109 protein-coding genes (1 of these 109 only partly in view) are annotated in these 114888 nt (G+C 60.3%); 49 read left to right on the top strand and 60 right to left on the bottom strand.

Translation table 11 applies throughout. The features are described 5' to 3' along the window. On the bottom strand, positions 1–544 hold the start of the coding sequence (locus PH605_RS16305) for a putative bifunctional diguanylate cyclase/phosphodiesterase (RefSeq protein WP_142845477.1). The gene continues 1541 nt to the left of window position 1, outside the view; the window shows 544 of its 2085 coding nt (coding positions 1–544); its start codon is at positions 542–544; the stop codon falls past the left edge of the window. Between the two features lie 305 nt (positions 545–849). On the opposite strand from PH605_RS16305, the gene PH605_RS16300 reads away from it, so the two are divergent. The 5 genes from PH605_RS16300 to PH605_RS16280 all read left to right on the top strand — a co-directional run bounded on the left by PH605_RS16300 (position 850) and on the right by PH605_RS16280 (position 6138). Further along, entirely contained in the window at positions 850–1458 is a 609-nt protein-coding gene (locus tag PH605_RS16300; protein ID WP_065655715.1) for a 50S ribosomal protein L25/general stress protein Ctc, read from the top strand. A gap of 295 nt (positions 1459–1753) precedes the next feature. Continuing rightward, positions 1754–4141 (top strand): putative bifunctional diguanylate cyclase/phosphodiesterase, encoded by a 2388-nt coding sequence (locus tag PH605_RS16295; RefSeq protein WP_142845447.1) that lies wholly within the window; start codon positions 1754–1756, stop codon positions 4139–4141. 17 nt (positions 4142–4158) lie between these two features. Continuing rightward, positions 4159–4872 (top strand): substrate-binding periplasmic protein, encoded by a 714-nt coding sequence (locus PH605_RS16290; protein ID WP_065655945.1) that lies wholly within the window; start codon positions 4159–4161, stop codon positions 4870–4872. A gap of 89 nt (positions 4873–4961) precedes the next feature. Beyond that, positions 4962–5678, top strand: coding sequence for an aminoacyl-tRNA hydrolase (pth, locus tag PH605_RS16285; protein ID WP_142845446.1), 717 nt, complete (start codon positions 4962–4964; stop codon positions 5676–5678). A gap of 7 nt (positions 5679–5685) precedes the next feature. Further along, positions 5686–6138, top strand: a complete 453-nt coding sequence (locus PH605_RS16280; RefSeq protein WP_142845445.1) for a GNAT family N-acetyltransferase — start codon at positions 5686–5688, stop codon at positions 6136–6138. Between the two features lie 3 nt (positions 6139–6141). Here PH605_RS16280 and clpS read toward each other — a convergent pair whose 3' ends face one another. Further along, entirely contained in the window at positions 6142–6453 is a 312-nt protein-coding gene (gene clpS, locus PH605_RS16275; RefSeq protein WP_035260429.1) for an ATP-dependent Clp protease adapter ClpS, read from the bottom strand. A gap of 241 nt (positions 6454–6694) precedes the next feature. On the opposite strand from clpS, the gene ychF reads away from it, so the two are divergent. From ychF to PH605_RS16260, 3 genes are all read left to right on the top strand, one after another. Continuing rightward, complete coding sequence (ychF, locus tag PH605_RS16270) at positions 6695–7798, top strand: redox-regulated ATPase YchF (RefSeq protein WP_035260423.1); 1104 nt, start codon at positions 6695–6697, stop codon at positions 7796–7798. Positions 7799–8090: 292 nt separating this feature from the next. Beyond that, entirely contained in the window at positions 8091–8564 is a 474-nt protein-coding gene (locus PH605_RS16265) for a MaoC family dehydratase (RefSeq protein ID WP_142845444.1), read from the top strand. After that, a complete protein-coding gene (locus tag PH605_RS16260; RefSeq protein WP_065655709.1) occupies positions 8561–9028 on the top strand; it encodes a MaoC family dehydratase in 468 nt (155 codons plus the stop codon). The genes PH605_RS16265 and PH605_RS16260 overlap by 4 nt, the downstream gene beginning before the upstream one ends. 43 nt (positions 9029–9071) lie before the next feature. On the opposite strand, the gene PH605_RS16255 is transcribed toward PH605_RS16260, so the two are convergent. The 5 genes from PH605_RS16255 to petA form a co-directional block, all read right to left on the bottom strand. Further along, on the bottom strand, positions 9072–9614 hold the full coding sequence (locus PH605_RS16255; protein WP_003494623.1) for an adenine phosphoribosyltransferase: 543 nt from the start codon (positions 9612–9614) through the stop codon (positions 9072–9074). 92 nt (positions 9615–9706) lie between these two features. Further along, on the bottom strand, positions 9707–10099 hold the full coding sequence (locus PH605_RS16250; protein ID WP_142845443.1) for a GFA family protein: 393 nt from the start codon (positions 10097–10099) through the stop codon (positions 9707–9709). A gap of 84 nt (positions 10100–10183) precedes the next feature. Next, on the bottom strand, positions 10184–11095 hold the full coding sequence (locus PH605_RS16245) for a cytochrome c1 (RefSeq protein ID WP_078051785.1): 912 nt from the start codon (positions 11093–11095) through the stop codon (positions 10184–10186). Positions 11096–11117: 22 nt separating this feature from the next. Beyond that, positions 11118–12440: a cytochrome b gene (locus tag PH605_RS16240; protein ID WP_065655707.1), complete on the bottom strand. Its 1323-nt coding sequence runs from the start codon at positions 12438–12440 to the stop codon at positions 11118–11120. Positions 12441–12454: 14 nt separating this feature from the next. After that, positions 12455–13033 (bottom strand): ubiquinol-cytochrome c reductase iron-sulfur subunit, encoded by a 579-nt coding sequence (gene petA, locus PH605_RS16235; RefSeq protein ID WP_065655706.1) that lies wholly within the window; start codon positions 13031–13033, stop codon positions 12455–12457. 309 nt (positions 13034–13342) lie between these two features. Between petA and PH605_RS16230 the strand changes: the two genes are divergently transcribed. Next, a complete protein-coding gene (locus PH605_RS16230; RefSeq protein ID WP_142845442.1) occupies positions 13343–14275 on the top strand; it encodes an endonuclease/exonuclease/phosphatase family protein in 933 nt (310 codons plus the stop codon). 9 nt (positions 14276–14284) lie between these two features. Here the strand turns inward: PH605_RS16230 and PH605_RS16225 are convergent, their stop codons facing one another. Then, the gene (locus PH605_RS16225; protein WP_425292603.1) at positions 14285–16294 is read right to left on the bottom strand and encodes an ABC transporter ATP-binding protein; all 2010 of its coding nucleotides are present in this window, start codon (positions 16292–16294) and stop codon (positions 14285–14287) included. A 200-nt stretch (positions 16295–16494) separates the two neighbouring features. Beyond that, positions 16495–18345, bottom strand: a complete 1851-nt coding sequence (locus PH605_RS16220; RefSeq protein WP_142845441.1) for an ABC transporter ATP-binding protein — start codon at positions 18343–18345, stop codon at positions 16495–16497. 534 nt (positions 18346–18879) lie between these two features. Here PH605_RS16220 and PH605_RS16215 point away from each other — a divergent pair. Then, positions 18880–19341, top strand: coding sequence for a tRNA (cytidine(34)-2'-O)-methyltransferase (locus PH605_RS16215; protein WP_161987926.1), 462 nt, complete (start codon positions 18880–18882; stop codon positions 19339–19341). Positions 19342–19513: 172 nt separating this feature from the next. Next, the gene (locus PH605_RS16210; protein ID WP_065655703.1) at positions 19514–21166 is read left to right on the top strand and encodes a Na/Pi cotransporter family protein; all 1653 of its coding nucleotides are present in this window, start codon (positions 19514–19516) and stop codon (positions 21164–21166) included. Positions 21167–21202: 36 nt separating this feature from the next. On the opposite strand, the gene PH605_RS16205 is transcribed toward PH605_RS16210, so the two are convergent. After that, on the bottom strand, positions 21203–21478 hold the full coding sequence (locus PH605_RS16205) for a hypothetical protein (protein ID WP_003523094.1): 276 nt from the start codon (positions 21476–21478) through the stop codon (positions 21203–21205). A 129-nt stretch (positions 21479–21607) separates the two neighbouring features. Between PH605_RS16205 and hemF the strand changes: the two genes are divergently transcribed. The 3 genes from hemF to PH605_RS16190 all read left to right on the top strand — a co-directional run bounded on the left by hemF (position 21608) and on the right by PH605_RS16190 (position 23326). Beyond that, a complete protein-coding gene (gene hemF, locus PH605_RS16200; protein ID WP_125146633.1) occupies positions 21608–22519 on the top strand; it encodes an oxygen-dependent coproporphyrinogen oxidase in 912 nt (303 codons plus the stop codon). A gap of 123 nt (positions 22520–22642) precedes the next feature. Beyond that, positions 22643–22912: a hypothetical protein gene (locus PH605_RS16195; RefSeq protein ID WP_078051779.1), complete on the top strand. Its 270-nt coding sequence runs from the start codon at positions 22643–22645 to the stop codon at positions 22910–22912. Between the two features lie 228 nt (positions 22913–23140). Next, positions 23141–23326, top strand: coding sequence for a DUF1059 domain-containing protein (locus PH605_RS16190; protein WP_003523091.1), 186 nt, complete (start codon positions 23141–23143; stop codon positions 23324–23326). Between the two features lie 24 nt (positions 23327–23350). Here PH605_RS16190 and PH605_RS16185 read toward each other — a convergent pair whose 3' ends face one another. The 3 genes from PH605_RS16185 to PH605_RS16175 are packed head-to-tail and all read right to left on the bottom strand — an operon-like array spanning position 23351 to position 25862. Continuing rightward, a complete protein-coding gene (locus tag PH605_RS16185; protein WP_142845440.1) occupies positions 23351–24607 on the bottom strand; it encodes a CCA tRNA nucleotidyltransferase in 1257 nt (418 codons plus the stop codon). Next, positions 24604–25236, bottom strand: coding sequence for an NUDIX hydrolase (locus PH605_RS16180; protein WP_142845439.1), 633 nt, complete (start codon positions 25234–25236; stop codon positions 24604–24606). The genes PH605_RS16185 and PH605_RS16180 overlap by 4 nt, the downstream gene beginning before the upstream one ends. Beyond that, a complete protein-coding gene (locus PH605_RS16175; protein WP_142845438.1) occupies positions 25233–25862 on the bottom strand; it encodes a DUF1285 domain-containing protein in 630 nt (209 codons plus the stop codon). Before PH605_RS16175 ends, PH605_RS16180 begins: the two co-directional genes overlap by 4 nt. A gap of 175 nt (positions 25863–26037) precedes the next feature. Between PH605_RS16175 and PH605_RS16170 the strand changes: the two genes are divergently transcribed. From PH605_RS16170 to PH605_RS16150, 5 genes are all read left to right on the top strand, one after another. Further along, positions 26038–27048 (top strand): AAA family ATPase, encoded by a 1011-nt coding sequence (locus PH605_RS16170; RefSeq protein ID WP_065655696.1) that lies wholly within the window; start codon positions 26038–26040, stop codon positions 27046–27048. A 25-nt stretch (positions 27049–27073) separates the two neighbouring features. Next, positions 27074–27988 (top strand): DUF58 domain-containing protein, encoded by a 915-nt coding sequence (locus PH605_RS16165; protein WP_142845437.1) that lies wholly within the window; start codon positions 27074–27076, stop codon positions 27986–27988. Further along, the gene (locus PH605_RS16160; RefSeq protein ID WP_142845436.1) at positions 27985–30795 is read left to right on the top strand and encodes a DUF4159 domain-containing protein; all 2811 of its coding nucleotides are present in this window, start codon (positions 27985–27987) and stop codon (positions 30793–30795) included. Before PH605_RS16165 ends, PH605_RS16160 begins: the two co-directional genes overlap by 4 nt. A gap of 1 nt (position 30796) precedes the next feature. Beyond that, on the top strand, positions 30797–32881 hold the full coding sequence (locus PH605_RS16155; protein WP_104679558.1) for a hypothetical protein: 2085 nt from the start codon (positions 30797–30799) through the stop codon (positions 32879–32881). An 89-nt stretch (positions 32882–32970) separates the two neighbouring features. Then, the gene (locus tag PH605_RS16150; protein WP_065655940.1) at positions 32971–33384 is read left to right on the top strand and encodes a GNAT family N-acetyltransferase; all 414 of its coding nucleotides are present in this window, start codon (positions 32971–32973) and stop codon (positions 33382–33384) included. On the opposite strand, the gene PH605_RS16145 is transcribed toward PH605_RS16150, so the two are convergent. Next, positions 33381–34334: a LysR substrate-binding domain-containing protein gene (locus PH605_RS16145; protein ID WP_142845435.1), complete on the bottom strand. Its 954-nt coding sequence runs from the start codon at positions 34332–34334 to the stop codon at positions 33381–33383. The two genes, PH605_RS16150 and PH605_RS16145, sit on opposite strands and share 4 nt — an antisense overlap. A gap of 86 nt (positions 34335–34420) precedes the next feature. Between PH605_RS16145 and PH605_RS16140 the strand changes: the two genes are divergently transcribed. Then, positions 34421–35386, top strand: a complete 966-nt coding sequence (locus tag PH605_RS16140; protein ID WP_142845434.1) for an MBL fold metallo-hydrolase — start codon at positions 34421–34423, stop codon at positions 35384–35386. A 59-nt stretch (positions 35387–35445) separates the two neighbouring features. On the opposite strand, the gene PH605_RS16135 is transcribed toward PH605_RS16140, so the two are convergent. Both PH605_RS16135 and PH605_RS16130 read right to left on the bottom strand, forming a co-directional pair. After that, entirely contained in the window at positions 35446–36759 is a 1314-nt protein-coding gene (locus tag PH605_RS16135; protein ID WP_142845433.1) for an MFS transporter, read from the bottom strand. Between the two features lie 322 nt (positions 36760–37081). Further along, entirely contained in the window at positions 37082–37651 is a 570-nt protein-coding gene (locus tag PH605_RS16130; RefSeq protein WP_142845432.1) for a GNAT family N-acetyltransferase, read from the bottom strand. Between the two features lie 296 nt (positions 37652–37947). Here PH605_RS16130 and PH605_RS16125 point away from each other — a divergent pair, with 296 nt between their 5' ends. Beyond that, positions 37948–38940, top strand: coding sequence for a glutathione S-transferase family protein (locus PH605_RS16125; protein WP_125146623.1), 993 nt, complete (start codon positions 37948–37950; stop codon positions 38938–38940). Between the two features lie 16 nt (positions 38941–38956). Here PH605_RS16125 and PH605_RS16120 read toward each other — a convergent pair whose 3' ends face one another. Next, positions 38957–39448, bottom strand: a complete 492-nt coding sequence (locus tag PH605_RS16120; protein ID WP_104679564.1) for an NUDIX domain-containing protein — start codon at positions 39446–39448, stop codon at positions 38957–38959. A 66-nt stretch (positions 39449–39514) separates the two neighbouring features. Here PH605_RS16120 and PH605_RS16115 point away from each other — a divergent pair, with 66 nt between their 5' ends. Further along, entirely contained in the window at positions 39515–40465 is a 951-nt protein-coding gene (locus PH605_RS16115; RefSeq protein ID WP_142845431.1) for a metallophosphoesterase family protein, read from the top strand. A gap of 215 nt (positions 40466–40680) precedes the next feature. Here PH605_RS16115 and leuA read toward each other — a convergent pair whose 3' ends face one another. From leuA to PH605_RS16095, 4 genes are all read right to left on the bottom strand, one after another. Then, entirely contained in the window at positions 40681–42390 is a 1710-nt protein-coding gene (gene leuA / locus PH605_RS16110; RefSeq protein ID WP_142845430.1) for a 2-isopropylmalate synthase, read from the bottom strand. Positions 42391–42708: 318 nt separating this feature from the next. After that, on the bottom strand, positions 42709–42951 hold the full coding sequence (gene brnA / locus PH605_RS16105) for a type II toxin-antitoxin system BrnA family antitoxin (RefSeq protein WP_170985846.1): 243 nt from the start codon (positions 42949–42951) through the stop codon (positions 42709–42711). After that, the gene (locus PH605_RS16100) at positions 42932–43201 is read right to left on the bottom strand and encodes a BrnT family toxin (protein WP_137003859.1); all 270 of its coding nucleotides are present in this window, start codon (positions 43199–43201) and stop codon (positions 42932–42934) included. The genes brnA and PH605_RS16100 overlap by 20 nt, the downstream gene beginning before the upstream one ends. Positions 43202–43235: 34 nt before the next feature. Beyond that, positions 43236–44414, bottom strand: coding sequence for a benzoate/H(+) symporter BenE family transporter (locus tag PH605_RS16095; protein ID WP_078051769.1), 1179 nt, complete (start codon positions 44412–44414; stop codon positions 43236–43238). A gap of 277 nt (positions 44415–44691) precedes the next feature. Here PH605_RS16095 and PH605_RS16090 point away from each other — a divergent pair, with 277 nt between their 5' ends. After that, positions 44692–45774 (top strand): esterase-like activity of phytase family protein, encoded by a 1083-nt coding sequence (locus PH605_RS16090; protein ID WP_142845429.1) that lies wholly within the window; start codon positions 44692–44694, stop codon positions 45772–45774. 63 nt (positions 45775–45837) lie between these two features. Here PH605_RS16090 and PH605_RS16085 read toward each other — a convergent pair whose 3' ends face one another. Both PH605_RS16085 and PH605_RS16080 read right to left on the bottom strand, forming a co-directional pair. After that, positions 45838–46482, bottom strand: coding sequence for an NrsF family protein (locus PH605_RS16085; RefSeq protein ID WP_142845428.1), 645 nt, complete (start codon positions 46480–46482; stop codon positions 45838–45840). Then, the gene (locus tag PH605_RS16080) at positions 46479–47027 is read right to left on the bottom strand and encodes a sigma-70 family RNA polymerase sigma factor (RefSeq protein WP_142845475.1); all 549 of its coding nucleotides are present in this window, start codon (positions 47025–47027) and stop codon (positions 46479–46481) included. The genes PH605_RS16085 and PH605_RS16080 overlap by 4 nt, the downstream gene beginning before the upstream one ends. A 185-nt stretch (positions 47028–47212) precedes the next feature. Here PH605_RS16080 and PH605_RS16075 point away from each other — a divergent pair, with 185 nt between their 5' ends. Beyond that, positions 47213–47482 carry a pentapeptide MXKDX repeat protein gene (locus tag PH605_RS16075; RefSeq protein ID WP_003523062.1) on the top strand — a complete coding sequence of 90 codons (270 nt, stop codon included), beginning with the start codon at positions 47213–47215 and terminating at the stop codon, positions 47480–47482. A gap of 72 nt (positions 47483–47554) precedes the next feature. Here the strand turns inward: PH605_RS16075 and PH605_RS16070 are convergent, their stop codons facing one another. Further along, positions 47555–48136, bottom strand: a complete 582-nt coding sequence (locus PH605_RS16070) for an ATP-dependent Clp protease proteolytic subunit (RefSeq protein ID WP_003523060.1) — start codon at positions 48134–48136, stop codon at positions 47555–47557. Positions 48137–48372: 236 nt separating this feature from the next. Between PH605_RS16070 and PH605_RS16065 the strand changes: the two genes are divergently transcribed. Together PH605_RS16065 and PH605_RS16060 are read left to right on the top strand one after the other, a co-directional pair. Beyond that, entirely contained in the window at positions 48373–48963 is a 591-nt protein-coding gene (locus tag PH605_RS16065) for a HupE/UreJ family protein (RefSeq protein WP_065655682.1), read from the top strand. Positions 48964–49063: 100 nt separating this feature from the next. Next, entirely contained in the window at positions 49064–49807 is a 744-nt protein-coding gene (locus tag PH605_RS16060; protein ID WP_142845427.1) for a DUF2076 domain-containing protein, read from the top strand. Between the two features lie 24 nt (positions 49808–49831). Here the strand turns inward: PH605_RS16060 and queF are convergent, their stop codons facing one another. The 4 genes from queF to PH605_RS16040 form a co-directional block, all read right to left on the bottom strand. Beyond that, on the bottom strand, positions 49832–50296 hold the full coding sequence (queF, locus tag PH605_RS16055) for a preQ(1) synthase (RefSeq protein ID WP_142845426.1): 465 nt from the start codon (positions 50294–50296) through the stop codon (positions 49832–49834). 16 nt (positions 50297–50312) lie between these two features. Then, positions 50313–51215 carry a cation diffusion facilitator family transporter gene (locus PH605_RS16050; protein ID WP_080857066.1) on the bottom strand — a complete coding sequence of 301 codons (903 nt, stop codon included), beginning with the start codon at positions 51213–51215 and terminating at the stop codon, positions 50313–50315. Positions 51216–51370: 155 nt separating this feature from the next. Continuing rightward, on the bottom strand, positions 51371–51772 hold the full coding sequence (locus tag PH605_RS16045; RefSeq protein ID WP_078051762.1) for a glyoxalase superfamily protein: 402 nt from the start codon (positions 51770–51772) through the stop codon (positions 51371–51373). Between the two features lie 67 nt (positions 51773–51839). Continuing rightward, positions 51840–52946: a branched-chain amino acid ABC transporter substrate-binding protein gene (locus PH605_RS16040; protein ID WP_065655678.1), complete on the bottom strand. Its 1107-nt coding sequence runs from the start codon at positions 52944–52946 to the stop codon at positions 51840–51842. A 285-nt stretch (positions 52947–53231) separates the two neighbouring features. Between PH605_RS16040 and PH605_RS16035 the strand changes: the two genes are divergently transcribed. After that, the gene (locus tag PH605_RS16035) at positions 53232–54407 is read left to right on the top strand and encodes a DUF3095 domain-containing protein (RefSeq protein WP_125146617.1); all 1176 of its coding nucleotides are present in this window, start codon (positions 53232–53234) and stop codon (positions 54405–54407) included. A 132-nt stretch (positions 54408–54539) separates the two neighbouring features. Here the strand turns inward: PH605_RS16035 and PH605_RS16030 are convergent, their stop codons facing one another. The 4 genes from PH605_RS16030 to PH605_RS16015 all read right to left on the bottom strand — a co-directional run bounded on the left by PH605_RS16030 (position 54540) and on the right by PH605_RS16015 (position 58483). Continuing rightward, positions 54540–54860 carry an ArsR/SmtB family transcription factor gene (locus PH605_RS16030; protein WP_003524068.1) on the bottom strand — a complete coding sequence of 107 codons (321 nt, stop codon included), beginning with the start codon at positions 54858–54860 and terminating at the stop codon, positions 54540–54542. A 540-nt stretch (positions 54861–55400) separates the two neighbouring features. Further along, a complete protein-coding gene (gene choV, locus PH605_RS16025; RefSeq protein ID WP_003524070.1) occupies positions 55401–56447 on the bottom strand; it encodes a choline ABC transporter ATP-binding protein in 1047 nt (348 codons plus the stop codon). Further along, entirely contained in the window at positions 56444–57295 is an 852-nt protein-coding gene (gene choW, locus PH605_RS16020) for a choline ABC transporter permease subunit (protein WP_035240066.1), read from the bottom strand. Before choW ends, choV begins: the two co-directional genes overlap by 4 nt. 285 nt (positions 57296–57580) lie before the next feature. Next, entirely contained in the window at positions 57581–58483 is a 903-nt protein-coding gene (locus tag PH605_RS16015) for a choline ABC transporter substrate-binding protein (RefSeq protein WP_371259706.1), read from the bottom strand. A 387-nt stretch (positions 58484–58870) separates the two neighbouring features. Between PH605_RS16015 and PH605_RS16010 the strand changes: the two genes are divergently transcribed. The 3 genes from PH605_RS16010 (at position 58871) to PH605_RS16000 (ending at position 61408) form a co-directional block, all read left to right on the top strand. After that, positions 58871–59479: a thymidine kinase gene (locus PH605_RS16010; protein ID WP_142845425.1), complete on the top strand. Its 609-nt coding sequence runs from the start codon at positions 58871–58873 to the stop codon at positions 59477–59479. Between the two features lie 86 nt (positions 59480–59565). Beyond that, on the top strand, positions 59566–60018 hold the full coding sequence (locus PH605_RS16005) for a pseudoazurin (RefSeq protein WP_003524080.1): 453 nt from the start codon (positions 59566–59568) through the stop codon (positions 60016–60018). Positions 60019–60256: 238 nt separating this feature from the next. Beyond that, a complete protein-coding gene (locus tag PH605_RS16000) occupies positions 60257–61408 on the top strand; it encodes a DUF2333 family protein (protein WP_078051758.1) in 1152 nt (383 codons plus the stop codon). A gap of 30 nt (positions 61409–61438) precedes the next feature. Here the strand turns inward: PH605_RS16000 and PH605_RS15995 are convergent, their stop codons facing one another. Together PH605_RS15995 and PH605_RS15990 are read right to left on the bottom strand one after the other, a co-directional pair. Continuing rightward, the gene (locus PH605_RS15995; RefSeq protein WP_142845424.1) at positions 61439–62155 is read right to left on the bottom strand and encodes a helix-turn-helix transcriptional regulator; all 717 of its coding nucleotides are present in this window, start codon (positions 62153–62155) and stop codon (positions 61439–61441) included. Between the two features lie 100 nt (positions 62156–62255). Further along, positions 62256–62777: a TIGR00645 family protein gene (locus tag PH605_RS15990; RefSeq protein ID WP_003524933.1), complete on the bottom strand. Its 522-nt coding sequence runs from the start codon at positions 62775–62777 to the stop codon at positions 62256–62258. Positions 62778–63135: 358 nt separating this feature from the next. On the opposite strand from PH605_RS15990, the gene PH605_RS15985 reads away from it, so the two are divergent. Continuing rightward, positions 63136–65376 carry a TonB-dependent hemoglobin/transferrin/lactoferrin family receptor gene (locus tag PH605_RS15985; protein WP_080856643.1) on the top strand — a complete coding sequence of 747 codons (2241 nt, stop codon included), beginning with the start codon at positions 63136–63138 and terminating at the stop codon, positions 65374–65376. A gap of 56 nt (positions 65377–65432) precedes the next feature. On the opposite strand, the gene PH605_RS15980 is transcribed toward PH605_RS15985, so the two are convergent. Beyond that, entirely contained in the window at positions 65433–66236 is an 804-nt protein-coding gene (locus PH605_RS15980) for an extensin-like domain-containing protein (RefSeq protein ID WP_142845423.1), read from the bottom strand. A gap of 282 nt (positions 66237–66518) precedes the next feature. Between PH605_RS15980 and PH605_RS15975 the strand changes: the two genes are divergently transcribed. Then, positions 66519–68708, top strand: a complete 2190-nt coding sequence (locus tag PH605_RS15975; protein ID WP_142845422.1) for an anthranilate synthase — start codon at positions 66519–66521, stop codon at positions 68706–68708. Continuing rightward, positions 68705–69217 (top strand): GNAT family N-acetyltransferase, encoded by a 513-nt coding sequence (locus PH605_RS15970; RefSeq protein ID WP_161987921.1) that lies wholly within the window; start codon positions 68705–68707, stop codon positions 69215–69217. Before PH605_RS15975 ends, PH605_RS15970 begins: the two co-directional genes overlap by 4 nt. On the opposite strand, the gene PH605_RS15965 is transcribed toward PH605_RS15970, so the two are convergent. Beyond that, the gene (locus PH605_RS15965; protein ID WP_142845421.1) at positions 69214–70158 is read right to left on the bottom strand and encodes an HD-GYP domain-containing protein; all 945 of its coding nucleotides are present in this window, start codon (positions 70156–70158) and stop codon (positions 69214–69216) included. The two genes, PH605_RS15970 and PH605_RS15965, sit on opposite strands and share 4 nt — an antisense overlap. A 278-nt stretch (positions 70159–70436) precedes the next feature. On the opposite strand from PH605_RS15965, the gene ade reads away from it, so the two are divergent. Next, a complete protein-coding gene (ade, locus tag PH605_RS15960; RefSeq protein ID WP_142845420.1) occupies positions 70437–72131 on the top strand; it encodes an adenine deaminase in 1695 nt (564 codons plus the stop codon). 226 nt (positions 72132–72357) lie between these two features. Here ade and aac(6') read toward each other — a convergent pair whose 3' ends face one another. Together aac(6') and bglA are read right to left on the bottom strand one after the other, a co-directional pair. Continuing rightward, the gene (aac(6'), locus tag PH605_RS15955; protein ID WP_142845419.1) at positions 72358–72813 is read right to left on the bottom strand and encodes an aminoglycoside 6'-N-acetyltransferase; all 456 of its coding nucleotides are present in this window, start codon (positions 72811–72813) and stop codon (positions 72358–72360) included. Then, positions 72810–74474, bottom strand: coding sequence for a beta-galactosidase BglA (bglA, locus tag PH605_RS15950; RefSeq protein WP_142845418.1), 1665 nt, complete (start codon positions 74472–74474; stop codon positions 72810–72812). Before bglA ends, aac(6') begins: the two co-directional genes overlap by 4 nt. 155 nt (positions 74475–74629) lie before the next feature. Between bglA and PH605_RS15945 the strand changes: the two genes are divergently transcribed. Both PH605_RS15945 and PH605_RS15940 read left to right on the top strand, forming a co-directional pair. Further along, positions 74630–75550, top strand: coding sequence for a sugar kinase (locus tag PH605_RS15945; protein ID WP_161987925.1), 921 nt, complete (start codon positions 74630–74632; stop codon positions 75548–75550). Positions 75551–75711: 161 nt separating this feature from the next. Continuing rightward, positions 75712–76761, top strand: coding sequence for a bifunctional monoglucosyl/glucuronosyl diacylglycerol synthase (locus PH605_RS15940; RefSeq protein WP_035240305.1), 1050 nt, complete (start codon positions 75712–75714; stop codon positions 76759–76761). Between the two features lie 172 nt (positions 76762–76933). Here the strand turns inward: PH605_RS15940 and PH605_RS15935 are convergent, their stop codons facing one another. The 5 genes from PH605_RS15935 to PH605_RS15915 form a co-directional block, all read right to left on the bottom strand. Then, positions 76934–77170: a hypothetical protein gene (locus PH605_RS15935; RefSeq protein ID WP_142845417.1), complete on the bottom strand. Its 237-nt coding sequence runs from the start codon at positions 77168–77170 to the stop codon at positions 76934–76936. Positions 77171–77189: 19 nt separating this feature from the next. Beyond that, on the bottom strand, positions 77190–77798 hold the full coding sequence (locus PH605_RS15930; protein ID WP_142845416.1) for a DUF2026 family protein: 609 nt from the start codon (positions 77796–77798) through the stop codon (positions 77190–77192). A 199-nt stretch (positions 77799–77997) separates the two neighbouring features. Then, positions 77998–79428 (bottom strand): ribosome biogenesis GTPase Der, encoded by a 1431-nt coding sequence (gene der, locus PH605_RS15925; RefSeq protein WP_003524225.1) that lies wholly within the window; start codon positions 79426–79428, stop codon positions 77998–78000. Between the two features lie 132 nt (positions 79429–79560). Next, positions 79561–80232, bottom strand: a complete 672-nt coding sequence (locus PH605_RS15920) for a tetratricopeptide repeat protein (RefSeq protein ID WP_080856651.1) — start codon at positions 80230–80232, stop codon at positions 79561–79563. A gap of 156 nt (positions 80233–80388) precedes the next feature. Then, positions 80389–80973 carry an NnrU family protein gene (locus PH605_RS15915; protein ID WP_065655660.1) on the bottom strand — a complete coding sequence of 195 codons (585 nt, stop codon included), beginning with the start codon at positions 80971–80973 and terminating at the stop codon, positions 80389–80391. A 149-nt stretch (positions 80974–81122) separates the two neighbouring features. On the opposite strand from PH605_RS15915, the gene PH605_RS15910 reads away from it, so the two are divergent. Continuing rightward, positions 81123–82106: a polysaccharide deacetylase family protein gene (locus PH605_RS15910; RefSeq protein ID WP_142845415.1), complete on the top strand. Its 984-nt coding sequence runs from the start codon at positions 81123–81125 to the stop codon at positions 82104–82106. A 262-nt stretch (positions 82107–82368) separates the two neighbouring features. Here PH605_RS15910 and sbmA read toward each other — a convergent pair whose 3' ends face one another. The 4 genes from sbmA to PH605_RS15890 all read right to left on the bottom strand — a co-directional run bounded on the left by sbmA (position 82369) and on the right by PH605_RS15890 (position 87176). Further along, entirely contained in the window at positions 82369–83637 is a 1269-nt protein-coding gene (sbmA, locus tag PH605_RS15905; protein ID WP_065655658.1) for a peptide antibiotic transporter SbmA, read from the bottom strand. Between the two features lie 182 nt (positions 83638–83819). Further along, positions 83820–85010: an MFS transporter gene (locus tag PH605_RS15900; RefSeq protein WP_142845414.1), complete on the bottom strand. Its 1191-nt coding sequence runs from the start codon at positions 85008–85010 to the stop codon at positions 83820–83822. Positions 85011–85307: 297 nt separating this feature from the next. Continuing rightward, entirely contained in the window at positions 85308–86060 is a 753-nt protein-coding gene (gene map / locus PH605_RS15895; protein ID WP_142845413.1) for a type I methionyl aminopeptidase, read from the bottom strand. A gap of 54 nt (positions 86061–86114) precedes the next feature. Beyond that, positions 86115–87176: an LLM class flavin-dependent oxidoreductase gene (locus tag PH605_RS15890; protein WP_003524232.1), complete on the bottom strand. Its 1062-nt coding sequence runs from the start codon at positions 87174–87176 to the stop codon at positions 86115–86117. Positions 87177–87394: 218 nt separating this feature from the next. On the opposite strand from PH605_RS15890, the gene PH605_RS15885 reads away from it, so the two are divergent. The 5 genes from PH605_RS15885 (at position 87395) to PH605_RS15865 (ending at position 94148) form a co-directional block, all read left to right on the top strand. Further along, positions 87395–88171 carry a 3-hydroxybutyrate dehydrogenase gene (locus tag PH605_RS15885; RefSeq protein WP_003524233.1) on the top strand — a complete coding sequence of 259 codons (777 nt, stop codon included), beginning with the start codon at positions 87395–87397 and terminating at the stop codon, positions 88169–88171. A 138-nt stretch (positions 88172–88309) separates the two neighbouring features. Continuing rightward, positions 88310–89779, top strand: coding sequence for a xanthine dehydrogenase small subunit (gene xdhA / locus PH605_RS15880; RefSeq protein WP_142845412.1), 1470 nt, complete (start codon positions 88310–88312; stop codon positions 89777–89779). A 3-nt stretch (positions 89780–89782) separates the two neighbouring features. Beyond that, complete coding sequence (xdhB, locus tag PH605_RS15875) at positions 89783–92122, top strand: xanthine dehydrogenase molybdopterin binding subunit (protein WP_161987920.1); 2340 nt, start codon at positions 89783–89785, stop codon at positions 92120–92122. A gap of 10 nt (positions 92123–92132) precedes the next feature. After that, positions 92133–92981 (top strand): xanthine dehydrogenase accessory protein XdhC, encoded by an 849-nt coding sequence (xdhC, locus tag PH605_RS15870; RefSeq protein WP_142845411.1) that lies wholly within the window; start codon positions 92133–92135, stop codon positions 92979–92981. Positions 92982–93218: 237 nt separating this feature from the next. After that, a complete protein-coding gene (locus PH605_RS15865) occupies positions 93219–94148 on the top strand; it encodes a LysR substrate-binding domain-containing protein (RefSeq protein WP_142845410.1) in 930 nt (309 codons plus the stop codon). Here PH605_RS15865 and PH605_RS15860 read toward each other — a convergent pair. Next, on the bottom strand, positions 94124–94462 hold the full coding sequence (locus tag PH605_RS15860; protein ID WP_161987919.1) for a hypothetical protein: 339 nt from the start codon (positions 94460–94462) through the stop codon (positions 94124–94126). The two genes, PH605_RS15865 and PH605_RS15860, sit on opposite strands and share 25 nt — an antisense overlap. Before the next feature lie 505 nt (positions 94463–94967). Here PH605_RS15860 and puuD point away from each other — a divergent pair. From puuD to PH605_RS15840, 4 genes are all read left to right on the top strand, one after another. Next, entirely contained in the window at positions 94968–96230 is a 1263-nt protein-coding gene (puuD, locus tag PH605_RS15855; protein WP_142779597.1) for a urate hydroxylase PuuD, read from the top strand. Next, positions 96227–97537: a guanine deaminase gene (gene guaD / locus PH605_RS15850; RefSeq protein ID WP_142845408.1), complete on the top strand. Its 1311-nt coding sequence runs from the start codon at positions 96227–96229 to the stop codon at positions 97535–97537. Before puuD ends, guaD begins: the two co-directional genes overlap by 4 nt. 207 nt (positions 97538–97744) lie before the next feature. Further along, on the top strand, positions 97745–98464 hold the full coding sequence (locus PH605_RS15845) for a sulfite exporter TauE/SafE family protein (protein ID WP_142845471.1): 720 nt from the start codon (positions 97745–97747) through the stop codon (positions 98462–98464). A gap of 79 nt (positions 98465–98543) precedes the next feature. After that, complete coding sequence (locus PH605_RS15840) at positions 98544–99677, top strand: alpha-hydroxy acid oxidase (protein ID WP_161987917.1); 1134 nt, start codon at positions 98544–98546, stop codon at positions 99675–99677. Between the two features lie 204 nt (positions 99678–99881). Here PH605_RS15840 and PH605_RS15835 read toward each other — a convergent pair whose 3' ends face one another. Further along, a complete protein-coding gene (locus PH605_RS15835) occupies positions 99882–100226 on the bottom strand; it encodes a DMT family transporter (protein WP_065655045.1) in 345 nt (114 codons plus the stop codon). Further along, positions 100223–100795 (bottom strand): TetR/AcrR family transcriptional regulator, encoded by a 573-nt coding sequence (locus tag PH605_RS15830; protein ID WP_142845406.1) that lies wholly within the window; start codon positions 100793–100795, stop codon positions 100223–100225. Before PH605_RS15830 ends, PH605_RS15835 begins: the two co-directional genes overlap by 4 nt. Positions 100796–100996: 201 nt before the next feature. On the opposite strand from PH605_RS15830, the gene PH605_RS15825 reads away from it, so the two are divergent. Beyond that, on the top strand, positions 100997–102289 hold the full coding sequence (locus PH605_RS15825; protein ID WP_161987924.1) for a D-alanyl-D-alanine carboxypeptidase family protein: 1293 nt from the start codon (positions 100997–100999) through the stop codon (positions 102287–102289). Between the two features lie 3 nt (positions 102290–102292). On the opposite strand, the gene PH605_RS15820 is transcribed toward PH605_RS15825, so the two are convergent. The 9 genes from PH605_RS15820 to PH605_RS15780 all read right to left on the bottom strand — a co-directional run bounded on the left by PH605_RS15820 (position 102293) and on the right by PH605_RS15780 (position 108239). Further along, on the bottom strand, positions 102293–103036 hold the full coding sequence (locus tag PH605_RS15820; protein WP_080856667.1) for a metallophosphoesterase family protein: 744 nt from the start codon (positions 103034–103036) through the stop codon (positions 102293–102295). A gap of 5 nt (positions 103037–103041) precedes the next feature. Next, the gene (gene uraH, locus PH605_RS15815) at positions 103042–103398 is read right to left on the bottom strand and encodes a hydroxyisourate hydrolase (protein ID WP_065655049.1); all 357 of its coding nucleotides are present in this window, start codon (positions 103396–103398) and stop codon (positions 103042–103044) included. After that, entirely contained in the window at positions 103395–103895 is a 501-nt protein-coding gene (locus PH605_RS15810) for an ureidoglycolate lyase (protein WP_078051730.1), read from the bottom strand. Before PH605_RS15810 ends, uraH begins: the two co-directional genes overlap by 4 nt. A gap of 3 nt (positions 103896–103898) precedes the next feature. Beyond that, positions 103899–104261 (bottom strand): HepT-like ribonuclease domain-containing protein, encoded by a 363-nt coding sequence (locus PH605_RS15805; protein ID WP_065655051.1) that lies wholly within the window; start codon positions 104259–104261, stop codon positions 103899–103901. Continuing rightward, positions 104258–104548 carry a nucleotidyltransferase family protein gene (locus tag PH605_RS15800; RefSeq protein ID WP_035220685.1) on the bottom strand — a complete coding sequence of 97 codons (291 nt, stop codon included), beginning with the start codon at positions 104546–104548 and terminating at the stop codon, positions 104258–104260. Before PH605_RS15800 ends, PH605_RS15805 begins: the two co-directional genes overlap by 4 nt. 53 nt (positions 104549–104601) lie before the next feature. Further along, positions 104602–105099, bottom strand: a complete 498-nt coding sequence (gene uraD, locus PH605_RS15795; RefSeq protein WP_142845404.1) for a 2-oxo-4-hydroxy-4-carboxy-5-ureidoimidazoline decarboxylase — start codon at positions 105097–105099, stop codon at positions 104602–104604. Next, positions 105099–106022 (bottom strand): allantoinase PuuE, encoded by a 924-nt coding sequence (gene puuE / locus PH605_RS15790; protein ID WP_142845470.1) that lies wholly within the window; start codon positions 106020–106022, stop codon positions 105099–105101. The genes uraD and puuE overlap by 1 nt, the downstream gene beginning before the upstream one ends. Positions 106023–106226: 204 nt before the next feature. Then, positions 106227–106934, bottom strand: a complete 708-nt coding sequence (locus PH605_RS15785; protein WP_003524263.1) for a DUF1045 domain-containing protein — start codon at positions 106932–106934, stop codon at positions 106227–106229. 96 nt (positions 106935–107030) lie between these two features. Continuing rightward, positions 107031–108239, bottom strand: coding sequence for an NAD(P)/FAD-dependent oxidoreductase (locus PH605_RS15780; protein WP_142845403.1), 1209 nt, complete (start codon positions 108237–108239; stop codon positions 107031–107033). Here PH605_RS15780 and mnmD point away from each other — a divergent pair. Continuing rightward, a complete protein-coding gene (mnmD, locus tag PH605_RS15775) occupies positions 108238–108993 on the top strand; it encodes a tRNA (5-methylaminomethyl-2-thiouridine)(34)-methyltransferase MnmD (protein WP_142845402.1) in 756 nt (251 codons plus the stop codon). The two genes, PH605_RS15780 and mnmD, sit on opposite strands and share 2 nt — an antisense overlap. A 31-nt stretch (positions 108994–109024) precedes the next feature. Here the strand turns inward: mnmD and PH605_RS15770 are convergent, their stop codons facing one another. Next, complete coding sequence (locus PH605_RS15770) at positions 109025–112696, bottom strand: response regulator (protein ID WP_161987916.1); 3672 nt, start codon at positions 112694–112696, stop codon at positions 109025–109027. A gap of 494 nt (positions 112697–113190) precedes the next feature. On the opposite strand from PH605_RS15770, the gene PH605_RS15765 reads away from it, so the two are divergent. Beyond that, a complete protein-coding gene (locus PH605_RS15765) occupies positions 113191–114663 on the top strand; it encodes a DEAD/DEAH box helicase (RefSeq protein WP_035261393.1) in 1473 nt (490 codons plus the stop codon). Positions 114664–114888 lie beyond the last annotated feature (225 nt).

Here is a 114888-nt window from a genome sequence, read left to right as displayed (position 1 = left end):
TGAGAAACGCCACCGCGCTATACTGGCAGAAACGGTTAACAGGCCGGGCAACGCGATTGACCGCAATGGCGCCGAGCACAGCTCCCAATATCAGCGAGGCGATGACATAGGCCTGATCCCAGAAAATCATGCCCTGAACATTATAGGCGGCCATACCGGTATAATGCATTGCCGCAATGCCCAGGCCGAGGACCACGCCACCGGCTTCCACCAGCACGCTGCGCCCGCCATAGGCGGAAATGCCGAGGCCGGCAGTCGTTGTGGTAATGGCAATCAGAAGCGACAGCCCGGTCAGATAGGGATCGTATCCCACATCGCCCGCCGCGACATAGCCCAGCATCGCCACGAAATGGGTGGTCCATATCGCCGCCCCGCCATTGACGCCGGCCAGAAACAGCCAGTTGACCTTCTGCACGCCCGTCGCCAGACGTGCCTTCGAAAAAAGGCGCATCGACACGAAACTGCCCAGCATGCAGACGAAGACCGCTGCGGCGGTGTATCGATAGTCGTGATCGATGGTGAGGCACTGGAGAACTTTGAGCATTGTCATCTACGCAATTGGAATTTTGCATAGCCTTATCATTCGCCAAGTTTTCACCCGGTTTATGTGCATGGATAAGCATATATTAAAGGTTGCAACAAACGAGTGAATTAGTGAAAACTAATAAAATTACAAAGCGGCACCCGGCAAAAACGGGCCGCTCTTGTCTTTATGCCCCGTTTGTATTATAGCGCCCGCACCCGTGTAGACACCCTTGGAGGCAACGCGGGCGGGATGGCCTCTGGCCTCTCCGGTTCAGGCCGCTTCGTTCGGCGTGAACTCTCCATATAACCTCGAAAGGAATTGCCATGAGCAAAGAATCGTATGAGCTCAAGGCCGAGGCGCGCGAACGAGTTGGTAAGGGGTCCTCTCGTGAACTTCGCCGCAACGGTTTGATTCCCGCTGTCATCTATGGTGACAAGCAGGCCCCCATTTCCATCGCGCTCTCGACCAACGAAGTCACCAAGCGTATCCACGCTGGCGGTTTCATGACGACGGTTGCGACCATCGACGTCGACGGCAAGAAGATCAAGGTTCTCCCGAAGGACTACCAGCTTGATCCGGTCCGCGACTTCACCATGCACGTCGACTTCCTGCGCGTTTCGGGCAACACGCTCGTCAACGTCGAAGTTCCGGTTCACTTCGTCAACGAAGAAAAGTCGGACATCAAGATCGGCGGCGTTCTGAACATCGTTCGCCACACGGTGGAATTCCACTGCCCGGCCAACGACATTCCGGAATTCATCACGGTCGATCTCGCTGGTCTGAAGATCGGCGACAACGTCCACATTTCGAATGTGAAGCTGCCGAAGAACATCACGCCGGTTATCGCCGACCGTGACTTCACGATCGCAACGATCGTTGCTCCGGCCGCTGGCGTTGCAGAAGAAACGACCGAAGAAGCTTCCGAGGAATAATCGGCGGCCGCAAGGCCGACAGCTTTGAACAATGAGGCCCGTTCCGTTTTCGGAACGGGCCTTTTAGTTTTTATGAACTTTAAAACCAGAAAGCTTGCCATCCTCACCTGATACGGAACCCGTTTCAGTGTCGATTAACACTTCCATGAAACGATACCCTCGCGCTGTCTTGGAACACCGGCCGGGCTGAGGAAATGCGTGGGAAAACAGGCTTTTGCCAAAAACCCTCGCAAAACCCTCCGGGCGGAGGAAACGGGCGCAGCAAGTCTGGGGCAAAGGGTAGCTGCAATCGAACATGGCTCATTCCGTCGAAAGTCGCTTTATCGCGATTGTTTCCGGCGCACTTCTTACAGTGGTCGCCCCGCTCTTCACGCTTTTGCTGACGCTCTCCTACCACGAAGCCATTCGCAGCCAGCGTAACCACCTTGAGATTCTGCTGTCGACCAATGCGCAGGCGCTTGCCCGGCCCCTGTGGGACCTTGATGACGACACCATAAACCAGATTACCGGCACCCTCATTTCCGACCCCGTGATCAGGATGGTCGAGGTCAGGGATACCTCCGGCCAGCTCGATATCATCCAGACGGCCGGCAGCGACATCATTCAGGATGCCGCCTCGACGACGCGCGAAGTGACCTACAAGACCACGAAGGGCTCCGTCACGGTCGGACAACTGACGATCTATTACGACAATGTCAGCCTTCTGACCTCTTTGAGCCGCACCGAACTGGCCTTCATCACGATTTTCATCCTCGCCGTCCTCACCATCGTTCTTGCCGCCATCGCCGGCAACCGCTTCATGGTCATCCGTCCGCTGATGCGGCTCGCGGCCGCCATCGAGGCGACGCGGCGTCTCGGCTCGCGCCACCACGTCGACTGGCGTTCGAAGGACGAAATCGGCCGGCTGGCGAAAAGCTTCAACGAAATGCAGACCCAGCTCGAAAAGGAAGAGCTGGAGATCAAGAATGCGCATGAGCGCAAGACGGAAATCTACAACCGCACGCCCGCGATGCTGTTTTCGCTCGACAGGCACGACCGCATTGCCGCCGTCAGTGACTATTGGGTGCAAGCGACCGGTTACGACCGCACCCGGATACTCGGCCTGAATTTCGCCGATCTCATCCATCCCGATGACCGGCTTCTGTTCCAGCAGCGCAAGACGGTTCATCCCCTGCCCGATGCCTCGCATAGCGGCATTACCGTGCGTTTCCATTGCATGGATGGCAGCGTCATGGATGCGCTCATCCTCGAAAAGGCCCTTGATTCCGGCGATGCGGCCCATCAGAGCACCTGCCTCTGCGTCATGACGGACGTGACCGAACTGCGCCAGTCGGAAAAGCGCAACCGCCAGCAGGCCATTTCCGACCACCTGACCGGCCTTTTCAACCGCCAGGGCTTCGAGGCCATTCTCGACCTGCAAATCCGCGATGCGGACCGCAACGGCAGCGAGCTGGCCTGCCTGTTCATCGACCTCGACCGGTTCAAGGCGATCAACGACAATCTCGGCCATGCCGCGGGCGACGCCGTTCTCAAACAGTTCACGTTGAAGCTCGAACCACTGCTGACACCGCTGGACAGCGCATCGCGGCTTGGCGGCGACGAATTCGCCATCCTTCTGGCCGGCGACAAGGTGGAAGAGCGCGCCCTGCAATTCTGCGAGCGCATCTGCGCCATGCTCGACACGCCCTTCGAGATCGAAAGCAACAGCATCCGCCTCAGCGCCAGCATCGGCATGGCGGTCTATCCCCTGCACGCCGCCAGCGCCTCCGAGCTTTTGCAGAATGCCGACATGGCCATGTATACCCGCAAGCGCACCGGCAAGAACGGCTCGCAGGTCTTCGACAGCTCGATAATGGACCGTGCGCGCGAACATGCGGAGCTGGAACGGGATATCGCGCAGGCGCTTTCCGAAGACTGGTTCGAGGCCTATTTCCAGCCGATTCAAGACCTCGCCACCGGCCAGACGGCGGGTTTCGAGGCGCTGCTGCGTCTCAACCACCCGGACAAGGGCCTGCTTTCCCCGGCCACAATCGTCAGCCTTGCGGAAGAAAACGGCACCATCCACCGCATCGGCAATGTCATTCTCGATCAGTCGATCGCCAATCTCGCCCGGCTGTCGCGCCTTCCGGGCATGGAACAGACCTATGTGGCGGTGAATTTCTCGCCGCTGCAATTCGAACCGGGATTGCCGACGCGCATCGCCGGCGTTCTGCACCGCCATGGCATTCTTCCCAGACGGCTGGTCATCGAGATCACCGAAGCCGTTATCATGAAGGACGATCCGCAGGTCCGGGCGATCCTCAATGCCATCCACCAGCTCGGCTGCCGCATCGCGCTGGATGATTTCGGCACGGGTTATTCCTCGCTTAGCTATCTCAGCCGTTTTCCAGTCGATATCGTCAAGATCGACCAGTCCTTCACCCGCTCGATCTGCGACGACAGGATGGACATCAGGCAGCGCAACCGCATGCTGGTCGAAGGCATCGCGGCCATCTCGCACAAGATGAACTGCGCCGTCATTGCCGAGGGCGTCGAGACGGAAGAACAGAAGGCGCTTCTGAGCGATATAGGCGCGGATTTCGGGCAGGGTTATTTCTTCGCACGTCCGCAGCCGGTCGAAAGATTGATCACCTCACTCGACACGGCGTCCGGGCAAAACCGCGCCGCTGCGCGGCAAGCATGAACCGGCAGGGGGCAGCCATGGGATTGATCCGCTTTTGCCTGATCTTTCTTGCACTCGCCACTCCGGCCAGCGCGGCCAAGCTCTTCCTGACCACCGAGGTCTATCCGCCCTATAATCTGCAGGCCAGCGACGGCAGCGTGCGGGGTGTCTATTTCGAACAGCTCAGAACCGTGCTCGAAGACACCGGCACCAGTTACGAGGTCGCCGTCATGCCCTGGGCGCGGGCGATCGCACTGGCCAGAACGCAGGCCATGCACTGCGTCTTCGCCGCCGCGAGAACACCGGAGCGGGAAAAACAGTTCAAATGGGTCACGCCGATCCATATCGACCGCAACATTCTCGTGGCGCGCCGCAACGCGAATATCGAAGCCTCCAGCCTTGAGGAAGCCAAGAAATATCGGGTGGGAACCCAGCGTGGAGATTACACCGAAGCGCTTCTCGAAAAGCTCGGTTTCCCGCAGGTGGATGTCGGCGCGGATTTCGAGATCACGCTTCACAAGCTCAAGGCCGGCCGCATCGACCTGATGCCCATGTCTGAAAGCACCTTCAAAAGCCTGCCCGCCGACACGTTCAGCGAAGTGATAACTCTCTCGCGGCAGCAGCTTGGGCTTGCCTGCAACAAAAGCGTGCCCGACGAGGTCATCGCGAAATTACAGGCCCGGCTGGACAGGCTGATCGCCGATGGAACGCAGCAGCGAATATTCGACCGCTACAATCTCGTCAGCCCCTGAGCCCATCCGAAACTCCATAAAAAGATTGACAGCCGGCGGTTTTCGGGGTGGTGACAACAGCATCATCAGGCAAAACGCGGACATGCCCCATGAAGATCATCGCAGGACTTGGTAATCCCGGCGCGCAATATGCGGGAAACCGTCACAATATCGGCTTCATGGCCGTCGATGCGCTGCAGCGCCTGCCGTCCTTTGCGCCCTGGTCGAGAAAATTCAAGGCGGAGATTTCCGAAGGCGAGATCGGCGGCGAAAAGGTCCTGCTGATGAAGCCGCTGACCTATATGAACCTTTCGGGTGAGTCCGTCGGCGAAGCCATGCGCTTCTTCAAGCTTGCGCCGGCAGACATCATCGCCATCCATGACGAACTGGATTTGCCGGCCGGCCGCGCCCGCATCAAGACCGGCGGCGGCCATGGCGGTCACAACGGCCTGAAATCGCTCGACGCCCATTGCGGCAAGGACTATCGCCGCCTGCGTCTCGGCATCGGCCATCCCGGTGACAAGGAACGGGTGCACGGCCACGTGCTCGGCGATTTCGCCAAGGCCGACCGGGTCTGGCTCGATCCGCTTCTGGACGCCATTGCCGACAATGCCGCCATGCTGGTGAAAGCCGAGGATTCGCAGCTGATGAACAAGCTGGCGCTCGCCACGGGCACCAAGCCGGAAGCCGAAAAGCCGGCCAAGTCAGCCAAACCCGCCGCACAGTCCCATATTCATCAGGCGCGCAACAGCGCCCAGCCGAAAAAGCTGCCGGAAACCGGCCCGATGGCCGAAATGCTGAAACGCATGTTCAGCAAGAAGGACTAGATCGCGGATGTCTTCGGAGCCCATCGTCCTGCGCGCAGCCGGAGCCGGCGATCTGGCCGGATTGCTTGACCTTTACCGGGCGCTCAATCCGTCCGATCCTGAAATGACGGCAGAAGAAGCGAACACGGCTTTCGCAGCCATGCTCGCCCAGCCGGGCCTGACCTTGTTTCTTGCGACCGAAGGCGAAGAAGCGGTCGCCACCGCCACGCTGCAGGTCGTTCCGAACCTGACGCGCGCCGCCCGCCCCTATGCCCTTATCGAAAACGTGGTGACGCTGGAAAACCGTCGCGGCCGCGGATACGGCCGCGCGGTGGTGCGCCATGCCGTCGAGGCCGCTTTTGCGGCGAACTGCTACAAGGTGATGCTGCTGACCGGGCGACAACGCCCGGAGGTTCACGCCTTTTACGAAAGCTGCGGTTTCGTGCAGAACAAGACGGGTTTCCAGATCCGGCAGGATTAACGCTCACTCCTCCGGCTCGGTGGTGAACATCAGCGGAAAACCCGCTTCCTTGCCGAGATCGGTCGCTTCCTTGGCCTTGGTCTCGGCTATATCGCGCTCGCAGACAACGACGACCGCGCTGCCGAAGCGGTGCGCCGTCATCATCACCCGGTGGCCGGTTTCCTCGCTCATCCGGAAGACGGCTTTCAACACCACGGTAACGAACTCACGCGGCGTATAGTCGTCATTCAGCAGAATGACCTTGTAGAGCTTCGGCCGCTCCAGCTTCGGTTTGACTTTCGGTTTCGGCTTGAGATCGACAGGACTGTCACTCATCATGGTCGCTCGTGCCTGTCGCTCATCGCGGTTGTTCATGGGAAAACCCCGTTGATGACGAAAGATCGATCGCTTGACCGGCTTATATTGCGCCGCAACCGCAGCATCGGCAACCCTGCCCGAAATTCCGCACCATTAAAGGGGCTTTGCCCGCACAAATCGGCCCGCGGGCTTGACCTTGCCCTGCCCTTTCCGCAAAAGGCTCCTCAACGAATTCTTTCAAACGGACAGGTTTCAAGCCATGGGCTTCAAATGCGGTATCGTTGGATTGCCAAATGTCGGCAAGTCCACTCTCTTCAACGCGCTGACGAAAACGGCAGCGGCGCAGGCGGCCAACTATCCCTTCTGCACCATCGAGCCGAACACCGGCGAAGTGGCGGTTCCGGATGCGCGCATGAAAATCCTTGCCGACATTGCCGGCTCGAAGGAAATCATCCCCACCCGCATCTCCTTCGTCGACATAGCCGGCCTGGTGCGCGGCGCGTCGAAGGGCGAAGGCCTCGGCAACCAGTTCCTCGCCAATATCCGCGAAGTGGACGCCGTTGTTCACGTTCTGCGCTGCTTCGAAGATGACGACATCACCCACGTCGAAGGCCGCATCAACCCCGTGGCCGATGCCGAAACCATCGAGACCGAGCTGATGCTTTCCGATCTCGAAAGCCTTGAGCGCCGCACGGAACAGACCCGCAAGCGCGCCACCGGCAAGGATAAGGAATCGCTGGCGCAGCTGCCGCTGATGGAAGCCTCGCTGAAGCTCCTGAACGAAGGCAAGCCGGTCCGCACCCTGCTCTCCACGCTGGATGCCGAAGAACTGCGCATCCTTCAGGGCCTCAACCTCCTGACCGCGCATCCGGTCCTCTACGTCTGCAACGTCGCCGAGAGCGACGCCGTCGACGGCAACGAACATACCAAGGCCGTTGCCGAAATGGCCAAGGCCCAGGGTGCGGAATCCGTCGTCATCTCCGCGGCGATCGAATCCGAAGTCGCGCAGCTTCCCGATGAAGAGGCGAAGGAATTCCTCTCCGCCCTCGGGCTCGAGGAAGCAGGCCTCGACCGCCTGATCCGCGCCGGCTACAAGCTGCTCGATCTCATCACCTATTTCACCGTCGGCCCGAAGGAATGCCGCGCCTGGACCATCGAGCGCGGCACCAAGGCCCCGCAGGCCGCCGGCGTCATCCACTCCGATTTCGAACGCGGCTTCATCCGTGCCAACACCATTGCTTACAACGACTATGTCGCCTTCAAGGGCGAAGTCGGCGCGAAGGAAGCCGGCAAGGCTCGCGACGAAGGCAAGGAATATGTGGTTCAGGACGGCGACGTCATCCACTTCCGCTTCAATACCTGATCTGGGTTGAGGTGAGGACGGTCGGGGCGTAGTCGCCCGGACATCGCGGCACGGTCTCTTCTCCCCGGCGGGGAGAAAGTGGCGGAAGGGTCGGATGAGGGAGCAAGCTCTCCGAATATATCGATCCTCGCCCCTTATCCCGCTGGCGCGACCTTCTCCCTCTTCGGGGAGAAGAAACACGTGGCTCCCCGCTCGCCCCATTCCTCTGCATTGCATCCTCGATTTGACCTTTACGTAAAGGGAAAAATCATTTTAGATGCCGCCGATATTGACTGCGCGAAGGGAGGAAACCATGACGCCGGTCGCGACATATGCCTATGAGGATTTTTCCGTCGGTCGGGAATTTCCTTTGGGCCCGCAATGGATCTCCGCAGAGCAGATCATCGCCTTCGCCAGCGAATTCGACCCACAGCCGATGCATCTTTCCGAAGAGGCTGGCCGCCAGAGCATTCTCGGCGGCCTGGCGGCTTCCGGCTGGCACACCTGCAGCCTGCTGATGCGGATGATGGCGGACAGCTACATCTCGAACTCGACCTCGCAGGGCAGCCCCGGCATCGATTTCGTCGACTGGAAAAAGCCGGTTCTGGCGGGCGATACGCTTGTCGGAAAATCCATCGTGCTGGAACAGCGGCCCTCCGCGTCGCGCCCCGGCATCGGCCTCGTGAAATTACGCCACGAGCTTTATAACCAGCACGGCGTTCTGGTGTCGCACGGGGAAAACACCGTGATGTTCCTGATGCGCGGCAATGGAGGCGTTGCAGCATGAAACTGGCAGAACTTTCTCCCATCGGCGAACGTGTCACCCTCGACACGCTGCATTTTTCCGCCGAAGACATCATCCGTTTCGCGCGCGATTTCGATCCGCAGCCCTTTCATCTCGACGCGGAAGCCGCAAAGAATAGCGTTTTCGGCGCTCTCTGCGCTTCCGGCTGGCACACCGGCGCAGGCTGGATGAAATGTTTCCTCTCTCACTGGGCCAAAGAGGTAAAAAGGTTGAAGCTACAGGGCCTTGAGCCGCCCAAACTCGGCCCCTCCCCCGGCTTTCGCGAACTCAAATGGAAAAAGCCGGTCTTCGCCGGAGACGATGTCACCTATTTCGTGACCCTGCTCGACACCCGAGCGCTGGAATCCAGAGCCGGCGTCTGGCTGAACACCACATTTAACGAGGGCGTCAACCAGTCGGGAGAAACAGTGATGACCTTCCAGAGCGGGGTTCTGGAATTCGAATAGAAAAGCGTCGGGGCAATAGCGTCATCATTGCCCCGTTACCATCTCAGTGGCCGGAAAATTCCACCAGTGTGCGCACCTCGACACCGAGGTCTTCCAGCTTCTTGCGGCCACCGAGATCGGGCAGGTCGATAACGAAACAGGCGGAAACGATTTCCGCACCCATCTGCCGCAGCAGCTTGACCGCACCTTCGGCAGTGCCGCCGGTGGCAATCAGATCATCGACCAGAATGACCTTTTCGCCCGGCTGTACAGCGTCCACATGCATTTCCATTTCGTCGACGCCGTATTCAAGGCTGTAGGCGACACGGACGGTGGTGTGCGGCAGCTTGCCCTTCTTGCGGATCGGCACGAAACCGGCCGATAGCTGATGCGCCACCGCACCGCCCAGAATGAAGCCGCGTGCTTCCATGCCGGCGATCTTGTCGATCTTGGTTCCCGCATAGGGCTGCACGAGTTCGTCCACGGCACGGCGAAAAGCGCGGGGGTTGCCGAGCAATGTCGTGATGTCCCGGAAGATGATGCCCGGCTTCGGATAGTCGGGAATGGAACGGATGGCAGCGGAAAGCTCCGAAGCGATAACGGTCATGGTATTTCCAGTTGAGATAAGGGAAATGGATCAGAAGGTTCGGACCACCCTATCAACTTGACGGCTGCGGACCAACTAAAAAGGGCCGGTGCTCACTCCGCCGGCGACATTCCCTCGATCCGCGCCCAGACCGGGCAGACATCCTCGAAGGAATGCGACAGGGGCCGCAGCGCCTCATCGTCCCTGTCATCGAAACTTCCAAAGACCAGCGCAACCGTCGGCGCGTCGTCGACGGCGCCAAGCGTGCTGCCGCAGGTCGGGCAGAAAGCCCGGCTGGAATAATCGGAGGATCGGAAAGTCGAAGGCGCGCCGCCCTCTCCCGTCCACGTCACCGCATCCTTCCCGAACTCCACCCAGGCAAGACTGGGGGCACCGGAATGGCGCTGGCAGATATCGCAGGAGCAAGTGTGCGGATTACCTGGCTCGCCCTTCGCTTCAAAACGGATGGAGCCGCACAGGCAGCCGCCGTTACGAATTGTCGTCATTTCCACCATCCCTCCCGGCACATGAAAAGGCCCCCACGGAAGACCGTGGAGGCCAATGACTGACAGGCATCTTCTGGATGCCGATCAATGTTCCTTGTTGGCGTAGACCGATTTCTTGGTGAGATAGATCAGCGCCGTAAAGATGAACAGGAACACCATGACCATGAAGCCGGTGCGCTTGCGCTCTTCCAGATGCGGTTCTGCCGCCCACATCAGGAACGCAGCGACGTCCTTGGAATATTGGTCCACGGTCTGCGGCGCGCCGTCATCATAGGTCACCTGATCGGCACTGATCGGCGGCGCCATCTTTAAGGAAGTGGCGCTGACGAAGTACGGATTGAAGTGCGTGCCTTCCGACACCTTGTACTCCGAACCATCCGGGTTTTTTATGCCAGCCGGCGGATCCTGATATCCGGTCAGCAGCGCATGGATATAATCCGGGCCGCCTTCCTGGTAACCACCGACGATCGGGATCATGTCGATGATGAATTGCGGAAAACCGCGCTCCACGCCACGCGCCTTGGCGAGCAGCGACATGTCGGGCGGGGCCGCTCCGCCGTTGGCGGCAGCGGCCGCCTCATGGTTGGGGAAAGGCGAAGGGAAATGATCGGAAGGCACGGCCTTGCGATTGTACATTTCACCATCGGCGTTCGGCCCGTCCTGTACCTCATATTCCGCGGCGAAAGCCTTCACCTGCTCCTCCGAATAGCCGAGATCCTCCAGCGTGCGGAAGGAAACGAGGCTCATGGAATGGCAGGCGGAGCAAACTTCCTTATAGACCTTCAGGCCGCGTTGCAGCTGGCCCTTGTCGTATTTGCCGAAGGGTCCGGCAAAGGACCAGCTCTGCTCCTCGGGCTTGATGACCGGGAAGTGATTGCCGGCAATCGCATGCGTGGCCTGGGCGGCGAGATCGTGGCTTTCTTCCGCCGCCGAAGCGACGGCGACGGAACAGCCGATGGCGGTGATAAACGCGATGCTCGTTACAAGCTTCTTCATTGTCGTCATCCTTCCTTCACGCTCAGACTTCAGCAGCCGCAGATGCGGCACCTGTCTTGGCGGCGTTCTTTTCGAGAACGGCCTCGGTAATCGAATTCGGAATACGCCGGGGCGTTTCGACCAGACCGAGGATCGGCATAATGACGAGGAAGAAACCGAAGTAATAAAGCGTGCCGAGCTGCGAATAGCCGACATAATTGCCTTTCAGCTCGCCGGTGAGCAGGCCGAGCAGGCCAGTTCCTTCCGCCGGGCGTGAACCCAGCCAGCCGAGCATGATGGCATTGACCACGAACAGCCAGAAAAACATCTTGTACCAGGGACGATAGACGGCGGAACGCACCTTCGACGTATCGAGCCAGGGCAGGAAGAACAGCACGACGATCGCGCCGAACATCACGAGAACGCCGCCCAGCTTGGAATCGATGATCCAGATGTTGAAAGTGATGGCGCGCAGCATGGCGTAGAACGGCAGGAAGTACCATTCCGGAACGATATGCGCCGGCGTCTTCAGCGGGTCGGCCATGATGTAGTTGTCGGGGTGGCCAAGGAAGTTCGGCATGTAGAACACGAACCAGGCATAACCGATCAGGAACACGGAAACGCCGAGCGCATCCTTCAGCGTCGCATAGGGCGTGAAGGGAACCGTGTCGGTCTTGCTCTTCACTTCAACGCCGGTCGGGTTGGTCTGGCCGGTCACATGCAGCGCCCAGATGTGCAGGATCACAACGCCTGCGATCATGAAGGGCAGCAGATAGTGAAGCGCAAAGAAGCGGTTCAGGGTCGGCTGATCAACGGCAAAGCCGCCGAGCAGGAACTGCTGGATCCATTCGCCGATGGCGGGGAACGCGGTGAAGAAGCCGGTGATAACGGTTGCGCCCCAGAAGGACATCTGGCCCCAGGGCAGAACGTAGCCCATGAAGCCCGTCGCCATCATCAGCAGGAAGATCACGCAGCCGAGAATCCAGAGGATTTCGCGCGGCGCCTTGTAGGAGCCGTAATAAAGGCCGCGGGCGATATGCAGGTAAACCGCGATGAAGAAGAACGACGCACCATTGGCATGCATGTAGCGCAGCAGCCAGCCATGGTTGACGTCGCGCATGATCTTTTCGACGGAATTGAAGGCGACCGTCGTTTCGGCCGCATAATGCATGGCCAGCACGACGCCGGTGAGGATTTGCACCAGCAGCATGACGGAAAGCATCGCGCCAAAGGTGTAGGCGTAGTTCAGGTTACGTGGGACAGGATAGGCAACGAAGCTGTCATAGATCATGCGCGGCAAGGGAAGCCGCGAATCGATCCACCTTTCGATGCCGGTGGACGGCTGATAACTGGAATGACCACTCATGAATATCTGTCCCCTTATCCGATCTTGATCACGGTATCGGATGTGAATGCAAATGTCGGGATGGCGAGGTTTTCCGGCGCCGGACCCTTACGTATGCGGCCCGCCGTATCGTAGTGCGAGCCATGGCAGGGACAGAACCACCCGCCGAAATCGCCGGCCTGGCCGAGCGGAACGCAACCGAGATGGGTACAGGAACCGACCATGACGATCCAGTTTTCCTTGCCCTCGCCGGCGGAGCGGTCGATATCCGTCGCCTGCGCGTCGGCGGCGATGTTGGCATTGCGCGCCACAGGATCCTTCAGATCGCCGAGAGCGACGGCCTTGGCTTCCTCGATTTCCTTCTCCGTGCGGTTGCGGATGAAAATCGGCTTGCCGCGCCACTTCACGGTAAGCGACATGCCCGGCTCGACGGCCGTGACATCCACCTCGATGGAGGCGAGCGCCAGCGTCGATGCATCGGGACGCATCTGGTCGATAAAGGGCCATGCGACGGCGGCGGCACCGACAGCGCCCGCCATTCCCGTCACTAGGTAAAGAAAATCGCGACGGGTCGGTTCACCCGAAGCGTCGTGATTGGTTACGTGCTCGCTCACCGCTACACCATCCTCTGCGCTGTTTTTGCCGTAAATCGCATGAGTCCTCCCGCTATGATTTGATCCAAGACAAACTCCGTCCCATCGTCCTGGTCATTCTCGCGGCATTTGAGAAACCGCGTCATGTGTTTGATCGCAAAATATTGACTGACTTGGCAAGAGCAAAGCACACAAAGCTGCCGTAATTCTGCCGGAGGGGGCCGATTTGGCTCGCATTTTTTCGCCGTCCTTGGCAGGCGGGCAACATTGTGCGCATCCATGCACCATGTTAGGAGACTTCAAGGGAGAGCGCGGAAAGCAGGGATTCGGATGACGGCGAAGCTCTCTTGCATGGTCTCCACGGCGGTGGCTGCCGTTCTTTTCGTCGCCAGCCTGCGTTATGTGACGGATTTCTGGCTTCTCGCCTTCGTCACCAGTTTCCAGCTGCACATCGCCATCGTCTGTATCCTGCTCTCATGCCTCGTTTTCTGGCTGACGCGCGACGCGGTTTCCGCGCTCCTCGTCGTGTGGTCGCTTGCGCTCGCCATCCATGCCATTGCCATGCTTCTGGAATTTTCCTCATCCGCCAACCCGGCGCCGGGCGCCAAACCATTCCGGCTGCTGTCCTTCAACGTGCTGATGGACAATGCCACCAATGCGGATGCAATTGCCGACACGATTCTCGAATCGGGCGCGGATGCGGTCTATCTCTTCGAGGCGGCGGCGCTGAAGTCGGCCCTGCCGCGACTGCAGCAAACCTATCCGCACAGGCTTGGCTGTTACACCGGAACGCCCGGATGCGATCTGGTCATCCTGTCAAAAAGACCGTTGCTGGAAGGCCGTTTCCATAGTCTCAGCGATCTTCGGCGGGATCGGTTCGCCATAGCCCATATCGATCTCGACGGCACGGAACTGACGCTCGCCGCCGGGCATATCACCAAGCCCTATTTCGACGATTATCATCGCGACGAACTCGATGAAGTCAGTGAAATTCTCTTTCGCGTCACCGGGCCGCTCATTCTGGCCGGAGATTTCAATTCGGCCAGCATCGCCCCTGACATGCGCGCTTTCCTCGCCGCCAACGATCTGAAAAAAGCGACCTTCGAACCCGCCACATGGCCGACAGAGGCCGGCCGCTTCGGCATCGCCATCGACCACATCTTCGCCCGCGAACCGGCGACGCTGATGAAAACCACCCGCCTGCCCGACAGCCTCGGCTCCAATCATTATGGCCTGATGGCGGATTTCATGATCGGGAAATAGCCGAGGGCCTTATTGCGCCGCTTCGTCCGCGGCAAGAAAACCGCCCGACTGCCGCGCCCAGAGTTCCGAATAAAGTCCGCCCTGCATGACCAGATCGGAATGGCTGCCCTGTTCGACGATGCGCCCCTGATCCATCACGATCAGCCGGTCGAGAGCCGCGATGGTCGACAGGCGGTGGGCGATGGCCAGCACCGTCTTGCCCTGCATCAACTCATCCAGATTGCTCTGGATCGCCGCCTCCACCTCCGAATCGAGCGCCGACGTCGCCTCATCGAGCACGAGGATCGGTGCGTCCTTCAGCATCACGCGGGCGATTGCGATGCGCTGTCGCTGGCCGCCGGACAATTTCACGCCGCGTTCGCCCACATGTGCGTCGAACCCCTTGCGGCCGCGCTGATCCTCGAGCCTGGCGATGAAATCATCCGCCTTGGCTCGCCGCGTCGCCTCCTGCAATTGCGCTTCGGTCGCGTCTGTACGGCCGAACAGGATGTTGTCACGAATGGAGCGATGCAGCAGCGACGTATCCTGCGTGACCATGCCGATATGGGCGCGCAGCGATTCCTGCGTCACTCTGGCGATATCCTGCCCGTCGATCAGGATGCGGCCTTTTTCGACATCGTAAAAACGCAGGAGCAGATTGACGAGGGTGGATTTTCCCGCCCCGGAGCGTCCGACGATGCCTACCTTCTCGCCCGCCCTGATTTCGAGATTGAGATGGTCGATGACGCCGTTCGCGCGCCCGTAATGGAAGCTGACATTTTCGAAACGGATGCCCGGCTTCTTCACCTCCAGCACCGTCGCCTCCGGCGCATCGACTAGACCGATCGGCTGCGAAATCAGCTCGGCGGCATTCTGCACCGTGCCGAAATTGCGCATGATGCCGTTGAACTGCGTCATCAACCGGCCGAGCAGGAAGTTGAGACGCAGCACCAGCGCCAGCGTGAAGGCCACCGCACCGGAACTGATCTTGCCGGAAAGCCACAGATCGATGCAGAGCGCCGCCATGGAGGTGATCATCACGCCGGACAACAGCGCCATGGAGGCGCGCACGCCGGTGATGAACCGGGTGAATGTCATGGTCGCATGCTGGAAAATGTCGAAACCCTGCCGCATGTAGCGGTCATTGGCATCATCTCGCCCGAACAGCCGGAGCGTCTGAATATTGCTGTAGGCATCCACCATGCGGCCGGAGAGCATCGAGGCGGCTTCCGCCGTTTCCTTGGAATGGTAGCGGATACGCGGCACGAAATAGCGCGCCAGCAGCGAGAATATCCCCACCCAGACGACGACGACGACCGCAAGCCGCCAGTCGAGCCCGCCAATCAGGAACAGCATGGAAACGGAATAAATGCCGACGAACCACACGCTTTCCATCAGCGAGGTGACGAGATCGCCCGCCGCCTGCCCGCCCGACCAGACTTTGGTGACGATGCGGCCGGAAAAATCGTTCTGGAAGAAGGTCAGCGATTGCCGCGCAACATGCATGTAGGATTGCCAGCGCACCAGATTGTAAAAGCCGGGCGTGATGATCTGCTGATCCACCAGCGCCGTTACCATGGTGACGATAAAACGCACGACGCCGATCAGCACCAGCATGCCCACCAGCTCGCCGCCATGGGCCGCAAGCAGCCCCGCCCAGCCCTCTTCCGGCTTCACGGTGGAGAGAATATCCACCAGCCGCCCGACGAACCAGAACAGCGCCGCCTCAATGGCCGCCGTCAGCCCGCCCAGCACCAGCATGGCGAAAAACGGCGCCTTGGCCTGCGAGATGTAGAACCAGATAAAGGCGAACGTGCTTTCAGGCGGCCGCAAATCGTCCTTGCGGGCGAAGGGCTTTATCCAGTTCTCGAAAAACTCGAAGATGCGGGTAATAACCATGATCCGGATATAGGCGGATTCCCGGAGCGGGAACAGCCGCGAAGGCTTCGGGAAGAGATTATATTTCGGTAACATTCGGGGAATGAAAAAGGGCGGGGAATGTTCCCCGCCCTTAAATCGACCCAGCGATATTTTGCGCATCGGTTGCATCCTCACACCGTCACCCCGGACTTGATCCGGGGTCCAGCGCGATCAAGTCCTTGATCGCAAAAGACTCCTCTCACGGCGCGGACGCGCCGTGGCTGGATGCCGGATCTAGTCCGGTATGACGGAAGAGAGGTTGGCACACATATCATAGGCGAGCGGGCGGGAAACCATGCTTGCCGCCCTCTCGCTTTTCCTTACTCTGCGGCCACTTCCGCCTCATGGTCGGCGATGAAGCCGCCGGACTGGCGCCGCCACAGGTCGGCATAGATGCCGCCCATCGCCACCAGCTCCGCATGGCTGCCCGCCTCCACGATCCGGCCCTTGTCGAGAATGATGAGCCGGTCCATTTCGGTCAGTGTCGAAAGGCGGTGGGCAATCGCGATCACCGTCTTGCCTTCCATCAGCGAGAACAGGTTTTCCTGGATCGCCGCCTCGACTTCGGAGTCGAGCGCCGAAGTCGCCTCGTCCAGCACCAGGATCGGCGCGTTCTTGAGGAAGACGCGGGCGATAGCGATACGCTGGCGCTGGCCGCCGGAGAGCTTCACGCCGCGTTCGCCCACCTGCGCATCGAGGCCCTGACGGCCATGCATGTCGACAAGCGCTTCGATGAAGTCCCAGGCATTCGCCCGCTTCGCCGCCGCGATCACCTGCTCGTCCGTGGCTTCGGGGTGACCATAAGCGATGTTGTCGCGGATCGACCGGTGCAGCAGCGAGGTATCCTGCGTCACGACGCCGATCAGCTCGCGCAGGCTGTCCTGCGACACCTTGGAGATGTCCTGCCCGTCGATGGTGATCCTGCCCGCTTCCAGATCGTAGAAACGTAAAAGCAGGTTCATCAGCGTCGTCTTGCCCGCACCCGAACGCCCGACCAGACCGACCTTTTCGCCAGGTTTGATGTCGAGCGTCAGCCCGTCGATCACGCCCTTGTTCTTGCCGTAGTGGAAACGGACATTGTCATAACGGATCGCGCCCTGCGGTGCGGCAAGCTGAGGCGCCTTCGGAACGTCGACGATGTCGTGCGGCTTCGTCATCATCGACATGCCGTCATAGACCGTGCCGATATTTTCGAACAGCGAGGTGACCTCCCACATGATCCACTGCGACATGCCGTTGACGCGCATGGCAAGGCTGATGGCGATGGCGACCGAACCGGCCGTGACCGAACCCTGCATCCAGAAATAAAGACCGAGCGCCGCCGTGGAAAACAGCACCAGGGCGTTGTTGAGGTCGATCAGGATGTTGAAGCCGGAAATCTTGCGCATCTGGCGGTGAACGGTTCCGAGAAACACATTCATGCCCTCACGCGCATATCTTTCCTCGCGCCCCGCATGGGAAAATAGCTTGATCGTCGAGATGTTGGTGTAACTGTCGACGATCCGGCCCGTCATCATCGAGCGCGCATCGGCCTGCTCCTGCGCCAGCCGGCCGAGCTTGGGCACGAAATAAGCGAGGATGGCCATATAGATACCGAGCCAGACCAGCAGCGGAATGACCAGCCGCCAGTCCGCCGCCGCGACCATGAACAGCATCGAGACGACGAAGCTGATCGCATAGACGAAGACGTCGATCACCTTCAGCGCCACTTCGCGGATCGCCAGCGCCGTCTGCATCACCTTGGTGGAAACGCGGCCGGCAAACTCGTTGGCGAAGAAGTTCATGGAATGGCGCAGCAGGAAACGGTGCATCTTCCAGCGCGCAATCATGCCGAAATTGCCGGCAAGCGTCTGGTGCATCGTCATGGTGTGGATCGCGCCCATCAGCGGCAGCACGAAGAGCACCAGCGCCGCCATGCCGATCAGATGCCAGCCCTCATCGGCAAAAAATGTCTCGCGATTGGCCGTGGACAGCCAGTCGACGATATTGCCGAGGAATTTGTAGAGCATGGCTTCCGCAATCGCGATGCCCATGGACATCAGGCCGAGCAGCAGGAGCCATGGCCATGCGGGCTTCACATAGTGCCACAGGAACGGCAAAAGCTTCTTTGGCGGCACGGAGGGCGCCGAAGAGGGAAAAGGATCGAGGCGTTTTTCAAACCAGCCAAACATAGGCCAAGCTCCGGCAATCAATCGCTCCATCGTGACATGGTGAGCGGACACAAATATGGCTCACGACGGAACGGAAAAGTCTTTGGATATGGCCGTGACAGCCACATGACGAATCGAAAAATGGGAAACGCGGGCGAACCGCGGAGTAACACCTAAGCCAGCAGCGGCACGACTGGGGCCGGGAGGCGGATGCGAATGTCATTTGGCATGAGAACCTCCCTTGGCTGGTGTTGAAGATATGGCCTTGTAGCGCAAAATTTAGTCAATGACCAGTCGGAAAGACACCGAATACGCGAGAAAACATGCAGGTGCCGCCCGAAGGGGCGGAGATGACCCCGCGAGGTCTCCGCCCGTTAAACGATGCCGACATCGCCCTATTCGGCCGCGGGTAGCCGCCCTGTGTGTCACGCGAATGAACATCCAGCCGGGAACGGCGCTTCAAGGGGACTTTTTGCAGCATAGCTGTCGCCCGGCCCCTGCCCGTGATAATCGGACGGGCAGACCAACCGCAGTGAGACGTCCATGTCCGATACCATGCCCGAAATCAGGATCGCCCTTTACCAGCCCGATATTCCCGGCAATACCGGCACCATCCTGCGGCTGGCCGCCTGTCTCGGCCTCGGCGTCGACATCATCGAGCCGGCCGGTTTCGATATTTCCGACCGCAACCTGAAACGGGCGGGCATGGATTATATCGCGGCGGCGGCGCTGACGCGCCATGTCAGCTGGGACCGTTTCGAGGAATGGCGGGCAACCACCGGCCGCCGTCTGGTTCTCGCCTCCACCAAAGCCGCCCTTCCCTATACGAAGATCGCCTACCGCACGGATGACATCCTGCTTTTCGGCCGCGAAAGTGCGGGCGTACCAGACCATGTGCATGAAAAGGCAGAGGAGCGAATCATCATCCCCATGATGTCGGGACAGCGCTCCATCAACGTCGCCATGTCGGCGGCGATGATCGCCGGCGAGGCTTTGCGCCAGGTGGCATGGGCCTAGGCGTCATTTTTAACGCCAATTTTTCGGGCAAATACAAAATTTGACCGTTTTTACTTCAAAACTGTCGCAACCCGGCCTGTACCGAGGGCATTGAGGCTCCTATACTGATTAGCCGGACAATAAAAATCGTGCTCGCCGGAACCATCCGCCGGCGGGTGTGAGGAGACGTCGCATGCAATCCACCATTGTCATCGTCAACCTTCTCGGCGCAGTCGCGCTGCTGCTCTTCGGCCTTTCCCAGGTCAAGGATGGCGTAACCCGCGCGTTCGGCATGAAACTGCGAAGCGTGCTGGCCACCGGCACCCAGAACGGTCCGCGTTCCTTCTTTTCCGGCTTTTTCGCCACCGTCGCGCTGCAAAGTTCGACGGCGACGGCGCTCACCGTCGCCTCCTTTGCTGAACGAGACCTCATCAGGCCGCGCATGGCGCAGGTGGTGCTGCTCGGCGCCAATGTCGGCACCGCCGTGACCGCATGGATCGTGGCGGCCGGGGTGGAATGGCTGTCGCCGCTGCTGATCCTTGCCGGCATTATTTTGAAAAAGGGCAGCTCCAATGCCCGGCAGGGCGGCGGAACGGCGCTGATCGGCATCGGCCTCATGCTTCTGTCGCTGCATCTGTTGAGCGGCGCGACAGAACCGATGCGCGCCTCGCCGGCTCTCGGCGTCTTTATCGGCCTGCTTGACGGGGCATGGCCCGTCGCGCTGATCTTTTCCGCCGTGCTCGCCTTCGTTTCGTCTTCGAGCCTTGCCGTCGTGGTGCTCATCCTGTCGCTGGCCGCCACCGGCACGCTTTCCACCGGCCTCATCATCGTGCTCATTCTCGGCGCCAATCTCGGCGGCGCCATTCCGCCGGTCATCGCCACGCTTTCCGGCCCCGCCTCGGCGCGGCGCATCACCATGGGCAACCTTCTGGTGCGCACCATTGGCTGCCTCATCGCGCTGCCGCTTGCCTCCTATGGCGCGGAATTCCTGCAGCAGTTGCCGCTTTCGCCCGCAAAATTGCCGGTCGACGCCCATCTGATCTTCAACGTCATTCTGGCGGCGCTGGCCTGGCCCTTCTCCGGCCTCCTGTCCGACCTGATGGCAAGGCTGGTGCCGGGCGATCCGAAAGCCGAAGACGGTCCGAATTTCCTCGACCAGCAGGCGCTGGACATGCCGGTCGTGGCCCTTGCCAACGCCACCCGCGAAGTGCTGGGTGTCGGCGACAGCATCGAGCGCATGCTGATCCGCGCTGAAAACGCCTTCAAGCACAATGATCTCGCACCGCTTCAGGAGGTTTCCCTGCTCGAAAAGAAGGTCGACCGCCGCCAGCAGGAGGTGAAGGTCTATCTGTCGCAACTGGGACGCAAGGGGCTTTCCGACGAAGAAGCCCGCCGTTCGATCGCCATCATCGATTACGCGATCAACCTCGAACATATCGGCGATATCATCGAAAAGGGCATCTGCGAACAGATCCGCAAGAAGGTGCTGAACAGCTTCAAGTTTTCCGACGACGGTTATGAGGAGCTGAAAACCCTGTTCGACATGACCATCGAGAACCTGCGCGCCGCCCAGAGCATTCTGGTGACCGGCGATTTCGAACTCGCCCGCCGGCTGATGGAAAGCAAGGTTGATATACGCCGGCTCGAAAAACAGTCCTCCAACCGCCATCTGGAGCGGCTGCGCGACGGGCTGGCGGAAAGCATGCAGACCAGTTCGCTGCATCTAGACATGCTGCGCGACCTCAAACGCATCAACGCCCATATCGTCACGGTGGCGCATCCCATTCTGGATGAAAGCGGTGTGCTGATCGAAAGCCGACTGCGTTATGCCGAGCCCCGCGCCTGAAAGCATTTCGGGGGAAATGCGAAAACGCTCTAAACTTCAATCGGCCGAGGGCAGCCGCCGCATGGTGAATTCGATGCGGTCGCCTTCCAGTTGCCGCCAGCTTTCCACTTCCGTCCAGTAGGCCGCTTTCGGAAAGCTGTCGAACCATTCGCGCGCCTTGGCGCGGGCTTCCTCGCGTCCGAGACAGAAGGTCTGCCGCACGAACATGCCGTTGCGCGTCTTGTCGTCGCCCGAGCCTTCACGCGCCTTGCGGTGATTGGCGATCCTGCGCTTCAGCCCGTCGAGGGGCGGCGGTCCGGTAAATTTCGTCATGATATTCACCTCTGGCACCTACATCGATAAAGATAGTGCCCGCATGTGAACTTGGCGAGTCGAATTTGTGCGCGGGGCCTGCACCTGCTAGACGCGACAGGGAATCGACTTCACCTAAGGAGAATACGCATGGAACGGCCAATCTTGCCGAAGGGCTTGCCCGACGACATCGAGGACAAGAAGGCCCTTGCCCAAGCCTGGTTCCAGCATCTGCGCGACACCATCGTTAACTCCTTCGAGACCCTCGAAAACGACCTGACCGGCCCTCTTTCCGACCAGGAGCCCGGCCGTTTCGTCCAGAAAGACTGGCTGCGCGACGATGGCGAGGGCGGCGGCGGTAAGATGTCGATGATGGAAGGCCGCGTCTTCGAAAAGGTCGGCGTCCACACCTCCACCGTCTACGGCGAATTCTCGCCGGAATTCCGCAAGCAGATACCCGGTGCGGAAGAAGACCCGCGTTTCTGGGCGTCGGGCATTTCGCTCATCGCCCATCCCGTCAACCCCAATGTGCCGGCGGTGCACATGAATACCCGCATGGTCGTCACCACCAGCCACTGGTTCGGCGGCGGCGCGGATCTGACGCCGGTGCTGGGGCGCAGAAGGACGCAGGAAGACCCGGACAGCCAGCTTTTCCATCGTGCCTTCGAAATCACCTGCAACCGCCATCCGGTTGCCGATTATCCGCGCTACAAGACGTGGTGCGACGAGTATTTCTTCCTCAAGCACCGTAACGAAGCCCGCGGCATCGGCGGCATCTTTTTCGACTGGCTGCACCCGCAGGAGGAAAATGGCGGCTGGGACGCCAATTTCGCCTTCGTGCAGGATGTCGGCCGCGCCTTCAATCTGGTCTATCCGAAAATCGTCCGCGCCAATTTCAACCAGAACTGGACGGAAGAGGACCGCGACGAACAGCTCATCCGCCGCGGCCGCTATGTTGAATTCAACCTGCTTTACGATCGCGGCACGATCTTCGGCCTCAAGACCGGCGGCAACGTCGAATCGATCCTCTCGTCTCTGCCGCCGGTGGTGCGCTGGCCTTAAAAAACCTCACGCAAATTTGACGCTCATCAGCCAATTTGTCGCAAATAGCGCAAATTAGGACTTATGGAAAAATCAAGGCAATGATAGTCTCCTCCCCGCAGACGTACTGGAGGAGCTATCGTCATGATTACTTCGAACAGCATGCCTATCTCTGCTTCCCCCGAGGGAGCGCCACAATCCATCGATACCCCGGAATTGATCGACCGCCTGGCAGCAGAAATGCGCGCCACGGGTGATCGCGAACTGCCGCATTCCTTCTATGTCGAACAGGTAAAACGTTCCCTTGCCGGACAAAAAACGGCACGGCGGGCGGCCAATGACGAAATGCCTCGTACAAAAATTCCGGCAGCCGGCACATCCTCTGTTTTCCAGTGCTGGGCGATGCCCGAATAGGGGCCTGAATAAGGTCGAAGGACGCCGCTCTGGAACATAAGCGGTGAACATTCGTTTCTTGTCGGAGGGACAGCAGATAATCGAATTGCTGTCCCTCACTCTCGCACATTCTCCCTGTCGAAAATCGATTCCGGTTTTCGACAGGGAGAATGTGCAGACTCAAAATGTTAGAGCGTCCTTCATGCGTCCGAACGGACGCATGGCGCTCTAAAACAGGGAGGCAAGACCATGAGACTGTTTGAATGTGGAACGCTCGTGCCCGGCTGTGCCTGGCACACGCGCGCAGATGACGACGCCGAAGTGGTGCGGCGCACCGTGGAACATATGCGATCGGCGCACGGCGAAACCGTCATCCGCGAGAACATGATCGAAAACATTAAATCCCGCATTCGCGACGAGGCAAATGCGGCCTGAGCCGCGACGCCATCGTCGCTGACCTCAATTTTCCAGCATATCTTTCAGCCGGGCGGTTAACGCTGCCCGGTCGAGTGAGAAATTGACGTCGACCCACTTTTCCTCGAGGCTTTTCAGCACTTCGCCCACCTTGGGGCCCGCCTCGACGCCCGCGGCCATCACATCAGCGCCGCTCAGCGGAAAGCCCGGTTTGTGAAATTTTTCCGCCCGCGTCAGCAAAGTCGAAAGCCGCGCGACTTTCTGCATGGCCGTGTCGCCAGCCGAAAGATCGGCACGGGCCGAAGCAAGCGCCAGTTTCAGCCGCGTCTTCACGCCCTCGACGCCCTGACGATAGAGCAACCGGTCGAGCGCCGTCTCCTTCAGCTCTGGATCAGCCGCCGGCGCCGAGGCCCAATGGGCAAGATAAGCCGCTTCGGCCTTCGACAGCCGGAGGCGCGCGGAAAGGGCGGCCAGCCTGTCCCTGTCCGGCGGCACGATGGCGGAAAGCCGCAGCATCGGGTCCACCGTCCAGCCGATAGCCTGCTCCGTCGCCACCAGCCCGTGAATGGCATCGATGCCCCATTTTTCCGTTTCGGGAAGAATTTCCGCCAGAACGCCCGATTGCCGCATCCACAAAAGGGCGCGGGAAGGATCGCGGGCGGAAAGCAGCTTTTTCAGCTCGCTCCACACCCGCTCGGCTGAAAGCGTGCCCAGCTTGTCCTTGGCCCGCGCGCTTGCCCGCAAGCCGTCCGCATCCGGGCGGCCGGAACCATAATGGGCGAAAAAGCGGAAAAACCGGAGAATCCGTAGATAATCTTCCGAAATCCGCATCGCCGCATCGCCGATGAAACGCACAGTGCCGGTCTCGATATCGGGAAGACCATCGATAAGGTCGATAATCTCGCCCTTTTCGTCGGCATAGAGGGCATTGATGGTGAGGTCGCGTCGCTCGGCATCGGTCTGCCAGTCGGTGCCGAAGGCTACCTGTGCGTGGCGGCCATTGGTTTCGACATCGCGGCGCAACGTTGTCACCTCGAAACCTTCGCCATCGATCACCAGCGTTACCGTGCCGTGTTCGATGCCGGTCGGCACCGCCTTGATGCCTGCCGCCCTGGCCCGCGCAACAACCACGTCAGGGGTGAGCGTCGTCGCCATGTCGACATCGACCACCGGCAGGTCCATCAGCGCATTGCGCACCGCGCCGCCAACGATCCGCACCTCGCCGCCATCGGCATTCAGAAGCGTAAAGATGCGCTTCAGCGCCGGTTTTTCAAACCAGTCCCGCCCGGCAAGGCTGCTCATGAATAAAACCTCTCGTAAATCGTCCTGACGATGCCCGCCGTAATGCCCCAAATGTAGCGTTCGCCATAGGGCATTTCGTAGAAAAACCGCTCCTTCCCCTGAAAGATACGGCTGCCGCGCCCGTGGTTGGCCGGGTCCATCAGAAAGGACAGCGGCACCTCGAAAACCTCATCCACTTCCGTTGGATTGAGCGTCAGGTCGAAGCCGGGCCGAACGATGGACAGCACCGGCTTGATGCGGAAACCCGTCCCGGAAATATAATCCGGCAGACGCCCGACCGTTTCCACGAAAGACCTGGAAAGGCCGATTTCCTCTTCCGTCTCGCGCAGCGCCGCCTCTTCCGGCGTCCGGTCCTCGGCATCGATGCCGCCGCCTGGAAATGAAATCTGGCCGGAATGCTTGCGCAACGTCGAAGTGCGCTGAGTGAAGATCACCCGCGCATCGTTACCATCGTCAATGACAGGCACCAGCACGGCGGCGTCCTTCAGCTTGATGCCGTTCCCGGAAAGCACCACACCCGGATTGAGGACATGGTCGCCATTTTCACGCTCGGCCACGCCCTCACCTTCCTGCAGTACCCGGCGGCGGAAATCGGCGGCGGTAAAAGTCTTGAATGCCGTTGTCGTCATTGCGAAAGCCGTTCCAGTTCCTTGGCGGGCATCACCGGGAAAACGACCCCGCCTGAGCGCACGGCGAACATGTCGACGCCCTCCACTTTGATCACCTCGCCAAGTGCGACGAGGTCGTACATCACGGCTCGCGAGACGAGCGCTTCCAGCCTACCGCGCACCAGAAGATAGGGCTTCAATTCGCGGTTCTCACCGAAAACCTCGAATCGCAGCGGATGCTCCGGCCCCGCCTCCACCACATCGCCGACATTGGTGCGGAAGGTCAGCAGCGGCTCGCCATCATCCTCACCCGCCGTCAGCTTCATTTCCACGGCGACGAAAGGCGCGTCCACGACGCGGATGCCGACTTTTTCCACAGGAGTTACGAGGTAGGTTTTGCCATCCTCATCCTTGCGCAGAACGGTGGAAAACAGCCGCACCAGCGGCGCCCTGCCGATAGGGGTGCCGAGGTAGAACCAGGTGCCGTCGGCGCGGATTTCCATGTCGAGATCGCCGCAAAAAGGCGGATTCCAGCGCTCCACCGGGGCCGGCCCGCGTTTGGCGTCGCCGGTCTGTTCGGCGGCGCGGGAAATCATCGCCGCAAGCCCGGCCGCATCGCCCGCCGAATTTATCGTCTCCGCTGCCATATTCGAGTCTCGCTTTGCCGATAAGGAAATACTAAGTCACGACATAGTCATTCGAATGGCGCTTGTCAGCGGCCAAGAGAGCAATAAGCTATATGCAGCGCAAAATCCGTCCCGGCCGACTGCCAGCAAAACCGGGATGCGACTGTGACAGCGGCGAAGGTATGAGGAGAGCGACATGGGCGTGATGAATACCGGCGAAACCCTCGATGAAAAGGCCATCGTCGCCTCGGCCGAAAAGGCGCTTTCCGATATCGCGGCCATCCGCACGGAAGTCTCCAAGGTCATTTTCGGCCAGGAAAAAGTGGTGCAGAACACGCTTCTCGCCATCCTTTCCGGCGGCCATGCGCTGCTGGTCGGCGTTCCCGGCCTTGCCAAGACCAAGCTCGTCACCACGCTCGGCACCGTACTCGGCCTCGATGCCAACCGCATCCAGTTCACGCCGGACCTGATGCCGTCGGATATCCTCGGTTCGGAAGTCATGGATCAGGACGAGAACGGTCGCCGTTCCTTCCGTTTCATCAAGGGTCCGATTTTCGGCCAGCTGCTGATGGCCGATGAAATCAACCGCGCCAGCCCGCGCACGCAGTCCGCACTTTTGCAGGCCATGCAGGAATATCATATCACCATGGCCGGCCAGACCTATGAGCTGCCAAAGCCGTTCCATGTTCTCGCCACCCAGAACCCGCTGGAACAGGAAGGCACCTATCCGCTGCCCGAAGCCCAGCTCGACCGTTTCCTGCTGCAGGTCGATGTCGGTTATCCCGAGCTTGCCGCCGAACGCCAGATCCTGCTCGACACGACGGGCACCGCCTCGGGCGAAGCGCGCGGCGTGATCGATGCCGGGCGCCTGATGGAAATCCAAGCCCTCATCCGCCAGATGCCGGTGAGCGACAAGGTGGTGGATGCAATCCTCTCGCTCGTCCGCTCCGCCCGCCCCGGCCATGGCAACAAATTGACCGACAAACACGTTGTCTGGGGTCCGGGCCCGCGTGCCGGTCAGTCGCTGATGCTGACGGCCCGTGCCCGTGCGCTTTACGAAGGCCGGCTCGCCCCGTCGCTGGACGATGTCCATGCGCTGGCCGAACCGGTGCTGGAACACCGCATGGCGCTGACCTTTGCGGCCCGCGCCGAAGGCATGTCGGTGCGCGATGTCATCGCAGCGCTCGTGGAGCAGGCGAAGAACTGAAAGCACGTTCGCGAAAGGACTGCATGTGGCATCCATCGGCCAGATCGTAGACAAGACGCCGGGTAGCGAAGTTCTGGCGCGCGCACGCCAGCGCGCAGCCCTGGTGCCGGACTGCATGGTCGAGGCAAAGCGCATCGCCAACACTGTCACCGCCGGCTGGCACGGCCGCCGCAAACGCGGCATCGGTGAAAATTTCTGGCAGTTCCGCCCCTATGCCGAAGGCGAGAGCCTGTCGCGCATCGACTGGCGGCGCTCCGCCCGCGACGATCATACCTATGTGCGCGACCGGGAGTGGGAAGCCGCCCACACCATCTGGCTCTGGGCCGACATGTCGCCGTCGATGATGTTCAAATCCACCCTCGGCTCCGTCTCCAAGGAAAGCCGCGCGCTGGTGCTGATGCTGGCGCTGGCGGAAATTCTCGCGCGCTCCGGCGAGCGCATCGGCTGCCCCGGCATCATGGAGCCGGTTTCGGCCAGAAACGCCGCCGAACGGCTGGCCGCCGCCATCATGCATGCACCGCTGACCACTGGCATGCCGGAAACGGGCATGATCCGCGGCGCGAGCGACATCGTCCTCATCGGCGATTTTCTCGATGATGCCAAAGCCGTGATGGAGCGGATTTCGCCTCTGGCGCGGCGCGGCCTGCGCGGCCATGTGGTGGAAATTGCCGATCCGGCCGAAGAGACCTTCCCCTATTCCGGCCGCACCGAATTCACCGACCCGGAAACCGGCGAAAAACTGGTGTCCGGCCGTGCCGAAACCATTCGCGAGGATTACACCCGCGCCTATCTCGCAAGGCGTGAGGCGCTGTCCTCGTCGCTGCGCCGTCTCGGCTGGAACTTCGTGTTCCACCGCACCGATCATCTGGCCTCCGAGGCGCTTGTGGCCATGCACATGTATCTTTCCGGCGCGCCAGCACAGGGCGGTGGGCAAAGATGAGCGCATTGCCTTTCGTCTTCACCAGCCCCTATATCCTCCTCGGCTTGCTGGCGCTGCCCGCCATCTGGTGGCTGCTGCGGCTCACCCCGCCGCGCCCCAAGGCGGAAGTCTTTCCGCCGCTGAAGATATTGGCGACGGTGCTGAAACGCGAGGAAACGCCGTCGAAAAGCCCGTGGTGGCTGACCCTGCTGCGCATGGCGCTTGCCGCCGCCGTGATTTTCGCGTTGGCCGACCCGGTGGTGAACCCGCGCAACAATAGCATTGCCGGCAGCGGCCCGCTGGTGCTGGTGGTCGACAACAGCTGGGCCTCCGCACCTGACTGGGAAAGACGCGTGGCGACCGCTCAGGCGCTGATCGGCGATGCGGAACGGGCCGACCGCCCCGTCTCCATCAGCTTCACCGCCGATGCGGAACATGACGCCGTACCGGGAACGACAGCCGTTGCACTGGAAAAACTCGCCGCAGCAAAGCCAAAGCCGCTCGTTCCAGATCGTGTCCGCACGGCGGAAGCCATCACCGAGGCGCTGAACGGCACGGCTCCCGGCACGATCGCCTATATTGCCGATGGTGTTCAGACCGCGCAGGATGAAAGCGCGATGAGAACGCTGGCCAGCCTCTCCCCCGCCGAATTCCGCATCGTGAAGGGCGACGGCAAGGCGATTACAGCCATTACCGGCGCCACCAACAATGCCGATGCCATGAGCGTCACACTGTCGCGGCTCGATACCGCCGAAGCCGGCCGGCTGACCGTCAATGCACAGGACAGCCAGGGCCGTATCCTCGCCAACGGCATCACGAACTTCGCGCCCGGCGCGGCCGAAACCACGGCAACGGTGGAAGCGCCCTTCGAGCTGCGCAATGATTTCGCCCGCCTGTCCCTCGAAGGCGTGTCGACGGCGGGTGCGGTGCATCTTCTCGACGACGGTTTCCGCCGCCGCCGCGTGGCGCTGCTGGCCGGCGAAACCGGCAATGATTTCCAGCCGCTGCTGCAGCCGCTTTATTACATCAGCCGCGCGCTTCAGCCATTTGCCGATCTCATCCCGCAGCGGCAGGCCGATCTGGCGCAGGCGATCCCGGAAATCCTGCAATCCAATCCTTCCGTCATCGTCATGGCCGATATCGGCCGTCTGCCGCAGGAAACCTATGAGCCCATGCAGCGGTGGCTCGCCGGTGGCGGCACGCTGATCCGTTTTGCCGGACCGCGCCTTGCCGCAGCCCCGGCCGACGATCCGCTCGTGCCTGTAACACTCAGACAGGGCGAACGCGCGCTTGGCGGCGCGCTCTCCTGGGCCGAGCCGCAGCCGCTTGCCGATTTCCCGAATTTCGGCGCCTTTGCCGGCATGCCGAAGGCCGACGGTGTCCTCGTCAAGCGTCAGGTTCTGGCCGAACCGACACCGGATCTGGCTGAACGCACCTGGGCAAGCCTTGCCGATGGCACGCCGCTCGTCACCACCCGCACTGTCGAGGCTGGCCGCATCGTGCTCTTCCATGTCAGCGCCGAGGCAAGCTGGTCCGACCTGCCGATCTCTGGCCATTTCGTCGATATGCTGCGCCGTATCGTGCAATTGTCGAAGGCAGGCGGCGCTTCCGCCAACGCCAATGCCCCGGCCGCGGCCCTTCCGCCCTTCCGGCTGCTGACGGCCGAAGGCGCGCTTTCAGCCGAAATCGGCACTGCCCGGCCGCTGGAAATGCGCGCCGGCCAGCCGCCGCGCACCGGTTTCGACAATCCCCCCGGCCTCTATGGCACAGAGGATGGTTTCGTGGCTCTCAATCTCTTACCCGCAGGTGCCACACTTCGCCCGCTCGACACCTCCGCCGCCGGTGTCAGCACCACCAGCGAAGCCCTGATCGGAGAAACGGCGAAATCGCTGCGCCCTGCGCTCTTCATCGCCGCCTTCCTGATGTTGATTGCCGACAGCCTGATCGTGCTCTTCATGAACGGTGCCTTCGCACGCCTGCCGAAAGCCCGCAGCGCCACAGCCGCCACCGTGCTTCTGGCGCTTGGCGCCTTTGCTGCCATGTCACCAACCGATGCCCGCGCCGACGATCCCAAACCCGGCGACGAGCAGATTTTCGAGCGGCTGGACACCACCCATCTCGCCTATGTGCGCACCGGTGAAGTCGATGTCGACCGCATTTCAGAGCAGGGTTTGCAGGGTTTGAGCGAATTCCTGACCTGGCGCACGACACTAGAGCCCGGACAGCCTGTGGGCCTCGATATTTCCAAGGACGAATTGTCCTTCTATCCCATCATCTACTGGCCGGTTTCCGCAACAGCACCCATGCCCTCAAGCGCCGCCATCTCACGCATCGACGCCTATATGCGCGCCGGCGGCACCGTGCTGTTCGACACGCGCGACCAGTTCTCTTCGCTCGATACCGGCGCGACCAGCCCTAACGGCGAGCGCCTGCAGGCGATCCTCGCCAATATCGATATCCCACCGCTGGAGCCCGTGCCGGAAGATCACGTTCTGACGCGCTCCTTCTACCTGCTCACCAATTTCCCCGGCCGTTACAACGGCTCCCCGCTCTGGGTGGAATCGCGCCAGGGTGCCGCCAAGACCACCTCCGGCCTTTCCTCCTCCGGTGATGGCGTGACGCCGATCATGATAACCGGCAATGATTTCGCCGGCGCATGGGCCGTCGATCCGCAGGGCGCACCGGTTCTGCCCACCGTGCCGCCGGACGAGATGCAGCGCGAGCATGCCTTCCGCTCCGGCGTCAACATCATGATGTATATGCTGACCGGCAACTACAAGGCCGATCAGGTCCACGTTCCCGCACTTCTCGAACGGTTGGGGCAGTGACATGACATTGACCTTCGCTCCCTTCCTGCCGTGGATCGTGATCGCCGTTCTGGCCGTCGCCGCCCTTGCCCTCTCCTTCATAGGCCTGTGGCGCGGCGTGCGCGGCGCATGGCTGCGCGGACTGGCGCTCGCTGCCCTGCTTGCGGCCATCGCCAATCCGCTTTTGACGCAGGAGGAGCGCGAGCCGCTCTCCACCATCGTGCCCGTCATCGTCGACCGTTCGCAGAGCCAGGACGTGCAGGACCGGCCGCAGATGACGGACACGGCGCTGAATGCGCTGAAAGACCGGCTCTCCCGCTTCCCGCGCATCGAGCCGCGCATCGTGGAGGTGCGCGATGATGGCGAAAGCGATTCACCCTCGACGCAGCTTTTCTCGGCGCTCTCCTCCGCCGTTTCCGATGTCTCGCCTTCCCGCGTCGGGGGCGCGATCTTCCTCAGCGACGGCCAGATACACGATATCCCGAATGCCCTGCCCAATGCCGAACAGGCGCTCGGCTTTCGCGCACCCGTGCATGGGCTGATCACCGGCAAGGCCGATGAGTTCGACCGCCGTATCGAGATCGTCCGCGCGCCGCGCTTCGGCATCGTCAATGAGGAACAGCAGCTGACGCTGCGCGTCTTCGATGATGGTCGCCCGGCAGGCGGCGGTGCGGCGGAAGTGACGGTGAAGATGAATGGCGAAGAAATCGCCACGCTGCAGGCGACACCCGGCCAGCCGACGCCGTTCAACTTCAAGGTTCCACGCGGCGGCAACAATGTCATGGAATTTTCCGTCGCCGAGCTTCCCGGCGAAGTGACGGCTGCGAACAACCGCGCCGTTCACCTGATCGAAGGCATTCGCCAGAACCTGCGCGTGCTGCTCGTCTCCGGTGAACCCCATGCCGGCGAACGGGCGTGGCGTAACCTCCTGAAATCCGACGCCTCGGTCGATCTGGTACATTTCACCATTCTGCGCCCGCCGGAAAAACAGGATGGCACGCCGATCAACGAACTCTCGCTGATCGCCTTCCCGACCCGAGAATTGTTCGTCGAAAAGATCGAGGATTTCGACCTCATCATCTTCGACCGCTATCAGCATCGCGGCGTGCTGCCGATCCTCTATTACGATTACATCGCCCAATATGTCGAAAAGGGCGGCGCGCTCTTGATCGCCGCCGGGCCGGAACATGCCGGTCAGGATTCGATCGCCATGACGCCGCTCGCCTCCGTGCTGCCGGCGCAGCCGACGGGTCAGGTGCATCAGGCCGCCTTTTATCCGCGCCTTTCGGAAGCGGGCAAGAAACACCCCGTCACCCGCGGGCTGGAAGGTTCGGGCAACGAGCCGCCGCAATGGGGCCGCTGGTTCCGCACCATCAGCGTCGACCCGCCGCAGGGCCAGACCGTGATGCTGGGCGACGGGCAGGACCCGCTTCTGGTGCTCAACCGTCAGGGCGAAGGCCGTGTCGCCATGCTGCTGTCGGATCAAGGCTGGCTGTGGGCGCGCGGTTTCGAAGGCGGCGGCCCACATGTGGCGCTTTACCGCCGCATCGCCCACTGGCTGATGAAGGAACCCGAGCTTGAGGAAGAGGCGCTGACGGCGCGCGCCAATGGCCGCACCCTGCAGATCACCCGCCAGACCATCGGCGACGATCCCGGTCAGGCCAGCGTGCGTTTCCCTTCCGGCAAGACGGAAAACATGGCCTTCACCAGCACGGAGCCTGGTCTTTACAGGATCGAGCGCCGCATGGACGAAACCGGGCTGTTCGAGATCAAAAACGGCGATTTCACCACCCTCGTCCATGTCGGCGCGGTGGATGCGCCGGAATTCAAGGCGATGATCTCGACCACCGAAACGCTGAAGCCGCTGGCCGATGCCACCAAGGGCAGCGTGCACCGTGTCGCCGACAATTCCGGCCGTATCGCGCTGCCCGATATATTGCCCGTGCGCGGAGATATCAGGGTTGCCGATGAGGATCGCATGCTGATACGCATGACCGACGAGACGGTGCTGAAAGGCGTCAACACCCTGCCGCTCTTTGCCGGTTTTGCCGGGCTTGCCGCCCTGCTGCTCGCCTTCTCCGCGCTGTGGTGGCGTGAGGGCCGGTAAGGGCGTTTCCAGCGAAGAGCTTAAGGCGCTTCAAGTCTCGGAACGGAAAACGGGAAACGGCCGCCGCCCGGCGGCCCGGGAAGATGAACATGAATTTCGTTTTGAGCGACGTCGCGGATGCAGAGGCCGAAAAGGCCATTCGCGATCCGCTGGTGGCCTATAATCTCGCCCGTTTCGGCGAAAGCGACAAACGCGAACTCAACATCACCATCCGCGATGACGACAATACCGTCACCGGCGGTCTGGTGGGCCACACCGCTCGCGGCTGGCTTTACGTGCAGCTTCTTTTCGTGCCGGAGGCCATGCGCGGTCAGGGCACAGGCCCGAAGCTGCTTGCCATGGCGGAGGAAGAAGCCAGAAAACGCGGCTGCATGGGCGCCTATATCGACACGATGAACCCGGATGCCCTGAGAACCTATGAGCGCTACGGTTTCACGAAGATAGGCTCGCTTGGCCCCCTTTCCAGCGGCCAGTCGATCACCTGGCTGGAGAAGCGGTTCTAGGCCGCAATCCCCGATACCCCACCGTCGACCGTTCGGCCCATGGCCTCACGGATTTGCTGGCGAAGCCATACGGCTCCGGCATCCGCGTCAGTTTGCAATGTCCAGACCATGGCGACGGGCGGGAAACTCAGCGTCACCGGCACCGGGCTTATTTCCAGCCCCAGCATTGGCGCATAACGCAGCGCGATGCGCGAGGACACGGTCGCCAGCACCGCCGAGGATCGCGCCGTTGCCAGCACCGAGAGGAAATCCGGCGCGGCCGCAACGACATCGATTTCCAAGCCGCTCAGTTCCAGCGCATCCTTGATGCAGCCATGCAGGCTGTCCGTCTGCGATATGACCGCGTGTTTCGCCTCCATATAGGCGTCCAGTCCGACGGGATTGGGCAGATCGAGCAAAGCCGGGTTGAAACAGCAGAGCACGCTGGAGGAATAAAGCGGCTCGCAATGGTGGCGCTGCTCTTTCGAGTAGGTGCATCCGACCGCCATGTCGATCACACCCGTATCCAGCATCGCGGTAATTTCCTGCTCCTGCCCGCTGCGGGCCAGAATGCGAATACCGGGCGCGATCTCCCGCAGTCGCGCCGTCAGATCCGGCAAAAGCAACAGCTCCACCTCGCTCGACATGCCCAGCCGGAATGTGCGGCGCTCCGTCGCCGGATCGAACACATCCGCCGTCAAAACCGCCGCCTGCGCCTGCCTGAGCGCCTGCCGCACCGGGCCGGCCAGATGGAGCGCCCGCGCCGTCGGCTTCATCTCCTGCCCCACGCGGATGAAAAGCTCATCCTGAAACAGGGTCCGCAAAGTCGAGATATTATGGCTCATGGCCGGCTGCTGGATTTTCAGCCGCCGCGCAGCACGCGTCACGTTCATTTCCTCCATCATCGCATCGAAAGCGATGAGAAGATTGAGGTCGAAGGAACGGAGATTGAAATGATCGATAGTTTGCATAAGTCACATCGATTTGATTGCTGACGTCCCTACACTTAGCTGGAGTGCGGAAAGTTTCAAGACGTTCCCTAACTCAGGAGCCTTTAATGCCATCACGTCGCTCACTTCTCAAAGGCGCCGCCAGCGCCATCTTTGCAGCCCCTTTCATTGCGCCCTCCCTCGCCTTTGCCAAAGCGCCGCTCGCTGCCACACAGGCAACCGGCTTCTACAGGCTGATGGTCGGCAAGGTGGAAGTCACCGCGCTGTCGGATGGCGTCGTCGCGCTGCCGCTTGCAAAACTTTACAGCAACACGACACCGGAACACGCATCCAAGGTTTTGCAGAAAGCCTTCCTGCCGGACGAGACGCCGACCTCCGTGAATGCGTTTCTGGTCAATACCGGCGACAGGCTGGTGCTGATCGATGCCGGCACCGGCACCTATCTTGGCGCGAGCCTTGGCAAGCTTGTCGCCAATATCGAAGCTTCGGGCTACAAGGCCAGTGAGATTGACGACGTCATCCTCACACACATCCACACCGACCATTCCGGCGGACTGTCGGCGAATGGCAAACGCGTTTTTGCCAACGCGACCCTGCACGTCAACAAGCGCGAAGCCGCTTTCTGGCTGGATGAGGCAAAGGCGAAGGCAGCGCCCGAAGCGATGAAAAAATATTATGCCGAAGCGAGAGAGAGCATCCAGCCCTATATCGATGCCGGCAAATTTGAGAGCTTTACCGACAACGCCGCGCCGGTTCCCGGTCTTGGGTCGATCCTCTATGCCGGCCACACACCAGGCCACAGCGCCGTCGTTCTGGAAAGCGAAGGCCAGAAAATCGTCTTCTGGGGCGATATCACCCATGGCAATATCCTCCAGTTCGATGAGCCTGACGTGGCAATCGAATTCGACGTCGACCAGAAGGCCGCCGTCGTGGCGCGTGATTTGGCATTCAAACAGGCGGTAGAGGGCAAATATCTGGTGGCCGGCGCGCATATCGCCTTCCCCGGCATCGGCCATGTGCGCACCGACAGCACCAATTACGATTGGCTGCCGGTCAACTACACGGCGCTGTAAGGTGCAAAACAGTGCGGCCTGATCCTCAACGGGTCAGGCCATTGCGCGGAAACGACGCGTCAGGTCAGCGCCACCTGCCGGGTTTCCGCATTGATCATCGTCGCCGCAATGGCGGCAAGAACCAGCAGCCCGGCAAAAATGCCGATTGCGACGCCAAAACCCTGCGCAATCGCATAACCGAGAAGAGACGGCGCTAGCAGGCCGCCAAGCCGTGCCATGGCGCCCGCTGCTCCCATGCCGGTTGCGCGCGATTCGGTCGGATAAAGCTCCGGCGTAAAGGCATAGAGCGCGCCCCAAGTGCCGAGAAGGGCAAAACTCATTATCAGCAGTGAAGCCGCAATCATGACGCCCCCGGCCGCGAGCGTGAACAGCAGGCAACCGAGCGCAGACAGCAGGCAGAAGCCGATCAGCGTCGGCTTGCGGCCCCATTTTTCAACGCCATAGGCGGCAAGCGCATAACCCGGGATCTGCGCCAATGCCACCAGCACCAGAAACCCGTAACCGCGCACGAAACCGAACCCGTCTCCGGCCAGTTTCGCCGGCATCCAGGTGAAGACGCCGTAATAGGAAACGGAAACGAGGAACCAGATGGCGAGGATCATGATGCTGCGCTGCCGGAGCGCCGGCGAAAATATCCCCTGCCCTTTGCCAACGTCAGGCTGGAAAAGCCCGGTCCCGGCATCGAGCGGCGGGCGCCCATTCGTCACCAGCATGCGGTTGACGACGGCCTTGGCCTCCTCCAACCGCCCGCTGCGCAGCAGGTAAAGCGGCGATTCCGGCACCAGAAAACGAAGGCCAAGGCCGAGAAGCGCCGGAAAAGCCGTCACCGCGAATATATACCGCCACGAATCTGCGACGCCGGCAAGGCTGGCGCCCCAGGCCGCCAGCGCCACGATCAGCGTGCCGACAGCCCAGAAACCCTCCAGAAAGACCAGCCAGCGGCCGCGATTCTTGGCGGGCAGGAATTCGGCCATCATCGCATAATCCACCGGCAGCGTGCCGCCCACGGCAGCACCGGTGAGAAAGCGCAGAACGAGCAGAATAGTGAAATCAGGCGCGAATACCGAAAGCACACCGAACAGCGCATCGCAGGCCACGGTGACGATCAGCACGCGGCGACGCCCGTAACGATCCGCCAGCCGCCCGAAACCGGCAGCACCCAGCAGCATGCCGAAAAAGAACGCCGTGCCAGTCTGCAACGCCTGCGGCACCGTCAGCCCGAAGGTTGCGGCAATCGAGGCGGCGGTGAAGCCAACCGCAAGAACCTGCATGGCATCCGCCGCCCAGACAAGGCCAAATATGCCCATCAGACGCCGTTGATAGGCGCCTGCGCCCGCGCGCTCCAGCGCATCATTCATGGTGATTGCCGTCATGTCCGCCCCCTTGCAGAAATCGACTTTCCCTAGCTATCGCATGGGGGAAGGAAACGGAATTGAATTCTGTGGAGGGAGACGCGCTGTTTCGAGACAGACTACCGGACGATAGATTTTACCACACGAGGATTGGCACGGCAGTCTCGATGGTTCCCGTAATTCGCAACATCCCTTCCGTCACCCCGGATTAGATCCGGGGTCCAGCCAGCCCAAGTCCTTGGGCTGAAAAAAGATTCTTTCGCCGCGCCGACGCGCGTCGGCTGGATTCCGGCTCAAGGCCGGAATGACGGAAGGGATAGTCTCATGGTGAGAAGAAAAATCTTCACCCGTAAACCCTGAGCGGCTCCTCAAAACCCTCATCTTCCGCCGTGGCGGCCGGCATCACGGCCTCGCATTTGCGCCAGCCGATCTTGCCCTTCAGCCGCTGGTGCACGTCGTCGCCAATCGGCACGACGAGCACGCGGTTCGGGTCCACCGGGCCGGGAAAATCGAGCGCCGCATAAGCGACCTTCTCGAAACCGAGCGGCATGTAATAGGGCGGATCGCCGATCAGGATCACCGCTTCGGAGCCCTTTCGCCGGGCGGCGGCAATGGCGATCCGGACGAGTTCCCGGCCGATGCCCTTGTTCTTGTGCGAGGGCCGAACCGCAAGGGGCCCGAGCATATGGCCCTTCACCCCGCCCGCCAGAACCGGCGTCATGCGCACCGAGGCAATGGTTTCGCCATCATCGGCGCAGACGAAGGACAGCGACCGGTCATGCGGCCCCTGCTCACGAATGCGCGCTGCGGCACGGGTATGCCTGCCGGGACCGAATGCTTCTTCGTTGATGACGTCGATGATGTCGTCGTGCGACGCGTCCTCGGTGAGGTAGACAAGATCGTGCTTGGACATGAAGAGACCGAAACTTCCAGAATGCGGATGCGACAATAGATGACGGCTGCGCCGGTAAGGGCGTTCAGGAGCGTCAGCGTCGTCGGAGCATCCGTGGTTCGATCATAGTCAGCAATTTCCTCAGATTTGTGAAAATTGCAGTTATCAGGAAAATTCTCACCCGTCCAGAACAAATCTCTGCGCTATCCCATTCAGTTTCCACAGGACCGGAAACGCATTGTTCAACGCCTTGCGGGTTCGCGGAAGAGTGCAGAACGGTTAGGATCGCTCAAAAGGAAACAATTAAGGAGATCGTCATGGGCATGCTGGTGGAAGGCGTATGGAAAGACGTCTGGTATGACACCAAGGAAACCAAGGGGCACTTCAAGCGTAGCGCCTCGCAATTCCGCAACTGGATCACAGCGGATGGCGCACCCGGCCCTTCCGGAGAAGGCGGGTTCGAGGCCGAGAAGGACCGTTACCACCTCTATGTCTCCTTCGCCTGCCCCTGGGCGCACCGCACCCTGATTTTCCGCAAGCTCAAAAAGCTGGAAGACCTGATTTCCGTCTCCGTCGTCGATCCGCTGATGCTGGAAAACGGCTGGGAATTCAAGCCTGAGGGCGAGCGCACGCCGGGCGCGACCGAGGATCGCCTCTTCGGCTCCTCCGCACTCTGGCAGGTCTACACAAAGGCGGACCCCAAATATTCGGGGCGCGTCACCGTGCCGGTGCTCTGGGACAAAAAGCGCGGCACCATCGTCTCCAATGAATCGGCGGAAATCATCCGCATGTTCAATTCCGCCTTCAACGATCTCACCGGCTCGCAGGCCGATTATTATCCCGAAGCGCTACGCAGCGAGATCGACGCACTGAACGACGTGATCTACGACACAGTCAATAACGGCGTCTACAAGGCCGGCTTCGCCACCACTCAGGATGCCTATCAGCAGAATGCCGTAAAAGTGTTCGAAACGCTGGATATGCTGGAGGATCGCCTGAAGGACCGGCGTTTCCTGTTCGGTGCGGAACAGACGGAAGCGGACTGGCGCCTGTTCACGACGATGGTGCGGTTTGACCCCGTCTATGTCGGCCATTTCAAATGCAATATCCGCCGCATCCACGACTATCCGCACCTGACGGATTACCTGCGCGATCTTTACCAGACGCCGGGCGTGCCGGAGACGGTGGATATGCGCCACATCAAGGAGCATTATTACCGCAGCCACCGCACCATCAACCCGACCGGCATCGTGCCCGTCGGCCCGGAACTGGACCTGACCATGGCCCATGGCCGCGAGGCGCTCTCCTGACGGAGAGCCGCCGCCGCTACCAGTGATCGGCGATCGCCGCTTCGCCGGCAAGCTCGGCGAGGCGGCGACGGGTGGCGGCCGTCACCCCTTCCGGCAGCTCCGACAGGTCGAAAAAGCCGCTTTCGGCAATTTCATGATCCGGCTTTTTCGGTTTGGTCTGGGTGACGTCAAGCCGGTAGAGCGCAACATGATCGCGATTGCTGCCTTCCAGATTGAGATAGACATGGAAAAGCTCCGGCCTGGAAGCTGCTTCGAGATTGCCTTCCTCGCGGATTTCCTTGTGCAGCGCCACGAGCAGCGTTTCACCACGTTCCACCCCGCCGCCCGGCAGATACCAGCCCGGCAGATAGGTGTGCCGCACCAGAAAAATTCTGCCCTTTTCATCGAAACAGGCCGCACGCACGCCAAGGGTGGCGCCGCGCGTGAACAGAAAAACGAAATGCAGAAAACGGATGAAGACACGCATATGGAACGGACGGGCCTGCCGCCCGGTTGTTTCGTCATTCACCCTTGTTTCTCCCCGCCTGCCGGCTTTCATTGGACGCGCGGCATATCATAGGTTATCTCTGCCGCCATGTTCAAACTTGCGCATATTTCAGACGTCCATTTGGGGCCACTGCCAAAACTCACTTTCCGCGAACTTGCATCCAAGCGTATCACCGGTTTTGTCAACTGGCACCGCAACCGCCGCAAGCATCTCTTCACCGATACGCTGGAAAAACTGCTCGACGATCTGGAGACAAAGTCACCGGACCATCTGGCTATTACCGGCGATCTCGTCAATCTTGCGACCGGGATTGAAATCCGCGCCGCCGCCGACTGGCTGGAGGAGGTGGGCGATCCCGAAAAAACCTCCGTCGTTCCCGGCAATCACGACGCCTATGTTTCCGGCGCGCACGACAAGGCCATGCAGGCCTGGTATCCCTATGTTCGTGGCGATGGCGATCCGCCGGAATGGGACGACGACCGCAAGATTTTCCCCTATATGCGCGTGCGCGGTCCCGTCGCACTCATTGGCTGCTCCACCTCGATTGCGACACCGCCCTTTTCGGCAACCGGTTATTTCGGCAACCGGCAGGCCCGCGCCACGGCGGAGCTCTTGAAAAAAGCCGGTGAACAGGGGCTGTTCCGGGTGGTGATGATCCATCACCCGCCGATTCGGGGCGCTTCCCCCACCCACAAGCGCATGATCGGCATCCGCCGTTTCGCAGCGGCGCTGGGCGTCGGCGGCGCGGAACTCGTGCTGCATGGCCATACCCATCTCAACACGGTCTACTGGCTGAATACGCATCATGGGGAAGACCACATCCCGGTCGTCGGCATTTCCTCCGCCAGCCAGGGACCCGGCGGTGAAAAACCGCGCGCGGCCTATAATCTCTTCCATATCTCCGGTGGCCCCGGCACATGGAACGTCGCCTGTGAGCGTCACAGCCTCAATGAGACGGGTACGGGCGTGGCGCTGGAGGATGTGCGGGTGTTTTATGAAAACGGGCGGCCGCTGGGGTTTTCATTGCGGGTGGAATAGCGTTCGCTACCGTGAGGTTGGAGCGTGTGGCTTCACCCCCCTCTGCCCTGCCGGGCATCTCCCCCTCAAGGGGGGAGATCGACTCGTGGTTAGGTCTCGCCCATCTCAACGTTTGCGAATGAAGTGGCGGTAGCGCCTCCTGCTGATCTCCCCCCTTGAGGGGGAGATGTCCGGCAGGACAGAGGGGGGTGCCCTGCCCCACCCTCAAGGCCCACTTACCTCGCCCGCTCTTCCAGCACCCGATTGGCCGCCGAAACAATCGCCTCCAGCGACGCCGCTACGATATTCGTATTGACGCCTGCCCCGAACAGCTTACCGCCCGGATGCTCCATCTCGACATAAGCGATGGCCGAAGCGTTCGAGCCATGCTGCAGCGAATGCTCGGAATAATCATTTACCGACAGGTCAATGCCGAGATAAACCGACAGCGCATTGATGAACCCGTCGATCGGGCCGGTGCCCTTGCCCTCGATGCGCTTCACCTCGCCATTATCGGTGATTTCGGCAGCAACGATGCGCACGCCCTTGAAATCGCCGGCCGGATAGGTGTGGTGATCGACGAATTTGATGCGCGCATTCGGCTGCGTCACGTAACGCTCGATAAAGCGCTCGTAGATGCGCTTGGCCGGCAGTTCGACACCCTCTTCATCGGTGATGCGCTGAATATCCTCGCGGAATTCCACCTGCAGGTTGCGCGGCAGGTTGATGCCGTAATCCTGCTGGAGAATATAGGCGATGCCGCCCTTGCCGGATTGCGAGTTGATGCGGATGATCGCCTCATAGGAGCGGCCTACATCCTTCGGATCGATCGGCAGATAGGGCACTTCCCAGACCGGATGGTTGGCGACCTTGATCGCCTTCATGCCCTTGTTGATCGCATCCTGATGCGAGCCGGAAAAGGCGGTGTAAACCAGCTCGCCGACATAGGGGTGGCGCTCAGGGATCGTCATCTCGTTGGAATATTCATAGACCGCCTTGATGCGCTCGATATCGCGGCAATCCAGCTCCGGATCGACACCCTGCGTATACATGTTCAGCGCCAGCGTCACGACATCGACGTTACCCGTGCGTTCGCCATTGCCGAACAGCGTTCCTTCGACACGGTCCGCACCGGCCATCAGGCCCAGCTCGGTCGCGGCGATTCCGGTGCCACGGTCATTATGCGGATGCAGGGAGATGATGACGTTTTCGCGATTGTCGATATTGCGGCACATCCATTCGATCTGGTCGGCATAGATGTTCGGCGTCGCCATTTCCACCGTCGAGGGCAGGTTCAGGATCAGCTTGTTGTCGGCCGTCGGCTTCACCACCTCGACCACGGCGTTGCAGATTTCCAGCGCCACTTCCAGCTCGGTGCCGGTAAAGCTCTCGGGCGAATATTCGAAGCGGTAACCGCCGCCAGCCTTCGCCGCCATATCGGTGATCATCTTGGCTGCATCGACGGCAATCTGCTTGATGCCGTGCACATCCTTGCCGAACACCACGCGGCGCTGCAATTCCGAAGTGGAATTGTAGAAGTGGATGATCGGCTTGTTGGCGCCCTCCAGCGCCTCGAAGGTGCGGGTGATCAGCTCCGGGCGGCATTGCACCAGCACCTGCAGGGAGACATCGTCAGGCACATTGCCCTCTTCCACGCACCAGCGGGCGAAATCGAAATCCGTCTGCGAGGCGGAAGGAAAACCGATCTCGATTTCCTTGAAGCCCATTTCCAAGAGCAGCTTGAACATGCGGGCCTTGCGGTCGTGACCCATAGGGTTGACCAGCGACTGGTTGCCGTCGCGCAGGTCCACCGAACACCAGATAGGGGCCTTATCGATGGTCTTGCCCGGCCATTTACGGTCGGGGATATTGATGGTGGGATAAGGGCGATACTTCACGCTCGCGTCAGCCATGCCCTTGGAAATATTGGTGATCTTGCCGTCCATTTCGCTTCCTCCATGCGCGGTCCGCGGGCGTCTTTCGCCATCGGCGGATGCGCGGCCCTTCAGGGCCTAAATCCAGTATAAAATGAGATTTCGAGATGAGGAGCGTTAGCGCCAGCGGGCTTTCGGCCGCCGGGCGCTCCTCACTGGACCCGGCAACCGCGTGTAAGGTCGAGGCTAAGAAGCGAGAGTGCACCGCACGGCGAGGCCTTCGCAGAAATCTGCGCGCTCATGCCAAAAATGGTTGCGATGCTGTTGCTCATGGCGATGTGTATAAACAGCGGCTGGCGGTCTGACAAGTGATCTTGTGCCGTGCGCCGGTTATTTTCCCTGCCTGCCGCTCTCCAGCCTTTCGGCAATCCATTCGGCCATCAGGGATTGTCGTGTCCTGCCAAGGCGCACCGCTTCCGCATCTACTTTCCGCAAAAGCTTTTCAGGCAGATCGATATCGACATGCACCATTTCCAGTCCCGGACGGCTTGCCTTGGACCAGTCGAGATAATCGTCGATGTCTTCGCCATCGTCGAATTTCCTGTCAAATTCTTCAGCGCTGATCGTCTTCATAACGCTGCCTTTCCTTGTCTCTGGAACGCCTGACGGAGATGATACGCAACCGGTCATTTCTGTAAGTGTAAATGGCGCTCCAGCACTTTCCGCGTAATTGGGCGACCATAATATACCGCTCTTCCGACGTGGTTTCGAGAGGAACGACGAGTCTTTTCTCGTCCAGCCAAAGCGCTCTTGCCTCGACGAAATCTATTCCGTGTTTGTCTTTGTTACTTTCACTTTTGGCAGGATCGAATTCGAAATCCATAAATAGTATTTCTTTAAAACAATAAGCTCCCTATCTAACCACGCTTCACCATTCGCTGCAACGCCATCATCAGCCCGCCGCCGATCAAGCCCCAGAAGGCCCCGGAAATGCCGCCAAAGGAAAGGCCGGAGGCCGTGATGAGGAAAGTGATGGCCGCCGCCTCGCGGGTTTCCGGCTCCCTGAAGGCTGCGACAGCGGAGCCGGAAAAGGCGCCGACCAGTGCCAGCCCCGCCACCGCCTGAATGAGGATGGGCGGCGCCAGCGCCACGAAGGCGGTGACCACGCCCGCCAAAAGGCCAAAAATAATATAGCCGACACCGCCGATGATCGCCGCCCAGTAACGCCGCTTTGGATCGGGATGGGCGTCCTCGCCAGCACACATGGCAGCCGTAATCGCCGCAAGATTGACGGCATGGCCGCCAAAAGGTGCGGAAAGCAGCGAGAAAAAGCCGGTCGAGGCGAAAAGCGGTCCGGGCTGCGGATCGTAATGATTGACCTTCAGCACCGCGATGCCGGGAATATTCTGCGAGGCCATGGTGACGATGAAGAGCGGCAGCGCGATGGAGACAACCGCGTGGAGACTGAAGACGGGCGTTACCCACTCCATCGGCGGTGTCAGCGATTGCGCTACGCTGTCCAGCGCACCCGCCGGAATTTCGACGCCAAAAATCATCACCAGCACGAAGGCGGCAAGGGCGGCGGGCACGGCGAACAGCCGTTTGAATGCTCCCACCACGATCCAGGCGAGGATGATGGGCAATCCCAGCGCCGGGTTGAAGCCGATGGCCTTGATGGGCGCAAAACACAGGCCGATGATGACGCCAGAGAGCATGGCATTGGCAAGGGGCGCTGGAATGGAGGCGACCGCCTTTCCCAGGGGCCGGAACAGGCCGGCGATGATAATCAGGATGGCGCAGATGATGAACCCGCCGACGGCCGCCGGAAAGCCGCCCTCAATGACGCCGGTGGTCGCAAGCAGCGCCGCACCCGGTGTCGACCAGGCGATGCTGATGGGTAGCCGCGTGGCGGCGGAGAGAATAATGGCGCAAAGCCCCATCGCCACCGAAAGCGCCATCAGCCCCGACGCCGCCTCGAAATCCGTCGCGCCGACAGCTTTCAGGCCCTGCAGCACGACGGCGAAGGAGCTGGCGAAACCGACAAAGGCGGTGAGGCAGCCCATGAACAGGCTCTGAACGGAAAAATCTTTCAGCATGAAGCACTCTGCGGCCTGCTGTCTGTCGCAAACAACCGCAGCGGTCCGCATTGGCGACAGGCAGAAACAAAACTGAAGCGTGACGCGCGAATCCGGGGATGGCGACACGCTTTGGATGAAGCGTGATTATATTCAGGATCAAAAAAGACGCCGCTTGGCAAGATGAGCCGCCAGACTTCAGGTACGGCAGCATGGAAAACGTCATCAAAGTTTAGCGGCACGGCGCTAATCCTCGCTGCACCACAACCGGTCATCCGCCACAAGAGGGACCCTCGCCATGCTCCGCATCGTCACCACCGTCGCCTGCTGTTTTGCGGCTTTGCCCGCCGCGGCCCAGACCCCGCCGCCGCCGGCCTTTCTCGGCCAGATCGTCGTTCCATCAGGCCTCTCCATCGATGGCGTCACCTTCGGCGGCATTTCCGATCTCGCCTTTGACAGCGAAACCGGGCGTTATCTCGCAATTTCCGATGACCGCGTGGAAAAAGGACCGGCCCGTTATTACGAGCTGGAGCTGACTGTCGCGGAAGGCGCCGCCACGCTCAACATCGCCGCCACGCGCGAATTGAAGGACGAGACCGGCGCTGCTTTTGCGCCGAAGGGCATCGATGCGGAAGGCATCGCGCTCGACCGCAAGGGCGGCAAGCTCTACTGGTCCTCCGAACGCGACCTGAAGAACCAGCCGGCGCTCTACGTCTCGGGCCTCGACGGCAGCAATGTGAAGCGGCTGGAACTGCCAAACGCCTATCTCGTCGATGACGCCAAGACCAGGGGCGTACAGAACAACCTCGCTCTCGAAGGCCTGACGCTGATGCCCGGCCGGCTGATCGCCGCCACCGAAAATGCGCTCACCCAGGACGGCCCCAAGGCGACCCCGCAGGCGGGCAGCCCGGCCCGCATCCTCGTCATCGACACAGCGACGCTGAAACCGGTCGCCGAGCACGTCTATGTAACCGAGCCTATCTCTAAGACGCCGACAGCCGCCGAGCCGAAATATAACGACAACGGCCTTTCCGCCATCGCGGCCCTGCCGGATGGCCGTTTCGTCGCTGTCGAGCGCAATTTCGCTTCCGGCGTCGGCAATCACATCCGCTTCTTCATCGCCGACATGTCCCGCGCCGACAATATTCTCGGCAAGGACAAGATCGATCCCGCATCCGTGGCCGCCGTATCCAAATCGGCCTGGTTCGAAATCAACGAAGGCGATTTCGGCCTCGATATCGACAATATCGAAAGCTTCGCTTTCGGCCCGGTGGTGGATGGCAAGCAGCTCTTCGTCATCGCTTCCGATGACAATTTCAACACCGGCAAGCAGTTCACCCAGTTTGCAGCTTTCGCAATTCCCGCCAATCTGGGTCAGTGAAATCCACATGAAGCAGAATGCCGGTTCTGGACCATGTCCGGGCCGGCATCGGCAATCATGCCTTCACCAGCGGAGCAGACGTGAACCGGCAAAAGCGCCGATGATGCCGGTCAACAGGATGCCCAGCGAATACCAGATCAACACGAAAGCCATGCCGTTTTCGGTGCAGAACCACGAATAAACCCATGCCCCGGCCGCACCTGCTGCGATGCCCGAGGCAAAACCCGCAAGCCTGGGATCAGCGGGAGCCGAACGCCTGAGAACCGAGAAATTCGCGATAAACAGCGGCAGCGCGAAAGCAACGATCAAAAACGGGCAATGCAGCGCCGACGATCCGAGAATGAGGGTCCTGTAGGTGCCGGGCACGGCAAATCCAAGCTGGACGAGCGCGATGACCGCCATGGCCACGAAAATCACCGCAAGCCACGCAAACAGGCCACCCCTGTCGCCGTCCGGCCGCGCAAGACGCATGACGGCGAAAAATGCGGTCACGGCCAGCAGGACATTATAGGCGGATTTGACCCAGAAACCCGGTTCGGTCATGGCGTCATTCATATCGCTGCGCAGCCCCAGAATGACGACCATCAGCAGCAGCGAAACGCCGAGCGCGGGCAAGGCGGCGAGCGCCAGCCTCCGCTCCAGCGCAAAAGCTCGTACGGGTTTCAGATCGCCCGCCAGTTGGTCGATGATGTCTTCCGTCTTCCTCACGTGTCCCCCCGCAACTTTGCCGCCAGGACTTTCAGCGTTCTGTGAATACCGACCCTCGCCGCAAGCTCGGTCTGGCCGGATTTTTGCGCCGCTTCGGCAATTGAGTGACCTTCGAGCTTCACCCTTCGAATGAGATCCCGCTGCCGTTCCGGTAACTCATCAAGCAGCCGCTCCACATCCATGCGGGCCGTGACCGCATCGACGGACGGTTCCGCCTCCAGCGTTTCATCGAGTTCCACTTCCGCCAGCACGCGCGCACCCCGGCCCCGATAGTGATCAATGAGCTTGTAGCGCGCTATCGAAAAGAACCAGGCCGTAAAGGGTCGCGCACGGTCATAGGTCTCCCGCTTGGCGTGAAGCGAAAACAGGGTTTCCTGCACAAGATCTTCGACATCGCCTCTGGCAGCTGCTCCCATGCGCCGGCCGTAATAGGCGATCAGCAGCCGTCTCAGGGCATGAAGCAAATGCCTGTAGGCGCCTTCGTCCCCATCGAGGGAACGCAGCATCAGCATTTTCAGTGTTTCTTCCGAAGGGCTGCCTGTCATCGTCACTATCGGGTTATTCGCAATCGGCAGGATAGTGTTACATAGTGGCTTTAAAAAAATCTCGCCCGAACTTGTCGTCACAAGCGCGTGAAGATGTAACGGCCGGCCGTTCCCGGCCGAATGGACAATCGTGAGCCCCGGCACGATGCCGGCGGACATTCAACGACGTCCAGAGGAGACCCTTCATGACCCGCATTTTCACCGCCATTGCCGCCGCTTCCCTTCTGTCCGCTCTTTCCTTCGCAGGCATCGCCCATGCCGACAGCATGAAAACCGATACGATGAAGAAGGATACCATGCATAACGACACCATGAAGACGGAGACGATGAAAAAGGATGGCATGTCCATGACCGGCAAGAAGGCCAGCAAAAAGGACTGCATGCACAAGGCCGGCATGGAAATGGACAAGATGAAAAAGGCCGACATGATGAAGGCCTGCGACATGATGAAATAACACCGGCCTGAAAGGAAAAAGCCCGCACCGGTTTTCACCGATACGGGCTTTCTCAACTGAAAAATCGAAAACTCAGAGTTCCGACTGGCTTTCGACGATCTTGCCGACGAGGCCGTAGTCCTTGGCCTCTTCCGCACCGAGCCAGTAATCGCGATCGATATCCTTGGCGATCTTTTCTTCGCTCTGGCCGGTGGCCTTGGAGAAGATCTTGATCAGGCGCTGGTTCATCTTGATGATTTCGCGGGCCTGGATTTCGATGTCGGACGCCATGCCGCGCGTACCGCCGGAGGGTTGGTGCAGCAGGAAGCGGGTGTTCGGCAGGCAGAGGCGACGTTCCTTCGGCACCGAAACGTAAATCAGCGCGCCGGCGGAAGCGACCCAGCCCGTGCCGATGATATAGACCTTCGGCTTGATGAACTTGATCATGTCATGGATGGAATCACCCGATTCGACATGGCCGCCCGGCGAATTGACGTAAACGCGAATGTCGTCGTCGCTGGCGGCGGCGAGAGCCACGAGCTGCGTGCAGACCTTCTGCGCCAGTTCCTGCGTGATGCCACCATAGATGAAGATCGAACGCGACTTGAAAAGATTCGCTTCCGTTTCCTTGCCGATCGGCAGTTCCTTGCTCTTGTCGTCTTCGTCTTCGTTCATCAACGGCTCTCTCCAGCAAAATTCGTGCATGCCCTTCGGACATAGTGCGACTTGTTACGTAAGGCAATGAGAGAAAAAGGCAAGGTTTGCCCGCCAACAATAAACAGCACCCCCGGCAGATGACGCATGGACAGCCTGTCTGCCTTCGCGATATCTTTGACGCCTCATTGCAGCGCCGCCTGCTGCGGGAAGCCCCAAGATTCCGTTGCGGACGGCCATAATTTCAAGAGGGAACCATGCTGAAAAGACTAAGCCTCACTGCCGCCGCACTGGGCGTTACCGCCCTGCCCGCTTTCGCGCATTTGAACCCGGAAGAACACGGCTCCTTCATGGCCGGTGTCTCCCACCCGTTCTTCGGTGCGGATCACATTCTGGCGATGGTGGCCGTCGGCATCTGGGCCTCGCAGATCGCCGTGGCGCAGGGCGACCGCAAGGCGCTGTGGATCGTGCCTTCCGCCTTCGTCGGAACCATGGCCGCCGGCTTCCTGATGGCTGTTTATGGCATCGGGCTTCCCTTCGTCGAACCGGCCATTCTCGCCTCCGTCATCGGTCTCGGCCTGCTCGTTGCCATGGCGGCAAGGCTTCCGACGGCAGCGGCGGCGGCCGTTGTCGGTGCTTTCGCGCTTTTCCACGGCCACGCCCATGGCGGTGAACTCGGCAGCGCCGGCGCGCTTCAATTCGGCATCGGCTTCATGATCGCCACCGCCATCCTGCATGCGGCCGGCATCGCGCTCGGCCTCGGCATTGCCCGTTTCGGCTCGGTCGCAAGCCGCACGGTCGGCGCGTTGACGGCGATTGCGGGTCTCTCGCTCGCCTTCGGCGGTTGACGATCATTACCGAAATTTAAAATTCGGGCTGCTTTGAAAAGCCGGAATTGAGGCCTACCTCCTTATCGTGGATTTTCGCTTCACGGTAAGGAGGCATCATATGTCACCGGAAGAAAGCCAGCTTCTCAAGGCCCTGTTCGACAGGACCAGAACCGCATCCGCCACCCCGCGTGACCGCGAGGCGGAAACATTGATCGCAGACGCCGTGCGCGATCAGCCCGCAGCTCCTTATTATCTCGCCCAGGCGGTGATCGTTCAGGAAAAGGGTCTGGAGGCGGCAGCAGCCCATATCAAGCAGCTCGAAGACCGTATCCACGCGCTGGAAAGCGGCAATAGCGCCCCGCAGGCCGCAGCGCAGGGCGGCTTTCTGAGTTCCATCTTCGGAACCGGCCAGTCACAGCCGCCAGCGCCGACACCCGCCCCTGCCCCGCAAACCTCATGGCGCAACGATACCGCCGGCCAGACGGCGGGTCCCTGGGGATCGCCAGCCGGCCAGCAACCCGGCGGTCCCTGGAGCCAGCAGCCCGCCGCATTCGGGCGTTCTTCCGGCGGTGGTTTTTTGCAGGGGGCGCTCGGAACGGCCGCAGGTGTCGCCGGCGGCATGCTGCTCGCCAATTCGCTGAGCGGTATTTTCGGCAGCCACATGTCGTCGCTCGGCCTTGGCTCGCCCTTCGGCGGTGGCAATGCCGCGGGTAACGCGCCTGTCGAGGAAACCGTCATCAATAATTATTACGGCGACAACACCAGCCCCCAGAACAACGACGACGACGACATCCAGCAGGCCGATGACGACAGCGCCGACGACGCGGATTTCGATTCAGGCGACGACGGTTCGTTCGCCTGAACCTTTAATCTCGTAGAAGCCGGATCAGCCGCGACCGCGATAGGTGGGAACGCCCTGATCCGGCAGCCACACGCCCTCGGGCACCGGTCCGGTCTGCCAGAAGACGTCGATCGGAATGCCGCCGCGCGGATACCAGTAAGCGCCGATACGCAGCCATTTCGGCTGTAACAGGTCCACCAGCCGCCTGGCGATATAGACCGAGCAATCCTCGTGGAATGCACCGTGGTTGCGGAAGGATTGCAGGAACAGCTTCAGCGACTTGGATTCCACCAGAAAGTCGCCGGCGATATAGTCGATGACGATATGGGCGAAATCCGGCTGGCCGGTCATCGGGCAAAGCGAGGTGAATTCGGGTGCGGTGAAGCGCACCACGTAATCGGTGCCGGCATTGCCGTTCGGCACCTTTTCGAGAACGGCCTTTTCCGGGCTCTCTGGCGTATCGACCTTCGTGCCCAGCTGCGACAGGCCGGAAACATCCGTCACGGACATGGAAAACTCCTGTTTTTCAAACAATCACTTTGACGCCATGCGCCTTTTCGCCTTCCGGCTCGACGTGAATGGCAAGGCTGGCGCCCGGTATGACGTCCCTTATGGCATCTTCAAGGCGGTCGCAAATATCATGCGCCTCGCGCACCGTCATGACAGCAGGGACCACGACGTGAAAATCGATGAAGGCGGCCGAGCCGGCCCGGCGTGTCCTCAGATCATGGACGCCAATGACGCCGCCGCAATGTTCGGCGATGGCCTTCTTGATCGCCTCGTCCTCTTCCGGCTCCACGGCCCGGTCCATCAGCCCGCCAAGCGAATGCAGAATGACCTTGGATCCCTGGAACAGGATGTTGATGGCCACCAGAATGGCGAGCAGCGGATCGAGAATGGCATAACCCGTCAGCAGCGCCAGAACGAGGCCGACGAGAACGCCTGCCGAGGTCACGACATCGGACATGATGTGATGGCCGTCGGCGGCCAGTGCCGGTGAGGCGTGTCTTTTGCCGACACGAATCAGGATCGTCGCCCATATGGCGTTGATGACACCCGCCGCCGCATTGATGGCAAGACCAAGGGCCGGTGCTTCCGGCAGCCTCGGGTTGAAAAGACCGCCCCAGGCTTCCTGCACGATCAGAAGCGCGGCAACGACGATCAGCACGCCCTCCACGACGGCGGAAATATATTCCGCCTTGTGGTGGCCGAACTGGTGGTCGTCATCGGCGGGCTTCTGCGCATAACGAATGACAAAATAGGCGATGAAGGCCGCGACCACGTTGACGGTCGATTCCAGACCGTCCGATAAAAGCGCGACCGAGCCCGTGACCCACCAGGCCACGAGCTTGAGGCCCAGCACGCCGAAAGAAAGCGGAATGCTCCAGAATGCGAGCTTCCGGACCAGCGTATTGCCTTCACTGTTCATTTTTGCCCCCGTGCGGATGCGAACGAATTGCATGACCGATTGCCAAAACGCACGAACCGCGCGCACGGGGTCTCCGTGCGCGCGGTTCGCTATTTGCGCGTTCTATCGTTCAAACGGAGAACAAGGTCAAGGGCCTTGCGCTCAGGCCCAAAACATCACTCTCCGCTTTTCTGCTCACAGAAACGAATGCGGTTGCCGAACGGATCGGTCACTTCCATCACATCACCCCATGGCAGTTCTTCAACGCCCGGCTTCATGAAGCGATAGTCTTTCGCCGCCAGTTCCTGTTGATAGGCGTGAACGCCGTGCATGGTGGCGAAGATGTTGGAGCCCGGCGTCGCATCGCCGTGATGGCCGCTGAGATGAAGCCCCATTCCGGCCCGTGAAACCTGCATGTAAAGCGGGAAATTATCGCCGAAGCGATGTTCCCAGTCGACCTCGAAACCGAGAAAATCGACATAAAACTCCCGCGCCTTGGCCTCGTCGAAAATTCTGACGATCGGGAATATCCGCCCGAAGCCGATGTCTCCAACAGTCCGCTTCCCGGCATCGCCCATGCTGCCCCAACCCTTTTCCGGCCGTAAAACGATACCGGCCGCACAGGGTGCGGCCGGTAGGATCAGCTTATTCGGCTGCGACGATCTTGCCGTCCTGCCACTTGAACAGCGAGAAGGCCTGCGAGGTCAGGTCGCCGTTTTCGCCGTAGGTCACCTTGCCGATTGCGGTCGGGAAAGCGTCACCGCTTTTCAGGGCCGTGGCAACCGCTTCGGAATCCTTGGCGCTTCCAGCCTTCTCGATGCCGGCCTTCAGCACTTCCACGGCAGCGTAAGCATTGAGCGTGAAGGCTTCCGCCGGAATGTTAGCGGCCTTCAGCGCTTCGGCAGCGGCCTTGGAATCGTCGTTCTTCAGCGCGTCGGAAGCGTTAGTGAAGATCGTGCCTTCGCCAGCCTGCGAACCGATGTTCCAGAACTCGCTGTTCGACAGGCCGTCACCGCCGATGACGGCAGCCTTGGAACCGATATCCTTCAACTGGCGCACCAGAAGACCCGCTTCCGGATGGTAACCGCCGAAATAGACGATGTCGGCATTGTCGGACTTCAGACGGGCCGTCAGCGCACCGAGATCCTTTTCGCCAGGTGTCAGCGCATCGTAGAGAACTTCGGTCACGCCACCGGCATTCAGCGTGGTCTTGAAGGCGTCCGCCAGACCTTTGCCGTAAGCGCCCTTGTCGTGAATGATGGCGATCTTCTTGTCCTTGAGGTTGGCGAGAACATATTTCGCCGCAACCTCGGCCTGCTGGTCGTCACGACCGCAGGTGCGGAAAACGTTGGCAAGGCCCCGGTTGGTCAGGCCCGGCGCGGTCGCCGTCGGCGTTACCATCAGCACGCCGTTTTCGGCAAAGACATCCGATGCCGGAATGGCGACGCCGGACGTCACCGGACCGACGACGAAGTGGATGCCTTCGGCAACCAGCTGGTTGGCTGCGGAAACGCCCTGCTTCGGCTCACCGCCGTCATCGGCAAGCTTCAGCACGACCTGTTCGCCGAGGATGCCGCCCTTCTTGTTGATTTCATTGACTGCCGTCTGGGCGCCGTTCTTCACCTGGTCGCCATAGGCGGCGACAGGACCGGTGAGCGGCGCAATCAGGCCGATGACGATTTCGGCATGAGCAAGGGGTGCGAATGCGAAGGACGCTGCAAGCGTCACGCTGGTCAATGTCTTCAGTTTCATCCTGGTGTCTCCTTAAAGGGGGTCGCGGGACCCGGTGAGCGCCATGGGGCGCCGACCGAATGAAACTATCGGACGCCTCCCGGCGAAAACTCGTTCCATTTTTGAATTCCGAGCCTTCCACTCAACTCATACGGAAGGTTTGATGATTTATGCAAGTCACTTTGCTGGATTAGCTCTATTAGCGGTAAATCATTCGCCGGATCGGCTACGATTGCGCCGTGTGAATGGACGCATCGACCTTCCGTAAACGCTTGGCGTTTGGCCGCCGCTGGAGGATAATACGCCATGATCGCAGCAGATGAAGAATTTCTGACGGGCCTGCCCGTCTTCCGGCATTTTGAAGACGTGGCCGACCCGGCGCTTTATCGCGCCCTGCCGCCGGGATGGGGGCTGGCTATCGCCGATATCATCGATTCGACCTCGGCAATCGGCACCGGCCGCTACAAGGCCGTCAACATGGCGGGTGCGGCGGTCATATCGGGCGTATCGAACAGTCTCGGCCGTCACGACCTGCCCTTCGTTTTCGGCGGCGATGGCGCTGCCGTCGCGGTGCCGCCGCACGGGCTGTCTGTCGCACGCACCGCGCTTTCGAATGTACAGCGCTGGGTGAAAGACGATCTCGATCTTGCCATGCGCGTGGCGCTGGTTCCCGTCGAGGATATTCGTGAAAATGGCTTCGACATTCGTGTCGCGCGCTTTCAGGCGAGCGAGGACGTTTCCTACGCCATGTTTTCGGGCGGCGGCAACAGTTGGGCGGAAGCGCGAATGAAGGAGGGGCAATATGCCCTGCCGGCAGCCGAAAAGGGCGAACGCCCCGATCTCACCGGCCTTTCATGCCGCTGGAACCCCATTCCTGCCACCCATGGCAAGGTGGTGTCGATCATCGCCGTGCCGGGGCCGTCGCGGGACATGCCGGCATTTCGCCAACTGGTCGTCGATCTTGTCGATCTCGCCGAACAGGACGCAAGACACGGCCACCCCGTGCCGGAGGATGGGCCGAAACTCGGTTTCGTGCGCGAGGGTCTCGGCCTCGAAGCCCGTGCCGGCGCTGCCTATCGCGATGTCTGGGGCAAGACGCGCCGCTCGTTTCGCGTTCTCGGCGAGTCCCTGCTCGTCAATCTCTTGAGCGTGACGGGGCTCTCGTTCGGACCGTTCAATGCGATACGCTACCGGCGTTCGGTCGCGAGCAACACCGATTTCAGGAAATTCGACGACGGCCTGAAGATGACGGTGGATATCGACGCCGCACGGCTCGAAAAAATCCGCGCGCGGCTGGAACAGGGCCGCCTCTCGGGAAGCTGTTATTACGGCCTGCACGAACAGGATGCCGCATTGATGACCTGTATCGTTCCGTCTCCGCTTTCGCGAGACCATATGCATTTCGTGGATGGTGCCGACGGCGGATATGCGGCTGCGGCAAGCCGCCTCAAGCAGCAGATACAGCTTGCCGCGCCGGCCTGAAAAGCGCTCCAATACGCAGCCCCCGATTCTTGTGCCGGATGCGCCCGCAGCAAAGGCCAATGAAAAGAAAAACCGGCGTCGTACGCCGGTTTCAATCGAGTGATGCTGCCGGGCCTTAACAGGGCCGTGGGCTCATGCAGCGGTCTTGCTGCTCTTCTGCGCCTGGCAGTAAATTTCCTCGAGGGATGCGAGGATTTTTTTCACGGATTCGGAATTGCTGGAATAATAGATGGTCTGCGCATCCCGTCGTGTCTTCACCAGCCGCTGGGCACGCAATTTCGAAAGATGCTGCGAGAGAGCGGACTGGCTGAGACCAACCTGTGAAGCGAGAACACCGACCGGCACTTCCGTATCCACCAGCGTGCACAAGATCATCAGGCGCTTGGGATTCGCCATGGCTGAGAGCAAGTCTGCAGCGGCGATGCTATGTTCCGACAGAGATTGATTATCCATACGCTCAAGTCTCCTGATGACAGTCGAAAAAGACGGTCATGGTGGCTATTATAGGTGTTCCAAAAGGTGTTTTTATAATTCAGTCGATACGTTGTATATACCTAAATCTTGCTTATATCGTGTCCCCTTCAAAGACTATTCTTCACCGATTATTTACTTAAAATATTGTGACCAAATTATCAGCTTTTTGCCTGTTTTTTGTCAATTTGATGATAAACCCATGTATTAGCGGCAGTATTTATAAGCAATAAACGATAAAAAGTTGAGCACCTCAATCTTAACACCCGACGCCGGATTTTGGGGTGACAATCTATTACCACCTTAAATTTAGCAGCGAGCTAAAGAATCTAGATTAACTTTGCGCAATTTTCTCTAAGTTTGCAATATGATTTTTATTAGTAATTATTTTCATGCATAACTTGTGATATCAAAAATATTCTTTGCTACCGTGGGAAGGTATAACTTGCGCCGTAAAGATCTTCTGGAAACAGAAAAAGGGCCCTCCATGGAGGGCCCTTTCTTTTTCAGACAGGCGAATCACTATTTTTTGCGGTGACGCGTCAGCCCCGCGACAACTTCATCGGCGGAAATCGTGCCGACGATCGCACCGTTGTCGACGACGCCGATCGCGCCGGAATGTTTTGACAGCGCATCGAGAATATCGATGAGCGGCGATGACGGGCGGGCGGTGGCGGCGACTGTCATCTGCCCGTTGCGTTCGTCCACCCCACGCTTCATCACATCGGCGGCGGTCAGCATGGAGATCGGGTTCATGTTCTGCACGAAATCCGCGACATAGGGCGTGGCCGGCTGCTTGACGATCTGCTGCGGCGTTCCGCACTGGATGATGCGTCCGCCCTCCATCATGGCGATACGGTTGCCGATGCGGAAGGCCTCATCCAGATCGTGGCTGACGAAGAGGATAGTTTTCTTCAGCCGGCTCTGGAATTCCAGAAGCTCGTCCTGCAGGCGGCTTCTGATGAGAGGGTCGAGCGCCGAGAACGGCTCGTCCATCAACAGGATCGGCGCGCCGGTGGCAAAGGCTCTCGCCAGCCCCACACGCTGCTGCATGCCGCCGGAAAGCTCTCCTACCTTGCGGTCGGCCCAGGCGGAGAGATTGACCAGCTCCAGCTGCTCAGCCACCATGCGCTTGCGCTCGGCTTCCGGCACGCCGGAAAGCTCAAGCCCGAAGCCGACATTGTCGGCCACATTGCGCCAGGGCAGAAGGCCGAATTGCTGGAAGACCATGGAGACCGTGTGCATGCGCAGATCGCGCAGCGATTTCGCCGTCGAGCGATAGGGATCTACATAGCCGGACTTGGTCTTCACGCCGACATTGCCGCGCACCACGGGCGCAAGCCCGTTGACGGCCCTCAGCAGGGTCGACTTGCCCGAACCGGAAAGCCCCATGAGCACGAGTATCTCGCCCTCGCTGACCGAGAGCGAGGCATTGGCGACGCCGAGAACCAGTCCCGTTTCGGCATTGATCTCGTCACGCGTGCTGCCCTTGTCGATCAGCGGCAGCGCCGCATCGGGCCGGTCGCCGAAAACGATATCGACATTTCCGAAGATGATGGCGTCACTCATAGATCATCCTCCGCGCCGGGAAGGCGGAAAAGCCGGTCGAGAACGATCGCCAGTACGACGATGCACAGTCCCGCTTCGAAGCCCATGGCGATATTGACGGTATTGAGCGCGCGCACCACGGGTACGCCGAGGCCATTGGCGCCGACGAGGGCGGAAATGACCACCATCGACAGCGACAGCATGATCGTCTGGGTAAGGCCGGCCATGATCTGCGGCGCGGCGAAGGGAAGCTCCACCTTGCGCAATACTTGCGAAGGCGTGGCGCCAAAAGCGACGGCCGCCTCCACCAGCGCCGGCGGCGTCGAAACGATGCCGAGACGGGTGAGCCGCACCGGGGCCGGAATGGCGAAGATGACGGTGGCGATGAGCCCCGGAACCATGCCGAGACCGAACAGCACCAGCGCCGGGATCAGATAAACGAAGGTGGGGATGGTCTGCATCAGGTCCAGCACCGGGCGCATGCCGGCATAGATCCACTTGCGCCGCGCCGCCAATATGCCGAGCGGTATGCCGATGATCATGCACACGGCGCTGGCGGCGATGACGAGCGCCAGCGTTTCCGTCGTCGCCTTCCAGTAGCCCAGATTGATGATGAGCAGCAGGCCGAGCGCCGTGAAGACCGGCATGCCGACGGAGCGGCGCGTCCAGGCGGAAAGCGCCGTCAGGATCGCGACGATGACAAGCGGATGCGGCGCCTGCAGCACATAAAGCAGGGCGTTGATGACGCTTTGGAAAATGAAGGAAAGCCAATCGAAGAAAAAAGCGAGATTGCCGGTCAGCCAGTCAATGGCCTCCTTGGCATATCGGCCGACGGGCAGGCGGTTTTCAGGAGCGCTGAGCCATTCCACGGTAAGAAAAGACCTTTCGTGAACTAAAACAATTCCGGCAAAAGTGCAGAGCGGTTTTGCGTCCGGAATTGCGCAGACAACAAAGAAATAGAGCATCGTCATCCCGTTTCACCGGGATTGCTCCAATGCAGAAATGACGGCCGGCAGCGGAACTGCCGGACGCGGTGCTGGCGCATGACCTTCAATGTCTGAAAATTCACAGGCAAGGTCATGCATGGGCATCGTTATTTCCCGCTGATCCGGCCTGCCGCGCAGGCCGGATGCAGTCATGCATCGTCTTGCGGCTTAGAGGCCGAGAGCCTTCTTGGCGGCAGGCAGGGCGTCAGCGCTGCCGTCCTTGGTCTTGACGTTGGCGAGCCAGGGCTCGATCGCCGTCGGATTGGCCTTCAGCCAGGCGGTTGCAGCCGCCTCGCCCTCAAGGCCGTCATTCAGGATCTTGCCCATGATCTCGTTTTCCATGGGCAGGGAAAATTGCAGGTTCTTGAGGAAGGCGCCGACATTCGGGCACTCCTCGACGTAACCCTTGCGGACATTGGTATGGATCGTCGCGCCGCCGAGATTGGGGCCGAACACCTCGTCGCCGCCGGTCAGATAGGTCAGCTTGAAATTCGCATTCATGGGATGCGGTTCCCAGCCGAGGAAGACGATGGGCTCGCCGGATTTTTCGGCGCGGGCCACCTGGGAGAGCATACCCTGTTCGGACGACTCGACCACCTCGAATGACTTCAGACCGAAACTGTCCTTGGCCACCATGTCGAGAATCAGTCGGTTGCCGTCGTTGCCCGGCTCGATACCATAGATCTTGCCGCCGAGATCGGCGCTGTGGGCAGCGATGTCCTTGAAATCCTTGATGCCGAGTTCGGCGCCCTTGGCGTTGGTCGCCAGCGTGTATTTCGCGCCGGTCAGGTTTTCCCGCAGCGTTTCCACGGATTTGTCTTCGCGATAAGGCGCGATATCGCCTTCCATGGTCGGCATCCAGTTGCCGAGGAAGACGTCGATGTCCTTGTTTTTCAGGGATGTGTAGGTAACGGGTACGGAGAGAAGCTTGACGTCGGTTTCATAGCCAAGGCTTTTCAGAAGCACTGTGGCGGTCGCCGTCGTGGCGGTGATGTCGGTCCAGCCCACATCGGAAAAGCGCACTGTGCCACAGCTTGCCGGTTCCGCAGCACCGGCCGCACTGAACGTCATGGAGGAGATTGCTGCGGCCAGGGCCAGACAGCGGCTTCTATTTGCAAACATATGGCTTGCTCCCTGTTTTTTCGTTCCCTTGCCATTATCAATATCTGCCGGACACAATCAACTCGCGCGCATTTGCGTGCTTTGGCGCACCGTTTGCGACAAAATGGTGAAAATGTCGGTATTCAGCGGTGCAATGTCGAAAAAGGGCAGACCTTAGAAATCTGTGTTTTTCCAACGGCCATACTTTTCAATCCGCGTCTTCGCCGTCAAAAGACGCTGGATGCAGCATCGGCTGGAAAACCGGGACAGGTTTGTGAAGGCACGGTGTGCCGATTGAAGAGGTTGGAGCATTCAAACGCACGTCGGAATGATGCAACGGTGCTCCGGGAGTGGATAATGGCAAAACTCTATTTCAATTATTCGACGATGAATGCCGGCAAATCGACCATGCTGCTGCAGGCATCCTACAATTATCAGGAGCGCGGCATGCGCACACTGATCTTCACGGCCGCCTTTGACGACCGGGCCGGCGTCGGCCGTGTCGCCTCGCGAATTGGCCTCTCTTCCGACGCCCTGACCTTCGATGAGAATACCGACCTGTTCGCCGAGGTATCGGCCCTCACTGCCGAAGCGCCGGTCGCCTGCGTTTTCATCGATGAAGCCAATTTTCTCTCCGAGCACCATGTCTGGCAGCTTGCCGACATTGTCGACAGGCTGAACATCCCGGTCATGACCTATGGCCTGCGCACGGATTTTCAGGGAAAGCTTTTCCCCGCCTCGAAAGAACTGCTGGCCATTGCCGACGAGCTTCGCGAAATCCGCACCATATGCCATTGCGGCCGCAAGGCGACGATGGTGGCCCGCTTCGACAATGAAGGAAAGGTCGTGACGGAAGGCGCGCAGATCGATGTCGGCGGCAACGAGAAATATGTTTCCTTCTGCCGCCGCCACTGGGTGGAGACGTTCAAGGGCGAGTGGACATCTGCGTCCGGTTGCCGCATTTGATTTTCCGCAAAGATGACTCCCCCGCTCCTGGGCTAAGACGACGGCGACACATTCGCGTGGATGTGCTTTCTCTCAGGAGCAAAACGATGCAGAACAGAACTGCCAAATTCGCCGGCCTCGCCATTCTCGCAGGTCTTTTCGCCTTTCCCGCCCTTGCTGCCGAAATCGAAGTGAAGATGCTCAACAAGGGCAGCGACGGTCAGGCGATGGTCTTCGAGCCCGCAACCGTCAAGGCCGCCGTCGGCGACGTCATTACCTTCGTCCCGGTCGACAAGGGCCATGATGCGGCAGCCGTGAAGGACATGATCCCCGAGGGTGTCGCAGACTTCAAGGGCAAGATGAACGAGACGGTGAAGTTGACGGTCGAGAAGGAAGGCGCCTACGTCGTCAAATGCACACCGCATCTGGGCATGGGCATGATCGCGCTCGTTGTCGTCGGCGATGCCGCGCCGGCCAATCTGGACGCCGTCAAGAACGGCAAACTGCCGAAAAAGGCGCGCGACCGGCTGAACGACGAGATCGCCAAGCTCGGCCTTTGAGGACATATCCCTTCGGTTCCGCGGCGGCTGTTCCTCCACAATCGGTGTGGAAAGCCATAATGGCCGGCGCGGACCGCAGGTTGAGAAAAGTTTCGCAATCATGTTGTATCCCGGTTGACCGGGACATATCTGGAAGACAGTAAATGACCGCGGTTTGTACGAAGCGCCGAAGGGCGCGGATGGCCCGCGTGTTTTTCTTCCGGCGTCCAGCCCCACGGGCAGAGGAGACTATGACGACATGATCGACCGGATCACCGCTTTGATTCAGGCAGCCTTCAGCGCCATCGGCAGGGCCGCCGGTCTTCTCGTCGCCTGGCTTCTGTGGCCCTTCATGGCCGCCCACGGCTGGTACAGCGGCCGCAACTGGCTCATCAAGGGCCCGATCGCCCTCATCGTCATTCTTCTTGCCGGCTTCTACGGATATTTCATCTGGCAAACCCAGGTCTGGACGAATTTCGACCCGGATTACGTCGCGCGCTACAAGCTTGAAGAGCGCACCGTGCCTGCCGGGCAGGAATTGCCGGCCGCCGCCCCGGCGGGTGGCGCAACGGGCGCCGCCGCAAACACATCCGCGCCGGTCTGCCAGCGTTCGGCCATCGTCGACGCAGCCGCCGATCTCACCGATTTCAACGTCAACCAGAACGCGTGGATTTCCTCCATGCTGCTCTATCGTCTCGGCCTTTTCGGCATGGACTGGGACAGCACGCCGTTTTTGGACAACAAGGCGTCTTTCCAGCGTGGTGTAAACCAGGCCGTGCGCCGCACCTCGGTGGAACTTGTGGATACGCTCGGCCGCGTGCGCGGAACCTCCGGCATCAACAACAATCTCCAGGAAGCGCGCGGCAACATGCAGTTCAGCGAGTATTCCTGGTATTTCGGTCTCGATCCCTTCGGCCCGAAGACCCCGACCCCCAGCTATTACCGCGCCGCCATCCGCAGCTTCCAGGCCTTCAATGGCGAACTCGCCGCCTGCAAGGCCGTCTTCGATACCCGCGCCGACAACCTCATCCAGTTCATCGACCGTATCGCCGGCGATATCGGCTCCACGTCGGCAATTCTGCGCGAACGCTCGGAAAATTATAATGGCGGCTGGTTCGATACCCGTGCCGACGACCGCTTCTGGTTCGCCTATGGCCAGCTCTACGGTTATTACGGCGTGCTTTCCGCCGCCGGATCGGACTTCGCGCAGGTCATCCGCGAGCGTAACCTGACCAACCTGTGGAACGACACGCTGTTGCAGACCCGCGCAGCCCTGCGCATCCAGCCGGCGATCATTTCCAATGGTGAGGAAAGCGGCTGGATCATGCCCTCGCACCTCGCCACCATGGGATTTTACGTTTTGCGGGTCCGCTCTAATCTCGTCGAGCTTCGCTCGGTTCTCGACCGGTAAGGCGAGGCCTGACGGGAACGGCAGGGTCGATCAGTCTATCAGGCCAAGGCGTATTGTCTTGGCCACCAGCTGGGTGCGGTTGACGCAGTCGAGCTTGCGGATGGCGTTGTTCATATAGGCATTGACGGTATGTTCCGAGATGGACAGAAGCTCGGCGATCTCCACGGAGGTCTTTCCCTGCGCCGTCCAGCGCACCACATCGAGTTCCCGCTTCGTCAAAGGCGATGGACCTTTTGAGTTGGTGCGGCAAAGCCGGTCATAAACCTCCAGCGCATGCAGCACGATCATGCCCAGCTCGTTGAGCGCGGCTTGCGGCAGGATATCGCGATCGCCCGAGAAATTCATCAGATGCCGGTTGCCGTACATGCCATGCACCGGCACCATCAGACCGGACGTAATGCCCATGCTGCTCAGCGAGGCTGCCGCATCCACCAGCGGTCCGCAGGCAATATCCGGATCCTGCAGCGACCAATATTGCGGCATCATCGATGAAGCGCCGCGCTTGATGACGGGACACTCCCCAAGCGCGCCGTCCCGGGTCATCGCATTCACGACCCAGATGGGCAGGCTGCTTTCGACAACCGTCGGCAAGGCATAGGCATTCTGGCCGCCGGGCAAGCGCAAAAGGGTCACATAGGCGTAACCGAAGGCGCGCATCACTTCCCGCAGGGCCTCCAGCCATTGGGATTTGTCGGCCGCAGCCGACAGATCGTCGCAAAGTCTGGCCTGACGCTCCGTCTTCACCATTCACGCACCCTCGACACGCCGGGACGCAGCGCCCGGAGCGTAAAACATGCGGCTTGGCCAGAACGGGGTTACGACCTTCATATCGGCTGGACCATCCTGATCAAAGCACCGGCTTTTCGGATTTGTCCTTCGGCTTGGCCATCAGTTTTTCCAGAAAACCAAGCATGACCGCCGAGACGACAAAAGCCAGATGGATGATGGTGAACCACATCAGCTTGCTGTCCGAATATTGACTGGCGTTGAGGAAGATTTGCAGCAGGTGGATCGACGAGATCGCCACGATCGACGATGCGACCTTGATTTTCAGACTGCCGGAATCGAGCTTGCCCAGAAAGGAAACCTCGGCATCGGCATCGTCGAAGCGGCTGACGAAGTTCTCGTAACCGGAAATCATCACCATGACGATCAGGCTGGCGACCAGCGCCGCATCGATCAGACCCAGCATGGCGAGGATCATGTCCGCTTCGTCGTAGGTGAAAACGTTCTTCGCAACTTTCAGAAACTTCAGCGCGAAGGAAAACGCATAAACCGCCAGTGCCGCGACGAGCCCGAGATAAAAAACGACGAGCAGCCAGCGGCTGGAGAGGATGATCCGCTCGACGAGCAGTTCAAGAGACTTCATTTCCGTATCCGATTAATAATCTGTTTATTGTTGGGGCATGGTTTGTTTCGCCATGTAAACTGGCTGCGAATATCCTAGCAAGCGGCAATGTCGGGACTTTGACCGTACCGTGGCGTTTTCACACCCCATTCACCAATGAGGGTCGAGAGCGGATAAGCGTCATATTTTTGCAACATACTGTTATGCTTTAAAACATGATGCAAAAAGTCATATATAATATGTTGACAGTTATCGTCATGTTTTTTAGTCCTCGCTTATCGGCTCGCCCGTAACAATCAAAACAGTTTCAGCCGCGGCGGCAAGCGCGGCGTGCTTTTGCACGCCGTGGCCCATTCGCGCGCCTACCTGGGGGTAATTAATGTCCATTTCGCGCACGCATTCCGCGCTGCTTCTGTGCACTGCCATCTCTCTTCTGCCGCTTGCCGGCCCCGCGCGGGCCCAGGACGCCGCGGCGCAAGCGGACGAGGCCACCACGCTTGAAAGGATCGTCGTCAAGGGCAAGCGCGTCAAAAGCGCCAATGCCGCCGCCGACACGCCGCTGGCGAGCCAGACCACGGCGGAAGACATCCGCAAGAAGGATATCGGTAGCATCAAGGACCTCGGCAACAGCACGGAGCCGGGCGTCGATTACGTCGATGCCAAGCCCGGCCGGCCCGGCGGCCTGTTCATCCGCGGCCTCGGCGGCGCGCGCGTCGTCACTTTGATCGACAATATTCCCGTTCCTTATTTCAACAATTTCGCCCGTCAGGGTCAGGCAACCACCACGCTCAGCGATACGAGTTCGAGCTTCGATTTTTCCTCGCTCTCGACGGTCGATGTGGTGCGTGGCGCAGATTCCAGCCGTATCGGCTCCGGTGCCCTCGGCGGCGCGCTGGTGCTGCGCACGCTCGATCCGGAAGACCTGATCGGCGAAGGCAGGGATTGGGGCGGCGTGGCCAAGACCACCTATGACAGCGAAGACAGAAGCGTGGGCGGATCGCTCGCCGTCGCCAGGAAGATCGAGAATACTTCGGTCCTGTTCCAGGGCTCCTACAAGCGCGGCAACGAGACGGACAACAAGGGCACCGCCGATATCTACGGCACGCGCCGCACCAAGCCCAATCCCGCCGACACCTATGAAAGCAACCTGATGTTCAAGATCCGTCAGGATCTTGAAGGCGGTCACAGCATCGGGCTGACGGCCGAGCGCTATTCTCTGAGAAACCGCAGCGACATGAAGACCCTGCAGGGCGTCAGCGTTTCGGGCTCGACCTACCGGATCGGCGACTACCGGGGTTATGAGGATACCGAGCGCGATCGCGTATCGCTCGATTACGAATACGAAGCGCCCTCGACCGATGGCTTCATCGACGCCGCCAATCTTTCGCTCTACTGGACGCGTCTTTCCAAGGAATCCGGTGCCGGTGACCGCCTGACCAACAATTCGCTCTATATTCGCGAAGACAGCATGCGCAACAGCGCATTCGGCATCGTCGGTGGCCTTGAATCCGGCTTCGAGCTTGGCGGCGTGCAGCACACGGTCCGTTTCGGCGGCAACGCCATGACGACCGATTTCAGCCAGGAGCTTTTCGCCAACACGGCCGGATCGACCTCGTCGTCGCAATCGGACATGCCTGACGTGAGCGGCAAGAGCCTCGGTCTTTATCTCGATGACGAAATCGCCTTCGGCAACGGCTTCCGCCTGACCCCCGGCCTGCGCTTCGATTCCTACGATTACGATCCCGATGGCTCCGTTTCCAGCAACAGCGGCTACCGAACATTCGGCCTGCCGAGCGGCAATAGCGGCTCGCGCTTCTCGCCGAAGCTTCTTGCCACCTATGACGTCACGCCCGAACTGCAGCTTTTCGCACAATGGTCGATGGCCTATCGTGCCCCGACGATCAACGAACTGTATCTGAACTTCTCCAACGTCAGCTCCGGTTACGCTGTTGTCGGCAACTCCGCCCTCAATCCCGAGACCAGCAACGGTTTCGAGATCGGTGCGAACTACGCCTCCGGCGACCTCACGGGAAGCCTGACGCTGTTCCACAACAAGTACAAGAACTTCATCGAGCAGTACACGACGTCGACAACGCTCTTCCCCGGCTTCGGCGGCAGGGGCAACGGATCGCTCTTCACCTATCGCAACCGTAACAACGTCGAAATCTCCGGTGTCGAAGCCAAGGTCCGCAAGGACCTCGCCAACGGCTTCTTCGCCCACGCTTCGCTTGCTTACGCCTATGGCAAGGACACCGATACCAACGAATTCATTCGCACGGTCGCGCCCTTCAAGTCCGTCGTCGGCATAGGCTACGAGCAGGACGTCTGGGGCACGGAATTTACCGGTGTCTTCTCCTCCGGCATGCGTGACGACAGGGTGGCCAACACCTTCGACGCCCCCGGCTATGGCGTCTTCAACCTGACCGGCTGGTGGGAACCGGAACAGACCAAGGGCCTGCGCATCCAGGCCGGCATCTACAACCTGTTCGACAGGAAATACTGGAATGCCGTCGGCGTTCGCGACGTGAACCCGAATTCCGTCAGCACCGTCAACCAGCCGGCCGACTTCTATACGGAAGCCGGACGCACCTTCAAAATCTCTCTGACCCAGAAATTTTAAACCCGGGCAGAAACATCATCTCCAGTCGGGGCGGCTTTCGGGTCGCCCCTTTTTTGTCAGCGGCAATAGAGATAGCCGCCCTTGCGCTCCAGCACGTCGAGATGCAGGTGGTCCTGATGGGTGGCGTCGCTGCCGGGCGAAAGAACCGTGCGGAAGAACAGGCAGGCGGCGGCGGTAATCGTGCGCTGGAAAGCGCCTTCCGGCGTTCCGTCTTCACCGCGCGGCTTCATCACCAGCGGCTCGCCCTTATCGAAGGCGATCGAGGAAATATCGACGGCATTGCCCTTGGCATGTTCGGAAATCTTGCCGTTTTCCGCGCTGTTGCGGTTGCGGCAGATATAGGTCGAGGCATTGGCGATGGCCGTCACCTTTTTCTCCGGCATAGCCAGAGCCGCAGCCGGCAGCATCATTTCCTTTGTCCAGCGGGAAAGCGCGAGCGCGGTTTCGCAGCGCATGGTCCCCGAAGGTTCCAGCTTGATGCCGGGCAGAACCACGGAAAGCTCGACAGGCGCTTCGATGCCGCAGCCCTGCTCCGCATCGCGGATCGGTTCGAGCTGTTTGAATTCCGCGCCGATATCCTTCAACGCGCCAAGGCATGCCCGAAGCGCGGCCGGGTCTTCCGGTTTCACCGGCTCCGGCGTCTTGCCGTCATCCGGTTTCCCCACTTCCGGGGCCTGCGGTTTCGGGGCCGGTTTCGGCGCTTCCATCGGGCTTTGCGGCGGCTCGTCCGATGGCTTTTCCGAGGGGGTGGCGGATTGCCCCTCACCCGGTTTCGGTTGCGGCACCGGCACCTGCGCCGGCGGTTCAGAGGCGGAAATCAATGCGAGGGTGGTTACCAGAAGACACAGGCGATGAAGCATTTTTCGGGGCACTCCTGACCGTTTCGGCAGGAGTGCAACGCCGCCACGGCCCGTAAGGTTCATTCCCTCACCGAAATCCGCTTGCCAAGGCGGATCGTGCGCGCTAACAATTTTCCCATGAACATCGTGTCTAAGAACATTGCTAACTGGTGGTGGGGCAGCTTTTCGCGGCCTTGACCAGTCATGTCTTCAGACAAAGTCCAAGCCGCCCGAATTTTCAGGCGGCTTTTTTGTTATTGTGCCGCCTGTCATCGGGCCTGAACAACGGGAAGTATGAGAGAAATGGTAACGATCATTCAGGATGACGGAGCGGAAACCTACGAGACGAAAGGCGGCATCAAGGTCAGCCGAAAGCGTCGGCCCGCCGATTACGCCAGCGCCATCGATAATTATATCGAAAAGCTCGATTCCCATCGCGGCGCGGTTTTTTCGTCCAACTACGAATATCCGGGCCGTTACACCCGCTGGGATACGGCTATCGTCGATCCGCCGCTCGGCATTTCCTGTTTCGGCCGCAAAATGTGGATCGAGGCCTATAATGGTCGCGGCGAAGTGCTGCTTTCCTTCATCACCGAGAAGCTGAAGGCGACGCCCGATCTCACGCTTGGCGCTTCCACCACGCGCCGTCTCGATCTCACCGTCAACGAGCCGGACCGCGTCTTTACCGAAGAAGAGCGTTCGAAAATCCCGACCGTCTTCACGGCGTTGCGCGCCATCGTCGACCTCTTTTATTCGAATGCGGATTCGGCCATCGGCCTGTTCGGCGCCTTCGGTTACGATCTCGCCTTCCAGTTCGACGCGATCAAGCTGTCGCTGGCGCGCCCGGAAGACCAGCGCGACATGGTGCTGTTTCTGCCGGACGAAATCCTCGTCGTCGACCATTACTCCGCCAAGGCCTGGATCGACCGCTACGACTTCGAAAAGGCCGGCGTGACGACGGACGGCAAGTCCTCCGACATCGCGCCCGATCCCTTCAAGACCACGGATACGATCCCGCCCAAGGGCGATCACCGTCCCGGTGAATATTCCGAACTGGTGGTGAAGGCCAAGGAAAGCTTCCGTCGCGGCGATCTGTTCGAGGTCGTTCCCGGCCAGAAGTTCATGGAACGCTGCGAAAGCAATCCGTCGGCGATTTCCCGCCGCCTGAAGGCGATCAACCCCTCGCCCTATTCCTTCTTCATCAATCTCGGCCATCAGGAATATCTGGTCGGCGCCTCGCCGGAAATGTTCGTGCGCGTCTCCGGCCGCCGCATCGAGACCTGCCCGATTTCCGGCACCATCAAGCGCGGCGACGATCCGATTGCCGATAGCGAGCAGATCCTGAAGCTGCTCAATTCGAAGAAGGACGAATCCGAACTCACCATGTGCTCGGATGTGGACCGCAACGACAAGAGCCGCGTCTGCGAACCGGGTTCGGTAAAGGTCATCGGCCGCCGCCAGATCGAGATGTATTCGCGCCTCATCCACACGGTGGACCACATCGAAGGCCGCCTGCGCGATGACATGGACGCCTTTGACGGCTTCCTCAGCCACGCCTGGGCCGTCACCGTCACCGGTGCGCCGAAACTCTGGGCCATGCGCTTCATCGAGGGCCATGAAAAGAGCCCGCGCGCCTGGTATGGCGGCGCCATCGGCATGGTCGGTTTCAACGGCGACATGAATACCGGGCTGACGCTGCGCACCATCCGCATCAAGGACGGCATTGCCGAGGTGCGTGCGGGTGCAACGCTGCTCAACGATTCCAATCCGCAGGAAGAAGAAGCCGAAACCGAACTGAAGGCATCCGCCATGATCGCCGCCATTCGCGATGCCAAAGGCACCAACGCCGCTTCCACCAAGCGTGACGCCGCCAAGGTGGGCACCGGTGTGAAGATCCTGCTCGTCGACCATGAAGACAGCTTCGTGCACACGCTGGCGAATTATTTCCGCCAGACGGGCGCGACCGTCTCCACCGTCAGAACGCCGGTTGCGGCAGAAGTGTTCGATCGCTTCCAGCCCGATCTCGTCGTGTTGTCTCCCGGACCGGGCAGCCCGACAGATTTCGACTGCAAGGCGACGATCAAGGCCGCCCGCGCCCGCGAATTGCCGATCTTCGGCGTCTGCCTCGGCCTTCAGGCGCTGGCGGAAGCCTATGGCGGCGAGCTTCGCCAGCTTGCGGTGCCGATGCACGGCAAGCCCTCGCGCATCCGCGTGCTGGAACCGGGTCTCGTCTTCTCCGGTCTCGGCAAGGAAGTAACCGTCGGCCGTTACCACTCGATCTTCGCCGACCCCTCCACCCTTCCGCGTGATTTCATCATCACGGCGGAAAGCGAGGACGGCACGATCATGGGCATCGAACACGCCAAGGAACCGGTGGCCGCCGTTCAGTTCCACCCGGAATCGATCATGACACTCGGCCAGGACGCCGGCATGCGCATGATCGAAAACGTCGTGGTGCATCTGACCCGCAAGGCGAAGACAAAGGCGGCATGATGGCTGCTGCCGACGCCATCAGCATCGAACCCATCCGGGCGGAGCACGTTGAAAGTTTTCACCGTGCTCTCGATGCGGTATCGCGTGAGCGGAAATATCTGAGCTTCCTGAAGGCGCCGCCGCTCGATTCGGTCCGCGCCTTCGTTCTCGACATGATCGAAAACGACCATCCGCAATTCGTGGCGATTGCCGATAACACCGTTGTCGGCTGGTGCGATATCCGCCGCCAGAGCAGAGACACCCGCGTCCATTGCGGCACCCTCGGCATGGGCATCCTGCCGGCCTATCGCGACAAGGGGCTGGGTGGACGGCTGATGCGGCAGACGCTCGATGCCGCCCGTCAGTGCGGGCTGCACCGTGTGGAACTGAGCGTGCATGCCGACAATGCCAGAGCAATCGCGCTTTATGAAAAGATCGGTTTTGTGCATGAAGGCCGGGGCCGTGATGCCGTTCTGATCGACGGGCGTTACATCGACAGCCTGAACATGGCGATCATCTTCGGCAACTAACCCCTCGGCAGCGAGGCGGAAATACACAGCGCGAATTTCTTCAGCAGCTGCGTGTCGAAATGCCCTTCCCGCCGCAGCATCCAGGTCAGCGCCTCATTCGCCGTCCACGGCTTCTTGTAGGGCCTGACCGAGGTGATGGCGTCATAGACGTCGCAAATCGCCGCGATACGCGCATAGAGGCTGATCTGGCTGCCCGCACGGCCGCTCGGATAACCGCCGCCATCCATCCGCTCATGATGATTGAAGCAGACATCGAGCACCATCTCCGGCATCTGCACATTGCGCGACAATATATCCCGGCCGAATGCGGGATGGAGATTGATGATTTCCCGCTCGCTGGCGCTCAACCCTTCCGCCTTGTTGAGGATCGATGAAGGAATTTCCACCTTGCCGATATCATGCAGCAACCCGCTGATGCCGAGCAGATTGACCGTTCCCCTGTCGAGCCCGAGATAATTACCGAAGAGGATCATCAGCCCGCTGACGGAGACCGAGTGCACGAAGGTCGTTTCGTCTTTCGATTTCAGGCGGGTGACGCCGATGAAAATCGCCGGGTTCGACTGCACGGCATCGGAAATCTTGCCCGCCGCCGCAGCCATGCCCTTCAGCGAAACGACGCCGCCCTCTTCTGCGGAAGCAAATGTCTCGGCAATCGTATCGGCGGCCGAGCGCACGGCGTGGGTGACGGCAGCGACGGTTTCCGAGCAATTGCCCGGTTGCGGCGAAACCGCCGCAGAACGCGCGCTGCCTTCGGTATCGTATCCCCTGGCGGTGTTGATGACGATGCTTTCGGCGCCGCTTGATTTCAATTGACGCATTAATTCCTCGTGCCGCAAAAGAAAGCGGTGCCGTTTTAAAAATCCCTGGTTCGAAAGCGTTCCTTCGACCGCTTCGATAAACATGCCAATCGTCAATTGCTGGGTGGAAATTCGTTTGAGCATCAGATGCTTTTATTTTCCTTCCCGGGAATGATAACCTGAAACCGTAATTCGTAAAAATGTCGGCGCGCAACCGGCTAAACTATAAAGGTGAAGTCCAGTCTTCCCAACCCTGCCTAAACTTGCACCTCGGAAGATTAGATAACACAAATATGAAAATTTTTTACTCTGGATATATTTAAAACTCAAAGAATCAATCGGAATAGACCAAGAAACAACCACAGAATGTAAATAGTGAAAATTCTCGCATACGACGTAAATCAGGAGCCGAAGAAACCCGCATGAATTCCAGACTTGAAACGCGCATCGATCAGGGTACGGGCCGTGAACCGGCGGACATGGTTCTCAAGGGCGGACGCTTCTTCGACCTCGTCACCGGAGAACTCGTCGCTTCGGATATCGCCATCTGTGGCGACACCATCGTCGGCACCTGCGAGAACTACAAGGGGCGACAGGAAATCGACATTTCCGGAAAGATCGTCGTTCCGGGGTTCATCGATACGCATCTCCATATCGAATCGTCGCTGGTGACACCCCACGAATTCGACCGCTGCGTTTTGCCCTATGGCGTTACCACGGCCATTTGCGACCCGCACGAGATCGCCAATGTTCTGGGCGTAGAGGGGCTTCGGTTCTTCCTCGACAGTGCCATGGAAACCATCATGGACATCCGCGTGCAGCTCTCCTCCTGCGTGCCCGCCACCCATCTGGAAACCGCCGGCGCGGATCTGCCCATCGAAAAGCTGCTGCCGTTCCGGGGCCACCCGAAGGTCATCGGCCTTGCCGAATTCATGAATTTTCCGGGCGTCATCCACAAGGATCCGGTGTGCATGGCGAAGCTAGAGGCCTTTCGGGGCCAGCATATCGACGGCCATGCACCGCTTCTTTCCGGCACGGCGCTGAACGGCTATCTCGCCGCCGGCATCCGCACCGAACATGAATGCACGAGCGCGACTGAGGCGCTGGAGAAAATCCGCAAGGGCATGCATATTCTGGTGCGCGAAGGCTCGGTCTCGAAGGACCTGCACGCCCTGATGCCGATCATCACCGAACGCCTGTCGCCCTATCTGGCCCTCTGCACGGATGATCGCAACCCGCTCGACATCGCCGAACAGGGTCATCTCGACTATATGATCCGCACCGCAATCGCCAGCGGCGTGGAACCGCTCGCCATCTACCGCGCCGCCTCCATTTCCGCCGCGAAAGCCTTCGGCCTGCGCGACCGCGGCCTTGTAGCACCCGGCTGGCGCGCCGATCTTGTGGTCATCGACAGCCTGCAGAACTGCAAGGCGAGCATGGTGCTTTCCGGCGGCCGGATCGTCGATGACGCCCTTTTTGCCACCCGCAAACCGGTCGCACCCGTCGGCCTTGACAGCGTCAAAGCAAGACCCGTGCTCGCCTCGCATTTCGGCGTGCCGGTCACGGAGGGCGAAAGCCCTATCATGGGCGTGCTTCCCGGCAAGATCATTACCGAGCACCGCCGCTACAGGCTGCCGACGGATGGCAACCAGACCACCGTCGATCTTGAAAACGACATCATCAAGGTCGCCGTCATCGAACGCCACGGCAAGAACGGCAACCATGCCAACGGTTTCGTTCAGGGCTTCGGCCTCAAAAAGGGCGCCATTGCCTCCACCGTCGGCCATGACAGCCACAATATCTGCGTCGTCGGCGTGAGCGAAGACGACATGGCGCTGGCCGCCAACCGGCTCGGCGAAATCAAGGGCGGCTTCGTGGTGGTGGAAGACGGCAGGGTGACGGGCGAGATCGCTTTGCCCGTCGCCGGGCTGATGAGCCTCGAACCCTATGAGACCGTTCGCGATACGCTGCACACGCTTAGAAAAGCAGCCTATGCACTCGGCACGACGCTGGAAGAACCCTTCCTGCAGGTCGCCTTCCTGCCCCTGCCCGTCATCCCGCATCTGAAGATTTCCGATATGGGCATGGTGGATGTGGATCGGTTTGCGCTGATTTGATTGGCGGAAAATGCCTCGGCGGAAGACGGTAAATGCGCATAAGACGCACCGACCTCCTCATTCCTGTGCTTGTCACAGGAATCCAGTCGACGCGCGTCTGCGCGGCGAGAGAGTCTTTTCAGCCCAATGACTTGGGCTGGCTAGATTCCTGTGACAAGCACAGGAATGAGGGAAGCAGGATACGTAATCAGCAGAGATCGCTGCATCTTCTGCTGTGCCCATACCCTCAATCCGGAGGCAGAGACTTGCGAAAATAAACCACCCGCTGCGTTTCCTCAAATCCCAGCGCCGCATGCATGCGGTGTGAATCGACATTGGAAATATCGGCATCGGAAGCAAGTTCGCTCACACCCTTGCTGGTCGCCCAACGGGTTACTTCGGCAATCAATGCAGCCGCAACGCCCTGTTTGCGAAAGGCCTCCTCCACATAAACGCCTTCGAGAAACGCCACGGGCGAGGTGTCGCATCCGTTGACATAATCGTGCCGCAGGCTGGCTTCGGCAAAACCGATGGCCATGCCCGCCGGATCATAGGCAATAAATCCAACCTCATTGTCGGAGACGTCCTGCAACTCCGCCCGATGTTCGGCGGGTGAAGCATCGGGCCACAAGCGGTGTCGCAGAAGGGACCACTCATCGAGCGATGCTTCGCCAGCCGTCTCGATGGCAAATTGGCCGCTCATGCAACGCCCCCGCAAAACACATCCAGCCCCTCGAGCTTCACGATACCCGCATCGAATAACGGTGCGAAACCCGGCATCGGCAGTATATCGGTGACCCGCATGGCCTTCGGTATCGGGAATTCCACCGCCTCACGGGTGAGGTTGAAAACGAAGAGCAGCTTTTCATCCCCCTTCTGGCGCGTGAAGGCCAACACATCGAGATTGGTCTTGATAAAATGCATGTCGCCATCGCGCAGCGCGCCGTGACCTTTGCGGAATGACAAGACGGCGCGGTAATGGTTCAGAACCGAGTCCGGCTTGCGCTCCTGCGCGTCCACAGCCTGCATGCCATGGACATAGGGCACCGGCAGCCAGGGCTTTTCAGCGCTGGAAAAACCGGCATTCGGCTTGCCGGTTTCCCACACCATCGGCGTGCGGCATCCGTCCCGCCCCTTAAAGGCGGGCCAGAAGCGGATGCCGTAGGGATCGCGCAGATCCTCAAAGGCGAGTTCCGCCTCGGTCAGACCCAGCTCCTCGCCCTGATAGAGACATATGGAACCGCGCAGGCTGGCGAGAACGCAGATGGCAAGCTTCGCCACCCGCACCTGCTCCTCTACACTTTCGGAAAAACGGCTGAGGTGGCGAACCACATCGTGATTGGAAAAGGCCCAGCACACCCAGCCATCCGTCACCACCTTGCCGAAGGTCTCGACCGAGGCGCGCAGATGCTTCGCGCTGAAATCCGGCCCCAGCAGGTCGAAAGTGTAACACATGTTGAGCTTGTCATTGCCGGACGTATAAGCCGCCACTGTCTTCAGCGACCGCGCCCCGTCTCCCACTTCACCCACCGTGGCGCGCCCCTCATACTCGTCGAGCAGCGCGCGAAAACGCTTCAGGAAAGCCACGTTTTCCGGCCGCGTCTTGTCGTAGAGATGGTCCTGCATGCCATAGGGATTAACGTCGGAAGCATCGAGACCGAAACTTTCCTCGTCGAAAAGCGGCGGGTTGTCGCGCAAAAGCTTGTCATGGAAATAATGGTTGACGGTATCGAGCCGGAAACCGTCAACGCCGCGATCCAGCCAGAACCGCACGGTTTCCAGAAGCGCATCCTGCACATCCGGATTATGGAAATTGAGATCCGGCTGCGAGGCGAGGAAGCTGTGCATGTAATATTGCTTGCGCACGCCGTCCCATTCCCATGCCGGTCCGCCGAACACGGAAAGCCAGTTGGTGGGGGCCGTGCCATCCGGCTTGGGATTGGCCCAGACATACCAGTCTGCCTTGCTGTTGGTGCGGCTCGCCCGGCTGTCCACGAACCAGGGATGCTGGTCCGACGTGTGCGAGATAACCTGATCGATGATGACCTTCAATCCCAAACGGTGCGCCTCGGCCATCAGCGCGTCGAAATCGGCAAGCGTGCCGAACATCGGATCGACATTGCAATAATCGGAAACATCATAACCCATATCAGCCATGGGCGAGGTGAAAAAGGGCGAGAGCCAGATACCGTCAACGCCAAGCGAGGCGATATAGGGCAGACGTTTCGTCACCCCGGCAAGATCGCCATAGCCGTCGCCGGTCGTATCCTGAAACGAGCGCGGATAGACCTGATAGATCACCGCTCCCTTCCACCAGTCCGATTGTGCTTGAGGTTTGTGGACCGGGGCATAGGGCAGCGTCATCGGCGATCTCCTGTGGGCGTCTTGCCAGAGAATATAAAGCTGCCGCCGCCGCGTAAACCGGAACTTCGCACATGCACAAACGGCCAGAACCGCCCTTGTCAGCGGCGCGCACTCGTCGTAAGCCGCATGGCTGGAAAAAACGGGAGGATGACGGCGTGGGCGGACGGTTTCTGTCGATTGGCGAATGCATGGTGGAACTGTCGCAGGCCGGCAACGGGCTGCTGCGCAAGGGTTTTGCCGGCGATACATTCAATACCGCATGGTATGCCCGGGCCTGCCTGCCGGGCGACTGGTCGGTCGATTATTTCACCGCGCTTGGCGACGATCCTCTTTCTGAAGACATGCTCACCTTCATCGCCGATGCCGGCATCGGCACGGAGAAAATCCGCCGCATCAAGGGCGGCACGCCCGGCCTTTACCTCATCAACCTGAAGGACGGCGAGCGCACCTTCAGCTACTGGCGCAACGCCGCCGCCGCAAGGCAGCTGGCCGCCGATGCGGACCACCTGCGCAGGACGGTGGAAAGCGCCGATGTCGTCTATTTCTCCGGCATCACGCTCGCCATTCTCGCCTCCGCCCATGATGTCGATACGTTCCTCGCCGAACTGCGACGCGCCAGGGCGGCGGGTAAGCTGGTGGTCTTCGACCCCAACATCCGCCCGCGCCTGTGGGCGGATAAGGATACGATGCTTGAGACCATCTCCAACGGCGCACGCGCCGCAGCGCTTGTCATGCCGAGCTTCGATGACGAGGCGAGCCATTTCGGCGATGTCTCCGTGGAAGCGACCATCGACCGCTACCGTTCTCTTGGCGTCGAAAACATCGTCGTGAAGGACGGCGCCAAGGGCGCGACGCTCGATTTCGGCGGCAGTCGCACTCACGCCCCGGCGGTGAAGGCCGTAGACGTGGTGGACACGACAAGCGCCGGCGACAGCTTCAACGGCGCTTTCCTCGCCCGTTATGTGACCGGCAGTTCGCCGGAGGAAGCGGCCACCTTCGCGGCAAGGGCGGCGGCAACCGTCATCGGTCACCACGGCGCGCTGATCAGCCCCGAGCTGCTGCCGCTGGTGGGATAAGGCTCCGTCGCACCGGGGAAGCGCGCAAACGTCTGCGCACAAACCACGCTTCCCCGCCGTCACACACCCTGACATGATCCTGTAACACGCACGCCGCATATACGGGCAGAAGCCGGGCAATGGGGATTCGCCCGCGCGCAGATGAGCAGGATCAGTGTTTCATGACGAGAATCACGATTGTCACAGATGCCTGGCACCCGCAGGTCAACGGCGTGGTTCGCTCCATAGAAAACACCAATACCGAACTCGCGCGGCTCGGCGTCGATGTGCGAATGGTCACGCCGCAGAGTTTTTACAGCATCCCCTGCCCCACCTATCCGGAAATCCGCCTTTCGGTTGCCGGTTATCGCCGTGTGGCGGCGGAGATCGAAAAAAGCCAGCCTTCCTTCGTGCATATTGCGACGGAAGGGCCGCTGGGTTTCATGGCGCGGCGCTGGTGTGTGAAGAACCGCATGCGTTTTTCCACCAGCTATCACACCCGCTTTCCCGAATATGTGGCGGCGCGATTCCCTGTGCCGGAAAGCTGGCTTTATGCCTTCGTGCGCTGGTTCCACAATGGCGGCAACACCTGCATGGTGGCAACGCCGAGCCTTGAGACCGAACTGGAAGCGCGCGGCGTGCGCAACCTGAAGCGCTGGAGCCGCGGCATCGACGCCGAGCTTTTCCATCCCCGCCCGAAAGCAAAGCTGCCTTTCGATCTGCCGCGCCCAATCTTCATGACGGTGGGACGTGTGGCGGTGGAGAAGAACCTGCCGGAATTTCTGGAACTGGACCTGCCGGGTTCGAAGGTCGTCATCGGCGATGGCCCTGCCCGCCATGAATTGCAGGAGAAATATCCGGACGTTTTGTTCACCGGCGTCAAGACCGGTGAGGAGCTGGCCGATGCCTATGCGCAGGCCGATGTCTTCGTTTTCCCCTCGAAGACCGATACGTTCGGCAACACCATTCTGGAAGCGCTGGCAAGCGGCGTGCCCGTGGCCGCCTTCCCCGTCACCGGGCCGATCGATATTCTCGGCGGCAACCCGGCAGCCGGTGCGCTGGACGACAATCTTCGCGATGCCTGTCTTGCGGCACTTCATTGTTCGCCGCAGGAGGCGCTGGCGCTTTCCAGAAGCTACAGCTGGGAAAAAGCCTCACGGCAGTTCCTCGACAATGTCATTCACGCGGCAGGAAAATCCCTGCCGCTGCTGTCGCGTTCTCAACTTGCATGAGGCCGATCCCCGAAATTCTGTTCGGGAATGGTGGACGAAACGAAGCGGGAATGTCACAAGGCAATAAGGACGCGACTGCCGTTATCTTTAGAACGGGGTCGGGCTGCTGATTGACGTCAGGCGGCTGCCGCGAGAACACGCTGGCCGTCCTCTGTTTCCGGATGATACCGCCTCAGGACAAGGAAAGAAGCTCTTTCCGTTGGGCTGCGCACCAGTGATTGATTTTCTCGATGATGTCCTTTGCAGCAATCGGCAGGGCGCTGTTGGGTATGACGGCCACCGTCCCGTGGAAAACCAGCACCAGACTATCGGGCGGCGTGAGTGCGAGATGGTGAAGCCCAGCCTGCGTAGCAACATTGCCCCTATAAATCAAAAGGCCTTTTGCTGACAAAACCTTGAGGATCGACACTGCGCGGCGTAACCCGCCTTCACCATGCTCCGGTAAGCATCTGGCCGGAAAGCGGCACGGTCCGCGCCTTGCCGTCGCGATCCGTTACCGAAAGCGAGGCGGCCATCTGTTTCGGCGACTTGCGGAACCAGCTGGCGGCAACGCTCGCCATATCGCCGATCATCGCCTGCCTGTGCCAGTCGGCGAAGCGTCTTGCCGTGGCTTCGGGTTCGGAACGATAGAAGAAATCACCGGATTGTCCGAGATCGTTGATGGATGCCGCCATGGCGGCAAGCGACCGCTGGAACATTTTCGCCGGCACGGAAAGCCCATCGGCGCCTTCCGAAAATGCCGGGGCCATGAAATCGATCGCCCAGCCATCCGCCTCGATCCAGCAGTGGAAGTTCTCGCCCGCGCCCGTCACATAACCGTCTTCACGGTGATCGGCGAATAGCAGCACGGTTCCACCGAGATTATAGGCCGCAAGCCCACCCTTCGGCACCGCCTTCACCTTGTAATGCTGCTGCAGGATGAAGGCGCCGAAGGTGCTGAAATACATGGAGGCCGAGGCGGGATCGGCATTCTGGCTGATGAGCAGGCTGTTGATGACGCGGTAAATCCGGTGATAGTCGGTCTGCTTGATCAGCATGGTCTTTTACTCTTCAAAACCGTGAAATTGGAGCGAGCGGGTGCCCCTTGTTTCTTCTCCCCGCCGGGGAGAAGTCCGCGGCAGCGGGATGAGGGGGCGACGGTCGAGATATACGGAGAGGGTGCCCCCTCATCCGACCCTTCGGGCCACCTTCTCCCCGATGGGGAGAAGAAATACGCGGCGACCCTTCACATCAAAATCAACGCCGCTTCTTCGCCTTGCTCTCGAACGGATTATCCGAACCCCGATAATGCACACGGATCGGCACGCCCGGCATGTCGAAATCCTTGCGCAGACCGTTCACCAGATAACGTGTATAGCTTTCCGGAATAGCTTCCGGCCGCGTGCAGGAAATCATGAAGGCCGGCGGGCGGGCCTTGACCTGCGTCATATATTTCAGCTTCAGGCGGCGGCCGGAAACGGCCGGCGGCGGATGCTGGGTCGTCTGCGAATCCAGCCAGCGGTTAAGGCGGGCGGTGGAGATGCGGCGGTTCCAGACCTTGTCGGTGTCGATGATGTTCTGCATCAGCCGGTCGAGGCCATAACCCGTCTGGCCGGAAATCGGCACGGCGCGAATGCCGCGCGCCTGCGGCAGAAGCCGCTCGGTTTTCTCGCGCAGATCGGCCAGATAGGCCTGCGGGTCTTCCACCAGATCCCATTTGTTGAAGGCGAGCACGGCGGCGCGGCCTTCGCGGATGACGAGATCGACGAGCTGCAAATCCTGCTTTTCGAAGGGAATGGTGCTGTCGAACACGATCACCACGGTTTCGGCAAAACGGATGGAGCGCAGCGAATCGGCCACCGAAAGCTTTTCCAGCTTCTCCGTCACCTTGGCCTTGCGGCGCATGCCGGCCGTGTCGAACATCTTGATGGTGCGGCCGCGCCAGTCCCATTCGACCGAAATGCTGTCGCGGGTAATGCCGGCTTCCGGGCCGGTCAGCAGGCGGTCTTCACCGAGGAAACGGTTGATGAGCGTCGACTTGCCCGCATTCGGCCGGCCGATAATGGCGACGCGCAGCGGCTTGGTCTCGTCATAAACCGGCTCTTCGTCTTCTTCGTCCTCGCTGCCCGGCTCGCTGCGCGGCAGAACGATATCCGTTTCCGCCTCGTCCACCTCAGGCGGGAAGGCCACGTCTTCACCGATCGCCTCGACGATGGCGTCGCGCAGGTCGATCATGCCCTGGCCGTGTTCGGCCGAGATCGGGCAAGGATCGCCAAGACCGAGCGTAAAGGCGTCGTAGAAACCGGCATCCGAGCCGCGCGCTTCGGACTTGTTGGCCACCAGCACCACCGGCTTGCCACGACGGCGCAGCATTTCGGCGAGCGTCTCGTCGGCCGGCGTCAATCCGGCCTTGGCGTCCACAACGAACAGCGTCACATCGGCATCGTCGATTGCCGCTTCGGTCTGCGCCCACATGCGGCCCTGAAGCGTTTCCGGCCCGGATTGCTCCAGACCGGCGGTATCGATGATGGTGAAACGCAGGTCGACCAGCTTCGCCTCGCCGGGGCGGCGGTCGCGGGTCACACCCGGCGTATCGTCCACCAGCGCCAGCTTCTTTCCGACGAGACGGTTAAAAAGCGTGGACTTGCCGACATTGGGGCGCCCGACTATGGCGACGGTGAAGCTCATTGATCCTGGTTCCTTAAAGCACGTCTGCCCAAAACGTTACCTGTTTTGGGCAAAGGACATGCGTAAAATAATGAGTTGGATCGCTTTGGCAATGCACAGAATGCCAGCGCGATCCTGCGTGGCGCAGCGGCGTTAGGCAGCCTTGCCCGAAGCGGTGATATTGTCGAGCATGATCTGCGCGCGGTTCGTCACGTTGCGCGGCGCCTGCGCGTCGCTGACGATCTGCTCGAACCATTGTTTGGCCTTGGCGAAATCGCCGGCCTTGTAGGCGGCAAGACCCAGAGCTTCACGGGCGGAAGCGCGCATGGTCTGGCCCTCGGCGCTGAGCGGCTCCGCAAGGGCGACGACCTGATCATAGGTGCCGTTATCCACCAGCAGCCAGGCCGCGCGCACCTTGGCGGTGTCGCGGAAGACCTGCGGTGCGGACGTATCGTTGCCGATGGCGGTGAAAGCGGCGATGGCGCCGGCCGCATCCCCCTTCTGCGACAGCAGCGTGGCCGAGCGGAACTTCGCCAGAACCGGATAATTGCCATGACCGGAGGTTTCGAGATCGGCGAAGGCCTTCAGCGCCTCATCCGTCTTGTTGTCCGAAGCGAGCTTCAGCGCCGCAAGGAACTGGTCGCCGGAATTGGAAGCGCGGCTGGTGTTCCAGTATTCGTAGATACCGGTGCCGGCGGCGCCCAGAACCACGAGAACGGCCGCACCCACGACCACGATACCGTAACGGCCCCAGAAGCGCGACAGCTGCTCGGAGCGGATCTGCTCGTTCACTTCGCGGATAAAGGTATCATTCTCGTTTGCCATCAAATTCTCCGTTACCCGCGCGGAGATCGTGTCCCGATCCATCCGTCCGCGGACATACCAAGCCGCTTACCCGGATCGGCAAAAGTAAGGCCAACCGGGTCATGGTCGGCCTTCTAGCCTATTTTGCCTGATATGTAAGGGGGAAACGTTGATTTCCTACAGGACGATGGGCTGAACGCCGATCAACCATTCGTGCAGTTTCAGGATGAAAGCACCCCACAGGACGATGCCGCCGACAACGGCCACCAGATCGTAACGGCCTGAAACGAAGTCCCGGACCACTTTTTCGCCTGCCCGTTCCCGGCGCTTCAGCGAAATCCGCATCACCACGCCCCAGGCGAGGAACGATACGAAAAGAAGAATGGAAGACGTCTCGCCATTGGCCAGAAGATGCGCGAGCGCCCATATCTTGACCGAAAGAATGAGCGGATGTTTCGTCTTCGTCGCGATGTGGCCAGCCGGGATGAGGCTGGCGATGAGACAGATCATCGCCGGCAGCATCAGGGTCACGGCAATGTGGCTCATCCAGACAGGTGGATACCACAACATTCCGGTTTCCTGCCGCGCTTCCCCGAAGGCATAGATGACGAGGCCGAGCGTGATGAGGCTGACGAGCGAATAGACGCCCTTGAAAGGGCCTTCGCCCATCGACGCGATCATCCGCGCGCGAAATTGCGGTGCGACCACCTTCAAAAGATGCGTCAGCAGGAACAAGGCAAGACAGAGTGCGAGAAAAAGCATGAAACACGGTCCCCCGGTGGAACGAAGCGGCCCTATCACCGCAAGCTGCAACAGGAATTAGGCCGAAAGTCATGAAAACGCCAGACTATTCAAAGCTTCGCCTTATTCCACCCGCAAAAGGCCACGGTGTTTCATATGACGGATAACTGATGTTTCGCCCATTTGCCGCCTTTTCCCTGTCGCTTCTCGCCGCCCTTCCCGCTTTTGCGCAAGAGGCTGAGAAGCCGAAGCAGCTCGTCATCGTGTCCTTCGACGGTGCGGGCGACAATACGCTGTGGGAAAGAAGCCGGGCGACGGGCAAGCAAGTCGGCGCGCATTTCACCTATTTCCTTGCCTGCACGCTGGTGATGGACCGCAAAACCAGCGCCAAGACCTATCAGGGACCCGGCCAGAAGTCCGGCCGTTCCAATGTCGGTTTCGGCCAGTCGCCGGAAGAGGTGGAGGCAAGGCTCAGAAACATCTGGGCCGCCTATCGCGAAGGCCACGAAATCGGCAACCACACCTGCGGCCATTTCGATGGCGGGCAATGGACGGCCGAACAATGGGACGGCGAATTCACCACCTTCACCAGCACGCTGGAAAACGCCTGGCAGATGATCGGCAAAAAGGGCGAGGAACCCGAAGGCTGGCGCGAGATGGTGAAAAAGATCAATGGTTTCCGCGCGCCGTATCTCTCGCAGGGGCCGGCGCTGACCGAAGCGCAGAAAAAGCACCGTTTCGTTTATGACGCCACCAGCATCACCAAGGGACCGGAATGGCCGGTGGAGCGCGACGGCATAGAGCATTTCGGCCTGCCGCTCATTCCCGAAGGTCCGGGCAACCGCCCGATCATCGCCATGGACTACAATCTCTTCATCCGCCACTCCATCGGCATCGAAACGCCTGATCGTTCGAAGGAATTCGAGGAGCGCGCCTATACGGCCTTCCGCAATGCATTCGACAGGCAATATAATGGCGAGCGCATTCCGCTACAGATGGGCTTCCACTTCGTGAAGATGAATGGCGGCGCCTATTGGAACGCCTACGAGCGGCTGCTGCGCGAAGTCTGCGGCAGGCAGGATGTCGCCTGCGTGAGCTATGCCGAGGCGATGCCGATGATCGAGGCGCGGAAGAAACAAAAGACCGAGGGGTAAACTTCCTCATACTCTCCTGTTCGTGACAAAGGTCGAACACCCCTCCTCCGTCATGCCGGTCCCCGGAACAAGCCCGAGGATGACCCGGCATCCAGCTACGGCGCGTCTGCGCCGTGAGAAGAGTCTTTTGCGATCAAGGACTTGATCGCGCTGGACCCCGGATCTAGTCCGGGGTGACGGGTGCGAATGAGGCAGTTAACCAAACACATCGTCTTCGTAGGACGTGCTCAAGACCCGAAGGCGGCCAATCGACCGCCTTTTTTCAAGGTTTGTTGGCCGCCAGCTCTCCGGCTTCCGCTTCCCGCTGAAGATAGCGCTCGTCGATATCCGGCAGGGGCTTGTCGTCGATCGCGGCCTCGAAGGCCACAAGACGTTTATGGATGGACAGCAGCTCGATGATCGTTGTCCAGGAATTGACCAGATACTGGAACGAATTGCTGACCTGACCGAAGGCCGTGGCGATCTGCTGGTAGATACCATAGGTGATCTTGCCCGCCACGATGGTCGGAACGAGCATCAGAAGCAGGAACACCGCATCGGCCTGAATGTAGAAATACCGTGCGACGTTGAAATAGAGATAGTGCCAGTACATACGGAAATAATTCTTCCGCACATTGGAGTAGAGTTCCTTGACTGTCGGCGGCTGGGCGCGGTCGGCGTGGTCCTCGCCATAGACCAGTTCCTTACGATAGGCGGCTTCCACACGCTGGTTGCGGAAGTTCAGGCCGGGCAGTTTGATGCCGACTGTCGCAAGAAGGACCGTGCCGAAGATGGACCAGACGATTGCCAGCCAGAACAGCGCATGCGGCACTTCGCCGAGGATCGGCAATTCAGAGACATAAGACGACAGCGCAAACAGGATCGGCAGGAACACGACGAGCGTCATCACCGAATTGATCAGGGTGATGCCCAATGCCTCAAGCGTCGAGGAAAACCGCATCGTATCTTCCTGAACACGCTGGGAAGCACCTTCGATGTGGCGCAGCTTTTCCCACTTGGACATGTAGAAGTCGTTCATCGCGGTGCGCCAGCGGAAGATATAATGGCTGGTGAAGAAATCTGTCAGGATCGAAACGGCCATGCTGAGAAAGGCGATCTTGGCGAATACGATCTGGAGACTATAGAAATCCCAGACCTCAATGCCCGGCTGTTTCGAAAGCGCATTTTGCAGAAGGTCACCGAAAGGCCGGCGGAAATTATTGATAACGACCGAAATCTGAACGCCGAAATAGGTCACCGCGATAATCAGCAGCGATCCCCAGATGGACCAGTACTTCCAGGGGTGATCCTTGGCGATAACGGTCCATACCCCACCGAACGCCGCCAGACACAAGGCGAGATAACCGTAAAAGAACAGGTTAGCCGGGACCAGGAAGTAGCTGAGATCGTAGGGTTCCTGTTCAGGCATTACGTAGCCCCAAGACCGACCTAACCCTTCAACGATGAAGTACCATCCGAGAATGGCGAAAAAAGCCCAGATAATGGCCGACGTGAAGAAGATTTTCGGTTTGGGAAAGAAGGAATGAAACACGTTTCGAACTCACGCGCGTTTGAAATCAGCCATTATTGGCGAAGCACTAGATGGCCCGAACCTAGGGCAGAAATTTGTGCACAGCAACGGAGAAGCGACGACCTTAACAAGATGTAAGGCGCAGATAGCGGGCGATGCCCACCGGAAACACCGGATGAAGGCAGGAAAAGACAGCCAGCGGCCTAGCGCCGCCGCTCCGTGGCGAGCACCGGCAGCATCAGCAGAATGCTGACGACGAGCACGGCGGAAGCGAGAATGCTGGGCGCGGTGAAACTTCCTGTCACTTCGGCAATCCAGCCGGCAGCAAGCGGCCCGACAATCTGGCCCGTGCCGAAAGCGGCCGTCATCAACGCAAAGGCGCGACGCGGGCTCGGCCCGGCAAATTCCCGGCCGAGCTGCAGGCCATAGGCGGTGATGACCATGAAGGTCAGCCCGAGAAGCAGGCCTCCGGCGAGAACACCCGGCACCGGCGGCAGCATGACGGAAGCGAAAACACCGACGGCTTCGACGGCAAGAACGATGACGAAGGCGCGTTTCAGCCCCTGCGATTTCAACACCGGTTTCCAGAGGAAAAGCGAAATGGCGGCGGCGCAGCCGGTGATGAACCAGGCCAGAAACTCCACGAAGGCGCCGGCAGCGGCCATGCGGGCAATCGCCACGATGAAGGTGGCGGTTATGACGTAACCGAAACCGAAAAGCCCATAGGCCAGCGTTGTCAGGAAGAGCGGCCGCGTCCAGTTGAGCGGTGGCTCCGCCACCGAGGATGCATGTCGCGGCGGGCCTGCGGGCAGCACCCGCCAGACGAGAATGAATGTGATGAAGGAAAAGACAGCGCCTGCGATCCACTCCTCGCGCCATGAGGAGCCGCCGCCGTCAAAAACGACGCCGATCAGATAGACCGCAAGCGAGGAAATCGCGATGCCCGCACCGACGCCGCCATAATGCAGCGCCTGAACGCTGTCCCTGCCCGCCTTGACGGCATGGCCGATAACGATCTGCGAGGTGAAGATCATGGTGAGCGCGCTGGCAACACCGGCCAGAAACCGGATGACGGTGAAGGCCGCGACGGAATTGAAAGCCGCCATGGCAAGCAACAATGCCCCGGTGGAAAACAGGCCGCAGAGCGCCACCAGCCGTTCCCGCCCCGAACCCCACGAATAGGCCGCCAGAACCGCCCCCGCCAGATAACCGGCGAAGTTACCCGCTGCCACGATACCCGCATCCCCCGCCGAAAGCGGAACATCCGCCATCATGCCGGGCAGAATGGGGGTGAAGGAAAAGCGGCCGAAACCCATGGCGGAGGCCATCATCAGCGCCCCGGAAAATCCAAGTGCGGTCAGATGTCTGGCGGAAAGTGGCTTGTCGATGCTCATGCATGGCTTATCGCAACGGCGCGGATAAGGGACAAGCGAGTTATTTTGATCGGCGTTATAAGCGGTCGTTATCTGTCATGCGGCGAGCATCGATGCGTTCCGCGGGTGCCGCGTATTTCTTCTTCCCGCCGGGGAGAAGGTGGCCCGAAGGGTCGGATGAGGGGGCAGCTCTCCGAAATCCGGCGAGGGCGCCCCCTCATCCCGCTGCCGCGGACTTCTCCCCCTCGGGGAGAAGAAATAAGCGGCACGCGCTCGCTCCGACCTTAAAAGTGAGGGTGACGGAGGCAGGTGTAGCTGTCACTCAGCGAGCGTCAGCACCAGCGGCCCGTTCTTCGTCGCAACCACGGTGTGCTCATACTGCACCGTCGGCGCGCTCGGATCGCTGTAGAGCGTCCATGGATCGTCATCGCCGTCCTCGGCCCAATAGGCGCCGGTCGACAGGAACGGCTCGACGGTAAACACCATGCCTTCCTGCATGATGCGCCGCTCGTCCTTGTCCGGCCAGGTCGCCAGTTCCTTTGGCTCCTCGTGCAGCGAGCGGCCGATGCCGTGGCTGGCGAGATTGGTGATCAGCGTATAGCGGTTCTTCTTGGCAAAAGCGCCGATGGCATTGCCGATATCGGCGAAAGGCCGGCCGGTTTTCACCTGCTGCAGGCCGGTCCACATGGCGCGTTTGCCATCGCGGCACAGCCGCTCGATGTCCTTCTTCACCGGCGGCACGGCGAAAGACGAGCCGGTATCGCCGAAAAAGCCGTTCTTCACCGCCGAGACATCGATATTGACGAGATCGCCCGCCTTGATGATGCGGGGACCCGGAATGCCGTGGGCCACTTCCTCATTGACGCTGATGCAGGTCGCGCCGGGAAACTTGTAGCAGAATTCCGGCGCCGATTGCGCACCGTTATCTTCCAGCACCTTGCGGCCGATGGCATCCAGCTCGGCCGTGGTGATGCCGGGTTCCAGCGCGTCCGCCATGGTCTGTATCGCGACGGCGCATAAACGGCCGATGTCCTTCAGCAGAACCAGTTCTTCTTCGGTGGAAATGACCATGTCTCTGTCCGTCGTTCTGTATGGCGGGTCTCAAAACGCCCGCCTTGGCAATCATCAGGCCGTGGCTTTCACCGGATCGGCGCTCCCCGTCAATTCTTTTCTGACGATCGGGGCGACTTTCGTACCATAAAGCTCGATGCCGCGCATGATCTGATCGTGCGGCATCAGGCCGATGGCCATCTGCAGCAGGAAGCGGTCATTCCTGAAAACGCCATGCGCCTTGATGATCTTTTCCGCCACCAGTTCCGGCTCGCCAAGGAAGAGATTGCCCTCCGGCCCGCGCGCGGCGTCGAAATGCGCGCGGTTCGTCGGCCCCCAGCCACGCTCGCGGCCGATGCGGTTCATCACCTCCGCCTGCGGTCCGTAAAACTGGTCCGCCGCCTTGTCGGTGGTGTCGGCAATGAAGCCATGGACATTGATGCTGGTGCGCAGCTTGGTCTTTTCCTGCCCGGCGCGGCGCGCAGCCTCATGATAGAGATCGAACAGCGGCGCAAAGCGGCGATATTCGCCGCCGATGATGGCAAGCGCCACCGGCAGACCCATGGCGCCTGCCCGCGCCACCGATTGCGGCGTGCCGCCGACGGCGATCCACACCGGCAGACGCTCCTGCAGCGGCCGCGGATAAACGCCGCGCCCGTTAATGGCAGGATGCTTGGTGCCGGACCAGGTGACGATTTCCTGCTCCCGCAGCGCCAAAAGCAGATCGAGCTTTTCGGCGAAGAGCACGTCGTAATCCTCGAGATCGTAACCGAACAGAGGGTAGGATTCGATGAAGGAACCGCGCCCGGCCATGATTTCGGCGCGGCCGTTCGACAGGAGATCGACGGTCGAAAACTGCTGGAACACCCGCACCGGATCGTCCGAACTCAGCACCGAAACGGCGCTCGTCAGGCGAATATTCTTCGTCTTCACCGCCGCCGCCGCGAGAACGGTGGAGGGCGAGGAGACGACATAATCCGGACGGTGATGCTCCCCGAGGCCAAAGACATCGAGCCCGACCTGATCGGCAAGCTCGATCTCTTCGATGAGTTCCCGCAGCCGACGCGCGCCTTCCGGCCCACGGCCATCGGCGGGGTTGGGATTGACATCCGCGAATGTGTAAAGACCGAGTTCCATAGATGATACCTCTGTTTGCTTGCCTCAGAGATAGGGACGGAAGCTCCCGCAGGCAAATGCAGAATCTGGATGCTTAGCTTCGAAAAAATGGATGGGCGCGGCCTGTTTCACCGCGCTACCGAGCTCCCCTTAAATGGTGCCAAATGGCGATTGCCAGCCCGCCCCCTTTGGGCATACCTTGCTTAAACATGTGCGAAGTAATGCAAAAAGGGGAAAGCATGCATCGGACAGTTATCGTGACGGGCTCTACAAGCGGTATCGGCCTTGCGATTGCGCAGCGATTTGCGCGGGAGGGCGCCAATATTGTACTGAACGGTTTCGGCGATGAGGACGAGATCGAAAAACTGCGCCTTTTGCTGGAAGCGGAAAGCGGCGGGCGCGTGCTCTATCACCCCGCAGATATGACGAAACCGGACGAGATCGCCGATCTCATTCAATCCTCGCACGAAAAACTCGGCTCGGTGGATGTGCTCGTCAACAATGCCGGCATCCAGCATATCGCGCCCATCGAGGAATTTCCGCCGGAGAAATGGGACTGGATCATCGCCATCAATCTGACCAGTTCCTTCCATACCATGCGGGCTGCGATACCGCTGATGAAGAAGGCCGGAAAAGGCCGTATCATCAACATCGCATCCGCCCACGGTCTCGTCGCCTCGCCGTTCAAATCGGCCTATGTGGCGGCCAAGCACGGCATCATGGGCCTGACGAAGACGGCGGCGCTCGAGCTTGCGCAGACCGGGGTTACCGTCAACGCCATCTGTCCGGGTTATGTGCTCACACCGCTCGTCGAAAAGCAGATACCGGAAATGGCGAAGGTGCGCGGCATCAGCGAAGAGGCGGTGAAGAACGACGTGATGCTGGAACTGCAGGCAACCAAGCAGTTCGTCACCGTCGATGACGTGGCCGCCGCTGCGCTGTTTCTGGCAAGCGACGCCGCAAGCAACATCACCGGCACCCATATTTCCGTGGATGGCGGCTGGACGGCGCAATAATTGCCGAACTTTCTTTCCGTTTTGGAAACAATGAATTGCCAAAACGGAAATCGATATACGCCTGCGGGCGTGCATATGATGCGCAGGGACAATGACAAGAAACCGGCTCGGCAGCCGGTCAAAAAAGCAGGGCATTGCATGAACGACGCGATCAGCTTCATCCTCAACAGCGAAACCATCTCGCTGAAGGATTTCGGACCGACAGACACGCTTCTCGATTATCTCCGCATCAGCAAGCGGTTGACCGGGACCAAGGAAGGCTGCGCCGAAGGCGATTGCGGCGCCTGCACGGTGCTGGTCGGGCGGCTGCTGGATGGCTCGCTGCGTTATGAAAGCGTCAATGCCTGCATCCGCTTTTTAGGCTCGCTGCAGGGCAGCCATATCGTGACGGTCGAGCATCTGGCCGCGCGCGACGGTACGCTACACCCCGTGCAGCAGGCGATGGTGGATTTCCACGGCTCGCAATGCGGTTTCTGCACGCCGGGCTTCATCATGTCGCTTTACGGTCTCTGGCTTGCCAGTGAAAGCCCCGGCCGCGCCGATATCGAAAAGGCGCTGCAAGGCAATCTCTGTCGATGCACGGGTTATGAGCCGATCGTCCGCGCCGCCGAAAAGATCGCCGCTGCCCGCCCGAGCGCGCTCTTCGACCCGCTGCAACGGGACCGCACGGATATCATGGCAAGGCTCTGGGCGATCCGCGCCAATGAAACAATCATCGTCACCCACGGCGAGGACCGCACCATCGTTCCGGCGACACTGGCCGAACTGACCGAGATTTACGCCGCTGAGCCGAAAGCGACCATCGTGGCCGGCTCCACCGATGTCGGCCTGTGGGTGACGAAGCAGATGCGGGCGCTGAACCCGGTCATCTTCATCAACAATCTCGGGGATCTGCAAACCATCACCGTAGATGCGGACGGCGTAACACTCGGCGCCGGCGTCACCTATAGCCAGGCCTTCAAGACCGTTGCGAAACACTTCCCGCCGATTGCCCGGCTGTTCGACCGCCTCGGCGGCGAGCAGGTACGCAATATGGGCACCATCGGCGGCAATATCGCCAACGGTTCGCCCATCGGCGATACGCCTCCGGCGCTGATCGCGCTCGGGGCGACGCTGACCTTGCGATCCTCCTCCGGCAACCGCAGCCTGCCGCTGGAAAGCTATTTCATCGACTATGGCAAACAGGACCGGTTGAGCGGCGAATTCGTCGAAAAGTTCTTCATCCCGTTCCGGAAGCCGGAAAGCCTCTACGCCGTCTACAAGATTTCCAAGCGCCGCGACGAGGATATTTCCGCGCTCTGCGGCGCTTTCAACCTGACGCTCGATGCCGATGGCGCGGTCGAAGACATCCGCATCGCCTTCGGTGGCATGGCCGGTACGCCCAAACGCGCCGCGCATCTGGAGGCAGCCCTTCTCGGCAAGCCCTGGCGCCAGGAAACGATCGATGCGGCGCGCGATTTGCTGGACGAGGATTTCACTCCGCTGACCGACTGGCGCGCGACTGCCGAATATCGGCAACTGACGGCCAAGAACCTGCTGACGCGATTTTTCCTCGAGACTTCGGGGCAAAAGCAGGAACTTATGCGTTTTGCACTGGAGGAGGCTTGAACCATGGACACCACAAGCTTCGACAAGACCAAGACCGAAATCGACGGCCCGATGCACGCTTCGCTCCGGCACGATTCCGCCCATAAGCATGTGACCGGCAGCGCCGAATATATCGACGATATTCCCGAACCCGCCGGACTGATCCATGGCGCTCTCGGCCTTTCCGACCGGGCGCATGCCGAAATCGTCTCGATGGACCTCTCGGAAGTGGAAAAAACACCGGGCGTCCTGTGGGTCATGGTTGGCAAAGACGTGCCCGGCGAAAACGACATCTCTTCCGGCGGCCGTCACGACGAACCGCTGCTGGCCGAAACCAAGGTGGAATTCCACGGCCAGCCGATCTTCGCGGTTTTTGCCGAAACCCGCGATATCGCCAGAAAGGCGGCCCGCAAGGCGAAGGTCACCTATAAGGACCTGCCGCATTTCACCGATATCGACACGGCGATTGAAAATGGCGGCGCGCTGGTCATCGATCCGATGACACTCAAGCGCGGCGATGCCAAGATCGAAATGGATGTCGCACCGCGCCGCCTCACCGGCACCATGCGGATCGGCGGACAGGAGCATTTTTATCTCGAAAGCCACATCGCCATGGCCGTGCCGGGCGAGGATGACGAGGTGACGCTGTGGAGCTCCACCCAGCATCCGAGCGAAATCCAGCACATTGTCAGCCATATGCTTCAGGTGCCGTCCAACGCCGTCACCGTGCAGGTGCGCCGCATGGGCGGCGGTTTCGGCGGCAAGGAAACCCAGGGCAACCAGTTCGCCGCCCTCTGCGCCATCGCCGCCAAGAAGCTGAACCGGGCCGTGAAAATCCGCCCCGACCGCGACGAGGACATGACAGCGACTGGCAAACGCCACGATTTCCGCGTCGACTACGAGCTTGGTTTCGATGAGGAAGGCCGCATCCACGCCGTCGACGCCACCTATGCCGCCCGCTGCGGCTTTTCCTCCGATCTCTCCGGCCCGGTCACGGACCGTGCGCTTTTCCACGCCGATTCCAGCTATTTCTACCCGCATGTGCATCTCACCTCGCGGCCGCTGAAAACCCACACCGTCTCCAACACCGCCTTTCGTGGTTTCGGTGGCCCGCAGGGCATGCTGGGCGCGGAACGTTTCATCGAGGAAATCGCCTATGCGGTGGGCAAGGACCCGCTCGATATCCGCAAGCTGAATTTCTACGGCGAGACCGGCTCGGGCCGCACCACGACGCCCTATCATCAGGAGGTCGAGGACAACATCATCGCCCGCATCGTCGAGGAGCTGGAAACCTCCAGCGACTATCGCGCGCGACGTGAGGCGATCATCGAGTTCAACAAAACGAGCCCGATCATCCGCAAGGGTATCGCGCTCACCCCCGTCAAATTCGGCATCTCCTTCACCATGACCGCCTTCAATCAGGCGGGCGCACTGGTGCATATCTATAATGACGGCTCCATCCACCTGAACCATGGCGGCACCGAAATGGGCCAGGGCCTTTATACCAAGGTGGCACAGGTGGTGGCCGATGCCTTCCAGGTGGATATCGGCCGGGTGAAAATCACCGCAACGACCACAGGCAAGGTGCCGAACACCTCGGCCACCGCCGCCTCCTCCGGTACGGACCTGAACGGCATGGCCGCCTATGACGCCGCCCGCCAGATCCGCGAAAGGCTCGTCAAATTCGCCGCCGAGAACTGGAACGTCCCCGAAGAAGAAGTCGTCTTCCTGCCGAACCGGGTGCGCATCGGCCTTGAGGAAATCGCCTTCAACGATTTCATCAAAAAGGCCTATTTCGCCCGCGTGCAGCTTTCCGCCGCCGGTTTTTACAAGACGCCGAAAATCCACTGGGACCGCGCCGCCGGCCGCGGCACGCCGTTTTATTATTTCGCCTATGGCGCGGCCTGCTCGGAAGTGTCGATCGATACGCTGACCGGCGAATATATGATGGAGCGCACCGATATCCTCCACGATGTCGGCAAATCGCTGAACCCGGCCATCGATATCGGCCAGATCGAGGGTGCCTTCGTGCAGGGCATGGGCTGGCTGACTACCGAGGAATTATGGTGGGATGGCAAGGGGCGGCTGCGCACCCATGCGCCCTCCACCTACAAGATCCCGCTCGCCTCCGACCGGCCGAAGAGTTTCAACGTCAAGCTGGCGGAATGGGCGGAAAATGCCGAGCCTACCATTGGCCGCTCAAAAGCCGTGGGCGAACCGCCCTTCATGCTGGCGATCTCGGTTCTCGAAGCCCTCTCCATGGCCGTCGCCTCCGTCGCCGATTACAAGGTCTGCCCGCGCCTCGACGCACCGGCAACGCCCGAGCGGGTTCTGATGGCGGTGGAACGGCTGAAGAAGGTGTGAGAGGAGACCCATGACTTCCCTCTCCAGCTTCCTCGCGCAATATCCAGCCACGATCCTCGTAGAAATCGAGGCCGTGAAAGGGTCTTCCCCGCGTGAGGCCGGAACCTTCATGCTGGTCTCGCAAGACGGCCTGTGGGAAACCATCGGCGGCGGGCAGTTTGAATATATGGCGATAGACCGCGCCCGCGCCATGCTGCGAACAGGTGCTGCCGAAGACCGCATGGATATTCCGCTAGGGCCGGAAATCGGCCAGTGCTGCGGCGGCCGCACCCTGCTCCGGTTCCGGCTGATAACTTCGGAAATTGCGGCAGCGCTGGAAGCGAGGGTGAAGGGCGAGGCCGAGCAGCAGCCGGCCGTCTTCATTTTCGGGGCGGGCCATGTCGGCAAGGCGCTGGCCGAGGCGCTGTCGCTGCTGCCCCTGACGCTGACAGTGGTGGAAACGCGGGAAAACGAACTGCACGATCTTCCAGTGAACATCGCATCCGTGCTGACCCCCATGCCGGAGGCGCTCGTCGCGAAAATCCCGGCAAACGGCGCGGCCATCATCGTCACCCACGATCACGCGCTCGATTTCCTGATTGCGAAGGAAGCGCTTGCCCGCGACGATCTCGCTTATGTCGGCATGATCGGTTCGAAGACCAAACGCGCCACCTTCGCCCATTGGCTGGAGCGGGAGGGAGAGCCCATGTCCCGCCTTGCAAAGCTCATCCTGCCCATCGGCGGTAATAGCGTCAGGGACAAGCGGCCTGCGATCATAGCGGCCCTTGTGGCAGCCGAGTTGTTGCAAGCATTTTCCGCTGCCGAAATCCGTCGCAGCGAAAATCGACACGGCCATCCTCAAGGCCAAGATCACGCCTGAGCCCATCCGGCAGGCTTTCATCCGCCAGATTGTCCGGTGCGAGGCTTTCAAGAGTAAACCGTTCCGCTGTCCGCAGGCCCGCACGCAGGCGGGACCACGCGCGCAAGAGTGCTGTGCGCATGTTCGTCTCCATTCAAAAATGTCAGAAGCTCAGTTGATGAATTGAGCTAAAAATGCTCTGTTTTCCGGAGAAAAACCAATGAAACCTTCGGCAATTGGCATAAAGAGAACTTATCCATGAAAATGTCCCGCCAGTTTCCCCTCAATGCCCTGCGGGTGTTCGAAGCTGCCGCAAGGCATCTGAGCTTCACCAAGGCCGGCGAAGAGCTGGGCATGACCCAGACGGCAGTGAGCTATCAGGTGAAACTGCTGGAGGAGAATATCGGCGAGCCGCTCTTCATCAGAAAGGCGCGACAGGTCTCGCTGACCGAGGCCGGGCAGAAACTCGCGCCGAAAGTCGCGGAAGCCTTCAACAATCTACGGGAGGCCGTGGACAATGTGCGCGACACATCCGATACGACCCTGACAATCCATTCCACCGCCACCTTCGCCTCACGCTGGCTTTCGCGGCATCTGGGTGCTTTCCAGCTCGAACATCCCTCGATTGCCGTGCGGCTCGACACATCAAGCGCATTGATCGATTTTTCCCAGTCGGATTGCGATGTCGCCATTCGCTGGAGCAAAGATAGCGGCAAAGGGCTGATCTATCATCAATTGCTGCGTGGCGTTTACACGCCGATGCTGCATCCGGGCCTTGCCGACAGCATCGGCGGATTGCACAAGCCCGAAGACCTGCTGCGCCTGCGCATCATCGATCCCGGCGATATCTGGTGGAGCCAATGGTTTCGGGAAGTGGGTGTTGAAAATCCCGGCCTTGACCGTTATCCCCGCAGCCGCCTCAATGTGCAGGCCTTCGAAGCCGCCGCCGCAATCGCCAGCCAGGGGGTGGCCATGCTCACCCCTGAACTCTATGCCGATGAGATTGCGCTCGGCCGCCTGTATCAACCCTTCGAGCACCTTAGCAGCGAAGGAAAGAACTATTGGCTGGTCTACCCCGAAAACCGCCGGAACATTCGCAAGATAAGGCTGTTCCGCGACTGGATATTGAAGCGGATCGAGGAAAGCCGGCCGCAGCAACTGCCTCAAAACCCCATGTCCGGCGCATAAAAACAGCGCGGCGTGTCCTCATCCGGAAACAGACAGAGATGATATTCGCCATCCTCCGATCGTCTTGCTTCGCGCTGCGACCAGCTGAAGACATGGCGTCGGGTGACCATGCGGTGATCGCCGGGTGCGAGCGAGACCTCGTAACCGTCAGGCGTAACACGAACACTGCGCGTGGGAATCATCTGGCAGTCGCCGGTTTCGGCGTCGCCATTGCAGCAATAGCTTTCATATTTGAACCCCTTGTGGGATTCATGGGCAAGCGCGGTGGCGCTGAACGCCAGAGATAAGAAGAGGACCGTCAGAACAAGGCGCATCGGCATGGTCTCCGTTGAAACAACGGCGGCTGCCGGAAGATCATTGCGTCCCTTTATTCAAATTTCACATCAACACCCACCCGGACACAACGGCACCGGGAACTGCGATACCTGCCCCTGATCTGCCCCCACCCAGGGTTCGCAGCGCCCGCTTTCGGAAGAACCGCCAGCGAAACATATCATGGAAGCCCTGCGCATCGGCGTAAAACCGGAATGGATTTCCGGCAAGGCGCCCCGCAGGACTCCGCAGCCTTATATTTTAGCACATCGGCAGACTGCACAAAGGATAATAGCTGAGTCGCGTTAGCCAGCTAAGCACAAACTATGCGACAGGAATGAGGGGCTGCAACTCTACCGGGCCAGCCCACCTACACGGGCGAACTCAATAGAGATTGCGGACACAACGGCGCCAGATTGTGAACAATCACCGCCTGCCCTCTGCTTTTCCCTTTCCTAAAGGTCAAATTTCTCGCAAGGTGCGCTGCACAAGGATCAGGGGAACCGCATGTACGAATACGCCATTGCGTGGGAATGGATGGCCTTTGCCGTCCGCTGGCTCCACGTCATCACCGCCATCGCCTGGATCGGCTCATCCTTTTATTTCATCGCGCTCGATCTCGGGCTGGTCAAACGGCCGCATCTGCCGCCGGGGGCCTATGGCGAGGAATGGCAGGTGCATGGCGGCGGCTTTTATCACATCCAGAAATATCTGGTTGCCCCTGCCCAGATGCCCGAGCACCTGACATGGTTCAAATGGGAAAGCTACGTCACCTGGCTTTCCGGCTTCGCTATGCTCTGCATCGTTTATTATGGCGGGGCCGATCTCTTCCTCATCGATCATTCGGTGCTGGCGCTCACCCAGTTCCAGGCCATCTGTCTGTCACTCGCCTCGCTTGCCATCGGCTGGCTGTTTTACGATTTCCTCTGCAAATCGCCGCTCGGCAACAATACCTGGGGCCTGATGATCGTGCTCTATGTCGCGCTGGTGGCGATGGCATGGGGTTACACACAGGTCTTCACCGGCCGCGCCGCCTTCCTGCATCTCGGCGCCTTTACTGCCACCATCATGTCGGCGAATGTGTTCTTCATCATCATCCCCAACCAGAAGATCGTGGTTGCCGACCTGATCGCCGGGCGCACGCCGGACCCGAAATATGGCCGCATCGCCAAACAGCGCTCACTGCACAACAACTATCTGACGCTGCCCGTCATCTTCTTCATGCTGTCGAACCATTATCCGCTGGCCTTTGCCACGCAGTTTAACTGGATCATCGCGGCACTCGTCTTCCTGATGGGCGTCACCATCCGCCACTGGTTCAACACCACCCATGCCCGCAAGGGAAAACCCACATGGACCTGGCTGCTGACCGCCCTCATCTTCATCGTCATCATGTGGCTCTCCACCGTGCCGAAAGTGCTGACCGGCGAGGAAGAACAGAAAGCAGCGACGCTTTCGCCGATGCAGCAGCAATTCGTCGCCGACACCCATTTTGCCAAGGCGCGCGATGTGGTCCAGGGCCGCTGTTCCATGTGCCATGCGGCCGAACCGGTGTGGGAAGGCGTGCCCTTCACACCGAAATCGGTGAAGCTCGAAACCGACGAACAGATCGCCGCCCATGCGCGTGAAATTTATTTGCAAGCCGGGCGCAGCCATGCCATGCCTCCCGGCAACATCACCGCCATCACCCCGGATGAGCGCAAGCTGCTGACCGCCTGGTACGAAAGCGCGGTTTCCGGGGCAGGAAAAGCCGAAGGAAAGACTGAATGAGCATGGTTCTGCTGCGTGGCCGCCTGCTGAGCTTCCGCCGCGCGCCGCTCGCAATCGACGATACGCAAAGCTATCTCTATATCGAAGACGGTGGCCTGCTGATCGAAGACGGCCGGATCGTCGCCATCGGCGACTACGCCGATATCCGCAAGCAAGCCCCCGAAGACATCGAGGAAAAGGACCACCGGCCGCATCTCATCGTGCCGGGCCTCATCGACATGCACCTGCATTTCCCGCAGATGCAGGTCATCGGCTCCTATGCCGCCAACCTGCTGGAATGGCTGAACACCTATACTTTCCCGGAAGAATGCCGTTTCGTCGAAAGCGCCCATGCTGAGCGCATCGCCACGCATTTCTATGACGAACTGCTGCGCCACGGCACCACCACGGCCGCCGCTTATTGCTCCGTGCACAAGACCTCCGCCGACGCCTTCTTTGCTGAGGCCATGAAGCGCAACATGCTGATGGTGGGTGGCAAGGTGATGATGGACCGCAACGCCCCGCAGGGCCTGCTGGACACGCCGGAAACCTCCTATGACGAGACGCGCCAAGTCATCGCCGACTGGCACGGAAAAGGCCGCAACCACGTCGCCATCACCCCCCGCTTCGCCATCACCTCCACCCCGAAACAGATGGAAGCCGCGCAGGCGCTGGCGCAGGAATTTCCCGATCTCTTCATCCAGACGCATCTTTCGGAAAATCTGGACGAGATCAAATATACCTGCGAACTCTACCCCGAAGCGACCGACTATACCGACATCTATGTGCGTTACGGACTGATGGGCAACAAGACCCTGCTCGGCCACGCCATCCACCTCTCCGAGCGCGAGGCGGATGTGCTGTCGGAAACCGGCGCAGTGGCCGTGCATTGCCCCACCTCGAACCTCTTCATCGGCTCCGGCCTGTTCCCGATGAAAAAGCTGCAACGGCGCGAAAAGCCTGTTCGCATCGCCGTCGCCACCGATATCGGCGGCGGATCGAGCTATTCCATGCTGCGTACCATGGACGAGGCCTACAAAATCCAGCAATTGCTGGGCGAACGCCTCAACCCGCTGGAAAGCTGGTACCTGATGACCCGCGGCAATGCCGAGGCGCTTTCCATGGTCGACCGCATCGGCACGCTGGAGGCCGGCACGGACGCAGACATCACCGTGCTCAACGCCTCTTCCACCCCCGCCATGGCGCTGAAGATGGAAGTGGTGAACAGCCTTACGGAAGAACTCTTCCTGATGCTGACCATGGGGGACGACCGCACGGTGGTTGAGACCTATGTGGCCGGCAGGGCAATGAAGAGCGTGCTGGCATAGTTCGGCTGGGGCCGAAGCACTTAGCCACAAACTCCTTTACACAATCACATATTGAATCGAGCGGGTGCCGCGTCTTTCTTCTCCCCGGCGGGGAAGAAACCGTGGCCGCACCCGCTCGCTTCTAATGACAAGCTGACGCCATCGCGGCCGAAACGCGAATGACCTCTGGAGTGCGCCGTGCCGGATTTAGACACAACCACCATGCTGATGGTTTTTGCCACCTTCACCGTCGCGGGCATCGTCAAGGGCGTGACCGGCATGGGGCTGCCCACCGTCGCCATGGGCGTGCTCGGCCTGTTCATGCCGCCCGTCCTTGCCGCAGGGCTGCTGATCCTGCCCTCCTTCGTCACCAATATCTGGCAATTGCTGGCCGGGCCGGATTTCAGGGCTATCGTCGCGCGGCTATGGCCGATGATGATCGCCATCGCCGCCGGCACCCTCATCGGCATCCGGCTGATGACGGCAGGTACCGGCGTCTGGACCACCTCGGCTCTCGGATTATGCCTTGCTGCTTACGCGGCCTACAGCCTCTTCGCCAAACCCCTCTCAGTTCCGGCGCGGCTGGAATCCAGGCTCTCACCGGCCATAGGGCTGACAACCGGCCTGCTGACCGGCGGCACCGGAATTTTCGTCGTGCCCGCCGTGCCCTATATCCAGTCGCTCGGTTTCAACCGCGACGATCTCGTGCAAGCGCTCGGCCTTTCCTTCACCGTTTCGACCATTGCGCTTGCCGCAGGCCTTGCCTATCAGAACGCCTTCCGCGTCGAGCACCTGTCGGTTTCCGCACTCGCCGTGCTGCCCGCGCTTCTCGGCATGTGGCTCGGCCAGAAGATCCGTAACATCGTCAGCCCGGCCACATTCCGGCGCTGGTTCCTCATTTGCCTGCTTTTATTGGGAACCGAGCTGTTTTTGCGGGCTTTCTGGTGATGAACCCCGTCGATTTTGATGTTGCAGGCGTCCCATTCATGTTATGTGAAGCCATCATTCAAATGTGAAGGCTTTATCCATGGGCAAAATCCTCACCATAGCGGACCTGAAGCAACAGGCTCAGCGCCGTGTGCCAAAAATGTTTTTCGACTATGCCGATAGCGGCGCATGGACGGAAAGCACCTACCGCGCCAATGAGGATGATTTTTCCAAGATAAAGCTGCGCCAGCGCGTGCTGGTGGATATGACCGATCGTTCGCTGGCCACAGAAATGATCGGCCAGAAGGTTTCGATGCCGGTGGCGCTCTCCCCCACCGGGCTAACGGGTATGCAGCATGCCGATGGCGAAATGCTGGCCGCCAAAGCAGCCGAAGAATTCGGCGTGCCCTTCACACTCTCCACCATGAGCATCTGCTCCATCGAGGATGTCGCCTCCGTCACCTCAAAACCCTTCTGGTTCCAGCTTTACGTGATGAAGGACCGGGATTTCGTCAACAATCTCATCGACCGCGCCAAGGCCGCCGGCTGCTCCGCACTGGTGCTGACACTCGACCTGCAAATTCTCGGCCAGCGCCACAAGGATTTGCGCAACGGCCTCTCCGCACCGCCGAAATTCACCCCGAAACATATCTGGCAGATGGCGACCCGGCCGAAATGGTGCCTGGACATGGCCCGCACCAAGCGCCGCAGCTTCGGCAATATCGTCGGCCACGCCAAAAACGTCTCCGACCTGTCATCGCTCTCCTCCTGGACGGCGGAGCAATTCGATTCGCGCCTGTCGTGGAAGGATGTCGAATGGATCAAGCAACGTTGGGGCGGCAAGCTTATCCTCAAGGGCATCCTTGATGAGGAAGATGCCCGCGCCTCGCTCGATACCGGCGCCGACGCCATCATCGTCTCCAACCATGGCGGCCGCCAGCTCGACGGTGCGCACTCCTCCATCGCCATGCTGCCGAAAATCGTCGACGCAGTTGATGACAAGGTTGAGGTGCATATGGATGGCGGCATCCGCTCCGGTCAGGATGTGCTGAAGGCCGTGGCGCTCGGCGCCAAAGGCACCTATATCGGCCGTCCCTTCCTCTATGGCCTCGGTGCCGATGGCAAACAGGGCGTGACGACGGCGCTGGAGATCATCCGCAAGGAAATGGATGTCAGCATGGCGCTTTGCGGCAAAAGGCTGATTACGGATGTGGATCGCAGCATTCTGGCGTGATATCAGAAGGGCAGAACTTCCGGCATGGCAACGAGAGCTCGCAGACCTCTCTACCGTCATGCCGGACTAGATCCGGCATCAAGCCGCGGCGCGTCTGCGCCGCGAAAGAGTCTCTCGCGATCAAAGACTTGATCGCGCTGGATCCCGGCTCAAGGCCGGGATGACGGCGGTCGGTATCGCCTTCGCGCTAGACCACCCAGCCCCTCAATGCCCCACCGTCTTCGAAAACACGTTCACGATCACCACCCCCGTCACGATAAACCCGAGGCCGACAACGGCGGCGATATCCAGCGCCTGGCGGAACACGAAATAGCCGATGCCGGAAATCAGCACGATGCCGAGCCCGCTCCAGATGGCATAGGCTACGCCGACAGGCAGCGCCCGCAGCGTGAACGACAGCAGATAAAAGGCCGCACCGTAAAACAGCGCCATCAGCACCGTCGGCAAAAGCCGGGTGAATTGCTGCGACTGCTGCAGAAAGGAAGTTGCGATGACCTCACAGACGATGGCCGCGACAAGCGCCCCATAGGTCAAAACAGCCGCGTTCATCGTTCCACTTCCTTTTTCGTCTGGGCGATCATCCGGGCCCTCAGAGCCGCCCTGTCGCCACCCGCTTTGCCATCGTCGGCCAGTAGATCGGCAAACCAGATGCCGTCAGCCGCAAGCCGCACCATCTCCAGTACCACCCCGTCATCCGTTTCTTTATGACGGGCAAGACGTCCCTCAATCCAGCTGTTCCACATGCGCCGAAGCGACGGTTCACCGACCATGGAAACCGAGATCGCTGCCCATTGCCTGCCCGAATCCCTGCCCCGATCCGAGAAAACCGCGTTCACATAGGCCCTTGTGAAGCTCCCAAAAGCTTCACAATCCTGTGAGACGAGGTCATCGATCTCAGCGTCCAGAGCCGCCAGAAGGTCAGTCATCACCGCTTCCAGCAGCGCCTGCTTGGAGGGAAAATGATGAAACAACCCGCCCTTCGTCACCCCGGCGGCATCCGCCACCGCCTGCACGGAAAGTGCTGCAACACCCTGCTCGGCAGCGAGTTTCGCCGCGCAATCGAGAAGACTGCGGCGAACGATCTCAGGCTGCTTTTTCCGTTCATGTGCATTTTTCATGTCTCAGAACATACCGGACGGTTGGTTTCTTTTCAAGGAAATTGTGAGGCCTGCCGCCGGCTTGAAATTCATACTTAATTAAGCATGAAAGCGATCTCTAAAGTTTTAGCGGTTTTGTTGCCGGAAAGTGTCAGTAAAACTTCGCTCATCGCGGCGGACGAACAAAAGGGGTGAATTATGTCGGGAACGATCAAACGGGGAATGGCGGGCGCATGGGTCTTCGCACTCGCCTTCTTTTGCGCGATCCTCTCATTGCAGGCATCGCCTGCGCAGGCCGGTTACGCCCATTTCATCATGGACGCCAATACCGGCAAGGTTCTGGCCGCGCGCAATGCCGATGTGCTGAACTACCCCGCTTCGCTCACCAAGATGATGACGCTTTACATGACCTTCGAGGCGCTGCATTCCGGCCGGCTTCGCTGGGACCAGAAGATAAAGATGTCCAAGAACGGCGCAGCCGTCATCCCCTCGAAGCTTTATGTGCGCCAGGGGCAGACCTTCACCGTGCGCGAGGCGGTCTACGGCATGATCGTCAAATCCGCCAACGACATGGCGGAAGGCATGGGCGATCATCTCGGCGGCTCCGAGGCAAGGTTCGCCGAGATGATGACCCGCAAGGCCCGCCAGCTCGGCATGACGAAAACGGTGTTCCGCAACGCTTCCGGCCTGCCCAGCAAATCGCAGGTGACGACGGCGCGTGACATGGCCAGGCTCGGCCTTGCGCTGCAGCGCGACTTTCCCAAGGAATACGGCCTCTTCGCCATGGAATCCTTCAGCTTCCGTGGAAAACGCATTCGCGGTCATAACAATCTGATGTATCGCTATCAGGGCATGGACGGCATCAAGACCGGTTATACCAATGCTTCCGGCTTTAACCTCGTCAGCGCCGTCAATCACAATGGTCGCCGCGTCGTCGGCGTCGTGCTGGGCGGCAAGACCGCGCGCAGCCGCGATGCGCAGATGGCCGCCCTTCTCGACAAGGCCGTGCCGCAGGCATCGAGAAGCCGCAACACCGAACAGCTCGTCGCCAGCGCCAATGTCAGCCGCACCTTTGCTGTGACGCCCGCAGCCGCGCCCACCGCTTCCGTACCCCCCGCTTCCGTACCATTGCCGATGTTCGCCGAACGCCGCCAGGATCCGGTCGCCATGCAGATCGCCACGGCGAATAACCAGATGGCCGACATGATGCAGGTTTCGGCCATCCCGCGGCCGGCCCCCGCTGCCGTCTCCGCCGGCCAGAGAAGCCGCTGGGAAGTGCAGATCGCCGCCACCGACAGCGAAGCCGCCGCCCGCTCGCTGCTCGCCAATGCCCGCTCCAACATCGCCGGAAATTATGCTGGGATCGCCCCCTACACAGAAGCCGTGCAAAGCGGATCGGCAACCCTCTACCGCGCCCGTTTCACCGGCTTCGAAGACCAGTCTTCGGCGGTTTCCGCCTGCAAGGAACTGAAGGCGCAATCTTATTCCTGCGTGGTGATGATCAGCGAGGGGTGAGGATCAGCGCTTGAGCCAGCCACCGGCCAAGGCTTCGGCCAGATGCGACATGCCGTTGACCTTCGCCATCTCGGCCATGGCCATATTGTCGTAACGGATGTTGCGGAAATAGACCTGCCAGCCGCGCCCGGTCTCTTCCAGCACGGCATAGGTGGCAAGCGGGTGGCCGGCCTCGACGTGATGGTCGAACGGCGTGTCGTCCTTCCAGCCGGGGCAGCCGACGCTGCCGGGATTGACGATCAGCCGGCCGTCGGAAAGCTGCACGGTGCGGGGAATATGGGTATGGCCACACAGCATCAGCGGCTGGGTGATGCCTTCCGCCATGGCTTCGATTTCGGCCAGCGGCCGCAATTTCAGAACGCCGTCCGGCGACAGCGTTTCCAGCCAATATTCCAGATCGTCACGCGGCGAACCATGGCAGCAATAGGCGACATCCTTGAACACCATGCTGAACGGCAGGGTTTGCAGCCAGTCCAGATGGGCGGCGCTCAGCTGCGCATGCGCCGGCCTCTCCCAGCTCCCCATCTCCTCCGGCGCGCGGTCGATCAGTTCCCGGTCATGATTGCCGCGAATGCTGGGAATCCAGTTGCCAACAAGCACATCGCCGGTAAACCCCGCTTCCAGCGGGCCGCTGAAACAATCGCCGAGATTGACGATGTCCTTGATGCCAAGCCTCGCGATATCCTCCAGCACGGCTTCAAGCGCGGCGCAGTTTCCATGAATATCGGCAATCGCGGCAAAGATCATGGCAATCAGCTTCCTCGATAGGTGGAATAGCTATAGGGCGAAAGCAGAAGCGGCACATGGTAATGGCCGCTCTCATCGGCAATGCCGAAGCGGATCGGGATAATATCGAGAAAGGCCGGCTCCGGCAGCACAACACCCTTGCCGCGCAGATAATCGCCGGCATGGAAAACCAGCTCATATTCCCCGGCCCTGAAACTGTCGCCGACGAGCAGAGGCCCGCCATCGACACGGCCGTCGCTATTGGTCTTCACTGTCTTCAGCTTCTCGCGGCAATCGCCGGAGAGCCGGTAGAGCTCGATCGTCAGTCCTTCTGCGGGCGTGCCATGGGCGGCATCGAGGACATGGGTGGTCAAACCGGTCATGGCTTGGGCTCCGCGATCATATAGGGCTTGTCGAAAAAATACTCTTCCAGATTGTTACCCGGCCCATCACGGTCGGCAACCAGAAAATCCGAAACCGCCTGCAACGGCATCAGCGGATAGTGCCAGACATTGCGGCGGTAATTCACGCCCTGATCGCCCCGCGCCAGAAACACCTGCGGCCGGCCGGGCCGGCCGCCGTCGTCATCGGCGACGACCACGAGGAAGGGTCGGCCGGAAAGCGGCGAAAAACTCTGGCTGCCAAGCGGATGCCGTTCCATCATCTCGATTTGATGCGGAAAGGCGCGCGGCTGCCCGCGGAAAATATTGAGGATGACACGCGCACCCTCACCCGCAGCCTCAGGCGCTGCAAGCGCATGATGCCGCTCGGTCTGGCCGCCATTGATATGCCGCATGGAAGAGGGTGTCGTTTCGATCACATCGCCGAAGGATGCAAAAGCCTCTTTGGTGAGAGGTTTTATGTCGAGAAAATCAGTCAAATGTCATTCACCTTGGGCATGCCAGTTTCGGAGGAGGGAGAGACGCGCCTGCAAATCCGGAATGCTCTGCGTTATCGTTTTCCAGACGACCGAGAGCTCCGCCCGGAAATAATCATGCACGATCAGATTGCGCATACCCTTCATCTTGATCCAGGGAATTTCCGGGTGCTGCTGTAAAAATGCGGGGTAATGCCTGTCGAGCTTGGCGACCGCCTCGCCAATCAGGGCAAGGGCCATCATGACCGCCATCTGCGTCCGCGTGTCGGAAGAAAAAGCGGCCTCATCCATATCCTGAATGAAATCCCGTATTCTGGAGGCGGCAACATCCATCTCCTTCAGATAGAGCAGAAGCCGATCCGTGCTCATACCGCTTTGGCTTCCTTCAAAACGCGCGCCCGTATATCCGAATGCAGGCCGCCCGAGGTGACGACGTCGACCTCCACACCAAGCAGCGCCTTCAATTCCTCCAGCAAACCGCCGAGATCGAACAATGTCGTACCCGGCAGCGCATCCACCAGAATGTCGAGATCGCTGTCCGGCCGGTCCTCGCCACGGGCGACGGAGCCGAACACGCGCGGGTTTGCCGCGTTGAAGCGTTTCGTCGCTTCGCGGATCGCTTCCCTGTTCTTTTCCAGCACCTCGGAAGGTCTCATGATCTTCATCTCCAGACAGCGCGATTCTAGCAGAACGGCCACCACTCGCCAATTCAGCCTTCCGGCAACATCGCGGAAAGGCGCAGCCAGGCGATCTTCTCCACCTGCGCCGTCGCCGTCTCAAATTCTTCGGCTGCACCGTTGCCGATGCGCGTCTCGAAGGCAGCTAGAATATCATGCCTGTTCAGCCCCTTGACCGCGATGATGAAAGGAAAGCCGAATTTTTCGGTATAGGCGCCGTTCAATTCGGTAAAACGGGCGTGCTCTTCAGAGGTAAGCCGGTCCAGCCCCGCACCGGCCTGTTCGTTACGGCTGTCGGCCGTCAACTCGCCCGCAATCGCCAGCTTGCCGGCAAGATCGGGATGCGCCCGCAACACGCCGAGCCTTTCCGCCTCGGAAGCCGCGCGAAACTGCGCGCTAAGCGCGGCGTGAACCGCCTTCGCCGTCAGTTCCAGGCCGGCTCCGCCAGCATCATAGGCCCGTTCGGCGATGAAGGGCGAATGTTCGAACACGCCGCCAAAGCGGGTGACAAAGTCCTCACGCGTCACCATCAAAGCACCTCCGGCTTATGATGTTCATGCCAGTGACGGGCAATCTCGATGCGCTGCGGGATCCACACTTTCTCATGCCCGAGCACATATTCGATGAAACGGCGAAGTGCCGCCGCGCGGCCGGGGCGGCCGACAAGACGGCAATGCAGGCCAACGCTCATCATCTTCGGCGCGCCCTCGACGCCTTCCTGATAAAGCACATCGAAAGCATCCTTCAGATAGGTGAAGAACTGGTCGCCGGAATTGAAGCCCTGCGGCGTGGCGAAACGCATATCGTTGGTTTCGAGCGTATAGGGAATGATCAGGAAAGGCTCGTGCTTCGCACCCTTGACCCAATAGGGCAAATCGTCGGCATAGGAATCCGACGAATAGAGGAAACCGCCCTCTTCCATGACAAGGCGCAGCGTATTGTCCGAAGGCTTGCCCTGATACATGCCGTAAGGACGCTCGCCGGTAACCTCCGTGTGCAGACGCACGGCTTCGACTATGTGCTTGCGCTCTTCTTCTTCGGAAAAATCCTTATATTCCAGCCAGCGGTAACCGTGGCTTGCGATTTCCCAGCCCGCTTCCTTCATCGCCGCAACGGCTTCCGGGTTGCGGGCCATGGCGGCGGTCACGCCATACACGGTGGTGGTGACGCCGAGACCGGTGAACATGCGCCACAGCCGCCAGAAGCCGGCGCGCGAGCCATATTCGTAGATCGATTCCATGTTCAGGTTGCGCTGGCCGGGCCAGGGCTGGGCGCCGACGATTTCCGACAGCAGCGATTCCGAAGCCTTGTCATTGTCGAGAATGCAGCTCTCGCCGCCCTCCTCGTAATTGATGACGAATTGCACGGCGATGCGCGCACCGCCCGGCCATTTCGGATCGGGAACATTGCGGCCATAGCCCACCAGATTGCGGGAGTAATTTTCGGAAATCATGCAGCCACCCAGAACATCTCTCCCAAGGCGGAAACCGATTTCGGGAGACATAAAACAGATCTCCGAAGCGCGATGACCCGGAAGGGGCGCAACAGACACTTCAGATATGCGATATCCGAACGGTAGCATCCGCATCCGGAATGTCGAGATCAATCTTGCCGACATTCCGATGCTTTTTTGTATACGATTGCGCCGACGTGCCCTTCAGGCGATCTTTCGGGCGGAAACACGGCCCATGGGGTGAAGCGAATGTACCCGGAAAGGCGCGCCCGGTTCATCCTCGATGAAAAGCGCAAGGCTGGAAAACTGCAGGGATCGGGTCAGCAGCGGCTCGAAAACCTTGCGCACGGCCCGCTCTATCCTCTGGCTGCTGGAAGCTTCCACACCGCCCGTCAGCGACATCTGGAACCGGAACTCGTCCATCACATGCGGGCTGCCCCAGCGATGCAGATTGGTGAGCTGCGAGGCCGAAAGCCGGTCCGGATCCGCCCGCTCGATTTCCGCGTCGGAGAGCGGCGCCCGGTAACGGTCGAATTCCTGCACCACGCGGGCGGCAAAGAAATGCAGCACTTCGCAGGGGCGCTCGGGAACGAGGCTGAAGACATTCTCCTGCCTTGCCACCACCAGTTGCGGCAGTGTGAAGGGCTCCTGCCTGCCGGAAAAATACATCAGGTCACGCAGAAGCGCGGCCTCGGAATGCCCCTCCGCAAGACGGAAGGGGGCCTTGATCGTGCCATGGAAACCGTAACGGCGCGGCAGGGCCGTATGGTAGGAAATCTCCTGCATGCCGAGATCGATCATGCCCGGCGGCTCCACCGCCTGACCGGAATAGGCATCGCGCCCCAACCACGCGGCAGCCGCCTGCGTCAGGGGGTCATTGGGGGAAGGCGTGAAATGAATGGCGTATCGCATGCACTGTCACCTCGCCGCAAATGCGGACAAACCGGCCTCGTTGCAGGCCAGCAAATAAGTGATTTGCGTGACAGATTAACGACGTGGGCGGCCTGATCAGAACTTTCTAAAGTCCGCAGCGGCAATACTCACGTGTTGTTGAAGGCGAAAGCCCGAGGGGATGACAGGCGTGTGACCGCACACGGTCTGCAACGCCGCATCGGCGAGAAAATGCGCGAGCCCGAAGCTGACCTTGAAGCCGCCGGTCAGCGCAACGAGCTTCGGATGACCGGGGATCGTGCCCACCATCGGGTCCCTCCCCACCGCCTTCGGGCGCAGCCCGGCCCAGCGTTCCAGCACCGGCGCGCGGATGAGCGAGGGAACAACGGCAGACGCATCGGCAAGCAGTTTTTCGAGCTTTTCATCGGTACTGAAGGGATCGGAAAAACAATCTTCGCTGGTACTGCCGATCGCAACCGTGCCATCCTCATGCGGCACGATATAAAGACCGTTCAGGAACACGACCGGCATCGCCGGGTCGGCTGCCGCGTCGAGAAGTGCTGCCTGCCCCTTCACCGCCTGCCCCAGCGTCACACCGGCCTCCAGACCGAGGGCATCGCGGATCAGGGGGAAGGAACCATGGCCGTTGGCGACGATGACATGGCCGAAAGAAACCTCATCGCCCGACGACAGCACCGCCCGCCCGGCATCCGCGTCGAGCGAAAGAACGCGGCAACCTTCCGCCAGCCGCACATGCCGCGCCTTGCCGAGAAAAGCCGAAAGAAGGGCGATCATCGCACGTGGCGAAACCCGCGCCGCCAGCGTATCGAACACGAAACCCGCCTCACCCGCCGCATCATCCACCCAGCCCGCGACTGAAGGCCTGTCGCCGACATGCCAATGGAACCGGCGCTCGCCCGACACCCAGTTCTCCAGCGCATCCCGTTCGTGCCGTTCGGCAATGGCGCGCAGATGCGGCCTCGGCAGCGGAATGATACGGCCGGAGCGACGGTAGCCGGCGGAAAGCCCGGTCTCCGCCTCCAGCAAGGCAATCTCTTTTTCCAGCGCAACGAGGGCATCGAACTGGAACTGTTTCTTGTCCGACCAGCGGTCCGGCATATGCGGCATCAACGCGCCCAGCAGCCCGCCGCTGCCGCCGCCGCCGGGGCGATCCGCCTCCACCAGCAATGTATCGATGCCGAGCCGCTCCGCCTTGACGGCGGCCCACAGCCCCATGATGCCGCCGCCGACGATGAGAAGCGGCACGGAAGCCGGCAATCTTGGAGATTGACCCTGTTCGAAAGCGGGATTATCGGCTTTAGCCATGAAACATTCCAACGAAAATATCACACAGACCGGCGCAGCGGCCGGTTCACCGGCCGGGGAAACCCCCACCGCGCTCGACTGGCGTGACGGGGATATGCCCTATTCACTGGCCTTTGACGACCATTTTTATTGTCAGACGGACGGCAGGCTGGAATGTGGCCATGTCTTCCTCTCCGGAAACGGTCTGCCAGAGCGTTGGCTCGAACGGAAGGGCGCCTTCCGCATCGGCGAACTAGGCTTCGGCACCGGGCTTAACCTCTGCGAAACATGGCGCCAGTGGAAAGAGATGCGCAACGGCCGCTCCACACTGCATTTCATCTCCTTCGAACTCTACCCGATGAAGGCGGAGGAAATCGACCGGGCGCTTTCCCGCTGGCCGGAAGTGGATGCCGAACGCAAGGCGCTCACCGCCCTCTGGCCCGCCGAGCCGAAAGGACGGGTCGAAATTCAGCTCGATGACGAAACGCAGCTGACGGTGGTTTGCGGCGAGGCGCTCGCCGGCATTTCCGCAAGCGAGGAAAGTTTCGACGCCTGGTTTCTCGATGGCTTCGCACCCGCGCGCAATCCGGACATGTGGTCGCTGGAAATCATGCAGGCGCTTCTCGCAAAGACGGTGCCTGGCGGCACATTCGCCACCTATGCCGCCGCCGGCTTCGTTCGCCGCAACCTCATCGCCGCCGGTTTTGAGCTGGAGCGCCGGAAAGGTTTTGCCGGAAAGCGGGAAATGCTCTGCGGGACCAAACCCTTCGGCTGACGCGAAGCAGAGCAGTGTTTCGGTCGAAAAGTCACACGCCCGGCACGTCGCGGCGCGGCATGTTTTCGCCCAGCCATTGCGCGATCTTGTCTTCGAGCGTTTCCGGGCTGATGGGCTTCGACAGATAATCATCCATGCCTGCCTGCAGGCATAGTTCCCGGTCCGCCTCCTGCGTATGGGCGGTAACGCCGATGATCGGCACATGCCGGCCGTCGGCGGCGGTCCGTTCCGCGGCGCGGATGGCCTGCGTCGCCTGATGTCCGTTCATGACCGGCATCGAAACATCCATCAGGATGATGGCGGGATTGTTCTCCTGCCACGCCTGCACGGCTTTCTTGCCATTGCCGACGATCAGAAAGCGCAGACCCGCCTGCTGCAATATCTGGGTGAAGACAATCTGATTGACGTCATTGTCCTCGGCCACCAGCACATCGACAAGGCTGGGCCGATGCCGCGCCAGCACCGCCGTCGATGCGGCATCGCGCTGCTTTCTTTCGGCGGAGCCTTTTTCCGGCCGGACGGCGCCATCACCGAGACCTTCACGCGGGACCGGAGCTTGCCGGGCGCGTTTCAGCCGCACATCCCGCACCACGTCGAACAGGGTGGAGCGCAGGAGCCGCGCCCGCGCCGGCTTCATCAGATGCGCCTGCACATTGAGATCGGTGAACAGCGTCTCGTCGCCGACGACATCCATGGAGGTCAGGAAAACAATGGCGATGTCGTCAAAGCGCGCATCCGCCCGGATCCGCTCCACCACATCCAGCCCGTTCATGACAGGCATATGATAATCGAGAACGATGGCGTCGATGGAAAAACCGAGCGACGCCGCCTCCTCAAGCACGGCGATGCCGGAAGGCCCATCCTCCACCGCGTGGCCATCTATGCCCCAACTGCGCAACTGCTCCGTCAATATGCGGCGATTGACGTCGTTATCGTCGATGACGAGCACGCGGATATCTTCGATCGCCACGGAAAGAAGCGGGAGGTCGCGCTGTCTCTCGGTCACCTGAAACGGAATATTGACCTCGAAGGTCGATCCCCTGCCGACATCGCTGACGACCTTGATCGTGCCGTCGAACAGGCCGACCAGACCGACCGTGATCGCCAGCCCCAGCCCCGTTCCCTCGTGCCGACGCGTGGCGGAACCGTCGACCTGGCTGAACTTGTCGAAGATGGTTTCGAGCTTGTCGGCCGGAATGCCGATGCCGCTGTCTTCGACGCGCAGTGACAGGATGGCCTCGGAGGCTTCCGCCGAACGCGCCGAAAGCTCGACCAGCACATGCCCCATTTCGGTGAACTTGACGGCGTTTCCAACGATATTGGTGACGATCTGCCGAAAGCGGCCGGCATCGCCGATGACCTTGCCGAAGACAGAAGCATCGATCCGAACGATCAGCTCTATGTCCTTTTCCAGCGCCGCCGAGGACAGCAGCGACACCACATCCTCGACCGCCTCCGCCGGATCGAAGGGCACGCTGCGCAGCCTCATCTGCCCGGCCTCGATCTTCGAGAAATCGAGAATGTCGTTGATGATCGTCAGAAGCGCATTGCCGGATTTGACGATGATATCGGTAAAGGTCTTCTGGCGCGTATCGAGATTGGACTTGGCCAGAAGCTCCGCCATGCCGAGAACGCCGTTCATCGGCGTGCGGATTTCATGGCTCATATTGGCCAGGAATTCCGATTTGGCCCGATCCGCCGCTTCAGCACGCGATAGCAGCCGCTGCAATTCCTCTTCACGCAGCTTCATCTCGGTCACATCGGTGACGATGATGAGCCAGTAATTGCCGGAACTGTTGGTGGCCTCCAGATTGAGCCAGCTTTTGCCGGCGACATGGATGAGCCAGGAAAACGGTCGGTTGGCGGCGATATTCTCCCTCCAGGCGCGCAGCGTCTCCGCAGCCTCCCCGGCAGTGCCGAAATCGCCGCGCCCGGCGCAATGGGCGAAGAACCCCGACCAGTTGCAGCCCTTTTCCAGAAGATGCGGCGGCACGTCGAACATGCGCGCCATCGCCTCGTTGGACATGATGATCGTGCCCTGCTCGACCAGCACCAGCCCCTGCGCCATGGCGCGCGTGGCGCCCTGCATATATTCGCCGACCCGCTCCAGTTCGGCCTTCGCCTTGCTGATCTCAACATCGCGCATGCGCACATCGGTGACGTCGGCATAGGTGCTGAGGATTTTCCCGCCTTCGAGCCGGGTTTTCGAAATCACCGTGACCTTGCCGCTTTTGCTGCGCACCTCGCGGGGCGCAAAGACCTCCTCCTTCAGAAGCCGCTGCACCCGCTCGCCATAGACCTCATCGAAAGGCCTGTCGCCATAGTCATAAAGGCCGCTGTCGAAATTCATCTCCATGAATTCGCGATAACTTTTGCCGACAAGCGACTTCTCGCCGCCGATCTCGCCCCAGACCTCATAAAAGAACGGATTGACATATTCGATGACGAGATCGGCGCTGAGCAGCAGCACGCCCACCGGCAGGGCATGCAGAACCGCTTCAAGCTGGCGGTGCAGCGCCTCAGCCTCGGCCTGCGCGGCGATCAGCGCCTTTTCCCGGTCCTGCAACAGGCTGGCATCGGTGACCGAGCCCACCAGATAATAGTCGTCATCCGGCGTCGCGACCCGGCCGAGCCTTGTGATGACGGGAATGATGCCGCCATCCGCAAGCGGAACGCTTCCGGTCTTTTCAATGGCTTCCCCGGTTCGCAGAATATGCTCGTTTTCCCGCTGGAACTGCGGGCCATCCTCCGGAAACATCTCGCATTCGGTCTTGCCGATATGGTCGGCGAGGCTGCCGCCCAGAAATTTCTCATAGGCCGCATTGGCAAAGGTCAGGCGCCTGTCCTGATCCCTCAGGAAAACGCCGACCGGCAATTGCTCAAGCGCGGCGCGCAGAAGCCAGGTCTCGCGGATCTGCGTGCTCAGAAGCGTCTCATGCGCCTTGAACTCGGTGACATCCACCCGCAGTCCCACCAGCATGCCGTTTTCCAGCCGCTTGTTGACCATGCGCACCCAGCGGCCATCGGCAAACTGCTCCACCCTTTCGAGATAGGGCAGGGAAAAATCCCGCAGTTGCTCCTGCATCCACCCTTCGAACGCCGGATCGCCGGCCTTCGCATCGCGGTAGCCGCTCGAAAAATAAATCGCCCTCATCAGCGTCTCGAGCGGAACGCCGGCCTTCAGGTCGACACCGAGCGCGCTATAGAATTCCCTGAAGCGGGTATTGCAGTAGACCAGCCGGTTTTCGCGGTCATAAATCACGATACCCGCATCGACGAGATCGATCACGCCGCTGCCGAACAGCAGCTCCGAAGCGCTGTCGGCTTGCGGAAAAACCTCCGCGGTGGCGGACGGCATATCCTCGAACGCTTCGAACAGGAACAGATTGCCGTCGTCACCGGTGAAACGTTCGCAGCGAAGCGTGTATGGCCCGGACGCGCCCCCACCATGGCAGGCAATTATCTCATCCGTGGCGAAGACCAGCGAGCGGCGCTCCCTGTCCTCACGCTCGGCATCGCGAATATCGGCGGAAAGGGAAAGGCTGGTGTGTCCCTTGAATGCCCCGGGCGGGCGCCCCATGATCCGGGCATAGGCGGAATTGACCGCGATATAGCGAAGTTCGCTGTCCTTGATGCACGCGGGCAGGTCCAGGGCGGCAACGGCCCTGCAAGCCTTTTCCAGCAACCCGCAGCCTTCGGTCAATCGATACTCCACACCTTGCAGTCCATTTCTGTCGAATCAAATATTTCCGGACGCCGTCGCAAAAAACGTTATGTGAGAAAATCGATCTTTGCTATGTATCCGACGGTGTCGTTACCCTTTTTTAACCATAATTCTTCGCCGTCCCGGCAATCGCCGGCTACCCCACGCATGGCTGCCATGCGCCCTCCAGCGGCGGCGTTACAAAACTATCGCTTGACTTTGACGCACAAAACGCCCACATGGCCCTCAAGCTTTCACCTTCGGCAGCCGCGTGAGCTGCAGCATATGACCGGAAAGACGTCCTTAAAATAAGGAATCTGGCCCGCATGAAGGAAAAGCGCAAAGAATACAGAAGACGGCATGTGCCGCACTGATGCGCAGAAAGTTATTCCAACCCACAAGTTCCCAATTCACGCGGGGTTCTTGACGCCGAAACCGCCGGACAGCAGCCCTGTTCCGGACGATTGGTTTTTGGCGCCCCGAAAGGCATTATATTGACCAGTTTTAGCGAACTCGGCCTCTCCGAAAAGATCGTGGCCAGCGTTACCCAGCTTGGCTATACGACCCCTACTCCCATTCAGGCAAAGGCCATTCCGCTGCTGCTCGAAGGCCGTGACCTGATCGGCCTCGCACAGACCGGCACCGGCAAGACCGCCGCTTTCGGCCTGCCCATCATCGAAATGCTGATGAAGCAGGCGGACCGCCCGGCAAACCGCACCTGCCGCACGCTCATCCTCGCCCCCACCCGCGAGCTGGTGAACCAGATCGGCGAAAACCTGCGCTCCTTCGTGAAGAAGACGCCGCTGCGCATCAACCAGGTGGTTGGCGGCGCATCGATCAACAAGCAGCAGCTCCAGCTCGAAAAGGGCACGGATATTCTGGTGGCGACCCCCGGCCGCCTGCTGGATCTCATCGCCCGCAACGCCATCTCGCTCTCCAAGGTCACCTATCTGGTGCTCGATGAAGCGGACCAGATGCTCGATCTCGGCTTCATCCACGATCTGCGCAAGATTTCGAAGATGGTGCCGGCCAAGCGCCAGACGCTGCTCTTCTCGGCCACCATGCCGAAGGCGATCGCCGATCTCGCCCACAGCTACCTGACCGATCCGCTCAAGGTGGAAGTGACCCCGCCCGGCAAGGCAGCCGACAAGGTGGAGCAATATGTTCACTTCGTCGCCGGCAAGAACGACAAGACCGAGCTTCTGAAGAAGTCGCTCAACGAAAACCCGGATGGCCGCGCCATCGTGTTCCTGCGCACCAAGCACGGCGCCGAGAAGCTCTACAAGCATCTCGAACATATCGGCTTCAAGGTCGCCTCCATCCACGGCAACAAGAGCCAGGGCCAGCGCGAGCGCGCTCTCAAGGGCTTCAAGGATGGCGAGATCAAGGTGCTGGTGGCAACCGACGTCGCTGCCCGCGGCATCGACATTCCGGCCGTCACCCACGTCTTCAACTATGACCTGCCGGAAGTGCCGGACGCCTATGTTCACCGCATCGGCCGTACCGCCCGCGCCGGTCGCGACGGCATCGCCATTGCGTTTTGCGCCCCGGACGAAACCCGCCTGCTGCACGACATCGAAAAGCTGATGAAGATCGATATTCCGGTTGCCTCCGGCGAACGCCCGGCCGGTCTTGCCAGCCCGACGCGCCCCAACAACAACCGCGGCGGCCGCAACAACAATGGCGGCCATCAGCGCGGTCCCCGCGAAGGTGGCCGTCACAACGGCGAATCCCGCCCGTCGCGCCACCATGCTCCGCGCGACGCGGACAACGATCTGGAAGTCACCTCCGACTTCAAGCGCGTCAAGCAGGCTGAAGGCGATGCAGGCCGCCCGGCCGGCCCGCGCAAGCACCGTCGCCCGGCCCGCAAGCCCGGCGGCAGCGGTGCCAACCGCCACGCCCCTGCCGGCGGCAACGGCCAGGAAAAACGCGCTTCCGGCAACGGCCATCGCGGCCGCAACCGCTAAGTTGCTCTGAGTGGATTAAGGACGCCCGGCATTGCCGGGCGTTTCTTCTCCCCGCCGGGGAGAAGGTGGCCCGAAGGGTCGGATGAGGGGGCACCGCTGCCGTATCTCACCACCCTTGCCCCCTTGTAACTTGATTTCGCCGCGCTGTGCTATTGTCGCTTGTGCGGTGGCGGATGGAAGACCGATCCCCCCTGGGGACATTGATCCCGTGGATGAGCCCGGGTC

Source organism: Agrobacterium sp. CFBP 3001 (assembly GCF_027871605.1).
Classification (GTDB): Bacteria; Pseudomonadota; Alphaproteobacteria; order Rhizobiales; family Rhizobiaceae; genus Agrobacterium; species Agrobacterium leguminum.
The sequence above is the reverse complement of the archived record's forward strand: the minus strand, read 5'-3'. Positions and strand labels throughout refer to the sequence as shown.

Coding starts and splice junctions, on each gene's coding strand:
- PH605_RS16300 (WP_065655715.1), top strand. CDS start 850: ATGAGCAAAGAATCGTATGAGCTCAAGGCCGAGGCGCGCGAACGAGTT.
- PH605_RS16295 (WP_142845447.1), top strand. CDS start 1,754: ATGGCTCATTCCGTCGAAAGTCGCTTTATCGCGATTGTTTCCGGCGCA.
- PH605_RS16290 (WP_065655945.1), top strand. CDS start 4,159: ATGGGATTGATCCGCTTTTGCCTGATCTTTCTTGCACTCGCCACTCCG.
- pth (WP_142845446.1), top strand. CDS start 4,962: ATGAAGATCATCGCAGGACTTGGTAATCCCGGCGCGCAATATGCGGGA.
- PH605_RS16280 (WP_142845445.1), top strand. CDS start 5,686: ATGTCTTCGGAGCCCATCGTCCTGCGCGCAGCCGGAGCCGGCGATCTG.
- clpS (WP_035260429.1), bottom strand. CDS start 6,453: ATGAGTGACAGTCCTGTCGATCTCAAGCCGAAACCGAAAGTCAAACCG.
- ychF (WP_035260423.1), top strand. CDS start 6,695: ATGGGCTTCAAATGCGGTATCGTTGGATTGCCAAATGTCGGCAAGTCC.
- PH605_RS16265 (WP_142845444.1), top strand. CDS start 8,091: ATGACGCCGGTCGCGACATATGCCTATGAGGATTTTTCCGTCGGTCGG.
- PH605_RS16260 (WP_065655709.1), top strand. CDS start 8,561: ATGAAACTGGCAGAACTTTCTCCCATCGGCGAACGTGTCACCCTCGAC.
- PH605_RS16255 (WP_003494623.1), bottom strand. CDS start 9,614: ATGACCGTTATCGCTTCGGAGCTTTCCGCTGCCATCCGTTCCATTCCC.
- PH605_RS16250 (WP_142845443.1), bottom strand. CDS start 10,099: ATGACGACAATTCGTAACGGCGGCTGCCTGTGCGGCTCCATCCGTTTT.
- PH605_RS16245 (WP_078051785.1), bottom strand. CDS start 11,095: ATGAAGAAGCTTGTAACGAGCATCGCGTTTATCACCGCCATCGGCTGT.
- PH605_RS16240 (WP_065655707.1), bottom strand. CDS start 12,440: ATGAGTGGTCATTCCAGTTATCAGCCGTCCACCGGCATCGAAAGGTGG.
- PH605_RS16230 (WP_142845442.1), top strand. CDS start 13,343: ATGACGGCGAAGCTCTCTTGCATGGTCTCCACGGCGGTGGCTGCCGTT.
- PH605_RS16225 (WP_425292603.1), bottom strand. CDS start 16,294: ATGCGCAAAATATCGCTGGGTCGATTTAAGGGCGGGGAACATTCCCCG.
- PH605_RS16220 (WP_142845441.1), bottom strand. CDS start 18,345: ATGTTTGGCTGGTTTGAAAAACGCCTCGATCCTTTTCCCTCTTCGGCG.
- PH605_RS16215 (WP_161987926.1), top strand. CDS start 18,880: ATGCCCGAAATCAGGATCGCCCTTTACCAGCCCGATATTCCCGGCAAT.
- PH605_RS16210 (WP_065655703.1), top strand. CDS start 19,514: ATGCAATCCACCATTGTCATCGTCAACCTTCTCGGCGCAGTCGCGCTG.
- PH605_RS16205 (WP_003523094.1), bottom strand. CDS start 21,478: ATGACGAAATTTACCGGACCGCCGCCCCTCGACGGGCTGAAGCGCAGG.
- hemF (WP_125146633.1), top strand. CDS start 21,608: ATGGAACGGCCAATCTTGCCGAAGGGCTTGCCCGACGACATCGAGGAC.
- PH605_RS16195 (WP_078051779.1), top strand. CDS start 22,643: ATGATTACTTCGAACAGCATGCCTATCTCTGCTTCCCCCGAGGGAGCG.
- PH605_RS16190 (WP_003523091.1), top strand. CDS start 23,141: ATGAGACTGTTTGAATGTGGAACGCTCGTGCCCGGCTGTGCCTGGCAC.
- PH605_RS16185 (WP_142845440.1), bottom strand. CDS start 24,607: ATGAGCAGCCTTGCCGGGCGGGACTGGTTTGAAAAACCGGCGCTGAAG.
- PH605_RS16180 (WP_142845439.1), bottom strand. CDS start 25,236: ATGACGACAACGGCATTCAAGACTTTTACCGCCGCCGATTTCCGCCGC.
- PH605_RS16175 (WP_142845438.1), bottom strand. CDS start 25,862: ATGGCAGCGGAGACGATAAATTCGGCGGGCGATGCGGCCGGGCTTGCG.
- PH605_RS16170 (WP_065655696.1), top strand. CDS start 26,038: ATGGGCGTGATGAATACCGGCGAAACCCTCGATGAAAAGGCCATCGTC.
- PH605_RS16160 (WP_142845436.1), top strand. CDS start 27,985: ATGAGCGCATTGCCTTTCGTCTTCACCAGCCCCTATATCCTCCTCGGC.
- PH605_RS16155 (WP_104679558.1), top strand. CDS start 30,797: ATGACATTGACCTTCGCTCCCTTCCTGCCGTGGATCGTGATCGCCGTT.
- PH605_RS16150 (WP_065655940.1), top strand. CDS start 32,971: ATGAATTTCGTTTTGAGCGACGTCGCGGATGCAGAGGCCGAAAAGGCC.
- PH605_RS16145 (WP_142845435.1), bottom strand. CDS start 34,334: ATGCAAACTATCGATCATTTCAATCTCCGTTCCTTCGACCTCAATCTT.
- PH605_RS16140 (WP_142845434.1), top strand. CDS start 34,421: ATGCCATCACGTCGCTCACTTCTCAAAGGCGCCGCCAGCGCCATCTTT.
- PH605_RS16135 (WP_142845433.1), bottom strand. CDS start 36,759: ATGACGGCAATCACCATGAATGATGCGCTGGAGCGCGCGGGCGCAGGC.
- PH605_RS16130 (WP_142845432.1), bottom strand. CDS start 37,651: ATGTCCAAGCACGATCTTGTCTACCTCACCGAGGACGCGTCGCACGAC.
- PH605_RS16125 (WP_125146623.1), top strand. CDS start 37,948: ATGGGCATGCTGGTGGAAGGCGTATGGAAAGACGTCTGGTATGACACC.
- PH605_RS16115 (WP_142845431.1), top strand. CDS start 39,515: ATGTTCAAACTTGCGCATATTTCAGACGTCCATTTGGGGCCACTGCCA.
- leuA (WP_142845430.1), bottom strand. CDS start 42,390: ATGGACGGCAAGATCACCAATATTTCCAAGGGCATGGCTGACGCGAGC.
- brnA (WP_170985846.1), bottom strand. CDS start 42,951: ATGAAGACGATCAGCGCTGAAGAATTTGACAGGAAATTCGACGATGGC.
- PH605_RS16100 (WP_137003859.1), bottom strand. CDS start 43,201: ATGGATTTCGAATTCGATCCTGCCAAAAGTGAAAGTAACAAAGACAAA.
- PH605_RS16095 (WP_078051769.1), bottom strand. CDS start 44,414: ATGCTGAAAGATTTTTCCGTTCAGAGCCTGTTCATGGGCTGCCTCACC.
- PH605_RS16090 (WP_142845429.1), top strand. CDS start 44,692: ATGCTCCGCATCGTCACCACCGTCGCCTGCTGTTTTGCGGCTTTGCCC.
- PH605_RS16080 (WP_142845475.1), bottom strand. CDS start 47,027: ATGACAGGCAGCCCTTCGGAAGAAACACTGAAAATGCTGATGCTGCGT.
- PH605_RS16075 (WP_003523062.1), top strand. CDS start 47,213: ATGACCCGCATTTTCACCGCCATTGCCGCCGCTTCCCTTCTGTCCGCT.
- PH605_RS16070 (WP_003523060.1), bottom strand. CDS start 48,136: ATGAACGAAGACGAAGACGACAAGAGCAAGGAACTGCCGATCGGCAAG.
- PH605_RS16065 (WP_065655682.1), top strand. CDS start 48,373: ATGCTGAAAAGACTAAGCCTCACTGCCGCCGCACTGGGCGTTACCGCC.
- PH605_RS16060 (WP_142845427.1), top strand. CDS start 49,064: ATGTCACCGGAAGAAAGCCAGCTTCTCAAGGCCCTGTTCGACAGGACC.
- queF (WP_142845426.1), bottom strand. CDS start 50,296: ATGTCCGTGACGGATGTTTCCGGCCTGTCGCAGCTGGGCACGAAGGTC.
- PH605_RS16050 (WP_080857066.1), bottom strand. CDS start 51,215: ATGAACAGTGAAGGCAATACGCTGGTCCGGAAGCTCGCATTCTGGAGC.
- PH605_RS16045 (WP_078051762.1), bottom strand. CDS start 51,772: ATGGGCGATGCCGGGAAGCGGACTGTTGGAGACATCGGCTTCGGGCGG.
- PH605_RS16040 (WP_065655678.1), bottom strand. CDS start 52,946: ATGAAACTGAAGACATTGACCAGCGTGACGCTTGCAGCGTCCTTCGCA.
- PH605_RS16035 (WP_125146617.1), top strand. CDS start 53,232: ATGATCGCAGCAGATGAAGAATTTCTGACGGGCCTGCCCGTCTTCCGG.
- PH605_RS16030 (WP_003524068.1), bottom strand. CDS start 54,860: ATGGATAATCAATCTCTGTCGGAACATAGCATCGCCGCTGCAGACTTG.
- choV (WP_003524070.1), bottom strand. CDS start 56,447: ATGAGTGACGCCATCATCTTCGGAAATGTCGATATCGTTTTCGGCGAC.
- PH605_RS16015 (WP_371259706.1), bottom strand. CDS start 58,483: ATGACGTTCAGTGCGGCCGGTGCTGCGGAACCGGCAAGCTGTGGCACA.
- PH605_RS16010 (WP_142845425.1), top strand. CDS start 58,871: ATGGCAAAACTCTATTTCAATTATTCGACGATGAATGCCGGCAAATCG.
- PH605_RS16005 (WP_003524080.1), top strand. CDS start 59,566: ATGCAGAACAGAACTGCCAAATTCGCCGGCCTCGCCATTCTCGCAGGT.
- PH605_RS16000 (WP_078051758.1), top strand. CDS start 60,257: ATGATCGACCGGATCACCGCTTTGATTCAGGCAGCCTTCAGCGCCATC.
- PH605_RS15995 (WP_142845424.1), bottom strand. CDS start 62,155: ATGGTGAAGACGGAGCGTCAGGCCAGACTTTGCGACGATCTGTCGGCT.
- PH605_RS15990 (WP_003524933.1), bottom strand. CDS start 62,777: ATGAAGTCTCTTGAACTGCTCGTCGAGCGGATCATCCTCTCCAGCCGC.
- PH605_RS15985 (WP_080856643.1), top strand. CDS start 63,136: ATGTCCATTTCGCGCACGCATTCCGCGCTGCTTCTGTGCACTGCCATC.
- PH605_RS15980 (WP_142845423.1), bottom strand. CDS start 66,236: ATGCTTCATCGCCTGTGTCTTCTGGTAACCACCCTCGCATTGATTTCC.
- PH605_RS15975 (WP_142845422.1), top strand. CDS start 66,519: ATGGTAACGATCATTCAGGATGACGGAGCGGAAACCTACGAGACGAAA.
- PH605_RS15970 (WP_161987921.1), top strand. CDS start 68,705: ATGATGGCTGCTGCCGACGCCATCAGCATCGAACCCATCCGGGCGGAG.
- PH605_RS15965 (WP_142845421.1), bottom strand. CDS start 70,158: ATGCTCAAACGAATTTCCACCCAGCAATTGACGATTGGCATGTTTATC.
- ade (WP_142845420.1), top strand. CDS start 70,437: ATGAATTCCAGACTTGAAACGCGCATCGATCAGGGTACGGGCCGTGAA.
- bglA (WP_142845418.1), bottom strand. CDS start 74,474: ATGACGCTGCCCTATGCCCCGGTCCACAAACCTCAAGCACAATCGGAC.
- PH605_RS15940 (WP_035240305.1), top strand. CDS start 75,712: ATGACGAGAATCACGATTGTCACAGATGCCTGGCACCCGCAGGTCAAC.
- PH605_RS15930 (WP_142845416.1), bottom strand. CDS start 77,798: ATGCTGATCAAGCAGACCGACTATCACCGGATTTACCGCGTCATCAAC.
- der (WP_003524225.1), bottom strand. CDS start 79,428: ATGAGCTTCACCGTCGCCATAGTCGGGCGCCCCAATGTCGGCAAGTCC.
- PH605_RS15920 (WP_080856651.1), bottom strand. CDS start 80,232: ATGGCAAACGAGAATGATACCTTTATCCGCGAAGTGAACGAGCAGATC.
- PH605_RS15915 (WP_065655660.1), bottom strand. CDS start 80,973: ATGCTTTTTCTCGCACTCTGTCTTGCCTTGTTCCTGCTGACGCATCTT.
- PH605_RS15910 (WP_142845415.1), top strand. CDS start 81,123: ATGTTTCGCCCATTTGCCGCCTTTTCCCTGTCGCTTCTCGCCGCCCTT.
- PH605_RS15900 (WP_142845414.1), bottom strand. CDS start 85,010: ATGAGCATCGACAAGCCACTTTCCGCCAGACATCTGACCGCACTTGGA.
- map (WP_142845413.1), bottom strand. CDS start 86,060: ATGGTCATTTCCACCGAAGAAGAACTGGTTCTGCTGAAGGACATCGGC.
- PH605_RS15890 (WP_003524232.1), bottom strand. CDS start 87,176: ATGGAACTCGGTCTTTACACATTCGCGGATGTCAATCCCAACCCCGCC.
- PH605_RS15885 (WP_003524233.1), top strand. CDS start 87,395: ATGCATCGGACAGTTATCGTGACGGGCTCTACAAGCGGTATCGGCCTT.
- xdhA (WP_142845412.1), top strand. CDS start 88,310: ATGAACGACGCGATCAGCTTCATCCTCAACAGCGAAACCATCTCGCTG.
- xdhB (WP_161987920.1), top strand. CDS start 89,783: ATGGACACCACAAGCTTCGACAAGACCAAGACCGAAATCGACGGCCCG.
- xdhC (WP_142845411.1), top strand. CDS start 92,133: ATGACTTCCCTCTCCAGCTTCCTCGCGCAATATCCAGCCACGATCCTC.
- PH605_RS15865 (WP_142845410.1), top strand. CDS start 93,219: ATGAAAATGTCCCGCCAGTTTCCCCTCAATGCCCTGCGGGTGTTCGAA.
- PH605_RS15860 (WP_161987919.1), bottom strand. CDS start 94,462: ATGCGCCTTGTTCTGACGGTCCTCTTCTTATCTCTGGCGTTCAGCGCC.
- puuD (WP_142779597.1), top strand. CDS start 94,968: ATGTACGAATACGCCATTGCGTGGGAATGGATGGCCTTTGCCGTCCGC.
- guaD (WP_142845408.1), top strand. CDS start 96,227: ATGAGCATGGTTCTGCTGCGTGGCCGCCTGCTGAGCTTCCGCCGCGCG.
- PH605_RS15845 (WP_142845471.1), top strand. CDS start 97,745: ATGGTTTTTGCCACCTTCACCGTCGCGGGCATCGTCAAGGGCGTGACC.
- PH605_RS15840 (WP_161987917.1), top strand. CDS start 98,544: ATGGGCAAAATCCTCACCATAGCGGACCTGAAGCAACAGGCTCAGCGC.
- PH605_RS15835 (WP_065655045.1), bottom strand. CDS start 100,226: ATGAACGCGGCTGTTTTGACCTATGGGGCGCTTGTCGCGGCCATCGTC.
- PH605_RS15830 (WP_142845406.1), bottom strand. CDS start 100,795: ATGAAAAATGCACATGAACGGAAAAAGCAGCCTGAGATCGTTCGCCGC.
- PH605_RS15825 (WP_161987924.1), top strand. CDS start 100,997: ATGGCGGGCGCATGGGTCTTCGCACTCGCCTTCTTTTGCGCGATCCTC.
- PH605_RS15820 (WP_080856667.1), bottom strand. CDS start 103,036: ATGATCTTTGCCGCGATTGCCGATATTCATGGAAACTGCGCCGCGCTT.
- uraH (WP_065655049.1), bottom strand. CDS start 103,398: ATGACCGGTTTGACCACCCATGTCCTCGATGCCGCCCATGGCACGCCC.
- PH605_RS15805 (WP_065655051.1), bottom strand. CDS start 104,261: ATGAGCACGGATCGGCTTCTGCTCTATCTGAAGGAGATGGATGTTGCC.
- PH605_RS15800 (WP_035220685.1), bottom strand. CDS start 104,548: ATGAGACCTTCCGAGGTGCTGGAAAAGAACAGGGAAGCGATCCGCGAA.
- uraD (WP_142845404.1), bottom strand. CDS start 105,099: ATGGTGACGCGTGAGGACTTTGTCACCCGCTTTGGCGGCGTGTTCGAA.
- puuE (WP_142845470.1), bottom strand. CDS start 106,022: ATGATTTCCGAAAATTACTCCCGCAATCTGGTGGGCTATGGCCGCAAT.
- PH605_RS15785 (WP_003524263.1), bottom strand. CDS start 106,934: ATGCGATACGCCATTCATTTCACGCCTTCCCCCAATGACCCCCTGACG.
- mnmD (WP_142845402.1), top strand. CDS start 108,238: ATGAAACATTCCAACGAAAATATCACACAGACCGGCGCAGCGGCCGGT.
- PH605_RS15780 (WP_142845403.1), bottom strand. CDS start 108,239: ATGGCTAAAGCCGATAATCCCGCTTTCGAACAGGGTCAATCTCCAAGA.